A 113,402-nucleotide genomic window follows, 5' to 3' on the forward strand; every position below is an offset into this window, starting at 1 on the left:
CATATGCGACGGCGTTCGCCACAATGATGGCGCACAATGCTCTCCAGACCGTCTCGCCCGGCCAGACACTGAAGATCAGCCGCAATATTGTGAGATGGATCAGGAAGAGCGAGTAGGAATAGTCGGCAGCGACAGTGATCAGCGCGGCCAGCCGATACGGCATGATGCGAACATGTTGCGACACCAGAACCAGGCTGAGGAACGACAAAACCAGCATGGGGTATTGCCGCAGGCTGGCATCGTCGCCCGGCGTGCGTTCGATCAGCCACGTCGCCAGGGTGACGACGAAGGCCAAACACCAGAACAGGACATTCGGCCGGTACCCGATCACGCCTTTTACGACGTAATAAGAGGCAAAGGCCATAAGCCACAGCACGAACAGCGCGCGATCGGTGCCCGGGATGTTGGAGAAATAGGCGAGCGGCATGAAAGAAAACGGCGCAGCAACGAGGCTGCACAATAGAACGTTCTTACCGCAGAGCAGAAAGTATATCGCACCCACGAAGAAGTAGATGTGAAACTCAAGTGCAACCGAAGTCAATTGCCCGGCCGTCCCGAATGTGCCTACACTCAGACAGCAAGGCACGTTCTGCTGCATGAACAAGTTGCCTATGTAGGTTTTCAAATCGACCGGATCCGCGACAATTTCGATGTCGGACCATCGGAGACCAAGCGTCGCGAGTCCAATAGCCAATATGGCCGGCAGGTAAGCCGTATAGATCCTCGCGAACCGCTCAATGCCGAAGTCGACCAAACCGTAGGAAGGCGACTCTGACTTGCTATCGAGGGTGTAGGCAATCAGGAAGCCGGACAGAACAAAGAACAACAAGACACCATCAGCGGGGACATAGGTCTTCCCAAGCCCTCCAACACCCCAAGCATGTCCGATACAAACCACTTGCGCCGCGATTGCTCTCAAGAGATTCAAGGTGACGGAGGTATCGTTTTTCGCCGGGTCCAGGCTAATCATGGAATCGAGCGTTCCTGACCGTGTCGATGTTGCTTCGGTGTCTAGTCTCGCTCTGTGAATTCCATCCCGGGCTCGAGGCGAAAAGCCAGTACCTATCGACGAGTATTGGAATTCCCAATCCCTGCCGGAGCAGCAATCCGGGCACGTGGCGAGAGTTAGACGAACGGCCAGACTTAATGGAAGACGCGGCGCCGTGCTATACGCGCTTGCGGCAAGGGCGGACCAACCGTGCACGTTTTGCGCGCATAAGACAAAAGCCCCGGGCGAAGATCGCCCGGGGCTTTGTGCATACGGTAATGGGGGAGATGGACTACTTGTAGCCGCCCGCCGACCCTGGTGTGGTGTCCGGACCGTTGCCGTTAATCTGATTGTCGCCATAGGACAGCACGGTGCCCGCCGTCGCAATTCCCGCATTGTTCACGATCATGGACCGACCGATGCGGATATTCGCGACACCACCCTGAGCAACGCCGGTACTGAGGCTCTCGGAGATGTTGCTGTTGTTGACCTGCAGATTGACCGATCCCTGGGCATTCACGCCGACGAAGTTCTTGTTGATGGAGGAATTGTTGATGAGAACCTTGGCACTCCCGCCATTTGGATTGATCAGAACGCCGGTGCCGTCGATGCCAGAGCCGTTGTGCGAGATGATACTATCCCGGATCATCAACAATGCTCCGGCGTTGCTCGGGGTGAACGAGACGCCAATGCTACCCGCGGAGTTGAAATCCCTGATGAAGCAATGCTCGATGACCACCGAAGCCGCCTGCAGGACCGTGACGCCCTTCAGTCCGGTGCCGAAGCCCTCGATGTCCAGGCCGCGCAGCACGATGTGGTCGGTCGCGGCAGCGTTGATGATGACGCCGTTGGTGCCGGCCGCCAGGATGCCGCCGATGGTGCCTTCGCAATAGATCGAGATCGCCTTGGTGATGGTCACGACGCCGAAGCCACCCGGGTCGAGACAATTGATCTCGCCGCCAGCCGCCGTTTTCGAGATCGCGCCGGGAAAGGTCTTGCAGGGCGCGGTGCGGCTGCACGGATTGGCGTCGTCGCCCACGCCGGACACCCAGGTTCTTGAGGCTTGCGCGTGAGCCGGCTGCGATGCGATCACTGGTATGAACAATCCCGCCACCAGCGCCCAGAGTGCAATTCGACGCATTTCGTCCTCCCGAGATGAAGCTGAGATATCAGCTTGTTGCCATGCACAAATCTTCGCTGCCGCAGCGCGCGCTTGGCGCGTGCACGCATCATTTTCACATATCGCTGAAACTTCCCCCGCCGTTTTCGGCGTCCGCAATAGGCTTTCGTGGTCTAAATGGCTCGATACGCAACGCTATTTGGAAAAGCGGAAACGGACTTTGTCGGCATTTCGTCACGCAACCGTTGCGTGATGTAGCGCAGGCTTTCTAGTGGTCGCGCCGGGTCAGACAAGGTTCAATTTTGACGCGCTTTTTTTTACTCTTAAACTTGCCTTCGCCGTCGCGAGCATAGTGCAGGCGCGGGATTGAAGACAATGAGGATCAGCGGGTCGCGAAAAATTATCCTCCATGTCCCACTGATCGCGACGTTACACCCAAGTTGTGACGGAAAGGCCCACGCCGGGTCTGCGCCGATTCGACGCGAGGAGGGCCGCGCCGTCAGCCGAGCATGAAACGGTCATGACGGCCGGGGCGGGATTGCACTCCGTTGGCTGCCGGGAAAGCAGTCACGCTGTCAGATGCCAATCCAGACCAGCCGAGGGAGCCCCCATTGAAGAATCGCCGTTGAGATCCTGATGGAAACTCGCCTCGAGAGATTCGAGGGCGGCGCTCGCGCCCGCGACGACCCCGCCCACGGCATTGGCAATGACGTTGCCGTTCGTATCCGTGTTCCAGACCGTGTACTGGTCGGTACCGGGCAGATGGAGCGCGACTTCGAAGCCGCTGGCGGTCTGTTCTGCGCCAATGAAAGTCCAACTGCCGAACTGACCGACCGTCACCGCCGGGCCGCCGTATTTCAGTACGGGACCAGTCCCACCCGAAACGGGGTTCAGATAGTAGTTGTTGTTCGTCACCACCAAGCTGGTCGCGCCGAAGAATTCGATCACGTTGGGAGGGACTCCAATCGTCCCGTCGCCGTTGAGATCCTGATGGAAGCTCGTCTCGAGGGATTCCAGTGCGGAACTCGCGCCCGACACGACCCCTCCCACGGCATTGGCATTGACGTTGCCATTCGTATCCGTGTTCCAGACCGTGTACTGGTCGGCACCGGGCAGATGAAGGGCGACTTCGAAACCGCTGGCGGTCTGCTCTGCACCAATGAAGCTCCAACTGCCGAACTGACCGACCGTCACCGCGGGGCCGCCGTATTTCAATACCGGACCAGTCCCACCCGAAACGGGATTCAGATAGTAATTGTTGTTCGTCACCACCAAGCTGGTCGCGCCGAAGGATTCGATCACGGTGCCTGGGACGCCAATCGTGCCGTCGCCATTGAGATCCTGATGGAAGCTCGTCTCGAGGGATTCGAAGGCAAAGCTCGAGCCCGAGACAATCCCTCCCACGGCATTCGCGTTGACGTTGCCGTTCGTATCCGTGTTCCAGACGGTGTACTGGTCGGCACCGGACAGATGAAGCGCGACTTCGAAGCCGCTGGCGGTCTGTTCTGCGCCGATGAATGTCCAACTGCCGAACTGACCGACCGTGACCGCCGGACCGCCGTATTTCAGTACGGGACCATCCCCACCCGAAACGGGATTGAGATGGTAGTTGTTGTTCTCCACCACCAGGCTGGTCGCACCGAAGGATTCGACCACGACGGGGCTGAGCAGGCTCGTCAGAGCCGCGCTCGACATCGTCTGGTCTGCAAATTGGAAGGACTCGATCCCGGTGACGGTATCGGTGCCATCAGGCGAGCCGGAACGCTGGTCGGTGACCGTAAAGGTCTGCGAGCCGGAATTGTAGGCGAAGCTGTAGTTCGCGTAATTGCCCGAATACACCGCCTTGTCCGAGCCCGATCCGCCGGTCAGCGTGTCGTTGCCACCGCCGCCGGTCAGCGTATCGTTGCCGTTGCCGCCGTTCAGCGCGTTGGAGATGGCGTTGCCGACGATGGTGTCGTTGCCGGAACCGCCGATGGCGTTGTCGATGTAGGAACGCGCGTCGCTGTTGTAGAGATAGGCATTGTAGACGTTGCCCGAGGCGTAATGGCCATTGCCGAGATTGGCCAGTTGAACCGACGAGAACACGGACGACGCACCCGGATTGAGGTTGATGCTCAGGTTCGTCGTGTAGTTCGACAGGTCGTAGGTATCGACGCCGCCGCCGTCCCAGATCGTCTCGTAGATGCGATTGGCCGAGCCACCGGCACCGCCATTGTCGGCCGGCTGGCCAACGCCGTTGATGAACTCCTGCCCCGTGGTCGCGCTCCAGGTATAAACGGTGGTCCCGCCCTGGGTCGTGTAGTTCGCGCCGTACATCGTCTGCAGCGCGAGGATATCGTTGGCCATGTAGGTCTGCGGATATCCATAGGCTTCGTTGGTGTAGCCGCTGGTCGTCGAAGCACCGACATAGCTGCGATAGCTCATGACGGTGTATTCGCTGTCGTCGTGCGCGCTCGGCACGGCGACGTTGGCGACGCCGCCCGTTTCCTGGCTGTGCTTGAGGCCGAGGGCGTGTCCAAGCTCGTGCAGCGCGGTCGTGAAATAGTAATTGCCGAGCGCGGCAAGCGAATAGTTGTACTGGGTTCCGAACCAGATGTCGCCGCCGGAGGCGTAGTTGCCGGGGTAATAGGCGTAGGAGGTCGGGTTGGCCGCCGGCGACTGCGCGATCATGATGTCGGCGCCGTTCGTCCCGGCGTACTGGATGCTGGCGTTGGTGTAGCCGAGGATCAATCCGATCGCGTAATTGATCGCCGCCTGCATCTGGGTGGGCGCCGAGGCAAAGCCCGATGTCGTCGGCTCGCTGCTGCCTCCGGTATACGGATTGGCGTAATCGCTGGAAGCGTCGGGAAAGCTGTAGGTGATCGTGCCCGACCATTTGATGCCCGACAGCAGGCCGTCGATGTCAGCATTGTTGGTCCTGGTGGTCGTGACCGCGGTTGCCAAAGGGAACTCCGAAGCAGCAAGCCCCGTCCGATTCAGGGCGTTAAACAGATGATTCTAGCTAGAGAGTTGAACGTTTGGTTTAAATTGGGCGAGGCCGTCCGGAGTTCTTCCGAAACGTCCTGTTAGCCATCAAATCCCGTAGTCATACGGGACAAGAAACAAGGATGCCGGTGGCGGCAAACCTGCGAGGTCTGCAAGGGAATCATGAAACGATGTCGGCTCGTCGCCGGTCTGCTGGGCGCCCTGATGGCGCTCGCCGGGCCGGATCATTCATCCTCTGGAGGACTGCCTGCCATGGTGGGGAAAGCCAATTCGGACGAGCGCGGCAAGCAGGGGCCCGCAGCCTCCATGCCGATGGCCCGCGATCCTTCCGCAGCCGTCGCCGAGGAGTACGAAGCCGCCCGCCGGCAGGGAACGCGGGAGGCGTTCGAACTCTTCATCGCACGTCACGGCGACTCCCCCCTGGCCGAGCAGGCACGGGCCGAACTGAAGCGCCTGTCGCGCTGATCCGCCACGCATCGCGGCAGCCTGGTCAGGCCTTGCATTCGACAGGCAGCATCCGCGTCGGCCCAGACCTGCCGCAGGATGCCTTGCCGCGTGGTCTTTCGGCACTATGGTAGGCCCGCAATCTGTCCCGGAGCCTTTCAAGATGCCCTTCCCGCATGCCTCGGATGCCCTGTCCCGCTTCACCGTGCTCGATTTGACCCGCGTCCGCTCCGGGCCCACCTGCGTGCGGCAGCTCGCGGACTGGGGCGCCAGCGTGATCAAGATCGATGCGCTGACCGAGGATGCCGGCGGCGAGCAGCCGGGCGGGCCGCGGCGCGGTTCCGACTTCCAGAATCTGCACCGCAACAAGCGGGCGATGACGCTGAACCTGAAGGACGAGCGCGGGCTTGCCGTGTTCAAGCGCCTCGCCGCCAAGGCCGACGTCGTGGTCGAGAATTTCCGGCCCGACGTGAAGAAGAAGCTCGGCATCGACTATGAGAGCCTGCGCGAGATCAACCCCGGCATCGTCTATGGCAGCATCTCCGGCTTCGGCCAGGACGGCCCCTATCACAAGCGGCCGGGCTTTGATCAGATCGCGCAGGGCATGGGCGGGCTGATGTCGATCACCGGCGCGCCGGGCGAAGGCCCGATGCGGGTCGGCATTCCCGTCGCCGACCTCACCGCCGGCCTGTTTTGCGCCATGGGCATCCTCACCGCGCTGCTGGAGCGCGAGGTCTCGGGCAAGGGCCAGTGGGTGCAGACTTCGCTGCTCCAGGCCCAGATATTCATGCTCGACTTCCAGGCCGCGCGCTGGCTGATGGAGAAGGAGGTCGCCAAGCAGGCCGGCAACAACCACCCGACCAGTATCCCGACCGGCGTGTTCAGGACCTCGGACGGCTACATCAACATCGCCACCACGGGCGGGCGGATCTGGGAGCGTTGCGCACAGGCGATCGGCGCGCCCGAGCTTTACAGCCATCCCGACTACGCGACGGCCCCTGCCCGTTCCAAGAATCGCGACGCGCTCAACGCCGAGATCGAAAAGCGCACCGTGACGAAATCGACCGACACCTGGGTCCGCGAGCTCAACGAGGCCGGCGTGCCCTGCGGACCGATCTATGCCATCGACCAGATGTTCGAGGACGCGCAGGTCAAGCATCTCGGCATCGCGCAGGACGTGCCAAACGACGAGGGTCGCCACATTCGCCTGGTCGGCCAGCCCGTGACCCTGTCGCGCACGCCGAGCAGGATGGTGGCGCGGCCGCCGGAATTCGGCGAGCAGACCGACGAGGTGCTGAAGGAGTTCGGCTTTGGCACCGAGGAGATTGCCAGGCTCCGGGACGCCAAAGTGGTGTGAGCGCTCGCTCGAGGCCGCCAACGAAAGAGCCCGGCGCTTGCGCCGGGCTTTTTGATGTGCGGAGCAGCGCCCGCTCTCACGTGCCGCTGAAGCGGTAGTTCACGCCGAAGCGCAGGATGTTGTCGGTGACATGCGAGCGATAACCGACCACCAGAGGCGCGCCGCTGAGCGCGATCACGGGGGTCGCAAACGAGCCCGAGACGGTTCCGAGATCGACATGGAGATATTCGAGCCTGGCGCTCCAATTGTCGGCGAAGGCGCCTTCGATACCGGCACCCGCGCTCCAGCCGAGTCTGGTCGTGCTGTTGCTGAAGCTCGCCGAAACCGGCGTGAATGTTCCGCCGTCTGCGCCCGGGAAGCCGCCGACATTGATCGCGCTCACGCTGCCGGAGGTGGAGACGCGGCCATAGGCAAGACCGCCGGTGCCGTAGAACAGCACGCGCGGCGCCACCGCGACGCCAAGCCGGCCTCGGACGGTGCCGAACCAGTCCAGCTTCTGGGCGAGATTGAACGCAACAGGCAGCGCGGGATCGAACGTGTTGTCACCGCGATGGCCCGGCGTGCAGACGCCGTCCTGCAAACCGGCCGGTGCGCCCGCGCACAGCGCATCGAGACTGCCCTTCTGGCCGCCACCCTGGAAATCGGCCTCGAGGCCGACCACGAACATCTCGCGCTGCCAATTATAGCCGATCTGTCCGCCGCCAATGACGCCGTTGAGATCGAACTTGCCGGCGCCGGAGCTCAGCAGCGTGCCGCCCCTGCTGTCGATGAAGTCCGCATTGGTGGCCGAGCGGCCCCAGCCATAGCCGACATTGAGGCCGGCATAGAAACCGCTCCAATTGTAGCCGGGATCGACGGCCACCGGCGGCGCCTTGGTATGGATGTGCGGCACCGCGAGATCGGCGGCAAGGGCGGGCGGCGCGAGCAGCATTACAATCGTGGCCGCAAGCAGCAAAGTTCGTGTCATCAATTCTTCCCTCGACAAACGGCGTTGCCTGTTCGCCTGCGCGTAAGATGCGCCGGCGATTCAGTGCGGCGACACTAGGGAAGAGCGCATCGCTCCGCGTCGTGCGAACGAAGGTCAGTCGTTTGCAGGATGCATGTCCGCGATCGCCTGCGCGAAGCAGGCGCGGGCAATTCGCGTGATCGCGAAATCACCATTGTTTCAGCGGGTTTTGGTGCGGAGATGAATTTTGCGAAATGACGCGATGCCACCGCAAGGCGCTCGATCCGGACAGCTGCGGCCTTCCGATCAGCGCAAATGAAGCTGCGGGCGTGGCAGGGTCGCAACAGATCGGTCGCGTCGTCCGATCGTCGGCCCTGCACCATTTCCGGAAATCAGGACAGAAACGACAAAGCCCGGCGCGAGCCGGGCTTTGCTTCTTGTAGACGCCTTTGTTGATCTTAGTACCTGGCGACCACCGGACCAGCGAACTGATAGTTGATGCCGGCGCGCAGGATGTGGTCGGTGAAGTGCGAGGACACGTTGGCGCTGATCGGCAAAGCGGGCGACAAGGTGAACGGGCCGGAGGAGAAGCGGCCAAGATCCATGTAGAGGTACTCGAGCTTGGCGCTCCAGTTCTGGGTGATCTTGCCTTCGATACCCACGCCGGCGGTCCAGCCGGCGCGCGTGGTGGAGCTCGAGCCGACAGAGCCGATCGGCACGCCGGCGGCGTTGAACCCGGTCATCGTGCCCGTGGTCTTGATCTCGCCGAAGGCCAGACCGCCGGTGCCGTAGAACAGCACCTTCGGGGTTGCCAGGATGCCGACGCGGCCGCGGAGCGTGCCGAACCACTGGAGGCTCTGATCGACGGTCAGGGTCGTACCGGCCAGACCGCCGGCGGGAAGGAAGGTCAGGCCGGGAAGACAGACGCCGCCGGCGGGCGCGACGGTGCCGACGCAGGAGTAGCCGGCGCGGCCCTTCTCACCCGACCACTGCAGGTCACCCTCGATGCCGAACACCCAGTTCGAGCTCTGCCAGTTGTAGCCGGCCTGGCCGCCCGCGATGCCGCCGTTCATGTCGAACGAGGCATTGGTGATCGAGCCGGCGGGAGGCGCGATCGGAAGGCCGGTTACCGGGCTGAAATAGGAGACGTCGGTGCTTGAACGGCCCCAGCTATAGCCGCCATTGCCGCCGACGTAGAACCCGGTCCAGCTCCAGACCGGATCGACCATGACCGGAGCCTTCACATAGGGCCTTGCCGCCAGGTCAGCAGCCATTGCACCCGTCGCGAACAGCGACATCGCCGCTGCCAGTCCAATCACGATCCGCTTCATGAAAATTCCCTTTCCGCACAAATTCGTGATGAAAACATAAGCTGGGGGGCGCCCAAGGGCTGTGCCGGGGCAGCAACAACCGGAAACAATCTGGGTGTGTCATACCTAGGACCAGGACGACATGGCGCCTATAGGTCTGACTCCAGAGAGGATTTCCGCCTACCGCGGCGCCGGCCTGGGCCCCTGCGACAATCCGACGCGGGACAGCAAAGCGTCGATCACAGGCCAGAACAGCAGCACAATCGCCAGGGTCGTGATCGAGCCGACCAGGCCGTTCGACCAGAACACCTTCAGGTTGCCGCCGGAGCCGATCATCGACAGGCGGAAGGCATCCTCGGCCCGGTTGCCGAGCACGAGCGCCAGGGTGAACGGCGCAAGCGGAATGCCGATCTTCTTGAAGACGTAGCCGACGACGCCGAAACCGAGCATCAGCCAGATGTCGAACATCGCGTTCTGGATCGCATAGGCGCCGATCGCGCAGGAGACCACGATCATGGGCGCCACCGCGGCGAACGGCACGCGCAGGATCGAGGCGAAGATCGGCACCGTCGTCAGCACCAGCACGAGGCCGACGACGTTGCCGAGATACATCGAGGCGATCAGGCCCCAGACGAAGTCCTTGTGCTCGACGAACAGCAGCGGGCCGGGATTGAGGCCCCACACCATCAGGCCGCCGAGCAGGATCGCTGCGGTGCCGGAGCCGGGAATGCCGAGCGCCAGCATCGGCAGCAGCGCCGCGGTGCCGGAGGCATGCGCCGCGGTCTCGGGCGCGAACACGCCCTCGATGCGGCCCTTGCCGAAGCTCTCGGGATCCTTCGAGAAGCGCTTGGCGAGGTTATAGCCCATGAAGGACGCCGCGATCGCGCCGCCCGGGGTGATGCCGAGCCAGCAGCCGATGAAGGAGGAGCGCAGCAGCGTCACCCAGTATTTCGGCAGGTCCTTCCACACGCTCAGCACGACGCGCAGCGAGATGCTGGCGGCATGTCCGCGCAGCGCCAGGCGCTCCTCCATCGTCAGCAGGATCTCGCTGATGCCGAACAGGCCGATGACGGCGACGAGGAAGTTGATGCCGCGGAGCAGCTCGGCCGAGCCGAAGGTCATGCGCAGATTGCCCGACACGGTGTCCATGCCGATGCCTGCGAGCAGGAGCCCCAGCGACATCGAGATGACCGTCTTGTGCTTGGCCTCGCGCCCGAGGCCGACGAAGGAGCAGAAGGTCAACAGATAAACCGCGAAGAACTCCGGCGGGCCGAACTTCAGCGCAAAGGACGAGATCATCGGCGCGAGGAAGGTGATCAGGAGCACCGCGACCAGCGAGCCGATGAAGGACGACGTGAACGCCGCGGTCAGCGCCTCCGCCGCCCTGCCCTGCTGCGCCATCGGATAGCCGTCGAACGTGGTCGCGACCGACCAGGCCTCGCCCGGAATGTTGAACAGGATCGAGGTGATCGCGCCGCCGAACAGCGCCCCCCAGTAGATGCAGGACAGCATCACGATCGCCGAGGTCGGATCCATCGTGAAGGTGAGCGGCAGCAGGATCGCGACGCCATTGGGGCCGCCGAGACCGGGCAGCACGCCGACGAAGATGCCGAGCACCAGCCCGACCATCATCAGCAGCAGCGTCTTCCACGTCAGCAGGACGGCGAAGCCGTGAAGCAGGAGACCGAAAGCTTCCATCGCGGGTCAGCCTAACGGCCGAAGGCCGCTTCGAGCGGCCCTTTCGGCATGATGACGTCGAAGGCGACGTCGAAGGTGACGAACATGATCGCCGTGAACAGGAAGGCGGTGAGCAGCGACTTCCACAGCGCGATCTTGCCGACCAGGCGCATGAAGCCCGCGATCAGGAGGAAGCTCGCGACATAGAGGCCGAGGAACTGCGTCACCAGGCAGAACAGCAGCGTCGGCACGAACACCGCCATGACGCGGCGGGCCTGCGCGCGCGTGACGAAGGTCTCAGCTTCCTTGCGATGCGCGGCGAGCGCCACGACCAGGCCATAGAGACTGCCGCCGCCGAGAATGACGGAGAGGTAGAACGGGAAATAGCCGGGCTCGGGCCCGGTCGAATCCCAGGACGCGCCGGTGCGCCAATTGTCGTAGCCGAGCGTGGCGGCGAGCGCGAACAAGACAAGGCAGACGACGATCTCGATCGTGCCGGAGCTGACGACGGATGGCGAATCGTCCTCGGGCGCGGTCGGATCGTCGACGACGATTTCAAGATCGGTTTGGGACATGAACTCTGGTGCAAGTCTGGGAATTATTTACCTCTCCCCATTCTTGCGGGGAGAGGTCGGCGCGAAGCGCCGGGTGAGGGGCTCTCTCCACAGGCTCGACTCGTGGAGAGAGCCCCTCACCCCTGCCCTCTCCCCGCAACAACGGGGAGAGGGAGAAGAGAGACCGCTTACTTCGCGACGAACCCGGCTTCCGTCATCAGCGCCTTGTTGGTTGCATCGTCTTCCTCGAGGAATTGCACCATGTCCTTGCCGGTGATGAAGATCGGCTTAAGCGCCTGCTTCTCCATGTAGTCCTTGTACTCCGCGGTCTGCGTCACCTTGTGGAAAAGCTCGACATAGAATGCCTGCTGCTCCGGCGTGACCTTGCCGGGCAGGAACATCGCGCGCAGCATCAGGTACTGGACGTCGATGCCCTCCTCCTTGCAGGTCGGGATGTCGGCCCAGGACTGGGTATCCGTCACCTTGCTGGTGTAGGAGATCCGCTCCTTGTCGAACACGCAGAGCGGCCGCACCTGGCCCGCGCGCCAGACTTCGAGGTTTTCGGACGGGTTGTTGACGTTGGATTCGGTGTGGTTGCCGACGAGCTGGGTCGCCGCCTCGCCGCCGGACTTGTAGGGCAGATAGGAGAATTTCGCGCCGGTCTTCTGCTCGAGGAAAATGGTCAGCACATGATCCTCTCGCTTGGAGCCGGTGCCGCCCATCTTGAACGGCGCGCTCGCCGCCTTCGCGGCCGCGACGAATTCCTTCACCGACTTCGGACCCGCGCTGTTGTCCCACAGCACGAACTGGTCGAGCGCGATCACCGAGACCGGGGTCAGCTCACGCCAGTTGAACGGGATCTTGGCCGACAGCGGCAGCATGTAGATCAGCGAATAGGCGATCAGCACCTTGTTCGGATCGCCCTCGCTGGACTTCATGTACATCAGCGCTTCCGCGCCCGATGCGCCGCCCTTGAGCGAGACCACGATCGGCTGCTTCATCAGATTGTTCTTCTGGATGGCCGCCTGCATCATCCGCGCCATCTGGTCGGAGGCGCCGCCGGCGCCCGCCGCAACCACGATCTCGACGGGTTTGGCCGGCTCCCAGCCGGCAAAGGCCGGCGCGCCGCAAAGCACGGCCGCCAGCGTGACCGCGGCCTTCATTCCATGTCCCACAGCGCGTCTTCCCTATGTTCTTGTTCGGATTGGAAATTCAAAGATGAATTCCGCCGCCATTGTGCTGGCGAATCCGGCCGAGTTCAAGCTGTCCGATGTCATCCCTCTTATGACTTTGGAATGAGATTGGGAATGACGCAAAAAGCGCGGGCCCCTTTCGGGACCCGCGCCTCGGCTTCGGGAAGCTCGCCCGCCGCGGCCTACACGACCAGTATGTCGTGCTGGTTGAGCATCACGCCGGCCTGGACGCTGAGCAGGGCAACCGCCGCTCCCTGCGTCCCGTCGGCGCTGTAGTAGAGCGTCTGGTTTGCCGTGTCGAAATGGAACTGGGAGAAGCCCGAGAGCACGTCGTCACCGGAGGTCTCGAACGTCACGTTAGTCCCCGCCGTCAACCCGCCACCGAAGCCGCTCGCAGAGACGGCGATACGGTCCTGCTCGGTGGTGTTGTTGAAGTCGCTGACCGCGCTCGGTCCGGACGGCTGGAGGAAGGCGAAGATGTCATTGCCGCCGCCGCCGGTCATGACATTGCCGCTGGCCGTGGCGATCAGCACGTCGTTGCCGCCGCCTCCGCTCATCGTCTCGGTCCCGTTGCTGGCGATCAGGATGTCGTCACCGCCGGTGCCGGTCAGCGCGGTCGCGCCGGCCGCGTTGTTCATGATTGTGGCGGTCGCGGTGTTGGACGAGGTCGTCATCCCGTCGGAGGCCGTGTAGCTGAACGAGCCGCCGAGCGTTGCGTCATCGCCGAAGAAGGCATCCCCCAACTTGAAGGCACTGCCGCCCGAGCTCGTCGTGATGCTGCCGAGCGAAAGATGGTCGATGGTGTCGGGGTCGGTGTCGTTCAGGGCGAGCGCCCAGTTCGGGATCTGCACCGTTGCATTCGTTCCGACATCGGTGATCACCGTTTCGCTGACCGCAGTCGGCGCATCGTTGGTGCCGTTGAGGGTGACGGTGACGTCCTGCGTCGTCGACCCGCCATTGTCGTCGGCAATGGTCACGAAATAATCCTGCGTCAGCGTCTGCCCCTGCGCCAGGAACTGGATGTCGGAATTGTCGACCGTGAAGTGCCAGGCCACGGATCCGGTGCCGCCCGCCTCGCTGACCGGATCGAGCGAGAACGTGCCAACGTAACCGCTGCCGTTCGGCAGGAAGCTCGCGCTGTGCGTATCCCCCGTCTCGGCGTCGGAGAACGACAGCGAGCCCGCCGTGGATTCGGTTGCCGGTCCCGTCGCCGGATTGACGTTGACGGAATCGAGGATCATGCCGGAGGAATCGTCCTCGTAGGAAAACAGCAGCTCCGTCGAGGACAGGGCGGCGTCGCCGATGAGATCGAAGGAATAGTGGTTGACGCCGGCCGGCACCTGACTGAGCGACAGGATCGTCGCGCCGTCCCACGACATCGAGAACGGCGTGTTGACGCCCTCGGCATCGCCAACGAGATCGAAGCTGACGAAATAGTGCTGGCCGGGCGTGGTCGCGACATTCTGCGACAGCGTCTCCGGGCCGCCGCTCGTCGGCAGGAGCTCGGCCGAATAGTGGCCGAAGCTGCCGCCGAACTCCAGCTGCGCCACGTGGATGTGGCTGCCGCTCACCGTCCAATCGGCAAGATTGCCGGTCTCGAAATCGCCGTTCAGGATCACCGGCGGACCTGCGTCTTCGGTGACCGATCCGCTGAGATTGGCCGATGTGACCAGCGGCTTGTCGTTGGCTCCCGCGATGTCGAAAGTCAGGGTGGTCGAGGCCAGATTGCCCTGGCCGTCATCGACCGTGAAGGTGAACTGATCGGTGACGTCGTCGCCGGCGTGCAGCGCGTCGACCGACGAATCCGCCACATAGCCGTAGGACCCGTCGGCGTTGAGTACCAGCGTTCCGTGCGCGCCGGCCACCGAATGGCCGACATTGGCGGCGCTGCCGTTGACCTCGGTGACGGTCCGCGGCGTGCTCAGGTCGACCGGCTGGTTGACGTCGAAGAGGGCGCCGGTTGCGAGTGCCACACCGGCATCGGGGCCGTCGGTATCGGATATGGCAACGGCTACCGGCGTCAAGACCAGCGGATCGGCCGCACCGTCGATGGTCACGGTGACGATCTGGGTCGCGTTGGTGAAGCCGTCCCAGACGTTGACGTCATATTGCACCGTCAGCGTCTCGCCGACGCTGAGGAAGTCGAGATCGGCGTCGGCGATGCTAAAAGTCCAGTCGATGCCGCCGATTCCGGTCCCGGTGGAATCATTCAGCACCGTCGAGAGCGCCGACTGGAGGTCCACCAGCGTCTGGCCGGGGATGGCGAAACTGTTGGCCGACCACACCGCCGAATCCACCACCACGCTGACCGAATGCGTATCCGCCAGATCGACGTCGTTGAAGCCCAGCGTTCCCGTCGGCACCGGGCTCGTGGTGTCCGGCGATTGCGATCCGGTCACGCCCGGCTGCTCGGACAGCGAAGCCGATCCCGGTCCGCTGGTCATGACGGGCCCATCGTTGGCGCCGGTGATGACGACGGAGACGGTCTGCGTCGAGCTGGTCGAGCCGTCGGCGACCTTGATGTCGTAGTTCACCGTCAGCGTCTCATTGAACGCAAGATAATCGAGGTCCTGGTCGGCGATCGCGAAATTCCAATCGATGCTGCCGGTGCCGGTGCCCGTGGAATCGTGCAGCGTGGTCGTCAGCGCGGCGGCAAGGTGTGCCTGCGTCGCGGCCGGCGGTGTCGGCCCCGAGGTCGAGTCGAGCGTGACGGTCACGGTGTGCGTGTCGCTGGTGTCCTGGTCGGTGAAAGCGAGCGTGCCGGCCGGAATCGTCGGCGTCGTATCGGGCGCGGACGAGCCCGTGGTTGCATCCTGCTCGGCCACGGTGGAGGATTCCGGATCGCTTGTGATCACGACGGGATGGTTGGTGCCGAGGATCGTGATGGTGACGTCCTGGGTGGTGGAGCCGCCTTGACCGTCGTCGACCGCAACGTGATAGACGAGCTTGAGTGTCTCGCCGCCGTTGAGGAAATTGGCGGAGGAATTGGGAAATGCGAAATTCCAGTCGACCTCGCCGATCACGTGGCCGGTCGAATCCTGAAGCGAGGTGCCGAACGCAGCCAGCAGCTGCGCATCGGTCAGGGGTATCGAACCGCCGCCCGAGCGGGTCGCCGTAACCGTCGTCGAGACGGTATGCGCGTCGGCGAGGTCGATGTCGGCGAAGACCAGGCTGTCATGCGCGGTGAGATCGCCGGTCGGACTGACATTTTGATCCTCGACGAGAGCGGCCGATTCCGGGCACGACAGGAACACCGGCTTGTCGTTGGTGCCGACCACGGTCACCGCGACCGTCTGGGTCGAGATCCCGCCGGCATGGTCGTCGAGCTGCACCGTGTAGGTGATGTCGAGATGCTGGCCCGCCGCGAGATAGTCGAAGGCGAGATCGGGCGCCGAGAAGGTGGTGTTGATGGTGCCGGTCGAGGAACCGGACGTCTTGACGACGTTGTCGACGTGGAAGAACGCCATCAGCTCGGCGTTGCCGAGCGAACCGGGCAAGAGGCCCGCGGTGGCGCCGGAAGCGGACACGCCGATCACGGTCGCGGTGTGCCCGGTGTTGGTGAGATCGTCGTCGGTGAAGGTGAGCGCCACGTGAACCGTATCGGGCCAGAGCGACAGCGTCTGGTTGGTCTGCTCGGTGACGGTCGCGGCCGCCGTCATGTTGATCACCGGCTTGTCGTCGGTGCCGGTGATGGTGATCTTGACGGTCTGGATCGCGAAGCCGCCATGGTTGTCGGAGACCTTGACGTCGTAGGTCAGGACCAGCGTCTGGTTCTTGGCGAGGAAGTCGAAATCCTGGTCCTGGTCGCTGAAGCTCCATTTGAGCTGGCCGTTGCCGTTTGAATCGCTCAGGATCTGCGATTGCATCGCAGTCTGAAAATGCGCAAGCGAGGTCGCAGGAATGATCGTCCCATTGGACAGCACCGCGGACTGCAGCGTCGACGACGTCGTATGGGTGTCGGTCTTGTCGCTGTCCTTGAAGCTCATCGTTCCGGAGAGCGAGTGCAGCGTGGTCGAGTCGTCCAGATTGGCGAATTCGGTGAAGCTGCCCGCCGCGGATGACGAGGTGAAAATCGGCGTGTGATTGGTCATGGAAAAATCCCTGCCTGCGTTGCCATGAAGGCGTCACCGCACGAGCACGCGGCGGCGCGACTAATCGGTCCGAGAGATCAGACGTGGCTTAAGAGTCGTGACTCAACAGTCTTGATTCGCTTGGCTTGTTCGCGAGGCCGTGCCTGGCGTGGGGATGGTGAGCAGCAATGAATTCTGGCGCGGTTCGCGTCGACGAAACTTACTTCGCTACTTTTTCAGTTCAATTTCAGTTCAATGACGTCCGGTTGCAGGACGATCGGCCGGAACGCTTCACACAAATCACGTCACTCGATGCGATCGGCCGCTCGGAAAAACGAGACGGTGGAATGCAACCTTCGCGATCTTATGCCCGAGCTTGTCATGCCGTCAACGTGAACGCGTAGGTGCGGGCGCACACAATCGCGGTTCCGGGGACCGGAACCGATTGAAAGGTTTGTGACAATTTGGATTACGCGAAACGACTGACGATTGGCGTCCGCAATCGCTTCGGCTTTCGCGCAGCCTGTGAAGGCGGGCGAAAGAGCCGACGGTACGGGCTACTTGCCCTTCCAGTTCGGCGCGCGCTTGTTGAGGAAGGCGTCCATGCCCTCGCGGAAATCTTCGCTCATGTAGGCCTTGAGGATCAGGTCCTCGCCCTCTTCGCGCGACAGCGTGCGGCGGATGCGGCGGACCGCTTCCTTGGTCGCTTCGAGCGTGAGCGGCGCGTGACTCGCGACGAGCTTTGCGGTCTCGTCGGCGCGGCGCTGAAGCGTCTCGACGTCGGGCACGACCTCGTTGAGCAGGCCGAGCGCCAGCGCCTCCGGCGCCTCGACCAGCCGCGCCTTGAAGATCATATCCTTGGTGCGGGCAGGTCCCACCAGCGAGACGACGCGGCTGATGTTGGACATCGACAGGCAGTTGCCGAGCGTGCGCGCGATCGGAAAGCCGATGCGCGTCGTCTCAGTCCCGATGCGGAGGTCACAGCAGGCCGCGATGCCGGCGCCGCCGCCGGTGCAGGCGCCGGCGATCGCCGCGATCACAGGCACGCGGCACTGCTCGAGCGTGCCGAGCACGCGGTCGATGCGGGCCTCGTAATCAAGCGCGTCCTGCGCGGTCTTGAAGGCGCGGAATTGCGAGATGTCGGTGCCGGAGGCGAACGCCTTGTCCCCGGCGCCGGTCAGGATCAACGCCTTGATCGAGCGGTCGGCGTTGATCTCCTGGCAGATCTCCGCCATGCGGTCATACATGGCGAAGGTCATTGCATTGCGCGCCTGGGGGCGGTTGAAGGTGATCCGCGCGATGCCGTCCTGGACGGAGTAGAGCAGGTCTTCGTTCGTCGTCGTCGGTGCGTTCATCGCGCGCTCACTTTCTAGGTTAGTTTCGGGCCACCTGGGCCTTTAAGCCACCTGGGCCTTGGCCATCGGCACCACGTCGCGTCCCTTGAGGACGTCCATGGCCGCCAACACGCCGCCGCTTCGGTGCGGAATCTTTGCAAGATCCAGGCCCATCTCGACGCCGGCGAGCGTGCCCATCAGCATCAGATCGTTGAAATGGCCGATATGGCCAATGCGGAACACCTTGCCCTTGACCTTGTTCAGGCCCGTGCCGAGCGACATGTCGAAGTTTTCCAGCACCACCTTGCGGAAGGCGTCGGCATCGTGTCCGTCAGGCACGCGCACGCCGGTCAGCGCCGGCGAATGCGCGGCGGGATCGGCGCATTGGGTCTCCAGGCCCCAGACCTTGACCGCGGCGCGGGTCGCAGCGCTGTGGCGCTTGTGCCGGGACCAGACGTTCTCCAGCCCCTCCTCCTCCAGCATCTTCACCGCCTCGCGCAGGCCGTAGAGCAGATTGGTCGCGGGCGTATAGGGGAAGGTGCCGAGCTTGTTGAAGCTGATGACTTCCTGCCAGTCCCAATAGGAGCGCATGCCCGGATTGGCCTTCGCCACAGCGAGCGCCTTCTCCGAGACGGCGTTGAAACCGAGACCCGGCGGCAGCATCAGGCCCTTCTGGGAGCCCGCGACCGAGACGTCGATGCCCCAGGCATCGTGCTCATATTCCATCGAACCGAGGCCCGAGATGGTGTCGACCATGAGGAGGGCCGGATGCTTGACGCGGTCGAGCAGCTTGCGCACCTCCAGCGGCGGGGTCACACAGCCGGTCGAGGTCTCGTTGTGGACGACGCAGACCGCCTTGATCGTGTGCTGCTTGTCGGCGGCAAGGCGCTTCTCGATCTCGGCGAGATCGGCGCCGTGGCGCCAGTCGCTCGGGATGAAGTCGACGTCGAGCTTGAACTTGTCGGCGATGCCGCGCCACAGCACGGCGAACTGGCCGGTCTCGCACATCAGGACCTTGTCGCCGGCCGAGAGCACGTTGACCATCGCCGCTTCCCAGGCGCCGGTGCCGGACGAGGGGAAGATGATCACGGGCTGCTTGGTGCGGAACACGCGCTGCATGCCGGCGAGGACGGCGAAACCGAGCTCGGCGAACTCCGGACCGCGATGGTCCAGCGTCGGCATGTCCATCGCCCGCAGCACCCGGTCGGGCACGTTGGTCGGTCCTGGAATCTGTAAGAAATGCCTTCCAGTATGCACGGTCATCGGCGTCCTTCCCGGTCTAGCCTTGGTTTTGATGGCCGCCGAATAGCACCATTTGACCGGCTTGTCCCCTCTCCAAAGGGCGACTCCCATGCAGAAGCGGCGGACCTCCGCCGCCCCCTACTCCGCGGCCACCACCTTGCCGGACGGGAGAGGCTCCTCGGCCTCCGCCGCGCGCGAGCGGCGAGCGGCCGCGTGTGCCATGGGGCCCGCATCCCTCCCTGATCACTTCCTATGATTTCGGCCGCGTGTCCCGCGCGGCCTTAAGTGCCGACCACTTTCAGATGCGGCGACGCATTGCCCTGCGGACGCTGCTCCAGCAGCTTCATCGCGACATCGACGCCGCCTGAGCGGTGCGGCACGCCCGCGACCGACAGGCCCATCTCGACGCCGGTGAGCGCACCGAGCAGCGTCAGCGCATTGCATTCGCCGAGATGGCCGATCCGGAAGACCTTTCCGGCGACCTTCGACAGGCCCGAGCCGAGCGACATGTTGTAATTGTCGAGCACGATCTTGCGGAACTGGTCGGCATCATGTCCCGGTGGCATGAGCACCGCGGTGAGCACCGGCGAGAATTCCGCCGGCTCCCGGCAAAGGATCTCGAGCCCCCAATGATTGACGGCGGCGCGTGTCGCGGCAGCCAGCCGCTGATGGCGCGCGAACACGTTCTCGAGCCCTTCTTCGAGCAGCATCGCGATCGCCTCACGCAGGCCGTAGAGCAGATTGGTCGCGGGTGTGTAGGGGAAGAAGCCGTTGGCGTTGGGCTTGAGCATCTCCTCCCAATCGAAATAGGAGCGCGGCATCCTGTTGGTCTTCGCAGCGGCGCGCGCCTTCTCCGAGATCGCGTTGAAGCCGAGGCCGGGCGGCAGCATAAAGCCCTTCTGCGAGCAGCTGACGCTGACGTCGACCTTCCACTCGTCGTGGCGGTAGTCGACCGAGCCGAGCGAGGAGATGGTGTCGACCATCAGAAGCGCCGGATGGCCCGTGCGGTCGATCGCAGCACGGATCTCGCCGATGCGGCTGGTCGCGCCGGTCGAGGTCTCGTTGTGCACGACCATCACGGCCTTGATCGCGTGCGCCTTGTCCTCGGTGAGTTTTGCTTCGACCACCGCCGGGTCGGCGCCGCGGCGCCAATCGCCGGGCACGAAATCGACATCGATACCGAAGCGGCCCGCCATTTGCCGCCACAGCGTGGCGAAATGGCCGGTCTCGACCATCAGCACCTTGTCGCCCGGCGACAGCGTGTTGACGATCGCCGCCTCCCAGGCGCCGGTCCCCGACGAGGGGAAGATCACGACCGGACCGGCGGTCTGGAAGATTTTTTGGCTGCCTTCGAGCACGGCGCGGCCGAGCTCGCCGAATTCCGCGCTCCGGTGATCGATGACGGGCATGTCCATGGCGCGCAGGACGCGGTCGGGGACGGGGCTTGGGCCCGGAATCTGAAGAAAATGGCGTCCCTGATGCATGAAAACCTCCCTGTCGGCGGGTTATGGCCGGCCCTGCGAGCTATTTTGCATTCATTTTTTGTCCTTTCAATCGAAATTTGGTATTCGATTGTGGACGTCGACGCGATCAAACGGGCAAACTACTGTGCTGCAAATGAAATCCACGATTCCCGACACCGGGGTTCCGATCGCCCCGCCCGCCGGCAACGGCGGCGACCGCCAGGAGGCCTCGCTCCATGGCGAGATCCTGCTGCGGCTGCGCGACTATGTGGTCGAGGGCAATATCGCCGAGGGCGCGCGCGTTCCCGAGCGCCGGCTCTGCGAAATGTTCGGCATCTCCCGCACGCCCTTGCGCGAGGCCTTGAAGGTGCTCGCCGCCGAGGGGCTGATCGAGCTATTGCCCAACCGCGGCGCACGCGTCCGCCAGCTCAGCCAGCGCGACCTCGAGGAGCTGTTCGACGTGATGGCGGGACTGGAGGGCCTCGCCGGGCGCCTCGCCTGCGAAGCCATCACGGATGAGGAAATCACCGCGATCGAGCAGCTGCATTACGAGATGTACGGCCACTATCTGCATCGCGACATGCACGGCTATTTCCAGACCAACCAGCGCATCCACGAGAGCATCGTCGCGGCCGCCCGCAACGAGACGCTCAGGACCGCCTACGCCAATTTCGCCGGCCGGATCCGCCGTGTCCGCTACTCCGCCAATTTCGCCCGCAAGCGGCAGCGCTGGGCGGAAGCGATGCGCGAGCACGAGGCCATCCTTGATGCGTTGCGCCGGCGCGCCGCAAGTGAGCTCAGCGACATCCTGTTCCAGCACCTGCGCAACAAGCGGAGTGCGGCGATCGATCACCTGACCGAGCCCCAAGGCGAGGCGCCCGCCTCGCCTTGAGGGTCAGCCGGCTTGCTCATTTTGAATTCATAATATAATCGGTCGTGAACAATAATGGATAACTCAGCAAGGCTGAGCCACCTCGCTGGATCAGTCCGGGATCAGGGATGACAAACGCCTCCACGCTCGAACGACGCCTGCGCGCGGACATGACCGGCGACGTGCTGTTCGACGGCTTCAGCCGCGGCCGCTATGCCACCGACGCCTCGTTCTACCAGATCATGCCGGCTGGCGTGGTCGTGCCCAGGACCATGGACGAGGCGCTGCGGGCGCTGGCGATCGCCCGCGACGAGGGATTGAAGGTCACCCCGCGCGGCGGCGGCACCTCGCAATGCGGCCAGACCGTCAATGACGGCCTCGTGGTCGATCTCTCGAAGCACCTGAACCGGATCCTGTCGCTCGACGTCGAGGGCCGCACCTGCGTGGTCGAGCCCGGCATCGTGCTCGACGACCTCAACCGCCAGCTCAAGAAGCACGGCCTGTGGTTTCCGGTCGACGTCTCCACGGCCTCGCGCGCGACGATCGGCGGCATGGCCGGCAACAATTCCTGCGGCGGCCGCAGCTTGCGCTACGGCACCATGCGCGACAACACGCTGTCGATGGAGGCCGCACTCGCCGACGGCACGCTGGCGCACTACGGCGAGGTGTCGCGCGATCTTTCCGACGTCGATCCCGGCAACGGCGCCCGCGCGCTGTTCCGCGACATGCTCGATCTCGGCACGCGCGAGGCCGAGGAGATCGCGGCCCGCTTTCCAAAAGTGCAGCGCCGCGTCGGCGGCTACAATCTCGATGCGCTGGTGCCGCGCAATGCGCGCAACAACATGGCGCACCTTCTCGTCGGCTCCGAGGGGACCCTGGCCTTCACCACCAAGGTCGAGCTGAAGCTGTGGCCGGTGATCCGCAACAAGGCGCTCGGCATCTGCCATTTCGGCAGCTTCTACGAGGCGATGGACGCGGCCCAGCATCTGGTCAAGCTCAAACCGATCGCGGTCGAGCTGGTCGACCGCACCATGCTCGCGCTCGGCCGCGACATCGCGATGTTCCGGCCCATCATCTCCACCGCCATCAAGGGCGATCCGGATGCCGTGCTGGTGGTCGAATTCGCGGAGGAGGACCAGGCGGACAACCTCGTCCGCCTCAAGCAGCTCGGCGAGCTGATGGGCGATCTCGGCTTCGGCTGGAGCAAAGACAAGCGCAAATGGGGCGGCGTGGTCGAGATCACCGAGCCGGCGCTGCAGGGCGGCATCGCCGATTTCCGCGCCGCCGGCCTCAACGTCATGATGTCGATGAAGGACGCAGGCAAGCCGGTTTCCTTCGTCGAGGACTGCGCGGTGCCGCTGCCGCATCTGGCCGACTACACCGCGCGGCTGAACGAAGTCTTCGCCAAGCACGGCACCAGCGGCACGATGTACGCCCATGCCTCCGAAGGCTGCCTGCATGTGCGTCCCGTGCTGAACTTGAAGCTGGAGAAGGACGTCAAGGCGATGCGGGCCATCGCCGAAGAGGCCTTCGCGCTGGTGCGCGAGTACAAGGGCTCGCATTCCGGCGAGCATGGCGACGGCCTGGTGCGCTCCGAATTCCATGCGACGATGTTCGGCGAACGCCTCGTCGCCGACTTCAGGGAAGTGAAGCAGCGCTTCGATCCCGACGGCGTGCTCAACCCCGGCAAGATCGTCGATGCCCCGAAGATGGACGACCGCTCGCTGTTCCGCTACCGGCCGGACTATCGCGTCGGCGAGTTGAACACGAAGCTCGACTGGTCCGCATGGCCCGGCGCGGGCGGCGGTTTCCAGGGCGCGGTCGAGATGTGCAACAACAACGGCGCCTGCCGCAAGCTCGAGGGCGGCGTGATGTGCCCGTCCTACCGCGCGACGCGCAACGAGAAGGATGTCACGCGCGGGCGCGCCAATACGCTACGCCTTGCGATCTCCGGCCAGCTCGGGCCCGATGCGCTCTCCTCCGACGAGATGATGGAGACGCTGAAACTCTGCGTCTCCTGCAAGGCCTGCCGCCACGAATGCCCGACCGGCGTCGACATGGCCAAGATGAAGATCGAGGTGCTGGCCGCGCGCGTCACCTCCCACGGCCTGACGCTGCGCGACCGGCTGGTCGGCTATCTGCCCCGTTATGCCGGCCTCGCGGCGCGCTTCGCGCCGCTGGCGAATTTACGCAACCGCAGTCCGCTGCTGCGAAAGCTGTTCGAGCGCTTTGCCGGCATCAGCGCACGCCGCGCCCTGCCCGCTTTCCGCAGCGACGTGTTCGTGCCGCCTGCGGAAACGGTTGGTCCGGAGGCCGGCCGCGAGGTGGTGCTTTTCGCCGACACGTTCAACCGCATCTACGAGCGCGAGAATCTCGACGCCGCGCTGCGCGTGCTCACGGCCGGCGGCTACCGCGTGCACATGCCGAAGCCCGCGAGCGGCAGCCGGCCGCTGTGCTGCGGCCGCACCTTCCTGTCCGCCGGACTCGTCGACGAAGCGAGGTCCGAGCTCGACCAGATCGTCGCCGCCTTCGCGCCCTTTGCCGCGCGCGGCGTGCCGATCATCGGCCTCGAGCCGAGCTGCCTGTTGACGCTGCGAGACGAGTTGGCTTCGCTGCGCCAGGACAATGACGCCAAGGCCGTCGGTGCCCACGCACTGACGTTCGAGGAGTTCCTGGTGCGCGAGGCCGAGGCCGGCCGGCTGCAACTGCCGCTCGGCGCCGTCGCCGACAAGGCACTTGTGCACGGCCATTGCCACCAGAAATCCTTCGGCGCGTTCAAGCCGGTCGAACAGGTGCTGCGCCTCGTCCCCGGCCTGAAGGTCGAGACCATCGAATCGAGCTGCTGCGGCATGGCCGGCGCCTTCGGCTATGGCGCCGACACGTATGACGCCTCGATCGAGATGGCCGAGCTGTCGCTGCTGCCCGCGGTGCGGCGCGCGGACCAGACCACGCTGGTCGTGGCCGACGGCACCTCCTGCCGGCACCAGATCCACGACGGCGCGCAGCGCGAGGCGCTTCACGTCGCGCGCGTGCTGGCGATGAGCCTCGATCGCGCCGAAACCAACTCCACTTCTCTCGCTGAAAAGGAAACCAGCCATGGCTGACCTCACGCTCGACACCGCCCGCAAGATCCTCGATGCCGCCTTTGCGAAGGCCGGCGAACTCAAGCTGAAGCCGCTCGTCGTCACCATCCTCGACGCCCGCGGCGTGCTCAAGATCGCCGCGGCCCAGGACGGCACCAGCCTGATGCGCGCCGAGATCGCGCACGGCAAGGCCTACGGCGCGCTCGCGCTCGGCATGGGTTCGCGCGCCCTGTTCCAGCGCGCGCAGGAGCAGGCCTATTTCATCGACGCGGTGAACACCATCGCCAGGGGCGCGCTGGTGCCGGTCCCGGGCGGCGTGCTGATCATGGACGGCACGACCTTGCTCGGCGCGGTCGGAGTTTCCGGCGACACGTCCGACAATGACGAGGCCTGCGCGGTCTCCGGCATCCAGGCAGCGGGGCTGAAGGCCAACGCGGGCTGAGGTCGCCGCTCCTGTCGTAACCCCCTTACCGACCCGTCCAGACCGGCTTGCGCTTCTCGCCGAAGGCCTTCAGCCCTTCCTTGGCGTCCTCGGTCATCGCGAGCAGCGCGATCTGGCTTTCGGTGTAGGCGATGCTCTCGTCGAACGACATCGAGGCGATCGCACGCATGGCGTATTTGCCGCGGCGGATCGCGGTCGGGGATTTGTCGACGATGCGGCCGATCAGCCAGTCGACCTTGGCATCCAGCTCGGCTGCGGGGACGACGTGGTTGAGCAGGCCAGCTGCCTGCGCCGCCTTCGCGTCGAACGGCTCGCCGGTCAGCGCCCATTCGTTGACGAGCCGCGGCGGAGCGATGGACTGCAGCAGGCTCAACACCTGCATCGGGAACACGCCTACCTTCACCTCCGGCAGGCCGAAGATGACGTGATCGGCCGCAACGGCCATGTCGGTCATGCACAGCAGGCCCATGCCGCCGGCCATGCAGACGCCGCCGACGCGCGCGATCGCCGGCTTGGTCGCGTTCTGCGACAACCGCAGCAGATCGGCATAGTCGACATTGGGCCTGGAATGATCCATCGCGAAGGCCGCGCCGGAGTTCTGCAGATCAGCTCCGGCGCAGAACGCCTTGTCGCCCGCGCCCGTCAGCACGATGACGCGGACATCCCTGTCGTCATGCGCGTCGCGATAGCCTTTGCCGATGCCGGCGATCACGTCGCCGTTCAGCGCATTGCGCTTCTCCGGCCGGTTGATGGTGATCCAGAACGCCTGCCCGCGCTTCTCGGTGATGACGCTCGTTGTGTCGGTCATGACGCCGCTTCCTTAGCTTTCCGTTTTGCTGCCATTTGCGGCAGCGCGGGCGCAAGGTGCAAGGGGCAATCTGCGGCGAGACGCCGCTTTAGCGCCTCGACACAAATATACGGGCGATCAAGGCCCGCTCAGGCGGCGACCGCTTTCCTGATCCACACCTTGTTGTCGTGGAACGCGGCCCCGCCGATCGGCGCGATGGTGTCCGCGCCCGTCAGCATGTTGATGCCGCGATCCCCGATATGGCTCTTGTTGGGATGAACGGATTCCGCGATCAGCACGCCGCGCCGCACGCCCTCGAACAGTGTGGCAATCAGCGTGGTCTCGCCGCGGGTGTTGCCGAGCGTCACCGCATCGCCGTCGGCGATGTCGAGGGAGGCTGCATCGAGGGGATGGATCATCACGCTCGCCCTGCCCTCGCGCGCCTGCGAGGACGGCGTCTCGTTGAAGGTGGTGTTGAGGAAGCTGCGCGAAGGGCTGGTCGCAAGCCTGAACGGATGAGCCTGGTCGGCGTGCTCGATCACCGCCCAATGGTCCGGCAACGAGGGCATCTTGTCGAAATCGCCCATCGTCCGGCCGAACGGCGGATGCGCCCAGTCGGCCCTGAAGTGGAATTTCCCGTCGGCATGGGCAAAACCGTCGAGATAATGCGAGGTGCGGAAGTCCGGCTGCAGGTCGCGCCAGAGATCGGCTTCGAGGCCGGCGATGTCGCCGTGGTCGCTGAGCTTCAGCGTCGCGTCGATCAATTCGCGCGGCGTCAGCTCGAAACCCGGATGCGTCGCGTCAAGCCGCGGCGCCAGCGCCTGCAACAGCTGGTGGTTGGAGCGGCACTCGCCGGGCGGGTCGATCAGCTTCGGGCCGACCGAGATGTGCTGGTGGCCGCCGCCGTAATAGAGATCGTCATGCTCCATGAACATCGTCGCCGGCAACACGATGTCGGCCATCTGCGCCGTCTCGGTCATGAATTGCTCGTGCACCGCGACGAACAGATCCTCGCGCGCGAATCCCTGCCGCACCAGCGCCTGCTCCGGCGCCACCGTCATCGGGTTGGTGTTCTGGATCAGCATCGCCTTGACCGGCCCCTTTCCGAGCAGGGCCTCGGCATCGCCGGTAAGGATGCGGCCGATCTGCGACTGGTCGAGCGCGCGCGTGGTCTGGTCGATCGCGTCGTGGGCTTCGATGAGCGATTCGTCGAAGTGCCACAACGCGTAATTGTTGAAGAAGGCGCCGCCGCCTTCATATTGCCAGGCGCCGGTCACCGCGGGAATGCAGAGTGCCGCATGCATCTGCGTCGCGCCGTTGCGCGAGCGGGTGAAACCGTAGCCGAGCCGGAAGAAGGTCCGCTGGGTCTCGCCGACCAGTTTGGCAAACGCCTCGATCTCGGACACCGGCACGCCTGTGATCGCGGAGGCCCATTCCGGCGTCCGGGTCTTCAGATGCGCCTCGAGCTCGGCGGGGCAATCGGTGTATTTGTCCATGTAGGCGCGGTCGGCATGGCCGTCGCGGAACAGGACATGCATCACGCCGCAGGCAAAGGCACCGTCGGTGCCGGGACGCAGGAGGATCTTGATGTCCGCCTGCTTCATGGTCTCGTTGTCGTAGATGTCGACCGCCGCGATTTTCGCGCCGCGCTCCTTGCGCGCACGGGCGGCGTGCGTCATCACGTTGACCTGCGTGTTGACGGGATTGGTGCCCCAGATCACCACGAGATCGGACACTGCCATCTCGCGCGGATCGACGCCGGCGATCTTGCCGGTGCCGATCGCAAAGCCGATGCGCCCGACATTGGCGCAGATGGTCTGATAGAAGCGCGAGTATTTCTTCACATGCGTGAGGCGGTTGAGGCCGTCGCGCATCACCAGCCCCATCGTCCCGGCGTAGTAATAGGGCCAGATCGATTCCGCGCCGAACTCGCGCTCGGCCTGATTGAAGCGGTTGGCGATCTCGTCGAGCGCCTCGTCCCAGGAGATCCGCACGAACTGCCCGGAGCCCTTCGGCCCGGTGCGGCGCATCGGATAGATCAGCCGCTCGGGGTGATGGATGCGCTCGGCATAGCGGGCGACCTTGGCGCAGACGACGCCGGCCGTATAGGTCTGCTTCTTCGAACCGCGAACGCGGCCGATGTTGCGGCCTTCGACCACCTCGACATCGAGGGCGCAGGCCGACGGGCAATCATGCGGACAGGTCGAATGGCGGATTTCGATCTTGGCGTGCTGGTTCATGCCCGATTTCGTAACACCAAAATACCGGTCCGCCGAGGGCATTTATCCGGCAATGCCCATGCGATTTGCTCAAACCACATGCGACGCGGGTTCCTGCCGCGGCCGCGAAATACGGCCCGGTCACACCGAAACCGGCCCGATATTCCCGGCACGATCGGCCAAGTGAGGCGTCGACAGTCCGCATCCCCTGCCGCTACAGTGCCGGCCAACAAGAACGATATCAGGGAGGTGGGTGTGACGGCCCGACAACTCATGCTGGCGCTGGCCGCCGGTCTGCTCACCACATTTCCCGCAGCTCCGTCCCTGGCACAGGACTATCCCACCCACGCGGTGCGGATCGTCGTGCCCTTCGGCGCCGGCGGGCCGGCCGATGTCGCCGCCCGGCTGATCGGCAACGTGCTCCAGGAGAGCTTTGGCCAGCCCTTCGTGATCGAGAACCGCACCGGCGCGGGCGGGGTCATCGGCACGGTCGAAGCGGCGAAGTCGCCGGCCGACGGCTACACGCTGCTCATGATGTCCAACACCCAGACCGCGAACGAATCGCTGCTGACGCCGAACCAACGCAAATACGAGCTGATGCGCGACCTCGCACCGATCGCGCCGGTGAACTATTCCGATCTCGTCATCGTGGTGAACCCGCAGGTTCCGGCGAAGACGCTGCAGGAGTTCATCGCGCTCGCCAAGGCGCAGCCGGGCAAGCTGAACTACGCCTCCTCCGGCCAGGGCACGCCCTATCACATGGCCGGCGAGCTGTTCAAAGCGATGGCGGGCATCAACCTGGTCCACGTGCCCTACCGCAACAGCGGCGAGGCGCGCAGCGGCGTGATCGGCGGGCAGGTGCAGATGATGATCGACGCGGTGCCGGCGATGGCGCCGAACATCGCCGAGAACCAGGTCCGCGCCCTCGCCACCACCGGCAAGCAGCGCTCTGCGGTACTGCAAAGCGTGCCGACCGCGATCGAGGGCGGCGTACCCGGCTACGAGGCGACGATCTGGCTTGGCCTGATGGCACCGACCGGCACGCCGAAGCCAATCATCGACAAGCTGAACGCTGCCGTGAACGCAATGGTGAAGCGGCCCGACATCGTCAAGCTATGGACTGAGCAGGGTGCCGTGCCCATGTCGATGACGCCGACGGAGTTCGACAAGTTCCTGCGCGGCGATATCGAGAAATGGGCCGACGTCGTCAAGAAGTTCGACAAGTCCTGAGATCGCGGACCGACAATGCCCACGATTCAATTCCAGCTCAACGGCACGGCCACGTCCGTGGATGGCGATCCGGATCTGACGCTGCTCGACGTGCTGCGCGGCCGGCTCGGCATCACAGGCGCGCATTTCGGCTGCGGGGCCGGTGAATGCGGCGCCTGTTACGTCATGGTCGGAGGCCACGCGATGGCCTCCTGCGACATGCCGATGTGGTCGGTCGCGGACAAGGATGTCGTCACGGTCGAAGGCCTCGGCACGGCGGGGCAACCGCTTCCGCTGCAACGCGCCTTCATCACCGAACAGGCGATGCAATGCGGCTATTGCGTCTCGGGGATCCTGATCAGTGCGGCAGCGCTGCTGAAGCGCAGTCCGTCGCCGACGGAGGCCGAGGTCAAGGCGGCGCTGGACCGTAATCTTTGCCGCTGCGGATCGCACAACCGCATGGTCCGCGCCGTGCTGCGCGCGGCCTCGGAGATGGCGACGTCATGAGTGCGCCGTCCCCTGCCCCGAAACTACCGGTCAGCCTTGCCGCCAATCCAAGACTGTCGTCCTGGGTGCGGTTCACCGGCGAAGGCCGTGTCGCCATCTCGCCCGGCAAGGTCGAGATCGGCCAGGGCATCGTCACGGCGCTGGCGCAGATCGCCGCGGACGAGCTCGACGTCGATATCTCCCGGGTCGAGATGATCCGCGCCTCGACGGCGACCAGTCCGAACGAGGGCGTCACCTCCGGCAGCCTCTCCGTCCAGCAATCCGGCCGCGCCCTGCGCCACGCCTGCGCCGAGGTGCGCCAGCGCTTCCTCACTGCTGCATCGGAACGTCTCGGCGTCGATGCACCGCTGCTTGGTATCGATGACGGCACGATCTCGGGCCCCGGCAATGTCAGGACCAGCTATTGGGAGCTGGCCGGCGACGTCTCGCTCGACCACGACGCCATCACAGGCGCCGTGGCGAAGACCGTCGCCAAGCGCACCGTCGCCGGACATTCGGTCCAGCGTGTCGACATTCCCGACAAGGTGTTCGCGCGGCCGCGCTTCATCCATGACCGCGCGCTGCCGGACCAACTGCACGGACGCGTGCTGCGGCCGGACGTCTCGGGCGCCAGACTGCTCGCGCTCGACGAAGCGGCTGTGCGCGCCGTCCCCGGCCTCATCGCCGTTGCTCGCGACGGCGGCTTTGCCGGCGTGGTCGCCGACAGCGAGCCGGCGGCGGAAGCCGCGCTGAAAGCCCTGCGCAAGGGCGCGACCTGGTCGGCCGGCGAGCCATTGCCGGATGAAGACGACCTGGCGGGATTCCTGAAGAGCCAGCCGGTCGAGACGACCGTCATCGACACCAGGGCGGCGGCGGCGACCGAACACGTCCGCACCCTCCGCCGACAATACCCCCGCCCCTACATCGCACATGGCTCGATCGCGCCGTCCTGCGCGATGGCGCGCTGGGACGGGAATCGCGTCCATGTCTGGACCCACAGCCAGGGTGTCTATTTGCTGCGCGCCGATCTGGCGATCGTGCTCAAGCTGCCTGCCGAGAGCATCGTCGTCGAGCACATGGAAGGCGCCGGCTGTTACGGGCACAACGCGGCCGATGACGTCGCGCTCGATGCCGTGCTGCTGGCGAAAGTCGCGGGCGGCCGTCCGGTCCGGGTGCAGTGGTCGCGCCATGACGAGATGTCCCACGCGCCGTTCGGCGCGGCCATGGCCATCGAGATCGAGGCCGACCTCGACGCGGGCAACGAGATCGTCGGCTGGCGCCATGCGATCTGGAGCAACGGCCACGCGGCGCGGCCCGGGCGTGCTGCCCAGCCTGCGCTGCTTGCCGCAACCGAGATTGCGCCTCCCTACCCGCGCATGATCTCGACGAATCCGGCCGCCGCCAACGGCGGCGGCGGAGACCGCAATTCCGTTCCGCTCTACGAGCTCCCGGCGTGGACGATCACGAGCCATCGGCTTCTGACCATGCCGGTGCGCACGTCGGCGCTGCGGACACTCGGCGCGCAAGGCAATGTGTTCGCCATCGAGTCCCTGCTCGACGAGATCGCCGCCCTGCGCGGCGAGGACCCGATCGCGTTCCGCCTGCGCCATCTGCGCGACGAAAGAGCAAAGGACGTTATCCGGACCGCGGCGCGACGTGCCGCGTGGAAGCCGCAGAAGCGAACCGGAATCGGTCACGGCGTCGGCTTCGCCCGCTACAAGAACACCGGCGCCTATTGCGCCGCAATTGCCGAGGTCGAGGGCGCAGGCGACATCCGCGTCAATCGGCTGACGCTTGCGGTCGATGTCGGCGAGGCCATCAATCCGGACGGCGTCGTCAACCAGATCGAGGGCGGCGCGATCCAGGCGACGAGCTGGGTGCTGAAGGAGCGCGTCCGCTTCGACCGGACGCGCATCACATCGACGTCCTGGCCGGACTATCCGATCCTGACCTTCAGCGAAGTGCCGGCCGTGGATGTCGAGGTCATCCAGCGGCCGGAGATCGAGCCCGTCGGCGCCGGCGAAGCCGCCCACGGCCCGGTCACCGCGGCGATCGCGAACGCCGTCGCCGATTGCCTCGGTGTGCGCGTACGCGACCTGCCGATCACCCGCGACAGGATCATCGCAGCCATGGAGCTCGCATCGTGACGACAGTGAACATCCTGAGCGGAGGCGCGGCGCAAGGGCTGGTGCGCGGCCTCGCGGAGGCCTTCAAGGCACAGACCGGCTTCGGCGTCGACGGCGAGTTCGGCGCGGTCGGCGTGATGGCGGACAAGCTGCGCGCGGCAACGCCGGCCGATCTCGTGATCCTGACGCAGGCGCTGCTCGCAAAGCTCGCCGAGGAGAAGCTCGTCAGCCCCTCTTCGATCGCGGATGTCGGCAGGGTCGAGACCGCACTTGCGGTCCGCAGCCGCGATCCCAAGGTGAACGCGAAGACCGGGAGCGATTTGCGCGAGGTGTTGCGCGGCGCCGACGCGATCTACGTCCCGGACACAAAGGCCTCGACCGCGGGACAGCACGTCGCAAAGGTGCTGGATAGGCTCGGCATCGCCTATGAGGTCGCCTCGCGCCTCAAGATCTTTCCGAACGGCGCGACCGCGATGCGCGAGCTTGCGGCGTCCGCCGCGATGCGTCCGATCGGCTGCACGCAGGCGACCGAGATCATCGCGACCGAGGGCATCGCGCTGTCGGGGTCGCTGCCGCCGGGCTGCGAACTCGTGACGATGTACACGGCCGGCGTGACCACACGGGCCGCGCATCCGCAAGAGGCCGCCGCGCTGATCGCGCTGCTGACAGGCGCAGACCGGAAGGAGCAACGCCAGCGCGCAGGCTTCACCGGCTAGATGCCGAGTCCTTATTTGTGCAACTGGGTCAGGCCGGTCGGCGGACCGTCGACCGCGGTCCAGCCGCCATCGACGAACAGTGTGCTGCCGCTGACATAGCTTGCGGCATCCGAAGCGAGATAAGCCACCGCGGTGGCGACCTCGTCGGCGCTGCTCCAGCGGTTGAACACGGTGTGGCCGGCGTAGAGATTGTAGATGTCGGGACGCTGCTTGAACGGACCGGTCAGCGCGGTCTCGGCAATGCTCGGCGCGATCGCATTCACGCGCACGCCGGCGTGGCCGACCTCGGAGGCGAAGCCCTTCACCAGCAGGCCGATCGCCGCCTTGGTCGAACCGTAGACGCCCAGGCCCGGCTCGATGGTCACGGCGCGCACCGAGGAGCAGGCGATGATGCTGCCGCCCTTCTGCTCGACCATGATGCGGCCGAAGGCCTGGAAGAACCAGACCGTGCCCTTGACGTTGAGGTTGAGCACGCGGTCGAGATCCTCCTCGGTGTAGTCGAGAATGGTCTTGCGGATGTTGAGCCCCGGCGTCGTCACGGCGATGTCGAGCCGCGAGAATTTCTGCATCACGGTCCTGGCCAGCGCATTGACCTCCGTGGCGCTCGCGGCGTCGCACGCAGCGGCCTCGGCCCAGCCGCCCTTCTCACGAATGCCGGCGGCGGTCGCCTCCGCCGCGTCAAGGGCGCGATCGGCGCAAACAACGCGGGCACCGAGCCCGGCCAGCGCCTCGGCCGACGATTTGCCGATGCCCGAGGCGGCACCTAGCACCACGGCCGACTTGCCGGTGAGGTCGAAGAGCTTGCGATAGTCAGTCACGAACGAATTCTCCCTGTTGCTGCTATCCCTTGTAGCCCATCAGCAGGCGGGGCAGCCACAGCGAGAAGGCGGGGACGTACGTCACGAACATCAGAGCTGCGATCAGGGCGGCGTAGAACGGCAGGATGGTGCGCATCACCGCGCCCACCGAGATGCCGCCGATGGCGCAGCCGACGAACTGCGTCGTTCCGACCGGCGGGGTGTTCAGCCCCAAAGCGCAGTTGATCAGCATCAGCATGCCGAACTGCACCGGGTCCATGCCCGCCTTCATCGCGATCGGCAGGAAAATCGGCGTGCAGATCAGGATGGTCGCCGCCATGTCCATGAACGTGCCGAGCAGGAACAGGATGACGTTGATGAGCAGGAAGATGATCCAGGGCTGCGAGGAGACCTTGCTCATCATCTCGCCAGCGAGGTCGGCCACCTCGTACAACCCCATCAGGTACTGGAACATGGTGGAGACGCCGATCAGCAACAGCACCACGCCCGTCGTCTTCACGGCCTTCGCGGCGGCCCGCAGGAAGTTCGGCAGGGTCATTGTGCGGTAGATGAAGAAGGTCAGCAGGATCGTGTAGGTGACCGCGACGGCTGCGGATTCGGTTGCCGTAAAGACGCCGGAGAGGATGCCCGTCAGGATGATGCCGACGATCAAAAGACCGGGCAGCGCGGCCGCGAACGATCGGAACACCTCGGCCCAGCCCGGGAACTTGCCGGCCGGATAGCCTCGCTTCACCGCGACCGCGTAGGCGGCGACCAGCATGCACACCATCAGCACGAGCGCCGGCAGGAGGCCGGCCGCGATCAGCGCGCCGATCGAGACCTTGCCGCCGGCGGCGAGCGCATAGATGATCATGTTGTGGCTGGTCGGCATCAAGGCTCCGACCAGCGAGGCATGGGTGGTGACGTTGACGGCGTAGTCGGTGTCGAAACCTTCCTTCTTCATCATCGGGATCATCACCGCGCCCATCGCCGACACGTCGGCCACGGGCGAGCCGGAGACGCCGCCGAACAGCGTGCAGGCGACCACGTTCGACATGCCGAGCCCGCCGCGGATGTGCCCGACGAGATTCTTGGCGAGTAGCACGATCTTGTCGGCGACGCCGCCATGCAGCATCAGCTCACCGCTGAAGACGAAGAACGGGATGGCGAGGAACGAGAAGATGTTCATTCCCGACATCATCTGCTGGAAGATGACGGCGACAGGCAGGCCTTCGTAGAGGATGGTGCAGATCGCCGAGAGGCCGATCGCGAAGGCGACAGGTACGCCGATGACCAGGAAGCCGAAGAACGAGGCGCCGAGGATGATCAGTTCCATGAGGGGACGACCTCTTCGCCGCGCAGGAGAGCGATGATGTGCTCGATTGAAAAGGAGACGATCAGGACGCCGGAGGCGATCAGCGGAACGTAACGGATGACTTCAGGCAGGCCGAGATTGGGGATCTTCACGGTTCCGACCGAGGCCCCGAGGATCCAGCCGTTGTAGGCCATCGCAATGCCGAACACGGCCACCAGAACATGGATCACGAACTCGATCTTCTCCCGCACATGATCCGGAAGCATCACCAGCAGACTGTCCATTCCGATGTGACCGGCATCGCGCACGCCGACGGCGGCGCCGATCAGCGTGACATACAGGATCAGGACCAGCGCAAGGTTCTCCGTCCATGTCGGGCTGGAATTGAGCACGTAGCGTCCGAACACCTGGTAGAACACGATGGTGACGATGACGAGCAGGCCGGTCACGGACAGATACATGCCTGCGCGAGCAACGGGAGCATTGATCCGCGACAGCAGGCCGGTGGACGGGCGTCCGGCCACGTCCTGCTCGTGGCTTGCGACGTGTGGGTCGGTCATCCAGGTCTCCTTGCGCGTCTCCTTGCGAGGGTCCGGTATCGCCTCGCGGCGACGCCGGACCCGACGCTTGCGGTCCTACTTGGTGTCCTGGATGCGCTTGACGAGACCCTTCAGCTTCTCGTCACCGGCGAACTTGTCGTAGACCGGCTTCATCGCATCGACGAATTCCTGCTTGTTGGCGATCGTGACGACCTGAACGCCGGCGGCCTCGACGGTCTTGCGGGAGGCCTGCTCACGCTCGTCCCAGAGCTTGCGCATGACGGGAACCGATTCCTTGGCCGCCTTGCGGACCATCGCCTGGTCTTCCTTGCTCAGCGTGTCCCAGACCGTCTTGGACATCACGAGAACTTCGGGCGCCAGGGAGTGCTCGGTGACATTGTAGAACTTGGCTGCCTCGAAATGGCGCGAGGATTCGTAAGAGGGCCAGTTGTTCTCGGCAGCATCAACCAGACCGGTCTTGAGGGCAGTATAGACCTCGCCGTACGGCATCGGCGTCGGGTTGGCCCCGAGGCTCTGGATCATGCCGACCCACAGGTCGGATTGCTGGACGCGGATCTTGAGGCCCTTGAGGTCCGCCAGCGACTTGACCGGCGCCTTGACGGTGTAAATGGACCGGGCGCCGCTGTCGTAATAGGCCAGACCGATCAATCCCGCGGGCGCCATCGCCGCCAGAATCTCGTCGCCGATCGGCCCGTCAAGGACAGTACGCATGTGCTGCGTATCCCGGAAGACGAAGGGCAGGCACAACGCAATGGTTTCCGGCACGAAGTTGTTGAGCGGGGATGCGTTGATCCGCATCATGTCGAGTGCGCCGATCTTGAGCTGCTCGATGGTGTCCTTCTCGGAGCCCAGGGCGCCATTGGGATACACCTTCACGCCGAGCTTGCCGCCGCTCGCCGCTGCGAGCTGCTTGCCCATGAACTTGACGGCCTCGACGGTCGGATAGTCGGCGGGGTGGACGTCGGCGGAGCGGAAATCGCGTGCGGTCGCCAAGGGGGCCGAGACCGCGAGCAGAGCGGCCGCGATGATGCCGGTGAGTATCTTCATGTGGGCTTCCTCCTGAGTTGATTATGTCGTTGGGCAGATGCTGCGGGCCGCCTTGGGTCGCTCCACTTCCGGTGTGAAGTCAAGCGCCATTGTCGTCCCTAGGGCGCGCGGCATTCTGAGTCCAAGCCAAATCCGGCATCGATCAATGCCAGAGTTGCATCGATGGATCAAACCGGCTTTGGCGGGGCGACCTGTGAATGGTCCGTTTTTCCGAAACCATCCGGACTGTCTGCCGCGCGACGCGCCCCTGGGGATCGCTTGACGGCGCCGGTCCAGCCCCGCCAAGATGCCGCGAAACAAAGCGGAAGGTCTCGAGGGAATGCCATGTCGCGGAGACTGATCGATATTTCCGTGCCGCTGAGGAACGACGTGACGGCCGATCCGCCGGGCAATCACCCGACGATCCAGTACATCGATCACCAGCAGGGCCTGCCGCGGATGCTGCAGTTCTTCGAAGGCCTCCAGGCGCAGGACCTGCCGGACGGCCAGGGCTGGGCCGTCGAGCAGGTCTCGCTGTCCACCCACAACGGCACGCATCTGGATGCGCCCTGGCATTTCCATCCGACCATGAACCGCGGCGAGCGGTCATGGACGATCGACGAGGTGCCGCTGGAATGGTGCTTTCAGCCCGGCGTGAAGCTCGACTTCCGGCATCTGCCCGACGGCTACGTTGCGAGCGCCGACGACGTCGAGACGGAGCTGAAGCGGATCGGGCACACGCTGTCGCCGCACGAGATCGTCGTGGTCAACACCAGCGCCGGCGCCAGGTTCGGCCGCGCCGATTACGTCAACTCCGGTTGCGGCATGGGCTATGAGGCCACCATGTACCTGCTCGAACGCGGCGTGCGGCTGACCGGCACCGACGGCTGGAGCTGGGACGCGCCGTTCGTCTACACCGCGAAGAAATATGCCGAGACGAAAGATGCCGGCCTGATCTGGGAAGGCCACAAGGCGGGACGGCACATCGGTTATTGCCATCTCGAGAAGCTGCACAATCTCGACCAGCTGCCGTCGACCGGGTTCACGGTCTCATGCTTTCCTGTGAAGATCGAGCGAGCCTCCGCGGGCTGGACCCGCGCGGTTGCGATCATCGACGGCTAGTTGCCGTCGAGGCCGCTTTCGGCGAGTTCGCGCAGGGCATCGATGTCGAGCACGACGATGGCGCCGTGCTCGAGGCGAACCCAGTTGCGCCCTGCCCAGGCGCGCAATTGCTTGTTGATGCTCTCGCGCGTCATCCCCACCATCTCGCTGATCTCCTGCTGCGTGATGGCGAGAGTGCCGCTGCCGGAGTCGAACTTGCGCTCTTCGGTGAGACCGAGCAGCGCGCTCGCAAGCCGGCCCGGCAGATTTTGCAGGATCACCTGCTCGACCTGCTGGCTGGTCCAGCGCAGGCGCGCGCAGAGCAGCTCGATGAATTTCATCGCGAGCGCCGGCTGGCTCTTCACGAACGGCAGGAAGTCCCGGCGATCGATGATGTAGAGCTCGCAATTGGTGTTCGCGGTCGCATCGGCCGACCTGGGTGCGCCGTCGAGCACCGCGATCTCGCCGAAGATTTCTCCGGGACCGATCAGATTGAGAATGGCGTTTCGCCCGTCCGGCGACGAAGACGAAATCTTCACCGTGCCCGTGATCACTGCGAACAGGTTGTTGCCGGGATCGCCCTTGGCGGCGATCGTCGCGCCGCGCTTCACCGTGGTGTGCTTGGCGTAGCGGCAGAGCTGATCGAGCGCTTCCGGCTCCAGATCCGCGAAGATCGGATGCTTGCGCAGGACCGATAGTTTGTTGCCCGCCGACTGTCGCGGGTCGCCGGTCTTGTCCTGAGGCACGCCGGGGGGCTCCTAAGACTGCGAGGCACTGGAGGTCCTGCGTAGTCAACGTTGCCCGGCATTTCAACCGGAAAGCACGCGCGCCGTTTTAGGCAAATGCCGCAAAAACGCCCTTGGCCGGGGCCGAAGGCCGCATCCGAAGGATGCGCGGCGAATTTTGATCGATGCAGAGTTGCAGATGGGAGTCTGCGATTGCGTTGAGGCGCTGCGCAACGGCCAAAAGCTCGCCGGTCGAGCGTCGGCGGCTCGCCGGCTGGACGGGCCATGATCTCCGAGCCTTAGCGCCTGGAATCCGGGTCGAACCCGCCTGCACTGGTTTGTCGGTCTGCCCAGGCCAGAGCTGCCGCGAACGCAACGAAGATCGCCACGACGGCTATAGTCACCAGCATTGCGTCAGCAGGCATGATGTCCTCCCGGGTTGTTTGGCGCATTATCGGCGACAGACGGCCGGCGTCATTGATCGGGATCAAAAATCCGGGAGCGTGTTGGGGAAGTCGTCAGGCTGCAGCCAGCGCCTCGACACGGGCGGGATCGAGCAGGCGGATCCCGCCGTGAATGATCTCGATCACGCCGTGACGCTCCAGCTTGGTGAAGGTGCGACTGACGGTTTCGATCGTCAGGCCGAGATAGTCGGCGATGTCCTGGCGGCTCATTGGAAGCGGCACCGTGTCGGACCGCCCCTTGAGCACGAACGACCGTTCGCGCCAGCCGAGCAGAAAGGCCGCGACCTTCTCGTCCGCCGAACGGCGGCCGAGCAGGACCATGTGGTCGCGCGCATGGTCCAGCTCACGAATGGCCAGCTCGTTGATCCGCCTGAGCAGATGCGCCCGGTCCTCGATGAAGCGGCCGAAGGGAGTCTTCGCGAACTGGCACACGGTTACCGCGCCGATCGCATCGGCCGAGAAATTGTGCCGGCCGGAAACGTTCATGCCCAGGAAATCGCCAGGCAAGGCAAAGCCCACGATCTGGCGCCGGCCGTCGGGCAGCAGCTTGTACAGCCGCATGACGCCCTCGAGCAGATTGTAGAACGAGGTGGAGATGTCCTCCTCGGAGAACACGGTTTCGCCCGAGCCCAAACGGACCCGGCGTCCGAGATGCTCGAATTCCCTGAGCTCAACCGCATCCAACGACGAACACACCGCCGATTCGCGGACGGCGCAATCGCTGCAGAAATGCCCGTTCGGCCCAATCGTGACCAGGGAAGGCTTCATCCATCGCTCCAAGCGCCGGCTGCCTTCCGTAGGCAGCGTCCACCGCGCTGGCCATTTTACTGCACCGCACGAAAGCCGATTGACCCAGATCAATTTTGGCGGACATCCCCGTCTTAATCTGCCTCCAGGGTTCTACCGGGGTCACTTTCCATGCTGCAAAGCGCGCTGCGTCACGGCCTGATCGGACTACTTCTGATTGGACCTGCATTCGCCGATCCGGCCGCCGAACAACGCGGCAAGGCCTTCGCGCGGGCCAATTGCGCGCGCTGCCATGCGATCGACCGCGTTTCCGCAAGTCCGCTCAAGATCGCTCCTCCGCTGCGCATCCTGCACCGGCGCTATCCAATCGAGAACCTTGGTGAGGCGCTGGCCGAAGGCATCTCCACCGGCCACGCCGACATGCCGGCCTTCGTGCTCAGTCCGGACCAGATCCACGATCTCCTGACCTATCTGAAGACGCTGGAATAGCCGGCATCACACCGCCTGCACGGTCCAGCCGATCAGCTCCTTGGCGATGCGCGCGAAGGCCCTGTCGAACGCTGCGACTGCCGCGACCGGCTCGACCTTGTCGAGCTTCTCGCTGGTCTCGACAAGGCGCGAGGCGACCACCTTGCCGTTCTTGTCGACGATCCGCGCCGACAGGCCGATCTCCACCCGGGCCTCGCCTTCCGTCGCAATTCGGAACCGCCTGATATCGACCAGGAGCTGGTAGTCCGCCTGACCGAGATCGGATGCCCGCAATGGTGCATGGGCGATGTCGTAATTCTCGAAGCTGTCGATCAGCCGCGCCTGCACCAGCTTGGGAATGCTGTCGGCCCAGAGGAAATCGGCAAAGCCCGGATTGTCGCCGCCAGGCGCGAACAGCATGCGCTGGGTCTGGAGCATGGCGACCGCGGTCGGCTCGGGAATGGAAAGCGACGCCGCGAGCGTCTTGTCGGCCGGTCCGAGGTTTTGCGGTGTGCGCAGGTCATAGGTGACCTTCTGTGCCGGCGTTCCGCCGCCGGTCATCTTCTCGAGCCCCGCCAGGATGCCGTCGACCTTGCCGGTGTTGCGCGCGAGCCCCTCGGAGAAGGTCTTGAGATTGGCGATGGTGTCCTTCAGCGGGCCGGAATTGTCCTCCAGCACGGAATCGACCCGCCGCAGCGCATCGCGCGCGGCCTGCGTCATGCTCTGTCCCGCGCCGGCCTCGGCGACCAAGGTCAGGGGCTCGCCGGATTTGGCGACAATCACGCCGCCTTCCAGCGTCACCACCGGCACGCCGGTCAGCCCCTGGAAATCGAGCCCGACCTTGGTGTCGGTGCGCACCGGCGTCGTCGCGGCCACCGAGATCGTCGCGTTGACGAAGCGCGGATTGTCGGGCGCTAGGCCAAGCTGCGTCACCTCGCCGACGCGAATGCCGTTGAACAGTACGCCGGCACCGACCAGCAGGCCCGGCACCGAGCCCTGGAATTGCACGTGGTAATTCGTGCGCGGCCCGATGCCGCCGGTGTTGTTCAGCCAATAGACGAAGCCGAACACCGCGACAATCGCGGCCAGCACGAAGCTGCCGATCAGCACGTAGGGAGCGCGGGTTTCCATGTCTTCTCATCTCATCTGGTGTTGCAGCATCTGCGAGCGCTTGCCGTGGAAATAGGCGCGCACCCAGGGATGCTCGGATTGCAGCAGTTCGTGCATCGGGCCGATCGCGACGATCTTGCCGTCGGCGAGCGCCGCGACGCGGTCGCAGACCGTGGTCAGGCTCGCAAGATCATGGGTGACCATGAACACGGTGAGACCGAGGGTCTTTTGCAATGTCCCGATCAGCGTGTCGAAATCGCCGGCGGCGATCGGATCGAGGCCCGAGGTCGGCTCGTCCAGGAAAAGAATCGGCGGATCGAGCGCGAGCGCGCGCGCCAGCGCGACGCGCTTGGTCATGCCGCCGGACAGCTCCGCCGGATATTTGTCGGCATCCTGCGCCTGCAGCCCGACCATTTCGAGCTTGGCGATAGCGATCTCGTCCATCAGCTCCTGCGAGAGCACGAGATTCTCTCGCAACGGAAACTGGATGTTCTGCCGGACCGTCAGCGAGGAGAACAGCGCACCCTGCTGGAACAGGATGCCCCATCTCGTGGCCGCGCCTTCGGTGCGCCCGCCGATCGACCGTCCGACGACTTCGATGCTCCCGCCCTGGCGCGGGATCAGTCCGATGATGGTGCGCATCAGCACCGACTTGCCGCCACCGGACGCACCCACGAGCCCGAGAATCTCGCCCCTTCGGACGTCGAGCGACAGATGATCGAGCACGGTCTGACGGCCGAATCCGACCACGAGGTCGCGGACGCGGATCGCAAACTCTTCCTGCGGTTCGCTCATCGTCACATTCCGATCGAGGCGAAGAAGATCGCGAACAGGCCGTCGAGAACGATCACCAGGAAGATCGACTTCACCACCGAGGTCGTGGTCTGCCGCCCGAGCGATTCCGCGCTGCCCTTGACACGCAAGCCCTCGCTGCAGGCGACGATTCCGATCACCAGCGCCATGAACGGCGCCTTCAGGATGCCAACCTCGAAATGGGTGACGGAGATGGCGTCATGCAGCCGCGCAATGTAGATCGCCGGCGCCATGCCGCCGTAGAACTGCGCGACCAGGCCGCCGCCATAGAGCGCGGCAACCGATCCGATGAAGGCGAGGATCGGCAGGGCGATGACCAGGGCTGCGACGCGCGGCAGTATCAGGACATGGATGGGATCGAGGCCCATGGTCGAGAGGGCGTCGATCTCCTCGCGCATCTTCATCGAGCCCAGCTCGGCCGTGTAGGCGCTCCCCGAACGGCCGGCCACCATGATGGCGACGATCAGCACGCCGAGCTCGCGCAGCACCAGAATGCCGACCATGTCGACGGTGTAGGACTCGGCACCGAACCTGCGGAAATGGAAGAACCCCTGCTGGGCGATGATGGCACCGATCAGGAACGTGATGAGTACGACGATCGGAATGGCCTGCCAGCCGACGCGATAAAGCTGGTAGACCAGCGAGGTCAGTCGCAGCGATTTCGGCCGGCGCAATACGCCGATCACGGCCATGGACAATGCACCGAGCATTTGAAGGAAGACCGCGACGTCTTCCCGCGCGTCGACCGTGGACTTGCCGAGATTATTCAGTCTCAGCAGCACCGGATTTGGCGCTGGCGCAGCCACCGGCGTGTGGCGGTTGACTTGACGCACCTCGTCCAGAAGACCGCTGAAGTGATCGGCGACTCCGACGAATTCCGCCGGTCGGCCGGCTGATGCAGCCCTGCGCGACAGCTTTTCCAGGACCCAGGCGCCGAGCGTGTCGAGCGCGCTGATGCCCGACATGTCCAGCGTGACGGCTCTGGATTGATCGACCTCCGCCCCGACCGACCGGGACAACGTTTCCAGCGTCGCCACGTTCGCTGCGGTCCATGGCCCTTCCGGGCGCAATTTCAGCGCATCGCCGGAGGGCGTTGCGAGCAACAGCGGTTCGAGATTCACGCTTCCACCTCATCGGGACAACCGGTCCCCATTCAGCCGGCATTTCTAGGCCAGCATGTGGCGCCTGGATTGACCTTTCTCAAGAGCAGCACCCGCGGCCGGTTTTGACGCAGATCAAGCGCGGTCGCGTCAGCGGGTCCTAGTCTTGTTTCCATTCAATGGAGATATCCGATCCATGTTCGACAGCAACAGGATGAGCGAAGAACTGCAAGCGCTGAAGGTTGACGTCACACGCCTGCTGAGCACCGGCGAGGAGATTTTCGACAGCTCGAAAGACCGCGCCGAGGCGCTTGCCGACCAGATCAGGGCTGCGCTCACCGAGCTCGGCGAGACCGTCGAAGAGGAACAGGAGCAGCTTCAGGGCCTCATTGCGGAACGCCCGATCACGTCGCTCGCCTCGTCCTTCGCGCTCGGCGTGGTCGTCGGCTTCATGCTGCGGAGACATTAAGTGAATACCGAGAATGTGGTCAAACATCTGCGGCTGCTTTGGCGCACCGACAGGATCATCGCCGACATCCGGCTGCGCCACCTGCTGACGGGCCTTGGCCTGCGCGCTTTTGCGGCGCTGATCGCGGCGTTCGGGCTTCTGATGCTGGAGCTGTCCGCCTATTTTGCGCTGGTCCAGATCTGGAGTGCGATTGCGGCGGCGGCCATCCTCGGCACCGCCAATTTTGCCATCGCGGCCATTCTCTTCGTTCTTGCCGGCCGTCCTCCGTCCGGCCGTGACATCGAACTCGCCAACGAGATCCACGGCGCGTCCATCGAAGCCCTTCAGCTCGAGGCGCGTGCGCTGCAGGCCCAGATGTCGGGCGCAGTCCACCATCCGCTCAGCACGCTGGTCCCGGTGCTGGTGCCGCTGATTGCGATCATCGTCAGGAACTTGCGAAGGACCGCCAAGGACTCTGCCGCCGCAAGTCCGGCTGAAGCGCGTTCCTGAAGCGCGACGAGATCGGGATAAATCGTCATCGCGCTCTGGGTCACTGTTTGAGCATCAGCATTTCGGAAACCCGCTGCGCAATTTTCCCGATCATGCCTTAGCGGGCGCGCTCAGAGCTTCAGCCTGACGTCGCAAATATCCGGCTCGGCCGGATCCGGCTTCACCTCGAAGCCGAGCTGCCGGCACATTTCGAGCATCACGGTGTTCTCCTGCAGTACGTCGCCCGAGATGGCTTTCAGCCCTTCCGATCTCGCGTAGTCGATGATCAATTGCATCAGGGCCCATCCCAGCCCCCTGCCCTTGAGATCGGACCGCAGCAGGATGGCGTATTCGCCGCTCTCGTAGATCGAGTCCGAATGGAGCCTGACCACGCCGACCATCTCGCCGGTGGCCTCGTCGAATGCGATGAAGGCCATCGCGCGCGCATAGTCGAGCTGGGTCAGGCGCGCGATGAACTCGTGGGTGAACTCCTTCATCGGCGCGAAGAAGCGCAGGCGGAGGTCGTGCGCCGTGACGTGACGCAGGAATTCGTGGATGGTCGGCTCGTCCTCCGGACGCAGGGGCCGCGCGAAGATCCGCCAGCCGTCCTTGAGTTTGAGGCGGCGCTCCCATTGCGACGGATAGGCCCGAACGGCGAAGTTCACAGGGCCGGAGCCGGCAAACTTCCGTTGCGGCGGCCCGACCGCGACACGGGCATCGACTGCGGTCACGCCGGTTTCGTCAGCCAGCAGCGGGTTGATGTCGAATTCACGGATCTCGGGAATGTCGGCGGCCATCTGCGCCAGCTTGACCAGCACCATGGCGACGGCGTCGGGCTTTACTGCCGGGACGTCCCGGTAGGCACGAAGCAGACGTGACACGCGCGTGCGGTCGATCAGGTCGCGGGCCAGCTGCAGATCCAGCGGCGGCAGCGCAAGCGCCTTGTCGTTGATGATCTCGACCGCGGTCCCGCCGCGGCCGAACACGACGACGGTGCCGAAGGTGGGATCGTCGGCAAGGCCCAGGATCAACTCGCGCGCCTTCGCCTTGACGACCATCGCCTGCACGATGACGCCCTCGATGCGTGCTTCGGGACGCAGCTTCCTCGCCCGAGCGAGAATGTCGGTGGCAGCGACCCGCACCGCCTCGGGCGTTGTCAGATTGAGCACGACGCCGCCGACATCGGATTTGTGCACGATGTCGCGCGACATGATCTTCAGGACGACGGTGGCGCCTTGCGCGAACATCTCGCTCGCGCAGGCCACCGCCTGCTCGACATCGGTCGCGGCGTATGTGGGCACCATCGCGATGTCATAGGCCTCGAGCAGGTGCTTGATCTCGACAGGTTCGAGCCATTGGCGGCCGTCCGCGACGGCGGCGGCGACGATCTGCTTGGCGGCCCGGGCGTCAGGCACGAAGGTGTCGGGCATCGCCGGCGGAACCTGGCTCAGCTCCTCCACCGCTTCGCGGTGCCGGACCAGATGCATGAAGCCGCGCACCGCGTCGTCCTCGGTCGGATAGTTCGGAATGCCTCCGCCGGAGAGCGTCTGAATGATCTTTTGATCGGCCCCGATCCAGGCGGCAAGCACCGGCTTTGCCCAACTGCGGTGCTGCTCGCGATATCTGCCGACGAGCTCCGTCACGGTCGTCGCGATGTCGGCAGCCGAGGCGATCGCTGTCTGCACATTGAGGACGAGAACTGCGTCGTTGTCGGGGTCGGCGAGCAGCACCTCAAGCGCCGCCGCGTAGCGCGACGCATTGGCATCGCCCACGATGTCGACGGGATTTGCGCCGGACCAGGTCGGCGGCAGCACGTCGTCGAGTTTCTTGCGGGCGTCCGCGGAAATCGTCGCCGGAATTCCGCCAAGCTCGACCAGCCGATCGACGGCGAGGACGCCGATTCCGCCGCCATTGGTCAGGATGGCCAGGCGCTTTCCGGTCGGCGATTCGACGCGGCCGAGCGTTTCCGCGCAGTCGAACAGCTCGCGCAGATCAGAGACCCGCAGGATGCCGGCGCGCCGGAACGCCGCGTCGTAGACCGCGTCCGCGCCGGCGAGCGCGCCGGTATGCGTGGCAGCGGCCTTCGCACCCTGCGCCATGCGGCCGGACTTCACCACGACGACCGGCTTCACGCGCGCCGCGGCACGCGCCGCCGACATGAACTTGCGCGCGTCCTTGATGGCCTCGATGTAGAGCAGGATCGCGCGGGTCCTGTGATCCATCGCGAAATAGTCGAGCAGATCGGCAATATCGACGTCGACCTGATCACCGATCGAGACGATGCCGGAGAAGCCGACGCCGCGCTGCGCCGCCCAATCAACCATGCCGGCTGCGATCGCGCCCGATTGCGAAATCAGCGCGAGGTTTCCCGCCCCCGGCATGTTCGCGGCAAAACTCGCATTGAGGCTCACGCCGGGCATCATGATGCCGAGGCAGTTCGGCCCGATCAGCCGCATGCCGTATTTGCGGGCCGCGGCAATCGCGGCCTCGAGCAGGGATCCCGGACCGCGACCGAGTCCGGCCGAGACGATCAGCGCGCCCGCCGAGCCGCGACGCCCCGCTTGATCGATGATGCCGGGCACCTCGCGCGCAGGCGCGGTGATGACCACGAGTTCCGGCACGAACGACAGTTTGTCGAGGCTGGCCACCGCGGCGACGCCGCCAATCTCGGCATGGCGCGGATTGACGAGGCCGAACTGACCCGTGAATCCAGCCTTCTGAATGTTTTCCAGAATGGCACGTCCCACGGAGAGCGGGCGGGCGCTGGCGCCGACGAGCGCAACCGAGCGGGGCGCCAGCAGATTCTTCAGCCGATAAGTTGACATGACAGCAAATTCGCCCGGTCGGTGACGGTTCCGATGGTTGACGATCAGGCCGATAAGCTGGCTGGACGCCTAGTGCGAGATCATAACCCAGCACGGTGGCTGGCCAATGACGGTCTTTGTCACACCGCCCCAGACGATCTCGTTCAAACGCGAATGATGGTAGGCCCCCATCACGATCGCGTCGATGGCGTGGGAATCCGCCCAGCTTCCGAGCACCTTGCCGGTCGAGCTGCCGCCGCCGCTTGCGGTTTCGAACGAGGCGTAGACCCCGTGTTCCCTTAAGTGATCGACGAGTGCGGCTCCGGATTGCACGATCGCGTCGGACTTGTCGTCCGCCACGGTCACCACGCGGACCGAGGCGGCCGCCTGAAGGATCGGCAGCGCATCGCCGACCGCGCGCGCCGCGCGCGCGGAGTGATCCCAGGCGATCATGACGTTCTCGAATTCCGGCCGCAGCGCGTCCACATAATGCTCCGGACAGAGCAGCAGCGGCCGCCCGGATTCGAACAGGAGCGTCTCGATGACGTGCTCCGTTCGGCTGTCGTGCGACTTCACCGGGAGGAGCGTGAGATCGCTGAAGCGCGCATGCTCGGCCAGGATCGACGCGATCTGGTCTGCGGGTACCTTGGCCGATCGGCTTTGAGCGCGGATGCCGGTGTGGGAGGACGCAGTGGTGAACGCATTCAGAAGATGCTGCATGTCGCCTGTCCCGAGCGACCCGTTTGCCTCTGCGGTACCGGACTCATCGGGAAGCATCACCTTCGGCCGCACGAAGGCATCCTCCTCGAGTGCAAGTGCGGTGATCCTGGCGCCGAGGTCGGCGGCAACGGCCACACATTTCTCGATGGCAGCAAGGGCCGGCCCGCGCGGCTGGCCGACAAGCGGCAGAAAGACGTCCTTGAAGGGCATCGGGATTCTCCTCGGTGGCAAGATTAGGCCGGCTGTGGCCGGGCCCCCTTGATTTTTGTCAAGCCTGGAAACCCCGTCCGGTCAGCCGACAGGTCTTGACCGACGTCAAGGACTGGCCGCGATCCGCATCTAAGGGTTACGCTGGTCGCCGGGCAGACCGCCTTCCACCGCAACTGGATGTGCCAGCAGGAATGACAGACGAGTCTGCGACCCAGGACCGGATTTTTGCGGCGCTCACCGAATCCCACCGGCATCCCGACGTGAGGCGGATCGATACACATGCCGCGTCGGTCTTTCTCAACGGCGGGCGTGCGCTGAAAATCAAACGGGCGGTCCGGTTTCCGTTCCTCGACTATTCGACCCTCGCGAAGCGGAAGGCCGCCTGCGAGGAGGAGATCAGGATCAATCGGCCGCTGGCGCCGCAGATCTATCACCGCGTCGTGGCGATCACGGAAGAGGCCGATGGATCAGTGAAAATCGATGGTCCTGGCCGGCCGATCGAGTATGCCGTCGACATGTCGCGGTTCGACGAGAGCCGGACGCTGGATCACCTCGCCAAGGCCGGTCCGCTGGATGCAAAGCTTGCCTCGGCTGCCGCTGACGCGATCGTGGCTTCGCATGCGCAGGCTGTTCGCGCCGACGGCAAGGCATGGGTTTCCTCCATTCCAGCCCTGATCGACGGCAACAGCAATGGCCTGCGGAGCGGCAATCATCTGGGCGCTGAAGAGATCGCACAGCTCGGCAGAGACTCGCTCGCGACGTTCCTGCGTCTCCGGCCTCTGCTCGAGGAGCGTGGCCGTCTGGGCTTTGTGCGCCGCTGTCATGGCGACCTGCATCTTGCGAACATCGTGTCGATCGACGAGCAGCCGGTGCTGTTCGATGCCATCGAGTTCGACGCGCAGATCGCAACCGTCGATGTGCTCTACGATCTCGCATTCACGCTGATGGACCTGTTGCACCACGATCAACCGTACGCGGCCAATGTCGTCCTGAACCGATATCTCGCCGCGACGCCGCCCGAAAATCTCGGCGCGCTCTCCGCATTGCCGCTGTTCATGTCCGTCCGTGCAGCGATCCGCGCCCAGGTGACGCTGGCACGGCTGAAGCCGCCGCATTCCGTTGACCCCGGCATTCTCGACGAGGCACGACGCTATTTCAGCCTCGCGCGGGATCTGATCCGTCCTCCCGCTCCCCGGCTGATCGCGGTCGGCGGATTGTCCGGCACCGGAAAGACGGTTTTGGCACGCGCGCTCGCGCGTTTCATCGGACCAGAGCCGGGAGCCGTCGTGCTGCGCAGCGACGTCGTCCGCAAGCGACTGGCCGGGGTCGAGGACACGCACCGGCTGCCGGCAACCGCATACACGCCGGAGGCCACGGCCCGCGTTTACGACGTTTTGGCTCAGCAGGCCCGGCAGGTGCTGGCGCAAGGCCATTCGGCCATCATCGACGGCGTATTCGCCCGTGAAGATGAACGAGACGCGGTCGCCGCACTGGCACGCGACAGCAAAGTGCCGCTGAGTGGCCTATTCCTGGTTGCCGACCTCGCGACCCGGCAAGCGCGGATCGGAGGCCGCCGGGACGACGCATCCGACGCCACGCAGGAGGTTGCCGCGCACCAAGAGCACTATAATATCGGCCAAGTCGGTTGGGCGACCATCGATGCATCCGGGACACAAGAGCAGACGCTCCGGACCTGCCGGGACGCGATCGCCGAGGCAAATAAGGCAATCTGAGTGACGCGGGCAAGGATGGCGCGACCCAGCACGACCTCGACGGCCGCTCGCGCCACGCCGGCGGCGCAGCGCAATGCCCTGCCCGGCCGCCTCAGCCCCGGCATGGCCTGCGACACGGCCTTCCGGATCATCTCCCGCCGTCACCTCGACGCCATCCTCGCCCAGCATGACGGTACATGTCGCGGCGACCCCGAGGCGCTGCATCAGATCCGGATCGCACTGACACATCTGCGCACCACCATCCGCTTCTTCTCGCCCATGGTCGACGACGCGCTGCGGCCGGGGGTGTGGGCCGAGCTGAAATGGCTGAACAGCCAGCTCGGGATGGTGCGGGATCTCGACGTGGCGATCGAGCGGGTCATCGCCGAAAGCGGAGGCGAGCTTGTCGTCATTGCCGAACTCCAGCATTGGGACGAGAAACGCGCCGAGAGCCATCGCCTGCTGGCCCGCGCGCTGCAATCCGCGCGGTATCGCCGCCTGGTCGAGCAGACCACAACCTGGATCGAGAGCGGCCCCTGGTCGACCCGGCGCAGCAAGGAAGCCATCAGGCTGCGCCGCAGCCCGCTCGCCAACCACGCGACTGAGCGGCTCACCGAGTGGGAGACGACGCTGCTCAGGAAAGCGCGAAAACTGCACCGGCTCGACGTCGAGAAACGACACAAGCTGCGGCTTCTCAACAAGCGGCTGACCTATTCGATCGAGTCTCTCGAGGATTTATTCGCCGACGAGACGCTGGCTAAGCAGAAGTCGATCCTCAAGCAATTGCGCAAGGCGCAAAAATCCCTCGGACAATTGAACGACGATGCGCGAGGGCAAACCCTGGCGGCATCCTTGAACGAGGCCATCCCCGAGGCCGGCCTTCGCTTCCTCGACCGCAAACGGGAAAAGAAGCTGCTGCGAGCCGCTACGGAGGCCTACCGCAAGCTGGACAAGGCGAAGCCGTTCCGCTCGTCCGACCTCGCGCCGAATGCAGAGCCTGAGGATTAGTTGTGGACGTAGTCTCCCGGCGCGTCCGGCAGACCGTCAACGCCTCCAGCTCCGATCTGCGGCGGATCGCAGGGCGCGCCGGAGCGCGCCGCCAGCCATCCGGCCCATTCAGGCCACCACGACCCCTCAAGTCGCGGTGCCTGCTTCAGCCATTCATCCGGTCCGACATAGGGCGCGTCCGCGGCCTTGATCAGCACCTGATAGCTGTGGCCGGGTTGGTCCGGCGGCGCGACGACGCCTGCATTGTGACCGCCGCTGGTCAACACGAACGTCACGTCGGCATCGACCTGATAGTGGATCTTGTAGACAGATCGCCACGGCGCCACGTGATCGGCGAGCGTGCCGACCACGAACATCGGCGCATGGATGTCGGAAAGCGAGATACTTCTGTCCTCGACGCGATAGCGGCCCTCGGCCAGGTCGTTGTGCAGGAATAGTTTTCGCAGATATTCCGAGTGCATGCGATAGGGCAGCCGTGTGGCGTCGGCGTTCCAGGCCATCAGGTCGATCGGCGCCGTGCTCTCGCCCATCAGATAATCATGCGACAGCCGCGACCAGATCAACTCGTTGGAGCGCAGGAGCTGGAACGCACCGGCCATCTGGGTCGTGTCGAGATAGCCATGCTGCCACATCATGTCTTCGAGGAAGGCGACCTGGCTCTCGTTGACGAAGAGCGTCAGCTCGCCGGCCTCGGTGAAATCCGTCTGCGCGGCAAGCAGGGTGATCGTGTCCAGTCGCTTGTCGCCATCGCGCGCCATCGCGGCCGCGGCGATCGATAGCAACGTGCCGCCGAGGCAGTAGCCGAGCGCATGGACCTTCCGGTCCGGCAGGATCCGGCCGATCATGTCCAGCGCCGCCATGACGCCGAGCTTGCGATAGTCGTCGAAGGCGACATCACGGTCTTGGGCGTCCGGATTTCGCCAGGAAATCGCGAATACGGTGAAGCCCTGACCGGTCAGATACCTCACCAGCGAATTCTGCGGCGACAGATCGAGGATGTAGTACTTCATGATCCAGGCCGGCACGATCAGGATCGGCTCGGGCCGCACCTGCGCGGTCGTCGGATGGTACTGGATCAGCTCCATCAAACCGTTGCGATACACGACCTTGCCTGGTGAAGCCGCGACCGTCTTGCCGACGACAAACTGTTCGTCACCGGCTGGTTTTGCGGTCGAGTGCAGGCGCACCAGATCGCTGTACCAGTTCTGCCAGCCGAACACGAAATTCTCCCCGCCGCTCTGCAACGCCTTCTCCAGCACCAGCGGATTTGTCGCAGCGAAATTCGACGGCGCCAGCATGTCGAGCATCTGGCGCATCGAGAATTCGACGATGGCTTCATTGGCGGGCGACACGCCGCGTACACCGGTCGTGGCGTCGTGCCACCAGCGCTCCGTGAGCAGAAACGCCTGCGCGAACAGATTGAACGGCGGGGCTTCCCATTGCGCTCCCCTGAAGCGGCGATCCCGTTCCTGCGGCTCTATCACCGACCACGGCTTTTGCGTTGGTGCGTGCGCAACAGATTCCAGCAACCGGCCCATGTCGCGAACGGCTTTGCGGGACATCTCCATCTGGCGCTGCGGCGCCGCAGCGAGATGAGAGCTCCAATCGAGCCAGGCGAGCGACAGGGCCAGCGGCGAAATCCCGCCCGTGAACCGCGCCAGCGACGCGTGAAAAGCTCGGTCCAGAGGGTACGGCTCTGACGGAGGCGCCGGTTGCGCGGGCAGACTTTCGGTCGGACGGTCGACGCTCACAACGGGGTCGGCGGAGGGGTGCCCTGCCGGCTCTTCGGTTCGCGGAACAAGCTGCACGACGCTCATGGCTGAAAATTCCTGCGCACTTTGCCGTTTCAGGTTCTTGGGGTTTCAGGTCCTTGGCAGGATACGTCGCCCGGGTTCCGATGCGTTGAGCTGCATCAATCTCGTCCGCCGATCACGATTGCTTCACTGCCATCGACCGACCTCACCTGCTTGACCTGCGTCAAAGCCGGCCTCCATGCTTGAAATAGGCTTCGCTCATCCACTTTCGTCAAAACCTGCGGAGCTACCCATGCGCGCCCACCAGATCATGACCCGATCGGTCATCTCGGTCACCCCCGACACCAGCATCGTCGAGGCGGCGAACATCATGCTGAAGAGGCATGTCAGCGGCCTCACCGTGGTCGACGATACCGGCAAGCTGGTCGGCGTCGTCTCGGAAGGTGATTTCATCCGACGCAGCGAAATCGGCACCGGACGCAAGCGGGGGCGCTGGCTGAGGTTCATCCTTGGTCCGGGCGGATCGGCCCGCGACTTCGTCCACGAGCACGGCCGCAAGGTTTCGGAGGTGATGACCACCTCCGTCGTGACCATCACCGAGGATACGGCGCTCGCCGAGATCGTCGATCTCATGGAACGGAACAACGTGAAGCGATTGCCCGTCGTCCGCGGCGACAAGATCGTCGGCATCGTGTCGCGCGCGAACCTGCTGCAGGCGGTGGCGGGGCTCGCCCGCGAGGTGCCGGATCCGACGGCAGACGACGATCACATCCGCGGCCGCATCATCGACGCCATGGAGAAGAACGACTGGTGTCCGTTCGGGCTGAACGTCATCGTCCGCGACGGCATCGTTCACCTCAGCGGCGTCATCACCGAGGAGCGCTCACGGCAGGCTGCGGTCGTCGCAGCGGAGAACGTCGAGGGCGTGAAGAAGGTGCACGACCATCTCTGCTGGGTCGACACCATGTCCGGCGTCTATCTGAACTCGCCCGAGGACGACGATCTCGCCAAGGCGAGCTGAAACCTGACGCGGTTCAGCGTGGAATCACGGCGGTGGCCTCGATCTCGACGCGCGCCGCCTTCTCAACGAGGCGCACGACCTGCAACAGCGCCATCGCAGGATAGTGCGCGCCAAAGATCGCACGGTAGACCTTGCCGAGCTCTTTCAGGTTGGTCAGGTACTCGTCCATGTCGACGACGTACCAGGTCAGCCGCACCAGGTGCTCGGGCCGGGCGCCGGCTTCGGCAAGGATCGCAGCGATGTTGCTCAGGGTCTGGCGGACCTGCGCGACGAAGCCGTCCGCGAGACGCTCCTGGGCATCCCAGCCGATCACCCCGCCGGTGACGACGATCCGCCCCTCGGCTGCCATGCCGTTGGCATAGCCTTTCGGGAGCGGCCAGCCGGACGGCTGCAGCACCTGCGCTCCCGACCGGGTTTCGTCCCCGCCTGCTGTCGGCAACACCGCGCGGGGCGGGCCTGTCGGCGTCGTCACTGACAATCTCTATCCTTTCATTCCCGCGACGCCCGAGGATGTCACAGCGGCCTGCGCCAGCTGTCTCAGCGCAAAGCGCTTCAACTTGCCGGTTTCGGTCTTCGGCAGCTGCGTCACGAACTCGATCGCGCGCGGATATTTGTACGGCGCGATCTCGCGTTTGACATGCTCCTGCAACTCGGCGACCAGCCGAGCGTCGGGCGTCACGCCGGGCGCGGCAATGACATAGGCCTTCACGATCATCCCGCGCGCCTCGTCCGGCGCGCCAACGACGCCACATTCGGCAACGGCCGCATGCGTGAGCAGCGCCGTCTCGACATCCGTGCCGGCAATGTTGTAGCCAGCCGACACGATCATGTCGTCGGAGCGCGACTGGTACCAGAAATAGCCGTCGCCATCCATCAGATAGGTGTCGCCGGTGATGTTCCAGCCGTTCTGGACGTATTTGCGCTGCCGCTCGTCGGCGAGATAGCGACAGCCGGTCGGTCCGCGCACAGCGAGGAAGCCCATCGTGCCCGGCGGCAAATCGTTGCCGGAACCGTCGACGATCTTGGCTTCATAGCCCGGCACCGGCTTGCCCGTCGCGCCGGGACGGATTTCGTCCTCGGTCGCGCTGATGAAGATGTGCAGCAGCTCGGTCGAGCCGATCCCGTCCATCAGCTTGATGCCGGTCGCCTTGAGCCAGGCATCGAATGTCGGCTTGGGGAGCGTCTCGCCCGCGGAGACGCATTTACGCAGCGAAGAGATGTCGCGGCCTGCGAGCTTGCCGAGCATGGCGCGATACGCGGTCGGTGCGGTGAAGCAGACCGTGGTCTTGTACTGTTCGATCGCATTCAGGATGTCGTCGGGCGTGGTCTTCTCCAGCACGACGAAGGAGGCGCCGATGTGCATCGGAAACAGGACGCCGCCGAAGCCGAACGTGAAGGCGAGCGGTGCCGAGCCGACGAAGCGATCCTTCTGCTCCGCCCGCAGGATGTTGTGCGCGTAGCCGTCGCAGACCGCCAGCATGTCCCGGTGGAAGTGCATGGTGCCCTTGGGATCGCCCGTGGTGCCCGACGTGAAGGCGATCAGGCAGATGTCGTCGGAGGCGGTGTCGACAGCTCCGAACTCCGGGCTGGCGTCCGCGATCAGCGCTTCGAGCGAATCGCCGGCGCCGTTCCCCCAATAGACGACGTGCCTGAGACCGGGCGCAGCGGCTTTCGCCTTCTCCATCTCCTCGGCGAGCTTTCCATCGCAGAGCGCCAGCGAGATCTCGGCCTTCTGGATCGGATAGGACAGCTCCTTGGCGCGCAGCAGCGGCATCGTCGCCACCACAATGCCGCCGGCCTTGATCACCGCGAGATAGGTCGCGACCATCATCGGATTGTTGGACGAGCGCAGCAGCACGCGCCCGCCGGTGACGAGACCGAGCTTGCCGACCAGCACATTGGCGATGCGGTTCACCAGCGCCTGCAGCTCGCGATAGCTGTAGCTGACGGCGGGACTGATGACGCAAGGCGCGTCGCCATGCCCCTGCTCGACCCAGCGGTCGAGGAAATAGCTGACGCAGTTCAATCGCGGCGGATAACACAGCTCCGGACGGGTGAAGATGAATTCCGGCCAGAGCTCGCGCGGCGGAAGGTGCTGCCGCGCGAACGTATCGACATGGGCCGTCGCATCGTTGCCGTCAGACGAGCCCGAGACTTGAACCTTGGCGGCGTTGGCCATCGCACGCTCCTTTGCGCATGGAAAGCACCCGGCAGCACTATCTGGGAAACATTTTAGGCTTAAAACAATTCGGCGCAATAGCGGATTTTGGGCATCCCGTGCATTTTGCTGCGGCAAGGAAGGATCGGCGGGCGCGTCGGCCCGCGGGCGCCTCAGGCGCGGCGGCGACCGGCCGATTTCTGCGCCGATGCCTTGGTCTTGGCGAGGAGCCGCATCAATTCGCGGACGTCCTTCGGCGAAAGATCGGCGAAGAGATCGGCGATCCAGGTCTCGTGTTCCGCGGCCATCCTGCGAAACTCGGCACGCCCGAGCTTCGTCAGCCTGATCACCTGAACGCGGCGGTCCGTGTCGGAGGTCCGGCGATCGAGATGGCCGGATTCCACGAGACGCTCGACGAGGCCGGTCACATTGCCGTTCGACACCATCATGCGCTTGGAGACGTCGGACAGCGTCATGCCCTCCGGCGCCTTGTCGAGCTGCGCCATCAGATCGAAACGGGGCAGCGTGACATCGAAGCGCTGCCGCAACCGGCCGCGGACCTCGCCCTCGATCAGGGTCGTGCAGGTCAAGAGGCGCAGCCACAACCGAAGCTCTTCGGCGTGATCTTCCGGAGTTTCGACAGCCTTGGTCTCGGAATCGAGCATCTCGATGCAGTCACTCACGGCCGGCATTGGCGCCGGCACGGATTCCCAACATTTTGAGCTTCAAATAAATCCGGGCCGGCTGCAAGCCTAAAGCTGCAACAATCGACCGCACGCCAATTTCTTTAGGCTTCAAGTAATTGGCGCGCCGCTTGCATGCGCCGCTTCCCCGCAAGATGACGGCGCCTTTGGGCTTTGCTTGCCGCCGCAGCCATCATCGGCATAAGCTTGAGTTGAAGCACGAGGCTTGTAGTGCAAGCCCGATCGACACGGGGGACAGATCATGAAGACGCAAACGACTTTGGCCGCAGCCGCCATCCTGCTCGGGACCGCGGTGAGCCCTACCCTCGCCCAGGAGAAGATCAAGCTGGGTGTGATCGTGACCCTGTCGGGACCCGCCGCCGCACTCGGCCAGCAGGTTCGCGACGGATTTGCGCTCGGGGTGAAGGATCTCGGCGGCAAGATGGGTGGCCGCGATGTCGAAGTGATCGTCGCCGACGACGAGCTGAAACCGGATGCAGCCGTGACGAAAGCCAAAGGCCTTCTGGAGCGCGACAAGGTCGATTTCGTGGTCGGCCCGATCTTCTCCAACATCCTCCAGGCGATCCATCGACCAGTCACGGAGTCGAAGACCTTCCTGATCAGCCCCAATGCAGGCCCGTCGACCTTTGCCGGCAAGGACTGCAACCCGTTCTTTTATGTGACCTCGTATCAGAACGACCAGGTGCACGAAGTCCTCGGCAAGGTCGCGCAGGATCGCGGCTACAAGCGCATGTATCTGATGGTGCCGAACTATCAGGCCGGCAAGGACTCGGTCGCCGGCTTCAAGCTCGACTACAAGGGCGAAATCGTCGAGGAATCCTACATGCCGCTCAACACGCTGGACTTCCAGCCGGAGCTTTCCAAGATTTCATCGCAGAAGCCCGATGCTCTCTTCACGTTCATGCCGGGCGGGCTCGGCGTCAATCTGGTCAAGCAGTACCGGCAGGCCGGCCTCGCCGACAGCATTCCGGTGCTCTCGGCGTTCACGGTGGATGAATCCACTTTGCCGGCCCAGCAGGATGCGGCCGTCGGCATGTTCGGCGGCGCGAACTGGGCGCCCAATCTCGACAACCCCCAGAACAAGAAGTTCGTCGCCGCTTATGAAGCCGCCTATAACGGCGTGCCCGGGACCTACGCCTTCCAGGCCTATGACGCCGCGATGCTGATCAACAGCGCGGTCAAGGCCGTGAAGGGCGACCTCTCGAACAAGGATGCGGTCGGCGCCGCCCTGAAGAAAGCCGACTTCACCTCGCTGCGCGGTGCCTTCAAGTTCAACACCAACGGCTATCCGATCCAGGACTTTTACCTGACCAAGGTCGCCAAGCGTCCGGACGGCAAGTTCCAGACCGAGATCGTCCAGAAGGTCTTCGAGAATTACGGCGACCGCTACGCCAAGGACTGCAAGGCGGCGAACTAAGCCGCGCGTCGCGTTACGGGAGGACTGCAATGAAAACTGAAATCACCGGCATCACCCGGGCCAATGAAGGGATCCAGGGAATTTCCTGGAACATCCTCGGTCAGACCTATGTGCCGAAAAGCAATACCGAGCACAGCTTTTCCTGGCACGCGACATTGCCGCCGGGCACATTCGTGCCGCCGCACATCCATCCGGACCAGGACGAGTATCTCTACATGCTTGAGGGCAAGCTCGACTTCGTGCTCGGCAATTCGGAGGCGCAGGCGACGGCGGGCGATCTGATCCGGCTCGGCATGGGCGTGCCGCACGGCATCTTCAACAAGTCGGAGCAGACCGCAAAAGTCCTGTTCTGGGTATCACCGACCCGCAAGCTGTTCGACCTGTTCTGGGGCCTTCACAACATGAAGGAGCAGAAGCCGGAGGACGTGGTGGCGATGGCGGCCGAGTTCAACATTCACTTCCTGCCGCCGCCTCCCGGCGGTTAGCAGCATGACCCCGGAAAAGTGCGCAAGCGGTTTTCCGGAAGGGGCATGCTCAATCAAAGGCCAAAGGGTGATGATGATTCATCGCCCTCAAGCGCGCACCGCCGCCAGCCCCGGCACGGCGGCAAAGCCGGCCTTGGTGGCATAGCCGCGCACGATCGCCTCGCGCTGCGAATAGCTCAGCACGTTGTCGACATTGTCGAAACCGTCGGGTGCAAGCTGCTCGACGGTGTCGATGACGCCCTCGGGACCGCCGCGCCGGTTGGAGCGGACGATGTCCGCGGTCATCGGCAGGCGCTTCTTCTCATATTCGAGCAACGCCTGGCGGGGATGCTCGGCGCGTGCCAGCGCATCGGCGAGGCAACGCGCATCGAGGATCGCCTGCGATGCACCGTTCGAGCCGACCGGATACATGGGATGCGCGGCATCGCCGAGCAGTGTGACGCGCCCGGACGACCAATAGGGCAACGGATCCCGGTCACAGGTCGGATATTCGTAGAACTCGGGCGTTGCCGAGATCAGGCTCTTCACGTCGATATAGGGCACCGAGAAGCGGGCCACATGCGGCATCAGCTCCTCGCGGCGCCCGGGTCGCGACCAGTCTTCCTTCCGCGGCGGCGGGGCATTGCCCTCACCGACCTTCACCAGCACCGCCCAATTGGTGAGACGGCTCGCGGGGCTCGATCCCTCCGCGATCGGATAGATCACCACCTTGGCGTTGAGCCCGCCGGCCACGATCATCGATTTGCCGGTGAGGAACAGCGGCCAGTCGCGCGCACCGCGCCACAGCATCAGGCCGTTCCAGCACGGCGGTCCCTCGTTCGGGAACAGCGTGTCGCGAACGCGTGAGTGGATGCCGTCGGCGCCGATCAGGATATCGCCGCGCGCCGTGTGGATATGCGCGCCGGCGCGATCGAAGAAATAGGCGGTGACGCCGCCCTCGTCCTGAGTGAATGCGCCGAGCCGGCAGCCGGTGTGGATAGCATCCGGCCCGAGCCGCTCCTCGACGGCGCGATGGATGACGCCCTGAAGGCGGCCACGGTGGATCGAGAATTGCGGCACGTCGTGGCCCGCGTCGATGCCACGGGCCTCGCGCCAGACTTCCTGGCCGTGGCGATTGAGGTAATAGAGCTGATCGGTGCGGATCGCGACATCGTCGAGCTTCTGGAGCAGACCGAGGCCGGCGAGCTCGCGCATCGCATGCGGCAGCGTGTTGATGCCGACACCGAGCTCGCGGATGGTGTCGGCCTGCTCGAAGATTTCGCAATCCAGGCCGCGCGAGCGCAGCATTAATGCCGTGGTGAGACCACCGATACCGCCACCGACGATAATCGCCTTCATCGCCTTAACTCCACTCGATAACGCCAGGCAATGAGTTAACGTCGCACGGGCAGTTGCTCCGCCGCAAGCGGCTTTGTCGCCTTCGCCCGGAGCTCGGCCCGGGTCTTGGGCTTAGCCTTAATTCTCGGCTCCTAAGGCCCCTGCCGGAGGCGCATTCCTCATCGAAACCCCGCCAATTGAGCCCAACGCGAAATTATTTCAAGCTTAAAGGAATTTCGCGTACGTTCCCTTTTTGGCAGGGCCGCGGCCAGGAGTAACCGGCCTAGTCGCCCCTGAACACCGGCTTGACCTTGTTGGCGAAGGCCTCGAAGGCGCGCTCGAAATCCGCCGTCGTCATGCACAGGGCCTGTGCAACGGCCTCCGCCTCGATCGCCTCCTCTACCGACATCGCCCATTCCATCGCCAGCATCCGCTTGGTCATGGTGTTGGCGAAGGTCGGCCCTTCCGCGATCTGCCTTGCCAGCAGTTGCGCCTGGGGCAACACCTGCTCCGGTGTCACGAGACGGCTGAAGAAGCCCCAGCGCTCGCCCTCCTCCGCGGTCATGAAGCGGCCGGTGTAGAGCAGCTCGGAGGCGCGGGACTGCCCGATGATCCGCGGCAGGATTGCGCACGCGCCCATGTCGCAGCCGGCAAGGCCCACCTTGTTGAAGAGGAATGCGACCTTGGCCCCGCTCGCCGCGAGCCGCATGTCGGACGCCATGGCAATAATCGCGCCCGCGCCGGCACAGATGCCTTCGACCGCAGCGACGATCGGCTGCGGGCAGGCCCGCATCGCCTTGACGAGGTCGCCCGTCATCCGGGTAAAGGCCGTCAGTCCCTTGGTGTCCATCTTCACGAGCGGACCGATGATCTCGAATACGTCGCCGCCGGACGAAAAATTGGCGCCCGCGCCTGTGACGACGATCGACTTGACCGCATCGTCGAACGCGCAGGCGCGAAAGAAATCGGTGAGCTCGCGGTAGCTCTCGAAAGTCAGCGGATTTTTCCGCTCGGGACGATTGAGCGTCACGGTGGCAACGCCGTCGACCACGGCCAGCAGGAAATTCTGCGGCGAATAGTCCGCCAGCGGCAGGGTCACGGGATTGGCTGGTCTGCTCATGCGATCTCCTTAGCTTTCTCGTTCCAGGCCTGCATCGCGCACGCTAGATCTCACCACCGGCAACCGCGATCGCCTGTCCTGTGATCGCACCGGCGCTCTCCCCGCACAGCCACAGCACGGCATCGGCCACCTCCTGAGGCGTGATCAGCCGCCCCTGCGGATTGTGCTTCGCGAGCTCGGCAATCGCCTGCTCGTGGCTGCGGCCCGTCTTCTTCATGATGTTCTCGATGCTGCCGGCAACCAGATCGGTATCCGTGAAGCCGGGACATACGGCATTCACCGTGACATTGCTGCCGGCCATTTCCAGCGCAAGCGAACGCACAAGTCCAATCACGGCGTGCTTGGCGGCACTATACGCGCTGACATAGGGATAGCCCTTGAGCCCGGCCGTCGATGCAATCGCGACGATGCGACCGTAGGGGCGGTCCTTCATCGCCGGCAAGACGCCGTGGATGGCGTGAACCGCGCCCATGAAGTTGACGTCCATCATGCGGGCAAACAGCGCACTGTCCGATTTCGCGAACGGCGCCGATTCAGCGCTGCCGGCGTTGGCGATCAGAATATCGATCGGCTTCCGTGCGCTTGCTTGGGCGATGGCAGCTTTCACCGATGCTTCGTTCGAGACGTCCGCGACCGCCGCAAAATGCGCAGCCCCCGCGCTCACCGCCTCGTCAAGAGTTGCCGCATTGCGGCCAAGCACCGTCACGGTGGCACCGGCGCCCGCGAGGGAGGCTGCAATCGCGCGGCCGATGCCACGGCCGCCGCCGGTGACCAGCGCGTGCGGCGAATGCGGCAATGCGGACATGCGTTGGCTCCCTGGGATGCTGATCGCTCCCTCGATATATTTTAACCTTCAAATTTTTGCAACGAAAGCACCGATTGAGATCCCAATCGTCCAGGCACCCGGGACCGGCCCGAAAATTGCTTTAAGTATAAAATTGTCTCTTCCCATCCCTTACAGGCCTGTTAGCATCGCCGGGCCAAGCAAGAGGTTGTTGCGTGTCGCAATCCACGCCCATGATAACAAGGGACGGACGTTTCGCCTACGAAGCCGCGGGCGATCCGGGCGCAATACCCCTGATTTTCCTGCATGGCATCGGCGGCGCGGCGCGAGCCTGGCGGAACCAGCTCGCCACCTTCGGCACCCGCTTTCGCGCGATTGCATGGGACATGCCGGGCTATGGCGGATCGGCTCCGCTCGGCAGCGTCAGCATCGCTGCCCTGGCGGACGCGCTTCAGCAATTCATCGAGCAACTCGGTGTGAGCAGGCCAATTCTGGTTGGCCATTCCATCGGCGGCATGATCGTCCAGAAATGGCTGGTGCAATTTCCGATGCGCGCGCGCGCGGTCGTGCTGGCGCAGACCAGCCCGGCCTTCGGCAAGGCCGACGGCGATTGGCAGAGATCGTTCATCGCGGCGCGGCTTGGCCCGCTCGACCGCGGAGAGACGATGAAGTCGCTGGCACCTTCCCTGGTAAAGGAGCTTGTCGGCGACGATCCCGATCCAAAGGGAATGGAGCTTGCGCGCGAATGCATGGGAAGCGTGCCCGAGGCGAGCTATCGCGCCATGATGCTGGCCTTGATCGGCTTCGACCAACGCAGCACGCTCAAGGACATTTCCGTGCCGACGCTGCTGCTGTCCGGCTCCAAGGACAACAATGCGCCTGCGCCGATGATGGCGAAGACGGCGACCTACATCCCTTCGGCCGAATATGTCGAGCTCGCCGGCGTCGGCCATCTCGCCAATCTTGAGCGACGCGATGCCTTCGACGAGGCCCTCGGCCGGTTCCTGAACTCCGTCGCGATCAAAACGTAAGGCGAGCGCGCAATGACCGTGCAAGTCCGCAAGAACGTCGGCGCAACCGACAAGGTGGCAATGGACGCCCCGATCTTCGATCCCGTGGCATTCCGCCTGAACGACGAGCAGGCCGGCATCATTTCGCGCGCGCGGGAGATCGGGCAGAGCGTGTTCGCTGGCCGCGCGGCGACTTACGATCGCGAGGCAATCTTTCCGACCGAGAATTATCGCGACCTGCACCGGGTCGGCTTGCTCGGCATTGCCGTCCCCAAGGCGCATGGCGGACTCGGCGCGAACTATCAGACCTATGCCTTGGCAGCCGCGGAAATCGGCCGCTATTGCGGCGCGACCGCATTGACCTGGAACATGCACGTCTGCTCGACCCTGTGGTCGGGTCCACTCGCCGACGATCTCGACATGGACGCCGCGACTCGCACCGAGCACGAGCGGCGACGGGCGGTCCACTACAAGCGCATCGTCGAGGACGGGGCGATCTATTCGCAGCCCTTTTCGGAGGGTGGCGCAGCGGCGGCAGGCGGCGTCGCCTTCGGCACGGAGGCAAAGCCCGTGAAGGGCGGCTGGATCGTCAGCGGCAAGAAGATCTTTGCATCGCTGTCAGGCCATGCAGATTATTACGGCGTGCTCTGCACCGAGATCGAGGAAGGCGGGAAAGCCTCGCGCCGCAACACGCTTTATCTCGCCATCTCCGCCAAGTCGGAGGGCGTTTCGGTCGTCGGCGACTGGGATCCGCTCGGCATGCGCGGAACGGTCTCGCGTACGCTGCTGTTCAAGGACGTGTTCGTGCCCGAGGATTCTGCGCTGATGCCGCGCGGCGTCTATTTCCAGGCCGCGATGCGCTGGCCGCACATGTTCCTGACACTGTCGCCGACCTACATGGGCCTGGCACAAGCCGCCTATGACTTCACCGTGCGCTATCTGCGCGGCGAAGTGCCAGGCATGCCGCCGGTCAAGCGCAGGATGTACCCGACCAAGCAGATCGCGGTCGCGCAGATGCAGATCAAGCTCGAGCAGATCAAGGCGATCTGGTTCCAGGCCGTCACGGAAGCGCGCGCCAATCCAAGCAAGGAGCAGGTGCTCCGCGCCTACGCCGCGCAATATTCGGTGATGGAAGGTGCCAATGAGCTCGCCGCGCTCGCGATCCGCACCTGCGGCGGTCAGGCCATGCTCCGCTCGCTGCCGCTGGAGCGCATCTATCGCGACAGCCGCTGCGGCTCGCTGATGCTGCCCTGGACGGCCGAGCTTTGCCTCGACCGGATTGGACGCGAGGCGCTTTACGAGGCCGGCGAAACGGACGACTGACGGTGGACCTGTGTAGTCTGATCGATCGCAACGCGGCGTTCGCGCCAGACAAGACGGCCATTGCCTTCGAAGGGGAACGGCTGAGCTATGCAGCGTTCGCCGCGCGGATCGAGCGGACCGCGACGGCGTTGAAGCAGGAACTCGGCGTCGGCCGGGGCGACCGCGTTGCAATCCTCAGCCTGAACCGGCCGGACTATCTGGTTCTGCTCTATGCCTGCGCGCGGCTCGGCGCGATGCTGGTGCCCCTGAACTGGCGGCTGGCCGTCGCAGAGCAGCTTTTCATTCTCACCAATGCCGGCGCCAAGGTCCTGGTGCTCGAGCAGGCATTTGAGGGGGTTCTTCCCAAGCTTGAGGGGACTGCCGCTGTCGGGCTCGATTTCGAGCCGCCGGGCGGCACGACGTTCGACGACCTGTTGGCACGCAGCGAGGGCAGTGGCCGCAACCCGCACGCCGATCTCTCCTGCCCGCTCCTCGTTGTCTATACGTCAGGAACGACCGGACGGCCGAAAGGCGCGGTGCTACGCCAGGAGGCGCTGTTCTGGAACGGCGTCATGAGCCAGCACATGCACAACATGACATCCGACGATCACATATTGACGGTGCTGCCGCTCTTCCATGTCGGCGGCCTCAACATCCAGACCACGGCAGCGCTCCAACTTGGCGCGACCGTCACGATCCACGCCCGTTTCACGCCGGATACGGCACTCGCGGCCATCGAACGGGAACGACCGACACTGACCGTGATGGTGCCGGCAATCATCCAGGCCGTAACCGAGCATCCCGCCTGGGCTGCCGCCGATCTGTCGTCGCTGAAGGCGGTCGCCACCGGCTCGACCATCGTGCCGCCGCACCTGATCGAGCGCTTCGTCGCACGCGGTGTACCGGTGCTCCAGGTCTATGGTTCGACCGAAACCTGCCCGATCGCGGTTTACACGCGCCTTGGCGGCGACCTTTCACGTGTGGGATCGACCGGTCTTGCCGGCCTGTGCTGTGAGGCAAAGGTGATCGATCAGGCTGGCAACGCGGTGCCGGCGGGCACGCCGGGCGAGATCGCCGTGCGCGGCCCCAACGTGTTCTTTGAATACTGGGGCGATGCGGATGCCACGCGCGATGCGCTGCACGACGGCTGGTATCGCACCGGCGACATCGGCCTGTGCGACGCCGACGGATATTTCTGGGTCCGCGACCGCAAGAAGAACTTGATCATCTCCGGCGGGGAGAACGTCTATCCGGCCGAAGTCGAGCGCGTCCTTCTGGAACATCCCGATGTCAGCGAATGCGCGGTGATCGGCCGGCCCGATCCGCGCTGGGATGAGGTGCCAATCGCCTATGTGATCCCGAGATCGGGATGCCAGCCCGGAGCCGACGAGTTGAGAGCGCACCTTCTGGCACAACTCGCGCGCTACAAGGTACCGCGCGACATCGTCTTCGTCACGGACCTGCCGCGCACGGCGCTCGGCAAGGTTCAGCATTTCCTGCTGAAGCAGATCGATGCGCAGTCGCGCGCACAAGGAGAGACATCTTGAAGATTGCGGTTCTGGGTGGGGGAAACGGCTCTTTCGCGGCCGCAGGCGATTTTGCGCTGTCCGGACATGAGGTCCGGCTCTGGCGCCGCGACGCGGATCAGGTCGCGGCACATCGTGCCGCCGGCTCCGGCATCGTTGTAAAGGATCATAACGGCCGTCACGAGACCAAGCTCGCGCTGGTCACGACCGACATCGCAGAAGCCGTCAACGGCGCGGAGCTGATCCTGTGCCCCGCCCCCGCCTTCGCGCAGCCGGACATCGCCCGGCTGCTTGCTCCACATCTGCGGGATGGACAGGTCGTGTTTCTGCCACCGGCGACGTTCGGCTCGATGATCTTCGCCCAGGCAGCGCGGGACGCCGGCAACCATGCCAAGGCGAGCTTTGCAGAGACCGGCACGTTGCCCTGGCTGACCCGCAAGCACGGGCCATTCGAGGTCGCCATCACCATCCGCGCCAAGCGACTGCCGGTCGGCGTGCTCCCTCTCGAAACTGCTGCACACGCGATCGAAGTGATCGGACGCGCTTTCCCCGATGCGATCGAGCCGTGCGGAGACGCGCTGTCCGGGGCACTGATGAACGCAGGCCCGATCATCCATCCGCCGCTGATCGTGATGAATGCGGGCCCGATCGAACATTTCGAGCGATGGGACATCCACAAGGAGGGAACGCAAGGCGCGATCCGCCGGGTAACCGATGCGCTCGACGCCGAACGCATCGCGGTGCGCGAAGCAATCGGCTACGGCGCGCCGCATTTTCCGCTGGCTCATCACTACGCGAAAGAAGGCGAGATCTGGATGTACGGCCGCGGCTCGCATGATCGCCTGACCGATTCGGGCGACTGGCGCGAACGGATCGTGCTGAGCGAACATCGCTACATGCGCGAGGATTTGCGGCTTGGGCTATCGCTGCTGGTCTCAGTCGCTGGCCTGGCGGGCGTGGCCACGCCGCTCGCAAAGGCTTTCCTGGCGATCGGCGGCGCAATCTGCGGCGAGGATTTCAGCCAGGGCGGCCGAACGCTCGAAACGCTGGGGCTGGGCAATCTCGGCAAGGCCGAACTGCAGACGCTTCTACGCAGGGGATTTTGACCGATGACCAGCCGCACCAACATTGCCTGTCTCGGGGCCGGTCGCATGGGCCGCGGCATCGCCGTCGCGTTCGCTTACGCGGGGCATACGGTCACGATGGTCGATATCAAGGCACGTTCCACGGACGATTTCGCCAAGCTCGAGGCGGACGCGATCGGCGAAGTCAGGACTACCTTTGCCAGCCTGGCGAAGCTGGGGCTGCTGACCGAAGCAGATGTCGATCCGCTCATCGCGAGGGTCTCGGTGGTGCCGGCCAATCAGAGCGGCGCAGCGCTAGCCGAAGCCGGCATCGTCTTCGAGGGCGTTCCGGAAGTCGTTGAGCTCAAGCGCGAGGTGCTGGGAGCGGCTTCAAAACAGGTCGGGCCGGATACGATCATTGCATCGACGACGTCGACCATCCTCGTCGACGATCTCTCCGGCGCGATCGTAAACCCCCGCCGCTTCCTCAATGTGCACTGGCTCAATCCGGCCTATCTGATCCCTCTGGTAGAAGTCTCGCCCGGCAAGGCCACCGATCCGGCCATCATCGACGAGGTCAAGGCGCTGCTCGAAGGCATCGGCAAGGTTCCGGTCGTCTGTGCGGCGACCCCAGGCTTCATCGTCCCGCGCATCCAGGCGCTGGCGATGAACGAAGCCGCGCGCATGGTCGAGGAAGGCGTCGCCAGCGCGGAAGATATCGACAAGGCGATCCGCTACGGGTTCGGCTTCCGCTACGCCGTGCTCGGGCTGCTCGAGTTCATCGACTGGGGCGGCGGCGACATTCTCTACTACGCCAGTCGCTATCTCGAGGGCGCACTCGGCAGCGACCGCTATCGTGCACCTGATGTCATTGCCCGCAACATGCATGAAGGCAAGATCGGTCTACGGACAGGCGCCGGCTTCCTCGATTATTCAGGAATGGACGTCGACGCCTATCGGGTAAAGCGGCTTCAGGCCATGGTCGACCTGCTCCGGCACTTCAACCTGGCTCGCCCGCCGGTGCTCGATCGCGTCTAGCCGAAGACGTCCTGAAGCACGCCTTCGCGAACGACCGCGACGCCGTCCAGTTCGATCGTCGTTCCCATCATCGGCAGGTCGAAATGGCCTGCCGTGTAACGGCCGGCGAATTCGTTGGCGCCGGTCGAGAACAGGAAGTTGCCGGAGACGGCCCGAATCTCCGTGCCATTGGTATCGCGTTGGTCGTACATCGACAGCGCTTCGTAGCGCGCGCCGGGATTCATGCCGAAACCGACATGCGAGACCGCATAGGCTTCGCGATCGCCCCAAGCGGCAAGATAGGCACGCATCATCGCGGCATCCGTACCCTCGCCTTCCAGCTCCACGACATAATCATCCTTCAAGGTCATCTTCACCGGCGACGTCAGGTAGCGCTTGAAGGTGAGGTTGATGTCGCCTGGCGCCATCACCAGCGCGCCGTTGATCGTCCCGCTCTTGGGGAAGCTGACGACGATGCCGCCCGGCCAATGCGCCAGCGTGCCGGGCTTGTCCGTCCAGCCCCAGACGCCGACGGTCGAGGCACCGACCATGTCGACGTCGAGCGCCGTGCCGGCCTTCGATGTCACCCGCATCCGCTTGGTCCCACGCAGCATCTTCGCCGCCGCGCGGACGCGCTTCTCGAGCGCGGAATCCGGCACCATCCGCTCCAGCGCCTCGGGATGCTCGTTGGAAATCACAAGGATGCGCGCGCCGGCCTTCAGTATCTCGGGCGTCTCCACCGCATGCATCAGGCCTTCGATGGTGCAATCCACGACAAAACCCGCTTGCTGAAGCGCCGTGATAACCGGACCAAGCCGCTGGATCGCCTCGCTCGCCCCTGTCGAGCGAACCGGAACGATATTGCGGTTTCGCGGCGTCGGCATCACCACGTGGAACGGCCGCGCCCCCATTCGCAGCAGCGCAAGCTCCGCAAGGTGAACATTCAGCGCGCGTGACTGGGTTTCCGAGAGGATCGCCGCAGTATCGCCGGACTTGACGGCGCATCGCTCAAAAATCTCGCAAAACGCGTCGATCCATTTTGCCTCGATGCGATCCGCCAGCATGGTTCACTCCCGATCTTCTGGTTTCTCGTTAGTCAGATCACGTTTCGGGGAAGCCCCGTAAAAGGTACGATCGCAAGGCACCCAACAGGCCGTTCAGGATCAACCCCAAGAGCGAGATCGTGATCAACGGCACGAACATGTCGACAGCCTGAAAGGTCCGGGCTGCCGTCACGAGCACATGGCCCAGCCCGTCCGTCGACGTGATCATCTCGGCCAGAAACACCACGATGCAGGAAATGACAAGGCCGATCCGGCAGCCGGTCAGGATCGACGGCATCGCCGCCGGCAGCACCACCTTGAAAAGGATCTCGTAGCGCGGTGTGCCGGCCGCCATGGCCGACCAGATCAGCTTCTGCTCGACGGTCGACGCACCATAGTAAGTCGAGAGCAGAATGGGAAAGAGCGCATCCGCCGCCACCAGCGTGATCTTCGATCCGTGACCGAAACCGAGCAGCAGCAACAGCGCCGGGTAGAGCGCGACTTTAGGCAAAGGCGCCAAAACCCGAACGATCGGCCGAACCACGGCATTGATCGCGGGACTGGCGGCGGCGGCGATGCCGATGCTCACGCCGAGCACCACCGCGATCGCGAAACCGGCAAACAGCCGGATCAGGGTTGCCGCGATCTCCTGCTGGTATGTCCACGTCACGAGTTGCTGGGCCAGCCGGCCGAAGACGAAACCCGGCGGCGGCAGCTGGACCGCAGGCGCAAAGCCGAATGACACGAGGCCTTGCCACACCGCGATCACCAGCACGATCGGCGCAAGCCCAAGAATGACGTTTGCTGGGAGAAAGCGCGATGTCATGAGAAGCTCAGCGGCAGGTCGAACTGAGGCTCTGACCAGCGCACCAGCCGTGCGCGGACCCGCTCGAAGATCGCATCGAGGCAGATACCCATCGCTCCCACGATGATGATCATCGCATAGACGGTGTCGTATTGGCCCATGTCGAGCGCGTTGAACAGGATATTGCCGGCGCCGGACTGGCGGGCGATCATCTCGCTGGTGATCATCGTGATCAGCGCCAGCACGAGTCCCGTGCGGCAACCGGTCAGAATTTCGGGAAGCGCCGCCGGCAGCACAATCCGGACCAGCCGTTGCGCCGGCGAAAGCCCCATTGCGGCGCCCGACCATAGCATCTTCTCTTCCACCGCCTTGGCGCCCTCAAAGCTGTGATAGATCACGGGCAGGCTGACGCCGAGGAAGATCACCAGCGTCTTCGTGACGTCGCCGACGCCGAGCCACAGCATGATGATCGGCATCAAGGCTGCCTTCGGAACCGGGTAGATCACCATCAGGAGCGGATTGAAGAAGGCGGCCACCGCGCGGCTGCGGCCCATCAACAGACCTAGTGGAATGGAAACCATCACCGCCACACCAAATCCGATCGCCATGCGGCGAAGCGAAGCCAGGATATTGATCAGCGCTTCCTTGTCCCCGAGGATATCCGGGATTGCACGGATCGCCTCGATCGCCGTCGGGAAGCTGTCGTTCTTCAGCGCGAATGACGCAGCCTGCCATGCCGCCAGAAGCCCGATGCAGGCAAACACCGGCGCGGCACGCTTGGCCAGGGCCGCTAGCGACATCATGACGGCGATCCGGTCTCTTCGACCTCATCGAACATGCGCTCGATATCGACGACGTATTTCTGGTACCGCGAATCGAGCAACAGCTCGTTGCGACGCCGCGGCCGCGGCAGATCGATGTCGATCACCTGCCGAATGCGGCCGGGCGACTTCGACATCATCACGACCTTGTCCGACAGGAAGACGGCCTCGTCGACCGAATGGGTGACGAACAACACCGTCTTGCGGTCGCGCTCCCAGATATTCAACAGATCGTTCTGCAAGCGCGTTCGGGTGTGAGCATCGAGCGCACCGAACGGTTCGTCCATCAACAGAACCTCAGGATGGTAAGCCAGCGTCCGAGCCAGCGCCACACGCTGCTTCATGCCGCCCGACAGCTCCTTGGGATAGAAGTTCTCGTAGCCCTTGAGGCCGACCATCTCGATCAAGGCCCGGCTTTGTGCTTCTGCCTCGCTGGGGCGCATGCCCTGCTGACGCGGGCCATACATCACGTTGCCCAGCACCGTCTTCCACGGAAACAACGCAAATTCCTGAAACACCGGACCGCGATCAGGCCCCGGCCCCGTGATCGGCCGCCCCTTTATCTTCGCCGAGCCGCTGGTCGGAGTAACGAAACCGCCGACGATGTAAAGCAGCGTCGACTTGCCACAGCCGGACGGACCAAGGATCGAGACGAACGCTCCGTCGTCGATCGTCAGCGAGATGTCGGATAGCGCCACATGATCCTTGCGCGCCGAGGTCTGGAAGACCTGCGACACGCGGTCGATCTCGATGATCACGGAAGCCGGCTCTTGTGACGTCACCGGTCTCACCCATTCGCTCGATCTCGAAGGCACAACCTTCATCCCGCCTCTCGCTTCACTCACGCGCGGACATCACGCAACCGATGTGCTGAATGTGCACCATCAGCGGCAGGAGCACAGCAAGAAACTTGCCAGACCACCGGCTGTTTCCGGGCACGTGAACTGCGTCATTCGAACCAGGGCCATTCGGCGGGTCCCTCATGCGTGACGGCTCCGCCCGGTGCCTGGCCAACCAATCGCGCATATTTCGCGAGCGCGCCTGCGCGGTGGCGAGGCGGACGTGGCTTCCAATCGTGTCGGCGCGCGTCAAGTTCCTGCTCGTCGACCAGCATATCCATCCGCCGATTTGCGGCGTCGATCCGGATCCTGTCGCCATCGCGAACCAGTGCCAGCGGACCACCAATGAAGGCCTCGGGAGATACATAGCCGATGCACATTCCGCGAGTGGCGCCGGAGAACCGTCCATCGGTGATCAAGGCCACCTTTTCGCCCATACCCTGCCCGTAGATCAGCGCCGTGACGCCGAGCATCTCGCGCATGCCGGGACCGCCGACCGGCCCCTCATTGCGGATCACGAGCACCTCGCCCGCCTTGTAGCTGCGGTCGCGAACCGCTGCGACGCAAGCCTCCTCGTCCTCGAAAACGCGCGCCACGCCCTCGAAGAACTGGCTCTTCAGGCCCGCGATCTTGATGACCGCGCCGTCAGGACAGAGATTGCCCTTCAGCACGGCCACGCCACCATCGGGCATGATTGGCGCGCGCACGGTGTAAATGACCTCGCCGTCCGGGGTATTGGACGCGCCATATTCCTCGGCGAGCGTTCGGCCCGTGACCGACAAGCAGCTGCCATCGATATGCCCGCTCTGGATCAACTCGCGGATCACAACGGCCGCGCCGCCGATATCGTAGACGTCTTTCGCCGTATATTTGCCTCCCGGCCGCAGGTTTCCGATCAGCGGCGTCCTTGCAAAAACTTCACCGACATCATCGATCGTGAATGCAATGCCGGCCTCGTTCGCGATCGCCGGCAGATGCAGCGCGGCATTGGTCGAACCGCCGGTGGCGGCCACGATCGCCGCGCCGTTTTCCAGGGATTTCCGCGTCACGATGTCGCGCGGCGACGGCCCGCCGCGCTCCAACATCTCCATGATCAGGCGTCCGGCGCGCCGGGATATCTGCGCACGCTCGGCATAGATGCCCGGCACCATCGACACGTTGGGAATGGTGAGGCCCATCGCCTCCGACACCATCCCCATGGTGTTCGCGGTGAACTGGCCGGCACAGGCACCGATGGTCGGCAGGCAGGCCCGCTCGATCCGCTCGAGCGTGGCGCCGTCGATCTCTCCGGTCATGAAGCTGCCGACAGCCTCGTAGGAGTCCAGCACGGTCAGGGTCCGCCCGTCCACGCGCCCCGGCAGCGAGCTGCCGCCATAGATGAAAATGGACGGCACGTTGCAACGGACCATGCCCATCATCACGCCGGGAAGCGTCTTGTCGCATCCGCCGTACCCGATCAGCGCATCGTAGGCGAGACCATGGACGACGGCTTCGATCGAGTCGGCAATCAGCTCCCGTGAAAACAGGGAGAACTTCATCCCCTCGTGATTCATGCTGATGCCGTCGGAAACCGACACGGTCGAAAACTCGCGCGGCGTACCGCCGGCCTCCTCGATTCCCGTCTTGGCCGCAGCGACCTGAAAGTCGTGGGTCATGTTGCAGGGCGTCTGCTCGCCCTTCATGCTGACGACGCCGACCATCGGCCTCTCGATCGCAGCGTCGTCGAGCCCCATTGCACGCATGAATGCGCGGTGCGGGGCCCGGTCGAGGCCATCTGTCGTGACCCGTGATCGCAGCTTCTTCATACTTGCATCTTCTTCATGCAACGCCCCGGATCATCCGGGGACGCCGCGACATCCTCATTCGGATCATTCGCTCCGTCGTCTATTGCAGCGGCGCGACGATCGTCGGATGCTTGAATTGGGCGACGTCCAGTTTTGGCAGCATTCCCGTCTCGGCATAGATGTCCAGCATCTTCTGGATCGCGGGGAAATTCGGTGCCGCACCCGGATCCCGGCCGAAATCATTGTCCTTGAGCAGATAGGTATCGAGAACCGGAACAGGTGCCTTCAGAACTTCGTTGACGACCTTCAGCGTCTCTTCGCGATTGGCCAGCGCTTTCTTCATGCCAGAGGTAATGTCCCGCACATAAGCCTTCGCCAACTCCGGATTCTTGTCGACGAAATCGGCCCGGCAGGCTTCCAGGATGTGCACGATGTTCGGCATGGCTTGCGACAGCGAGAACAGCTTGCGAGTGCCGCCCTTCGCCTCCGCGCGCGCGGCAAACGGCTGGTTCATGTTGACCGCATCGACGCGCCCCTGCCGCAATGCATCTTCGGAGACGGCAAAGCCGACCTCGACCAGCTTGATGTCCTTGGTCGGGTCCACGCCATTCTGCTTCAGGAGCAGATTGAACGGGCCTTGCGTGCCGCCGCCGATCACGGAAATCCCGACCGTCTTGCCCTTGAGATCGGCGATCGTCTTGATCGGCGAGTCGTCCATGACCGCCCAGTAGACCGAGAAGCCGCCGGGCTTCTCGAAGACGTGCTGCGCCACGATGTAGGCCTTGAGGTTACCCCCAACCACGCCGTTGGCGAGCGACAGCGGCGCCTGCGTTGCGCAATCCAGCGCGCCGGCCGCCAATGCCTGCGTCATCGGCGCAGTACCCTGAAATTGGGTCCATTCGATATTGTATGTCTTGCCGATATTGGGAAATTCAGCCGGGCGGCGCATCATCCAGTACTTGGATTCCTCGGCCGGAATCGTCCAGCCGACGCGGATCGTCTGCTGTGCCCATGACGGACCTGAGCCCGCAATCGCGGCCGCAGCCGCCCCCAATGCCAGGATCCATCTCGAAACGGTTCGCATCGTGCCCACTCCGCTGCTCCGGCGCCAACCGCGCCACCAACCCGACCCGGGCAAATGTTTCATGGTTCAAACAATCAGGCAAGCCATGCGGACCGGGCGGTTTCGCCGTCAGATCCGCCATGTATGGTAAATCGGCGGGCGCGCAGCATTGCGCCGCGGCGGAAGGAGGCAACCTATGGCTGATGCGAGCAAGTCAAACCCGCAAGGAGTCGAGAGGCTCGGCTATCTCGGCCTTGGACTGATGGGCGCTCCGATGACCCGGCGCCTGCTCAAGGCTGGCCATCAGGTCAATGTCTGGAACCGCTCGGAAGGCAAGGTGGCCGCACTCGTCGAGGCCGGCGCCAGGCGCGCAGCGGCCCCACGCGACTTGATGGAGAGCTCGAGCATCATTTTCATGTGCGTGACGGATGCCGCCGCCGTCGAAGAGGTGATCTTCGGACCCGACGGCGTTTCAACCGCTCCCGGCGCAGGAAAGCTCATAGTCGATTTCTCGTCGATCCACCCTGACGCCGCACGGGACCTCGCGGCGCGACTGAAAGCTGCGAACGGAGCTGGCTGGATCGACGCACCGGTATCCGGCGGCACCAAGGGGGCCGAGGAAGGCACCCTTGCAATCATGGCCGGCGGAGAGGCAGCCGACATCGAGAGGGTTCGGCCCTATGTGCTCGCTATGGCGCGCAGGCTCACCCTCATGGGTCCGACTGGTGCCGGCCAGACTACGAAGCTATGCAATCAGGTGATCGTCGGATGCGCGATGGCTGTTCTCGCGGAAGCAACACGCCTTGCCGTGAACGCCGGAATCGACGCCCACCGGTTGCCCGAAGCGCTCGCCGGCGGCTTCGCAGATTCCATTCCGCTCCAACTGTTCGTACCGCGGATGGTCCAGGGCATTCATTCGCCGCCGCTCGGTCACATTGCGACGATGCTCAAGGACCTGGATACGGTCGCCGATGTCGCACAGACGACGTCGACGCCGGTGCCCATGGCCTCGCTTGCGGGACAACTTTTCAGGCTCGCCAAGGCCGCACGAGGCGCGGACGCGGATGCGCTCGAGATCTACAAGCTGTCGGCGCCGGAGCGCTGAGCCGTCGAGCGCGAACTGAAGCACGCTAAGGTGCCTTCTTGCCCGCCTCGTCGACCAGAAACCGGCCAAACGTCCCCCGCGCGAAGAGCAGCGGCTCTTCCGCATTGTAAGTATAGGCCTCGACCGCACCGAGGAAGATCACGTGGTCGCCGCCGTAATAGCGATTGACCGAGCGGCATTGAAAATTGGCGACGCTCTCGGCGAGCACCGGCGCATTGCCGAGGCCCGGGGTCCAGTCCACACCGGTGAACTTGTCGTCCGACGATTTGGCGAATTTGCTCGCAAGCGCCTGTTGCGAAGCGCCGAGCACGTTGACAATGAAATGACTGGCGTTCTGGAAGATGGTCAAACTGGAGGAATAGACGACGAGGCTCCAGAGAACCAGCGGAGGATTCAGCGAGACCGAGGCGAACGAATTGCACGTCAGGCCATAGGGCTTGCCGTCAGGGGCCGCAGCCGTGATGATCGTCACGCCCGTGGCGTAGGTACCGAGCGCATTGCGAAAATCGCGAGGATCGATCGACGAGCTGTCGCTCGCGAATTCGTTGGCTGGATCGGGAACGGCCGGCTGCTTCGGCAGATCATTCATCGTCCGGCCTCACAGCGTGAGATTCTCGGACGGCAGCCCCAGCGCCACGCGTCCATAATTGGTTCCGGCCGCATCGAAATTGAACGCCAGATGCGAGTTGATCGCATGCGCATCGCGGAACTGCCGCTGCAATACGCCCGTCGTGAACAGGCCCCGCGCTCCGCTCGCGGCAAACAGCATCGAGACCGCATCGGTGCACAAGTTCACCGAAAAAGCCCCGTCGCGCCGATATCTGGTCTTGGTTGCCATATCGGCGACATGACCGCGCCGTGCATCTTCCATGGCATTCAGACAGGCTGAGCGCATAATGAGGTGTGCAGCGTCGATCTTTGCCGAGGCCTCCGCGATCTTGATCTGTGTGCTCTGAAAGTCGCTCAGCTTGGCGCGGTTGTAGGTAGAAATGCGGTGACGGGCGACCTCCACATAATCGTCGAGACACGCCCGCGCGTTCCCCAGCGCGACACCGGAGAGGACGTAAGGAAACAGCGAGAACACGGGGAGCGCATACAGAGGATTAGGATTGAGCTTGCTTCCCGGAGTCGGGCCGCCGGCAAGATCGCCCACCGCGACTGTCATGTAGTCGGCCACGAAAGCGTCCTTGACCTCGACGTCGCAAGACCCCGTCCCGCGCAGTCCCGCGACGTTCCAGGTGTCGAGGACCTTGTAGTCGCCTTTCGGCAACAGAAATATCCGATACTCGATGCCGTCTGCCTCATCGTCGGAGTAAACCACGCTCGCAAGCATGTTCCATGCGCAGGAGGCGACGCCCGAGGAGAATGGCCAGCTGCCATGGAGCCGGTATCCGCCCTCGACTCTCGTGGCGCGTCCGGCGGGAAATATGAACGAGGATGCGATCAGCGCGTCCGGATCGTGGCCCCAGACCAGATCCTGCGCTTTCTGCTCGAACATGCCGAGCATCCAGTGATGGCTCGCCAGATTGGCAAGATTCCACGCCACTGACGCATCCGCCCGCCCGAGCAGTTCGGCGCAGTCGACAAGAGCGACATAGTCGAGCTCGGCGCCGCCGATGCGGCTCGGCTGGAGCATCCGGAACAGGCCGGCTTCGTGGAGATCCTTTTCGGTTTCCGGCGGGAGTTGCCGCAGCTCTTCCGTCCGCGCCGCCCGCTCTCGCAGCCGTGGTACGAGAGCCCGGGCGTTCGCCATCATCGCAGCATAGGCACGTTCAGCGGTTTCCGGCCCGTTGGGCTGGCCCATGCTCGGCTCTCGACCAGACGCCATTCGTGTCCCTCGCTCTGGCACATTTATGCGGCGGGAACTTTATCAAATCAAGCGGACGGGCGATGCCGGCCCCCGTGCTGGCCCCATGGGATCGAACCTCTCAGGCTCAAACCGAACTCTATGGCTTGCCTGGTCCAAAGACACCCTTTTGGCTGAGCTCCGAAATCCGGTGGGCGTCATAGCCAAGCGTATCGCGCAGCACGTCTTGGGTATGTTCACCCAACAGCGGTGCCGCGACGGGATCAATCGCGCCTGTCAGGCCCATGGTAATCGGGGTCTCGATGTTTGGAACCCATTCCGCGGTAGGATGTGGAATTCGGCTCAAGCGATGACGCTCGCGAGCCTCCGGTGCATTGAACCCCTCTTCAACCGTCCGAAGATAGCCGACCGGGATACTGGCCAGCTTCATCTTCGCCATCCAGTTCTCGAGGGTATCGCCCGCAAAGACCTCCGCGATGGCTGCTCGCAAAAGCTCCTTGTTCTCGGAGCGGGCTTTGCGCGTTGCAAACTGCGGATCGGTAATGAGATCGGGCCTGTTCAGCACCTCGACAACCAGTCTGCGATAGAGCCGATCGTTGGCACACGCCATGTAGAGCGGCCCATCGGAGGCTTCGTAGACACCGACGGTGGGAGACCCGCTCGGCGAATTGCCGAACCGCCCCGGATTCTCGCCGTTGATCAGATAGGCCATGCCGTAGAAGCCCGTCATTCCCATTGCGACGTCGAACAAGGCGACCTCGACATGCTGGCCGCGACCGAGCCGATCCCGCGCCAACAGCGCCAGCAGGATCGCGTTGCAGGCAGACATCCCCGTCGCCATGTCCACGATGGGTGGGCCGGTACGAACCGCCGGGCCATCGGCAAATCCGTTGAGCGACATGAACCCGCTTTCCGCCTGCGTGATCGGATCAAAACCGGGACGCGCGGCAAACGGTCCGGTGCGCCCGTAGGCGGAGATCGAGCAATAGACCAGCCGCGGATTGAGCGGCGCAACAGCATCATAGTCGAGGCCAAATTTCTTCATGACCCCGGTGGAAAAGTTCTCGACGACCACATCGGCCTTGCGAATCAGATCCAGTGCAATTTCACGGGCCTCTGGCACGCTAAGGTCGAGCGCGATGCCGCGCTTGTTGCGGTTGAGGCTCAGATAGGCAGCACTCTCTCCGCCGATTTCGGCGTGTTCATACGCACGCGTGTCGTCGCCACCGTCTGGATTCTCGATCTTGATGACGTGCGCGCCGAAATCGGCAAGCGTCTGCGTGCAGGCCGGGCCGGCAACCACACGCGTGAAATCAATAACCAGCAGGCCTTCGAGCGCAGCTGGCCCTCCCGTCGCCCGCGGCGAACGTTCGGGCAGTTGAGGCTTGGTGGGCATCGATAACGCTCCCTTGCATCGGCTTATGGCCGCCGAATTTCCCGCGAGAGCAAACTTAAAGCCCGCCACCGCCCGCTTCGCAAGTGCCTCACCGGCATCGCTTGAATACGCAAAAATGGGCCCGGCAGCGGTCAAGCTGCCGGGCCCTCTGACATTCCAGGCGGACGAGGTTGTGCTTCATCTCACAACTGGCCATTCTGCATCGCAAAAGCACGTTCCGCACGCCGGGAAAACTTGCTCAGCGAAGCCTCTTTCGCCAATAAAGCGTATGCGCCCAGGCCCACGGCACTTCCGGCTCGAAGAGCCGATAGCCCGCCTGGATGAAGTTATTCGCAGACGTCGGATTGTCCGTCGTATCTGAGACGATGCTGTCCCATCCGATAAGCCGCCCCCTCGCCTCGACCACACGCATCAATCTGCGCTGAAGTCCCCGTCCCCAATGCCGTTGCAAGACCCCGACCCTGGAGAAATAGCCGCCATTTCTGACGTGCGTCGATGGAAGAACGCCGGCGAAAGCGACCGCATCGTCACCGTGATAGGCCAGCCACCACGTTCCCAACTCGAATTGAGGCATGACAGCCGCGTCGAAGAACGTCAACTGATGCAGATCAGACAATGTGTCGGCGACGTCGTCATCGGATGCATCGACAATGCGAATTCTGTACATGAGACGGCTCGTCAGTGGGATGATGTGAGCGCAAGCGCCGCAATGTCACCGCCGCGAAGGCTCATTTGCCCAGCACGACCTTGACACCCAGCCAGACCGCCCCCATCAGGCCGGTGGCGATCTTGTCGCTGAAGAGCTTGAAGCCGTGACCGAGGCCGAGGCTGGCGATCTTTCCCTCGATCAGCCGCTTGGAAGATTGCGCCAGCGTGCGCTGCGCCTCGCGGATACAAACCGCGAGCGTACCGCGCTCGGCCTGGCAGGTCTCGACCAGAAGCTCGCCGAAGAAATGCGATTTGCCCGAGCCCCGCCCACCGTAGACGCCCTTGTAGCGGGTGGGTTTCAACAGCGGTTCGAAGATTTTCGCCGTCGGAATTTTCAGGATGGACAATGGATGCGCTCGCTCGCCCTCGGCAGGCCGGTGCGCCTGCGCCACATCGTGGTCCAGTCTTCGTTGTTGGACGGCATTTCACCGGCAACGCCGGACCAGCAAGCAGACCAGGAACCAGCGAAAGCATCATCAAGACCAAAAAACCCGCGGCCGATCGCTCGGCGCGGGCTAAACCTACTCTTCTTGATGATGCCATTCTGCCGGTGTTTTGCCCGACGAGTCAAACGGCAACTCCGACTGAACTGGAAAATGAGTTCTACGACAACTCAAGCACCGGCCCCACCGTCAGCGTCGCCCGAGCTCCCCGGATGCACGATGATCCGCTCGATCCGGTGAATCAATTCCAGCACGCCGTCCTCGCCGTTCTCGATCGGCTGTGCGGCCTTGCCCCAGCCGCGATCGAGGATCGCATTGGCGGCCGAGACACGGGCGGCCGGCGTTGCGTCGTCGCTGCACATGACGCCGACGAGCACCTTGAGTGCAGTTCTGGTGTGGCTGCGCGCGAGCGAGCGGATTTCGGTCAGGGTGCGCGCGCTGGACGTCTTCCTTCGCGCGGGCAAGCGGACCGGCTCGCTCACAACCGCGTATTGGATCTCCTCGCTCAAGAAAAAATCTCCCACAACACGATTGCAACCAGGCCCGCGAGCGCGAGCGATATCAGATAGGCTGTCATGACCTCTCCTTGAGAAAGAAATGCGCGGCAGATCGCGTGACGAAGCGCGATCGTTTCGGGCGCGAACCCTATCTCCGTTCCCGGAAGACCGCAGCGGCGCGAGCAACAGGCCCGGCGCCGCGGACCGGCACGTTCGCGCGTGCGCGGCCAGCAATGGTTCGGACGGCGGCGCGCCGATCGGCGCTCCGGGTTTGACGAGTGCGTGGCCGGATGCGCGGCCACCGTCCGATCTCGAAATCGAGACGAAAAAACCCGCAGCGGATGCGTTCCGCGCGGGTGAACCAAACTCGTCTCGATGATGGCATTATGCCGGTGTGTTGCCCGACGTGTCAAACACCGGTCGTTCGACCACGCCGTACAGGAACATATGTGATGGCCGTCGCGTTACTCCTCCATCAGGAAGGACGTTGGCGCGATGACTCATACTGTGCTGGTTGTCGACGACGATCCCGGCGTGCTCGACGTCCTCGTCGGCATGCTGGAGGATCTCGGCTGCAACGTCGTCAGCGCCCAAAGCGGCCCGGATGCGCTCGATCAGCTCAAGCAGAACCAGAATATCTCCATCCTCATCACGGACATCAACATGCCAGGCATGGACGGCCATGAGCTGGCCGAGCTGGCCAGCCGCGGCCACCCGGAGCTGAAGATCTTGCAACTCTCGGGTCGCGAGCCTCGGCGCGACGGCCTTCCGATGATCCGGAAACCGTTTTCGTTCGAGGAACTCGCCAGCACCATGCAGCGAACCACCGGCATTTGCTGAACGTCGCATGCTCAAAACAAAACCCGCGGCGGGAAGCTCCCGCGCGGGCGAACCGAACTCTTTCGATGATGCCATTCTGCCGGTGTTTTGCCCGACGTGTCAAACACCGTCGAACGCGAAAGCGCAGACCCTTCCTTCCAGCTTGATATGTGGTGCGCAAGGGGCTTGCTTCAAGTCCCCGACCCTCGCGTAGAACCCCCGACCCAGCCACCAAGACGAGGGGTCACGACATGCCTGTACTGCTTCCGACATCGCGGTCGCGCGGCCGGAGCGAGCGAGCCCGCACGAGGAACCCGGCGCCGTCCGGGCATGCCGTGGTGATCGCAGGCGGCGGCCCGACCGGACTGATGCTGGCCGCCGAGCTCGCGCTCGCCGAGGTCGACGTCGCCGTCATCGAGCGGCGCGCGAGCCAGGAGCTCGTCGGCACGCGCGCCGGCGGGTTGCACGCGCGCACCATCGAGATCCTCGATCAGCGCGGCGTCGCGGACCGTTTCCTGCGCGAGGGACAAGTCACGCAGCTCGCGGGCTTCGCCTGGACCAGGCTCGACATCAGCGACCTGCCGACGCGGCACAATTACGGCCTCGCGCTGCGGCAGAGCCACATCGAACGCCTTCTGGCCGGCTGGGCCAGCGAGCTCGCGGTGCCGATCTATCGAAATTCCGAGGTGACGGGCTTCGCGCAGGACGAAACCGGCGTCGACGTGATGCTGTCCGGCGGCGAAGCGTTGCGCGCGAGCTATCTCGTCGGCTGCGACGGTGGACGCAGCCTGGTGCGCAAGACCGCCGGCGTCGACTTCGTCGGCACAGATCCGACGCTCAGCAACCTGATGGCCGAGGTCGAGATGCGGGACGAGCCCGTCTGGGGCCTGCGCCACGACGCGCTCGGCTTTCACGGCCTCAGCAAGACCGAGAGCGGACGCGTGCTGGCCGTCGTGACCGAAGCGACGCTCGAGCGTACCGGCGAGCCCGGCCTGCACGATCTCAGCGAAGCTCTCGTCGCCGTGTACGGCACCGATTTCGGGCTCCACAGCCCGTCCTGGATCTCCCGCTTCACCGATGCGGCACGGCAGGCCGCGTCCTATCGCAAGGGGCGCGTGCTGCTCGCCGGCGATGCCGCGCACATCCATCATTCCGTCGGCGGACAAGGCCTCAACACCGGCGTGCAGGATGCGGTCAATCTCGGCTGGAAGCTGGCGCAAGTGGTCAAGGGCGCCTCGCCCGACAGCCTGCTCGACACCTACCACACCGAGCGCCATCCCGTCGCCGCGCGCGTCCTGCGCAACACCAGGGCACAAATCGCCCTGCTCCGCCGCGTCGACGACGGCCTCAGGGCCGCGCGCGAAATCGTCTCCGAACTGCTCGCGATGGACGCGCCGCGCCGGAGCTTTGGCGCGATGATGAGCGGGCTCGACATTCACTACGATCTCGGCGAAGGGCACCCGCTGCTCGGGCGGCGCGCGCCCGATCTCGATGTGACGATCGAAGGACGCCGCTTGAGATTATTCACGCTGCTGCACCGGGCGCGCGGCGTTCTCCTTGATTTCGGCAAGCCCGGTGGCATCGACGTCACGCCCTGGGCTGATCGCGTCGGTTACATAGCCGCCGATACCGACGGCGCGTGGGGGCTTCCGTGCGTCGGACAGGTCGTCGCGCCAGGCGCAGTGCTGGTGCGGCCCGACGGCCACGTGGCCTGGGTGGGAGACCAGAGCCAGCACGGACTTTCGGACGCGCTGACGAGGTGGTTCGGACCGGCTTCAGGCTAGGCTGGACGCGAAGGCACTCGGCTCAAGATTCGAATATTCGCACGACTACCATGCGTAGGTTCATCGACTCGGCCGGCCTGCTGTGATGGCGCAGGGGCCGGCTGATGAGATAGTGCCTCGCGCATCCACCGGGGTAAACCAGTCAGAGCCGCGTTCTCTTGCTGTGAAAACGCGCCTGGAGACCCCGCTGAAGTCGCTGGCGACCGTGTGTTCATTGCAATTACTCCTCTGGAGACAAGACGGTACGAAGCTTACGAAGCCTCGGGTTCGCCGGTCTCATTGTTGAGTGTCGACGAATGGTCCGGATGTACGATGATGCGCTCGATCCGTTGCAGCAATTCGCGCGGACGTGCGTCCGTAGCCAAAGGCTGCACCGGCTTGCCCCATCCCCGATCGAGGATGGCGTTTGCTGCGGCCACCCGCGCAAAGGCATTCGTTGTCTCTCTGAACATGATGGCCGCGAGCACGTTGAGCGCGGCTTCGGTCTTGGCGCGTGCCAGGGTTTCGATATCGGCCAGCGTTGGAGCCCTGAAACCTTCACTGACGACATGCTGAGCGACAGGAAGGTGCAGCTCAGTCCTCCTCTTGAATTTGGTCATTTCAAAATCCTTCGACTAAGGCAATCGCATCTCCGGAAGCAAAAAGCCCGCGGCGGACTGCTCCGCGCGGGCTAACCAAACTCTTTTCGATGATGCCATTCTGCCAATGTTTTGCCCGACGTGTCAAACTTCAGGCTTGTGATGAAAAGGAGGATAGGCCTTCATCGCTATGAGCCCGCTGCTCGCTTTTGTTGGCATATCAAAATTGGCATGGCTATGAATTTCCAATCGCTTTCTGAAAAATGTCTAGCTTCTCTTCGATTGAAGACGTGTTAGTCCGCCACCTCCACCACAGAATTGAAAGCGAAGCCAAGGCTGGCCCCGCGCTGAGTCCGATCAAACAGATGGCAAAGAGTAGATCGACTTTGTGATCTGGCTGCATAGCCGCCCACGACAGTAAGGCGTACAAAACTAGGGCAAAGGCCGCATTCGCAGTCGCAGCAATTTTGTACTCTTGAAAAAACAGAACTCGGTCGAGTGCGAGCACACTCCTTATGTCGTTTAGATCATTAAGCAATGTCTCCGCCCCGGCGTACGGCTTTCCCGTGCGTTGCAGGCGGGCAACGCGAAGTTCAGCGATCCGTGCTAGCCGTTCGGCGCGTGCAACAATTGGCGTACTCGCAAACTCAAGGATTGGCTGAAGCAGGGCAGTCCCCGCATGGAAGCCAACTCCTAGTTGTAATACACTTGAGAAGTCGCTTAAGCTCATAAGAATCACCTTTGGGATGGGTCGTGCCTACACTCCGAAATAATGTGGATCGACTCCTCGCAACGCGAGGCATCAGCGAGACTGAGCTTGCACGCCGGTTGAAAACATCAAAAAAAGAACTGACGGCGTGGCTCGTTGATCCTCCCAAGCGCAAGGAAGGGATCATCAAGAAAATAGCCTCGGCTTTGGTTGTACCGGACTTCTATCTGTTTGCGGAGGACCTGACGCCTGAGAAAAGCATTCCGGACTTCAGGTTAGCAAAACCGGCACCCAACGGATATCAACGGGCCACCATCCGAGCAATAGAATTCGCGCGCCAGGTGCAGGACGATCCTGCGATCAAAAATCAAATCAAGCCTTCGAACAGTTTGGCCAGCAAACTAGAGGCGTACAACACTCCGTCGAAGGCCGCCTCAGCTTTTCGCGATATCATTGAACTATCCGAAACTGACCAAATCGAATTCAAGGATGCTCGCCTTTTCTACGCGCATGTTAGACGCAAGGTAGAGCAGTGCGAGACATTTGTCTTTCAGATGCACTTTCCTCCAGAGGATGGGATTGGCCTCGCCCTCACAAGCAAAACAAAATTCAACTCCATCGTCATAAATACCACTTCGCAAATTCCGGCTCGCCGCCTCTTCACACTTGCTCACGAAGTTTACCATTGCAAATTAAACCTGACTGGCGTCTCCGACCCGGAGATAGTCAAAAACAATGTCGAGCAGCAATGCAATCAGTTTGCAGCTGAATTTCTCGCTCCTAAATCACTCGTCAAGAAGATCGCCGACCAGACCATAAAAAGCGATAGCTTAGATCTTGAACAGCTCCGTAAATTTTCTTCATTGATCAAGCTGTCCCTAACTGCGAGCCTGTATCGGCTAGTTGAAACTGGGCACTACAAAGAGACCGCTGTGGCCCAGTGGATGTCGTATTTGAAGGCGAACCCGAACCCGGACTTTTCGCAGAAGCAGGGGGGACGCCGCGTTGAAGAGTGGAAGTATAAGCTTGCCAAGTATGGAACGCGCTTTGCCGAGGCGTATTCCGCCGCCTTTCAACAAGATAGGATTGACGACTATGAATTCTATCGGATTTCGGGAATCAAGCCCAAGTACCAATCGGACTACTTGACGCACGCTCCGCTAGCATCTCTCAGCGACGCCGAAGACGGCGCCGATGCCTAGAAAGAGCGCGTGTTACACTTTCGACGTGCGCGGACTTCTTGCATGGAGCCATGCTTCTGCAAACGAATTTGCTATTCCAGCAGCGGATATTGAAAGTGGCCAAGTGCGAATCTTTAGCTGCGCTTGGAACGAGATGCATGCCGTGTACGAAGACGAAGCTAAAGTGTTTGAGGATTTGGACTTTAAGCGAGAGCCGCTGTCCGAAGAGCACCGAGAATCCGTAGTCGCGATAGCGGACACCGCGAAAGCGACCTTCGGTTGGAAGGGGACATACGACAAGGCTGTGGAATGGCAAATTGCCGGGGTGGCTACCTGCGAGGGGTTGATCGTCGTCACGGATGAGAGGGGAAAGAAAAAGTATTCGAAAATTGATGGCATCAAAGCGGTGACGTTTGCAGAGTACATCGAGGATCACGACTAGCGTGTCTTGCCCGCGCGAGCTGAGCTCGCCCCTGTCCAAAAGTGCACATTAACCCCAAGCACTCAAGATGAGTAAGTCACTCAAGTCACTGAACTTGCTCGCGCAATTTAATCTTCCAACGTATCAAATGATGTGACTTTCCCGCCGGCAGAGGCGTAAGCTCAATCCATCACCGCAAGGCACTTGGCAACGGCCGGTGATGAGAACGCGAACCAGCGCTCCCGCCCGATGCGAACGAGGGAGATGTTCATGCCGACCCGCCGACGTTTCAAGCAGACCAGAACGCTCAACGAGCGGCTCGCCGACGAAGCCGCGCGGCTTCGCGCGGAGGCCCGCGCGCTCGCGCCGGGACGCCGCCGCGAGATGCTGCTGCGCAAGGCGCGGCAGGACGAGACCGCCATTCACATCGATGCCTGGCTGCAGTCGCCCGGCCTGAGGGCGCCGACATGAGCCAGCAATATCGCGCCTATCTCGTCGGAGAGAATGGCGTCTTCCGCTCCGCCGAAGCCTTCGAGGCCTTGTCCGATGCGTCCGCGCTCACCTTCGCGCAGCAATACACACGGCACGGCAAGGTCGAGGTCTGGCAGCTCGGCCGGAAGATAGCCGTGCTGGAGCCCGATCAGGCCCCGTTGCAGGCCCCGCCGAATTTGCTGACGCGTCAATGATCGCGCGCATGCGATCGCGTCTTGAAATCCTCGATCTCGAACGAGAATATCACCTGCATCACGGGGCCGCCGGCGTCGCGAACGTCGATCGCCAGCGTCTGCTTGCTGCCCGTGAGCGGCGCGGACAGGATGGCGTCACGCGCCATGTCCGCAACCGACTTGGCCGCCTCCGCCTGCACGGCGCGGGCCGTGGCAAGCTCCAGCCCCTCCTCGTCGCGCGCCGTACCATTGTCATCGCGTAGGTCGAAGTAATACCGGGCCCTGCATCCTTTGACCAAGATAGGTCCGAAGCGGGCAAAGGTTTCAGGCGGGACGAAAAGATTCCCTTGAGATCAATGGGTTCGAGAAGCAACGAGTTCCGGGAACAACGCGCTTGTGCGGGATGATCGGGCCCCGTCAACGCGCCCCTGCCTGGGCCGGCACGCTCACTCCTCCGCAAGCTTGCGCTCGATATAGGCGTCCACCGTCTCGGCGAACGAGCGCTGCACGCCGACCGCGGCACCATGCTGGTCGAGCGCGTCGCGCTGGAGCACGCGCAGGCCGCGTCCGCGCATGCAGACCGGCGCCGTGTTCAAATATTGATCGATCGCGCCCTTGGCGAGCGGGATCGCCTTCGGGTCGCCCCTGGCGATCAGGAGACGCAGGAGGCTCTGGCATTCGGCCAAACCTGGCATGGCTTTCCGCTTTCAGCTCTGTCGCGATTTCGGCTGCGGCTTCTTGACGGGCTGGGTATGCGTGCCGAACAGCGCCAGCAGGAACGCGACTTCTTCCTTCGAACCGATCTGGATCATGATGATCTCCTTCTCGTTCCGTTGGTCGGACAGAGCGGGCGCGGCGTTCAGGGCAATCTGGTTTCAACACTGTTTCAGGCGTGTTTCGTCGAACAGCGCGCAGGCAGGACCATCTCCTTGACCCGATGGCCGCGGCTGTCGATTGGCTTGATGCCTACCGCGCCGGCGATATCGAAACCATTCTGAAGATGTTGCCAAGGGCCCAACAGACGACATTGCAGGTTTGGCAACGAGGTCGCCAACCGGGACGGCCCTACTTCTCTTTTTCTTCCACGAGTTCGCGCTCCAGATCATCAATCAGATTACCGATGCGCTTTGCAGTCGTAGCGTCGGTCACCCCCCGCAGCAAGCGCCTGGACTGTCCCAGACGGCGGGCAATTTGCTCTTGGCGTGCTAGTTGATCAGGCATCATCGGTGTCGCCTCCGCATGTTCAACCGGATGGGGAGGCGAATGGTTCAAATCTATTTTGGTGGCCTCCGACTGAGGCGGCCTTATCCCTTGAAGGGGCTTTGTGAGTCGGCGCGTTTGTCCGCCTCTTGCGCAAATTTCATCCAATCCCCCGCGAGGCGAAGCCACGTTTCCTGTCGTGCGCGGTCATAGCCCTGGCGGCCTGCTCCCGGCATCTTCCGCTTCCTTGCGGAAACTGCATCACGGTCCTTTTTTTGGTGGTCGGTCCTTGGCTTCTTCGTCGGCGAGAAGCTTCACAAGTGTATCGTGCAGGATCTCGCTATGGGGCTCGGCGAGGCGCTTCCTGAACAGAGCCAGGTTCTCCTTGTGAATGTAGTTCTCCATAGCGTCCTCCTTTCAGGGGGTCGCCTAGCAGGTGCCAAAGGTCGAGACGGCAACGCAATCTACATGGAACAGTTTGAAGCTCAGCCGCTGCGCAAAATTGCTCACTTCCAAATCGGTGCCGCTCTGCGACAACTTGAAGTGGCCCCCACTGCCCAGTGGTATCCCGTTGGTCAATTTCCTTCTGAATGGCGATGGCGCTTCGTTCGGTCTCTTTTCCCATAGGGGGATCAGCGCGGCCGTCATTACTGCATCGGCCTCAATTGCCAGCCTTCTGCGAAGGCAGCCTAGCTTCTCCATGTTGACGGGGTGGTACAAATTGAAAGGCCGCCGCTCGACATGCAACCGCGCGCTCCGCCGGGGGCGTTGTCGCGGACCACGCACGATCCAATGTGCGGCGCTCTCAATTCCAGATTTCTTCCCGGCACCGGTCGCAGCGATAGATCTGCACCGGCCTGTCGTTCTTCAGGTCAAGGATCGAGGTCGTGAAGCGCGAAGGTGCCTGGCACTTCGGACAGGATGGTCCCCATTGCGAAGGCCGCGGCGACAACGGCTCAGCTTCCCTGGTCTCGGACATGACTCAACCTCGCATGATGCGAGTTCCTAAGCGCCAAAGTGGACATAAGTTCCGCCGTCCTGTGTTGGCAAGATCCACGCTGCGCGAAGTGGGCCTATCTTGTGCGGGTCAAAACCGGCATCAGCCAACAACTAGGTCGTGCCGCCAGCGCCAGTCTATTCCGTCGCCGTGTTGGGCGGTGCCGCGTTGAGAAGATGCGATACGGCGGTGACGAGCTGCGCCGGCGCGAACGGCTTGTTGAGGAGGACGCTGTTGGGCACGCCCTTCGACGCCCATTCGTCGGCCGCAGCGCCGGTCATGTAGACGACGGGAATGTTGGCGTTGATCTCCCGCGCCGCGCGCGCGACGTCCCAGCCGTCGAGCTTGCCTCCCAGATGGATGTCGGTGACCAGCGCGCGAAACCGGTCGGCGTCGGCCGTCAGGAGTGCAATCGCTTCTTCGCCGGTCGTCGCCGTGGCCGTTTCGAAACCGCCCTCGGCCAACGCTTCCTCGACGATACCCTGCACGAGCTGGTCATCTTCCGTGACCAGGACCACCGGTAAACCCTGCACGCCCTGGCTCCCCTGTCATCGCCGCGCCGCTGCGAGCCGGGGACTACGCGGCAGAGGAACTTTGGTTCCAGGCGAATGTATAAAAGTGAACTGAAGAACGAGCCAGCCGGCGCACCCGCAGGCGCCAGTGGGATGCTTGCGATGACCCGTCGAGGTTTATCTAAAATGCAGCGGACCCGATTTGGCGGAATGAAAGTTCCTTGTGCCACGCTGGCCGCGTACCCCTTTGCCGGTGCTTCGGCCGCCCTATGCGGCGGCGCCAGGCGAAGCCGCTTTTGCCAAATCCGAGGAGTGACCGTCGATGTATTACGTCGCCGCTGCATTGCTGGTGCTGTCGGGACTGTTCTATTCCGCGAGCAATCACGAGATCGGCTCGTTCGGTGTCACCATGTGCACCTATGGCGGGGCGTTCTGCGACAACCCGCTGATCGTCTTCTCCGGTGCGGCGCTGGCCGGCGCCTGGGGCATGTTCGTCAGCATCAAGTAGCGCCGAGCGCCCGCTCAGGGGATGAACCTTTCGCTGGTGTCCATGCGCACGTTGCGGATGGCGCGACAGGCGTCCATGGCTGCGCGATTACGCTCCGGCATGAAGCTCAGCAGCAGCGAACGGCGCCGCGCGCCGGAGCGGTTGCAGGTCGCCCCATGCGGCAGATCGGCGTCGAACACCAAAATGTCCCCCGCCTCGCCCGCGATCTTCAGGGCCAGGGTCTCGTCCGGCAGGGCCTGATTGGCGAGGCCTCGATCGACAAGGGGCTGGCCGACAAAGCCTGGATCGAGATGGCGCGGAACGAGCCGCGTCCCGCCATTGTCCGGCCCGTATGCGTCGAGGAAGACCAGGGCGGCAACGGCCTTCGTGCCTGCACCGTCGCGATGCAGGGGCTGATGGCCGCCGCCTTGCAGCGGCTCGCGGCCCTCGACCTGGGCAAGAAAGAAGGGACCGCCGAGCATCTGTGCTCCCGCGGCCAGCAGCAAAGGCAGGCGGCAAGTCTGCTGCACCGCCGGATCCAGATCGACGAGAGCGTGGCGCCAGCCGGCGCCGCGCGGCGCGGACCATTGGTCGCCGGCGCCCACGCCGCACTCGAAGGCAGCGCGCAAGCCGTCGCGCCAGGCGTCGGGCACCGCACTGCGCAACAGCAGATAGCCGTCGCGGTCGAGGCCGGCAGCCTGCTCCGCGTCCAGCCGACCGACCTTCGTGGCCGTCAGACAATCGCTCATGCGATCGGGCATGCAATCGTTCATGGCGCTCCCTACAACCTCAACGCGAGGTATGCAAGGGTCAGCCATCATCGCGCCGCGACTTGGAGGGAGCAGGACGCGGTCCAAGACAAACCGCGACGGGCGCCGCCATGAGCCTCGGACCTGTTGCGATGATGACCTTATACAGGTGTTTTGCTCGACGGGTCAAATTGATTTCATAAAATCCGAATCGTGAAATCGGATTGTCGGGGGTGGGCGAGCTCGGCAGACCTGCCGCGATGGCTCAGGCGGATGCCCGCAGTCCCTCCTCGCTTGGGGCGAGCGCGGCCGAAATCCAGCATCGAACGCCCGCCGGATCGAAATCCAGCCGGAAGCGCCCGGCGATGTCGCGGCTTGCGTGCTCGATGAGGCGGCTGCCGAACCCGCGGCGGCTCGGAGGCGCAACCGGAGGGCCGCCACTTTCGCGCCAGCTCAGGTCGACCTCGCCCTCCTGCACGGACCAGCAAATCTCGACCCGGCCTTCGGGACGGGACAGCGCGCCATACTTGGCCGCGTTGGTGGCAAGCTCGTGCAGGGCCAGCGAGAGCGCCAGGGCCTGTGTCGGCAAGACCACCAGCGAAGGTCCATCGAGCACCATCTGGCCCGCCGGGAACGGCGCAATTGTGCGCGCCACGAGGTCGGCAATGTCGGCGCCCGCCCAGGCCCGCGCGGTCAGCAGATCATGAGCTCCGGCCAGCGCAAGCAGACGCGCATTGACCGTCTTGCGCGCGGCGTCAACCTCCACAGCGCCCCGAAGCGTCTGGTTGACGATCGACTGCACGGTGGCAAGCGTGTTCTTGACCCGATGATTGAGCTCGTTGGTGAGCAGGCGCTGCAGCTCTTCAGACTGCTTCAGCTCGGAGAGATCGCGGCTGGCGCCGGCGATCGCGACCGGCTTGCGCCCGGCGCCTTCGCCCTCGAACTCCACGAGGCCCCAGGCGCTCAGCCACCGCCAGCTGCCGTCGCGTTGCCTGACGCGGTATTCGACCTCGTAGCGGCCATCGCCTTGCGGATCGAGCGCCCTGGCCACGCGGGCCCACATCAGATCCATGTCGGCGGGGTGGAATTTGGCTTCGACGCCGTCCTTGTCGTGGAGGAAGCGCGCCTCGGTCAGGCCATAGAGCCGCTGAGCGTTGTGATCATAGATGCAGATGTTGTCGGCCAAAGTGTAGCGCCACGTCCCCATATTGGAGGCGATCATTGCGAGGTCGAAGGTGCGCTGCTGCCGCTCCAGCGCAACCCGCATCTGGTGCTCGTGGGTCACATCCTGGAAACAATTGATGCCGCCCACGACCGCGCCGTCGTCGTCGCGCAGGGGTGCGACATTGACGCGCGCGACCCATCGTTTTCCATCGGGATTGTGGACGACCGCCTCCACGCCCTCAAAGCTCTTGCCGGTCAGCACGGCAAGCGCCATCGGCGTCTCGCCGGGCGGGATGAAATCGCCGTCAAGGCTTTCGACGCGGAACGAGCCGCAGAACTTCTGCTCGGGATCGCGCAGTTTCGGCGCCCGGCCCCAGAGCTCGACAGCGCGCTGGTTGACGCGAACGATCCGCCCCTCGACATCGCATGCGTAAACGCCGATCGGCAGCGCATCGAGGATGGCCTGGTCGAGCGCCAGAAAGGACGCGAACAGGGCCGGCGTCGGGACCGAACGGTCGAATTTCAGCAGGGACATTCGGCACGGTAACCGGAAACCGCGTATTCGACAACGCGGTCGCCCGCGAGTTTATTTTCGAAAAGCGACCGGAACTTTTTTCGCGATGCTGCATTCGCGCGGCTCGCAGCCGCGAGTTCTTCGACCATCCGCGCCCAAGATCCGTCCCCAAGATCCGTGCCCATGAGGGACTCCAGAAAACGGCGCTTCACGGGCGCTTAGCATAATCGGAAATGGCAAGGAGCCAACCGCCTGTCAGGAACCTTTGTTCCCTCGCTGGCATTTGCTTTCAACCGCCGCACCGATCGAGGTTCTTCTTCCATGAGCGACAGCGCCCTCACGCCGACGAAATCCGCGCCGACGCTGTTGCAGAGACTGGGGCCGGGCCTCGTCACCGGGGCCGCCGACGACGATCCGTCGGGCATCGCCACCTATTCGCAGGCCGGCGCGCAATTCGGCTACGGACTGCTGTGGACGGTTTTTCTGACCACCCCGTTCATGATCGCCATTCAGCTCGTCAGCGCACAGATCGGCCGGGTCACCGGCAAGGGACTCGCCGCCAACGTCATGCGCATCGCGCCGCGCTGGGCGGTGCTGGCGCTCGTCGCCATGCTCGTGGCCGCGAACACCTTCAACATCGCCGCCGACATCGCGGCGATGGCCGAGGCGCTTTCGCTCGTGATCGGCGGCCTCAACCACGAGCACGCGCTGATCTTCGCGGCAGGATCGACCATCCTCCAGGTGTTCCTGCCCTATCGCCGCTATTCGCCGGTGCTGAAATTCCTCACCTTGGCGCTGTTCGCCTATGTCGCAACCGCCTTCACCGTGAAGATCTCCTGGAGCACGGCGCTGCTCGCGGCAGTGTGGCCGAAGGCGAATGTCAGCCCCGACTATTTCATGATGGTCGTCGCCGTGCTCGGCACCACGATCAGCCCGTATCTGTTCTTCTGGCAGGCCTCGCAGGAGGTCGAGGAGATGAACCAGGGCAAGCGTGACAAGCCGCTGCGCGAGGAAACGCAGCGCAAGGGCGATCCGGAGCTGGCGCGCATCCGGGCCGATACCATCGCCGGCATGCTGCTCTCCAACGGCATCGCCTTCTTCATCATCCTCACCACCGCCTCGGTACTGCACGCCAACGGCGTCACCAACATCGGTTCGGCGACGCAAGCCGCCGAAGCACTGCGCCCGCTCGCCGGCGACTTCACCTTCGCCCTGTTCGCGCTCGGCATCATCGGCACGGGCCTGCTGGCGATCCCGGTGCTGGCGGGCTCGGCCGCCTACGGCGTCGCGGAGATCTTCGGCTGGCGCGCGACGCTGGAGGCGAAGCCGGACGAGGCGGTCGGCTTCTACACCATCATCGCCGCGGCAACCATCATCGGCTTCGGACTCGGTTTCACCGGGATCGATTCGATACATATGCTGGTGTGGAGCGCCGTGCTCAACGGCATCGTCGCCGTTCCGATCATGGCGATGATGATGCTGATCGTCTCGAGCAAGGCAATCATGGGCCGCTTCAGGGCCCGGTCATGGCTGATCGCGCTGGGCTGGCTCGGCACCGCGCTGATGGCGCTGGCCGTGCTCGCGCTGCTGGCCTCGTCCGCGATCGGCTGATCAGCCTTGCCCCAAGGACAAAATGAGCCTTGGCCCGCCGCGCTATTCCACCCCTTGCGCGACGTGCTGATCGGCCGTCAGAAACTGATCGGAAATCGCGCCCCCGCCCATCGTGAGCAGCGCCAGAATCGAAATCACGGCCAAGAATTTCATGGCGGCAGGATCGGTCGCGATTGTGGCCAAATAAGCCTGAGCTTGGCGCAATTTCGGGACGACCCCGGAAAAGATCATGGCGATCCCCACCGGATTCCACAGAATTTTCCAGCTCAAAGGGCCGAATGGCGTGTCCTGACGCGACTTGGCGGGCTTCACGACGGCCGATCGTTAGCTTAACAATTGAGGCTGGGCTCGTGCTTGCGAAGTCACAAGAAAAACAAGGCCCGGCCGGGCGACAGGGAGCGACATGACCAAATCATCAAGAGCAACAAGTCTGGAAATTCTTGCCTGCGATGCCGGCTGGAGAAACTACCACTTCGTCAAGCTGACCACCGAAGACGGGATTGTCGGCTGGAGCGAGTTCGACGAGGGCTTTGGCTCGCCCGGCGTCGGCGCTGCGATCCAGCGCCTGTCCGCCCGTGTTATCGGGCAGAACGTTTTCCAGCACGAGCGCATCTACGCCGAGCTGTTCGCGGCCACACGTCCCGCCGCCGGCGGCGTGGTGGCGCAGGCACTTGGCGCGACCGAGAATGCGCTGCTCGACGCCAAGGCAAAGTGTCTCGGCGTGCCCTGCTACGAGCTGCTCGGCGGCAAGATCCGCGATCGTATCAGGGTCTACTGGTCGCATTGCGCCACATGGCGGATCAACCACCCCGCCTGGTACAAGCCTCCGATCGAGAACCTCGACGGCGTCAAGGCGATGGGCCGCGAGGTACGCGAGCAGAAATTCACCGCGCTCAAGACCAACATCTTTTCCTATGATGATGGCAAGCCGACCGGTTGGCGGCCCGGCTTCGGCTCTCCGTTCGCCCCAGAGATCAACGTCGACCGCAAGATCCTGCGCGACCTGCGCATGCATCTGGAAGCGATCCGCGACGGTGCAGGCCCCGACGTCGACATCCTGCTTGACTGCAACTTCAACGCCAAGACCGAGGGCTATCTGAAGATCCTGCGCACCATCGCGGACCTCGACATGTTCTGGATCGAGATCGACAGTTTCAATCCGGAAGCGCTCGGTTACATCCGCCGGCAAAGCCCGCATCCCATCTCGTCCTGCGAGACTCTTTTGGGCTTGCGGGAATTCCTGCCCTATTTCAAGGAGCAAGCCATGGACGTCGCGATCATCGACACGCCCTGGAACGGCGTCTGGCAGTCGATGAAAATCGCGGCCGCCGCGGAAGCGTTCGAAGTCAACGTAGCTCCCCACAATTTCTACGGCCATCTCTGTTCGATGATGAACGCGCATTTCTGCGCCGCGGTGCCGAACCTGCGCATCATGGAGATCGACATCGATCGCCTGGCGTGGGACCGCGAGCTATTCACGCATGAGCCCGAGATTGCGAACGGCCATCTGGTCATTCCGGACCGGCCCGGCTGGGGCACCGATCCGAACGAGGAAGCCCTTCGCGCGCATCCGCCCAAGGCCAGCGGCGGACTTCTCAACTACGGTCGCAAGAGCTGAGGCCTATCAAGAGTTGAGGCGTATCACGGCGTCACGGGATTGACGGTCGGGGACGTTTTCGGCCCCGGCCGTTCCGGCTCGACCGGCGATTTTGGTTGGGTCGGAAGCACCTTGGCGCCAGCAGCGTGCGCGGCCTCACCGGTGGTATGATACATCGCGACATGCGCCGGTTGCGTCTTGGCCCGGTTCCACGGCCCGTGGTCGACGATGAGCATCGCAGCAATCGTCAAGGCGGCCACGATCAACGCGATCACGCCGGGATGGCGCAGCGCCGAGGACATGGAGTTTGCGAAGCGATCAGTTGCCATCGAAGGACCCATACTGTTTTCCTCTCGCGGGTTAACGCAAGCGCGTCCCGCGAGTTCCGCCCTTCGCTTAAGCAAGTCCCGCGCCACCGCGCGGAACTCGCTCATCACGATACGTTCACTTTTTCACGTCGGGGCGCGCATCGCCGAGGAACCTGTCGCGGTTCGGCATTTTGACCGCTGCAAGCGATTTGGCATCGAGCGTCGCATTCGCTCCCACCAGTCCATTCAGGTTCAAGATGTACGCAGACACTGCATAAACGTCCTCCTCGCTCAGCGATTGCGGCGCGTTCTGCGGCATCGCACGGCGGATGTAATCGAACAGCGTCGGCGCATAGGGCCAATAGCTGCCGACGGTTCGAATGGGCTTTGGCGTTCCGATCGTGTCCTGCCCACCGACAAGCCGATCACCCAGCCCACCCTCGCCCTTGTCGCCATGGCATGATGCACATTGCTGGGCGAACACCTCGCGTTCATGGCTGACCGAGCCACTTCCCTTCGGCAGATTGCTGCCATCGCGCCCGATATCGATGTTCCAGCCCGCGATCTCAGCTGCCGTTGCAAGCCGCCCGATGCCGTAGGAAGTTTGCGCCCGCGCTTCACTTGCCCAAGTGCTGAACAGGATCGCGAAGGCAATGCCGAAAATCTCATGCCAGCGCATTGGTCACCTCGCCGCCGGCCGCAACGCGCCAGGGCCAGATCGCGTTGTTGTGGTAGAAATAGTTCTCGCCGCGAACCGCGAGCAGCTCGGCAAGCGTCGGCTGCACATAACCGGTCTCGTCGATCGCACGGCTCTGGATCACGGCAGGCTTGCCGTCCCGTCGCCAGGGCAATCGAAAGCGCGCGAGGGCCCGCGTCAGCACCGGATCCTGCAATTGCGCGTCCTGCCAGCTCATGCCGTCATCGACGGACACCTCGACCCGCGCGATCTTGCCATGCCCGCTCCAGGCAATGCCGGTGATCTCGTGGAAGCCGGGCGCGTTCAGACGCTGGCCGCCGGACGAACGCGTGATGATCGACTTCGCCTCCATGTAAAACGAAAATTCGCGCGCCGTCCCGTCCGGCAGGAGGTCGGTGTATTTCGAGGTCTCCTCGCGCGAATAAACCGGCTCTGCAGTCACATGCAGGCGCCGCAGCCACTTCACGCTCATATTGCCTTCGAACCCCGGCAGGAAGAGCCGTAGCGGATAACCCTGCTGCGGGCGGAGCCGTTCGCCATTCTGGCTGTAGACCAGAAGGGCGTCCTCGAGGCATTTCTCGATCGGGATGCTGTGGGTCAGCGCGGCCGCGTCGGCGCCCTCGGCGACGACCCATTTGGCCTCCGGCTTCAATCCAGCCTCCTGCAGCACCAGCTTGAGGCTCACCCCGGTCCATTCCGCACGACGCACCAGACCGACAAGGTCCGATGCCGTCTTGCCGTAAGGCTTGCTGTAGCCGGGATTCCCGGAACATTCGATAAAGTGGATGCGCGATTCCGATGGGAAACGCCTGAGATCGTCCATCGTGAAGATCAGGGGGCGCTCGACCAGCCCGTGCAGCATCAGCCGGTGCTGGGCCGGATCGATGGTCGGCACGCCGCCATGATGCCGCTCGTAGAAGAGTCCGTTCGGCGTGATGATGCCATCGAACTCCTGCAATGGCGTCCATCTGGGCTGATCTAACTCCGCTGGCCGTGACAGCGGTTCTCTTCTTCGCACGCACAAAGGGCCCGCGTTTCATTCGCCCGGCGCGATCGCGTTGCTGGGGGTCGGCCGGTCGGCGATCTGCTGGCCGAACAGGCTGCCGATCAGTTCGACCGCGGTGCGCGCGGTGCGGCCGCGCTCGTCGAGGAACGGATTGAGCTCGACGATATCGACCGATCCCACCACGCCGGAATCGTGCAGAAGTTCCATGATCAGATGCGCCTCACGATAGGTCGCGCCGCCCGGCACCGTCGTGCCAACGCCTGGCGCGACGCAGGGATCGAGAAAATCGACGTCAAAGCTGACATGCAGCACGCCATCCCTCGCCTTGACGCGTTCGATGACGCGGCGGATCAGCACGGCGACGCCGAACTCGTCGATCTGGCGCATGTCGACAACCCGGATTCGGCGCGTGCGCATCAGCTCCTTTTCGAGCTTGTCGATCGAACGCGCGCCGAACAAGTCGAGCCTGTCCGGATCGATCGAGGCGCGCGGATCATTGCCGAGCAGTCCGTCGAGGCCGGGTTCGCCGCACAGGAACGCCGCCGACATGCCATGCATGTTGGCGGTAATCGTCGTCTCCGGCGTGTTGTAGTCGGCATGGGCATCCAGCCACAGCACGAACAGTTCGCGTCCGCGCTCCCGCGAGTGACGGGCCATGGCATTCACCGATCCCATCGACAACGTGTGGTCGCCGCCAAGAAAGATCGGCAGCGCACCGGTTTTCGCGATCTCGTAGCCTCTCAGGCTCAGCACGCGCGTCCAGCGCTGGATCTCACGGTAGTGATTGGCTTTTTCGGGGGGCGTGTCTGCGAGATCCCGAAGCTCGGCGACCGAGAGATCGCCGTAATCGACGACTTCGAAATCCAGGCTTTCGAGCAGTGTCGCAAGGCCCGCGGTGCGGAGCGCAGCAGGCCCCATCAGGGTGCCGCGTTGCGAAGCTCCCATGTCGATGGGGGCACCGAGCAAGGCGATGCGCCGGGCTCGATCCGTCGTGGTCCGATCGGTCACAGCAGCCTCCTGAGATCGGCAAGGTTAAGCCAGCCTAACAGAGATTCGCATCCGTCGTTTCACGGGGAAGGCCACGCTCGGGCGGATCATCCCGGAACAAAATCCCGCGCCCCGCATTGCTTATTCAAGGCCGGTACCCGCCGTAAGAAACACGGCGCCTGTCGCGGATAGCCAAAGGTCATGCGACCCGCTGTTCAAAACGAGCGCTCGCGCGGATAGCCAAAGGTACCGGCCTCCGTCACACGATCAGCCCGGAGTCGCACGCTTGAGCACCGAGATCCCGCAGTCCGATTCCAAACCCGGCATGGCCGAGCGCGCCATCGATGCAGCGACGGACGTCTCCCGCACGGTGGGTGAAGTCGCTGGTGGGCTGCATGCAGCTGTCGACCGCCTGGGCTCTGCAATCGAGGAAGCGCGAAAGCCCGGCCGGCCCCTCTCCACGGTTGCGGCGATCACGCGCGAAGCGCCGCTTGCCAGCCTGTTCGTCGCCTTCCTGTTCGGCGTCGCGGTTGCGCGTCGGCGCTAGGGCGTGTGCTCACCAAGCGGCAGGCCGCCTGATGTCCGGAGAGCGGAAGGCCTCCGAGGTCGCAGGTCGGCCAGAAGCTGACCTCGCGAGTGCACCGGTCACGAAGCCTGGTGCGTCGAATCGAGTTCGGCGATAATGCGCGCCAGGTTTGCCGCAGCTCGTGGACGCGCTTCTCGCAGACGCTCAAGAATGCGTGTCCCTTTAGGACTCGACGCTACGCCGGTGTCCGGGAAGCCGGTGCCAGATAGCCTGTGCTCGTCGATCCAACGACGCAGCTCCTTTTCGGTCGTCCATCGTCGCTCATTTCGCAAAGTCGCGATCATGGTGCTGAGAAAGTCTTCGGCGACCTCAACTGACGGAATTGGCGCACACAAATCGTTCTTGATCGCGTCATCGTTATAGGATGCTTCCACATGTGCAATGAAGGCCGCGCTAAAACTGAGACGTCCGGGACGTACTTGCTGTAGCGTGATCTGATCCGCATTGAAGATCGGAACCGCAGGGCGTTTTCTGAATCCTTTCGCGGTACAATCGACATAGAGATCGTCCGGCGCGGCATCGACATTGCCTCTGTCAAGGACAATGGAGTCGCGCTCGATCCGCCTAACACGCCCCTTGCGCACCACGTCCTTGATGGTGCCCAACGCTTCCGCTTCGAGTATCGAAAGCGTAGCTCCGCGAAAAGCCGTCGGCCAGATCGTCCGATCGATGCGCAGTATCTGACCTCGTTTTTCCAGACGCTCGAAGAGATCGGCGACCGAAGTGGCCTCGGCCGCTGCCTCAAACAGATCGGCCGTTCCGCCAACAGTACGCTCGAAAAATGCATCTCCGGGCTGCATCATATCGCGATTTCGTACCCAGGAATCTTGTGGCACGATCCATCGGATACTTTCTGGCCGGGCGCCCATCTGCTGTAACCAGATACAGACATCCATCGCTGTTTTGCCACCTCCGAGGATAACGCGTCGTTCGTGTCCGGGCGCATACATGGGCAGCAGGTTAGGCGTTGTAAGCTCGACACCTTCGGCAACTTGAAAAGATGGAGTGTGTGTCGAGGGCACCTGTGTGTCCTGGAACGCGGCGTTCACGAGCCTCTTGCCAAATGCGACCTGTTGCATTGTGCCTGAGAGGCGAGAAATAAACCGTCCGTGCCCCACGTACTCACACATCGGAAAATACTGGACACGGCCGGATGGAAGAAATCTCTCTTGCATCAACTTGTCGAAATAACTGACGATCTCCGCACCCGAGGCCAATTCATAATAACCCCTGTTTAGGCCGGATACGTCGATGCAGTCGTTGCCGAGGCGTCGTGAGCCCACGCCATAAAATGCAGATGGCGCGTGCAGGCGGACAAACGAATAGGCGTCGTTCCAATGGCCACCAGGCAGGTGATGTCTATCAACGATGACAATGCTTGCATTGGTTTCGGTCAACAACTGATCTGCGAAGCTCATGCCCGCGGCACCGCTGCCGATAATCAAATAGTCGGTCGTCAGCATTTGCTAAATGCTCCTGGTGCCTACCCCAGACGCCGCATCTCGGCTTGCCGCCTCGGCGTGATGTCTGCCGTCGGCGAAAATATGTCTTAATTGTCAGAGAATGGAAACGGGCGCGAGCGAAAATCGCAGGCACTTTGGGCTGAATGTCCAGTTCAGGTCAATCGCAGACCGATCGCTGCGGCCAACGGCCATCAGGTCAAGATTGCCGGTCTGGTCGATCTAAGGCTGCTTCTCGAACGTTCGCATCGAATCGACATGTTTAAGCCAGGGCTGAGCGGAGCGAGACCACCACTGCGTATGGGGGACGATCTGGTCGCGTTGACGAATGGATCCCACGCGGATGGCGAAGACCTTGGGGCCTGCTCCGAGCGCCGTAGCGTAGATATGCGTTCCACATTCCGGGCAAAACGCCTGTGGCCTCTTGTTGCCGCTTTCGGCGGTCTTGACGTAAATTTTCGGTTCGCCCGAGAGCAACCTGAAATCGTCTTCCTGCGCGAAGGCATGCACGCGAAATGCCGAGCCGGAGAACGTCTGGCAGTCGGTGCAATTACACAGCAGGGTCTTGTCCGGCTCGATCTTGGCTTCAAAGGTGATGTATCCACAGTGACAACGCCCGTCGATTTTCATCCCAATCCTCCGCAGCGCGTTTCATGCGAGAGCCCGTGCAAACGTGCGCATGAGGCTCAGCATGCATTTTTGCGCAGAGACTTTAGCATCAAATAAGCCAGCCAGCACGTCTGGTTTGGGTCGCCGACTACCGGCTCCAGGATCGTTTCGGCGGCATCAACTTCGCGACGTTGACCTACCGCCAGGGCCTCGACATCTTCGGTGCCTCCCATTTCGACGACGATCTGTTGTCGCGGGATGGCGCATCATCGAACTTCTCGGTGCTGAACCTCTGGTTCACGCGCTACCAGACACTCAACGACGCCTGGTCGCTCAAGCTCTCCGCGGCGAGCCACAGCGGCGTCGCGGCCGCTGTTCACCTCGCAGCAATTCTATCTCGGCGGCGCGGCCTTCGGCCGGGGCTACGATGCAGTCGAGATCAGCGGCGACAACGGTCTTGCCGGCTCGCTCGAACCGCGCTTCGACCAGAAGCTCAATTTCCGCTACTGGACGGGCTATCAGCTCTACGCCTTCGGCGACGCCGGGGCAGTCTGGAACGACGGCTATCGCCCGAGCGACGGCCTCTCTCTGACATCGGCCGGAGCAGGCGTGCGCTTCTTCCTGCCAGACGATCTCCAGGCCGACCTCGCCGTGGCCGTCCCCCTAAGCTATCGCGCGCCCGACAACGAACGCCGCAGTCCGCGCTTGCTGTTTACGCTGTCGAGCGCGTTCCGGCTCTGCCCGGAACGCGGCAAGGGCGGCTGCCTTTTGTCCAACGTCCATCGCGCGGCCCCCCGGATGCAGCCCCTTTTGGGGCATTGCTCACAGACTTGCCTAAATTTAATCCCGTAACCTTCTCACGATCGCTCGACCCGGGCGGTCACAATGGCCATGTTCAGTCAAACGTGATTTGAGACGAGACCATGAAAAGGGTGTTTGCAATTCTGGCGCTTCTCTGCGTCCTCGGCGTCGGCCAGTATTTCGTCGTCAGCCGGTTCGCGATCCGCCATGAGCTTTTGACCCTGTTCGACGCCGCGCGCCAGCGGCCGATCTCGGTCGAAATTGCGGTGCGGCGTGACTACGAGACCAAGGCCAATCTCGGCCTCTGGAAGCTCCCGCTCGCCATCATCAGCAACGGCAACACCGTGAAGGCCACCGAGTATTCCTTCCTCGCCAACGTGCTCGCCGCACGCGGCTATCTCGTTGCCAGCATCCAGCAGGACTTGCCGAGCGATCCGCCGCTGATGACCCAGGTCGGCCAGCCATATGTCGGACGGCGCGAGGTCTATATCCGCTGCGAGGCCAACATCCTCTTCGCCCTGGGTGAGCTGAAGAGGCGGCAGGAGAACGCCGACTACGACCACATCACGCTCGTCGGGCATTCCAACGGCGGCGACGTTTCGATGTATGTCGCCCACCAGCACCCGGAGCTGGTGTCGAAAGTGATCACGCTCGACAATCTGCGGGTGCCTTTCGTGCTCAGCGACAACATGAAGATCCTGTCCTTCCGATCGAAGGATCCGCATTTCGTCACCGATCCCGGCGTGCTGCCAACGCCGGAAGAGGCCAAGGCGCGCGGCATCGACATTGTCCACACTGGCGCTCAGCATACCGAGATGAGCGATCGCGGGCCCGATGCGGTCAAGGAGAAGATCCAGGCGACGCTCGACCGATTCCTGCGCGACAGCGCCAGCAGCGCGCTCGCGCCGGCCGATACGAAGAGCCCGATGATCATGAACCCCGGCGACTATTAGCCGGGGGACGCCTTGCGGCAGATCAAGGCGCCTCCGGACCAGCCACGATACAGAGAGCCTCACAATCTCGGAGAGGCACGTGTCGCAGTCCATCGAAAGCCTTGATACGAAACGTTTGGGCTTGCGCGCGACAAGGACACCTGGATTCGCGCGGCATCTCTATCGTTCGGTCCGCAGGCTGCTGCGGTCGATCGTCGCCCGCATCGATCTCTCCCAGTTTCCGGGATCGTGCTGCGGATGAGCACAGTGGCCGCAAGCGAACGCATGAAGGTTGCCCGATGCACCAGCATTTGAGACGAATCTGCCTGTTGCTTGCCGTGGCCGCGGGCTTCAGCACGTCGACCGCTCTAGCCGCCGATGCCGGTCACGGTGCCGACCTGGCCAAGCGCTGGTGCGCAAGTTGCCATGTCGTGGCGGAGGGCCAGGCCCAGGCAAGCGCAGACGTCCCCTCCTTCGCGTCCGTTGCGCGCCGGCCGGACTTCAGTCCGGAGAAGCTCGCCTTCTTCCTGCTCGACCCACATCCGAAGATGCCGAGCTTTCCCTTGAGCAGGACCGAAGCCGGCGACATCGCGGCCTATATCGGATCGCTGCGTCCGTAGAGCGCCAGCCAAGCGCGACACCTGTCACAAAATGCAAATCCCTGCCGGAGGACCGGCAGGGATTAGCAGATAAGGATGATGGACGGCGCATGAGCTCGAGTCGGCGGCCCATCATGGAGTTGCGCCAGCATCGAGCTGCGGATTCCATGCCGCCCAGGATCAATCAGGACTTGCCCTTGCCAGGTTGCATGAGGCTGCCGGTCATCTGGCGCATGTGGTCTCCGGCGCTGGTGAACTGGCTGCGCAGGAAATCGGATTGGATTCGCATCGCTTCCTGCAGGTCGGTGGCATGAACGAGCTTGCGTGCATGCTCAAACGCCGACTTCATGTTCTGCTCGGTGAAAACGAGGGCCTGCTTCGACACTTCCGTCCCCGCGCCCGGAACGGACGACATCGATTTGGTGGCGGCTTCGAAAAACATGCCGAACGCCTTTTCGGCCTGGTCAATCGTCTTCTCGGCCAGGTCGCGCAGTTCGGCCGGAACTTCGAGCTTCGGTTCGATCATGATCGCACTCCTCCCTTTTTCTTAACTGAATACCACACTTGCCGGATTGCCTACCAGCGGCCAGCCGGGGGCAAACGTCGCCCTGCGGCCCGCTTCAGCGAGGAAAACGCGGGACAAGGCGTGAGGCCGGCGCGTGGCCTGGCTCAGGACAGGGGGTGCTCGGGGAGGGATTCGTCGGTGGCAAGGTCTTCAACGAGCTTGATGACCTCAAAACGCTGCCGGGGTGCGAGCTTCAAAAACGCGCGGAGCAGGCGCAGGCTTTCGACGGTGCTGCCCGCAGGCGCGCCGAGCTTGAGGTGCAGCTCAGCCGCGAAATTGAGGTTTTTCATCTCGCACCTATGACAAGCATCGGCCTTCGTGATCCGACGTCGAGGGTCCCACTCGATAACCGAACGCCATAACCGGATGGCATGGCGACGGCGAACTCTCGGCCGGGAAACCCGGCGGGTTAGCACGCTGAACGACAATATCCCGAACCGACGGGCTCGACCGAACAGGTTGCAATTATGCCAAGCAACAACCCTTCCGGCAAGTCCAACGGTCGGCATAGCGATGCTTTGTCTGCATCGCAGCACGGCAATTCCGGATAACAGGAATATGAAGCGCCGTCACCCACCTGCGTCAAGAAGCGTCATTCATACCGCACACGAACCCGCCTGCAGTCAAATCGGCGGTGCATTTCGCTCTGTTTCGGATGTGAATGGACATTGGCGAGTGCGAATTAGTGCTTCTTCAGCGTATACACGTAATTGTTGAGTCCGATCTCTGCGGTTGTATCGTCGACGAAATGAATGTCGATCTCACACCCGGTCTCCAGCGTCCGGATCCGCGCAGCGGTGAAGCCGAGCGAGGTGGCAAGCGCCTTGGGATCGACCTTCCTGTCGGCGCGCCGCATCTCGTCGAATGCCCCCTGGAAGACCATGTCGGGGCCGTAATACGTGACCTTGTATTGCGGATTTTCACAGGCAAAGGAACGGGGTCCTGATATCTCTCTCGCCTTGAAGACAACCGCTTTTCCGATCAGCCGCGCCTGCTCGGTGCCATCAGGCTTGTGTTGAGGATCGGCCCATGGCGCGACCACGGCGGCCGTGAATGTCCAGCTGCCGATGTAGAACGGATCGGCTGCCGCCGCAGAGCCTGCCGCACCAAGAGATGTGAGAAGGCAGACCATGCCGGTGAATTTCATCTGCTCCGTCGCCTTGCGCCGTTGGAATTGGACGCAACTCTTCGCATCGGGGTTCATCGGTCGCCGAATATGTTTCCGCCCGTGAACCGTTGTTGCAGAGAGCACGACAGAGCGGTTGCGGAACAGTCACTCAAATCAAGCGCGCCATGGCCGATGGACGAATCCATTCGGGCGCCGCCACCAAAGGACGACGGCATGCTTTCTCGCTGCGATCTCATCAAGGGCGCCGCAGTCGCGCTTCTCACCCTTTCGATACCAGGCACATGGGCGCAGGAGACCAAGATGAACCTGGTCAAGATCGTCACCATCAAGGACGAAATCGTCGTCGGATTGTCGGCGGAGGAGCTTCACGCGCTCGGCGGCATTGATGCTAGCGCGGTTGCACACGCTCTGGCGCAGAAGGGCGATCTCACCGTCTGGCAATACAACGTGCATCGCGGTCCGAACGGGGAATTGCAGCAGGCGCCGACTGCCAGGATCGGGCTTTTGGCGAACGCCTCGCTGCGCGTCGAGCCTTATACCACGCCCTACCAGATCCTGCCGCATCCCTGAGCAGCAGGTTGGCACGCCGGCGGTCGCCATGGCAGGCGTGCCGTTGTCATCTGCGCTGCCCTGCACGCTGTTTCCCCGCATCCGTCGCAAAGCCATAGATCAGTGCCAGCCGATCCAGGCATTCACGAAAACGCCTCGCAAAATAGTCGTTCCAGCGCTGCGTCCGGACGGCGCGACGCTGCCCGATCTGGTCCATGGTCAGGCCGAGCACCAGCACGTCATGCACCAGCGCAGCGCCGTCGGTGCCGAGTTCACGCTCGATCCGGTTGAGCCGGAGCACCGCCTGGCGCTGGCTTTCGGTGACAGGCTCGCGCGTGCGCGCGCCATCGACATATTCTCGGGTCGGGTCCATCGCCTGAGGGCCTCGCTCCGCCATCTCCCAATCGCTCTGGAAGGCACGTCCACTGCGGTATTGTGCCTCATCGATCTGATGGTGCGCGTGCAACCGGCCGAGCGGATCGCCGCGGATCGACCGCACGGCCACAATCTTCTCTCCGGGGTCGAGCGCCAGCGGATTGTCGATCTCGACCTCGGCCACTTCGGCATTGAACGGCACCTCGCGCGAGCGGCGGTCGTGGATATTCGCCAATTTGTAGGACTTGTTGCGTCGGACGCGAGCCACTTGGATACTCCTTGTGAAATTGACGATCGAGCGGGTGACTACGAGGTCAGGCAGCGGAGACCAGCCTCAGCATCACGGGACCGGCGATGCGGGCGGCCTCGGCTCCAGAACGGCACGTCAGGCGCGCATGCGGCGTGCAATAGCTCGAGCCCGGCTGGCGCGGGTGCCCGCAGAAGGCAATCTCCTCCCCCTCCCTGTCGCCGCCATAGGGATAGCGGCAATCGCCGCGCGCGAGTTCGACCAACGGGATCAGGCGCGGCTGGACCCCGACGCAGCGCAACTTGGCCCGCGCAGGCTTCATTGCGGATTTCGGCGGTAAGTTGAGGTTCGGCAACGCCGGACGGGGCGGCGCGATAGGGCGGGCTCCTGACGGCAAAGATGGCACGATCGATGGACCCGTCATCCGCGTCGGTGCGGCGAGCCCAAGCCGCTTGGCGCGGCCAGCCACCGCGTTGCGCGTGTAAGCCGTTCCAAACCTTGCATTAATCTGCCTTCCGATCTCCGCATAAGACATGCCCTTGAGAAAATAGTCGCGAAGCGCGTCGGAGTGCTCCGACGGCCAATGGCCCGGTTCCATGCTGCTGTCCTGTGATGCGCCTCCTCCGATCGCACGATCGCGAGGCGAAACGCACATTCCGGTATTCCGAAACCGAAGTCAAGCAATAATTCTGATATTCATAATTGCATCAATTCCGAATTTCGGATTACAAGAGGGTGAGACGGCGCGCAATCAAGGGAATCAGCATGTTGGACGTTGCAATGATCGAGCGGGGCCTGGAAAAGACAGGCAAGAGCAAGGGCGGCTTGGCGGCGGCCATGGGCGTGCGACCCGGCGCGGTTTCGGAGATCCTCGGCGGCGAACGCCTGGTAAAGGCGTCGGAAATCATTCCGATCATGGAATACCTCGAGCTCAACCTCGCGCCGATCATGGGCCGCGTCGGCGCCGGCGCTGTGATCGAGCCGGACTACGAACAGGTTCCCCCGGAAGGCCTCGGCGATATCGCGCTGCCCTTCCCGATCATGGAAGAGACCGTCGCATTCGAGATCGTGGGCGATTCGATGCTGCCAAAATACGAGAGCGGCGACGTGATCGTGGTCTACAAGGATCAGCGCCATCCGCTGTCGAGTTTCTACGGCGAAGAGGCTGTGGTCCGGCTCAAGACCGGCGAGCGCTACCTGAAGACCATCGAGCGGGGCAAAACCCCTTCCGTCGTCAATCTCAACAGCTTCAACGCTAAGCCGATCGTCGGCGTAAAACTCGAGTGGGTGGGAGAAATCTGCCTGTCGATGCCCAAGGGCCAGCTCGAGCGGCTGCGCGCCAAGTCTGCGCGCCCCCGCAAAAAGGGCAAGTAGGAGGCCAGTCAAGATTTCCGATTTTCGAAAATCACCCTTGACTTAATTCCGTTTTTCGGAAATACTCCTGCCGCGCTCCCGGTCACGGGGCGCGGCAGGATTGTTTCATGCAGTATTTCGTCGTGATGATCGACTATGGGCGACGCGGCCGCGAGGCGGTGGTCGATCCCGAGATCACAAGGCGCGAGGTCATCTCCCGCGTCACTTCGGGTGAATATCAGAACATCTCGTTCATCCACGAAATCGTGGAGAACTCGGTCGAGGACGTCACCGAGGCGATAATGAACGAGGCCGCCCTCCCCCAGATTCCTCCTGAAGATGTCGACCTTCAGGCGATCCGCCTCGATCACGCCCGCGACCTGCGCAAGCACGAACGGACGTGACGCAGGCCCGGGCGGCCTGCGTCAGCGCCCGTTCGGCAGATCACACGGTGAGAACGGTCGATCCCGTGGTCTTGCGCGCGGCAAGATCCGCATGCGCCTTGGCGGCATCCTTCAGCGGATAGGTCTGGTGCACCTCGATCTTGACCGCGCCGGACTTCACGACGTCGCGACCAGGTTCTCGCGCTTGGCGGCGTAGGTGAATAGCGTCGGCCGGGTGACGTAGAGCGAGCCTTTCTGGGCGAGCAAACCGAGATTGAGCGGCTCGACGGCACCGGAGGACGCCCCGAACAACGCCGCGACGCCGAGCGGCGCGAGACAGTCCAGCGACTTCAGGAACGTATCCTTGCCAACGGAGTCATAAACAACCGGCACTTTCTTGCCCCCGGTGATCTCGTCGACGCGCTTCACGAAATCCTCGCGCGTGTAGATGATGACATGATCGCAACCATGCGCCTTGGCGAGCTTTGCCTTCTCGTCATTGCTGACGGTGCCGATCACGGTCGCGCCGAGATGCTTGGCCCACTGGCTCAGGATCAGTCCGACGCCGCCGGCGGCGGCATGCAGCAGGATGGTGTCGCCGGCCTTCACGCGATAGGTCTGCCGGATCAGATATTGGGTCGTGAGCCCTTTCAGCATCATCGCCGCTGCGGTCTTGTCGTCGACGCCATCCGGCAGCTTCAATAGCCGGTCGGCGGGAATCAGCCGCGCCTCGGAATAGGCGCCGAGCGGCGAGGCGCCATACGCGACGCGATCACCGGGCTTCAGGTCGGTGACACCGGGCCCGACTTCCTCCACGGTTCCGGCCGCTTCGCTGCCAAGACCGCTCGGCAATTCCACTGGATACACACCCGAGCGATTGTAGATGTCGACGAAGTTGAGACCGACAGCTGTGTGGCGAATTCGCGCCTCGCCCGGCCCAGGCTTGCCAACACTGACCTCCTCCCAGACCAGGACTTCCGGACCGCCGGTATTGCGAAAGCGAATGGCATGCGTCATGGGTTGCTCCCTTGGAAAGCGGATCACCCTGTGAAATAGGCATTTGGTCCGCCCCTTACAGTACAGCGACGTAACAAGAATGTCACAGCGAACGACAAACGCCCATCGTTCCGCCTCTGTTCGAAAGAGTTGATCTCAGGCTTGGGCCGACCGGCAGTAGCCTTTGTGCGGGGTTTGGTGGTCGCCTGCGAAGGAGAGCCGAGATGCCAGCTTATGTACAGCATCATCAGGATATCGAGATCGCGCCTGTGATTTGCCCGTCCTGCATGGGATTCCTGCCGATGTATGTGCGGGAGGTCGAACCGCATTGGAGCCTTGCCAAGATCGACTTCGTCTATGAATGCGCCGATTGCGGCGCCGAGGTCAGACAGACCATCCGCAAGCCGGAACTGCTGCGGCACTGATCGCGCGGCCGGTCGGTCGCCCCCGAATTTGCGTTGAGCGGAAAAAGCGCCGTCCGTGCGGGTCTGATGTCTCCCAAACGAGGCTTGTTCTTTGCCGGGAACGCAGGCAGAACAAGCCCCAAGCAAGACCTTTGGGAGCGCTCTTTCGTGGCTGAACAGAAGCCCTCGATCGCGATCGAGGCAGTCGAGAGCGGCCTCGCCGCGCAAGGCTATATCGCGAGCCGGCAGATCGCTACGGCCGTCTATTTGTCGCAACAGATCGAGAAGCCGATTCTGGTCGAGGGCCCCGCGGGCGTCGGCAAGACCGAGCTCGCCAAGGCGATCGCCGCCTGGCGCGGCATGAAAATGATCCGCCTGCAATGCTATGAGGGCCTCGACGAGGCCAAGGCGCTCTACGAGTGGAAGTACGCAAAACAGCTTCTCTACACGCAGATCCTCAAGGACAAGCTTGGCGAAGTTCTCGGCGGCGCGCAGACGCTGCACGCCGCACTGGCGCAGCTCCACGATTTCGGCGACGTGTTCTTCTCCAAGGAGTTCGTCGAACCACGACCGCTGCTCCAGGCCCTGGAACAGCCGGGCGGCTGCGTGCTCCTGATCGACGAGATCGACAAGTCGGATGCGGAATTCGAATCCCTCCTGCTGGAAATCCTCTCCGACTTCCAGGTCACGATCCCCGAGCTCGGCACCGTCTCGGCGATCACGCCGCCGACGGTGATCCTCACCTCCAACAGCGAACGGGATCTCGGCGACGCCCTGAAGCGGCGCTGCCTGCATCTGCATATCGGCTTCCCCGAGCAGCGGCTCGAAGAGCGCATCGTCGAGAGCCGCGTGCCCGGCATCTCGCAGACGCTAAGGCGGCAGATGGTCGGCTTCATCCACGAGATCCGCTCGCTCGACCTCAAGAAGCTGCCCTCGGTCAGTGAGACCATCGACTGGGCGCGCGTGCTGGTGCTGCTCCAGGCTTCCGAGCTCGACACGGACATCGTCAAGGACACGCTCAACGTGCTCCTGAAATACGAGGCCGACATAGAGGCGGCCCAGCCTCAGATTACGACCTTCATTGCCAAGGCAGCACGATCCAACGTCTTCGGTTGACGCCGATGCGCGAAAACATCCATCGTTTCTTCCGCGCGGCGCGGGGCGCCGGCGTCCATGTCTCGCCCGCCGAAAGCATCGATGCGATGCGCGCGGTTGCGCAGGTCGGCATGTCCGACCGCGCCATCCTGCGCGACACCCTTCTGTTGACCCTCGCCAAGTCGCAGGACGAGAAGCTCGCGCTCGGGGATTGTTTCGATCTGTTCTTCAGCCAGCCGGAGCCGCGGCAGGATCAGCCCGAGGCCGACAGCAACGCCGCCTCGCAGGATGCGGATCAGTCGCCCTCGTCCAGCTCGGCCAGCGAAGCGGGCGAAGGACAGCCTCCCGAAGGCTTGGGCCCGCTTGCCCGGATGCTGCTGTCGCAAGATCGCAATGCGGTCGCCGCCGCCATCGCCAGCGCTTCCGGGGCAGCCTCCCTGTCCGACATCCGCTACTCCACGCAGCGCGGCATCTTCTCCAGCCGCATCCTCGACGCCATGGGCCTCCAGCGCCTGCGCGACGATCTCGACGAGCTGACCGCGTCCAACCCGGCACTGGCCGAGCGGCTTCGGGCCGCGCTCGATGCCTTGCGGGAAGCCGTGCGCGATACCGTTGCGCAGGGGCTTGCACTCTATGCCCGCGAGGAGGCTGAAAACCTCCGCAACGAGATCCTGCGCAATGCACCGCTGGCCCGCATCGAGCGGCGCCAGATCGCCGAGATGCGTGCCCTGATCCGCCAGATCGCGCGGCGCCTGCGCGAGCGCTATTCGAAACCGCGCAAGCGTCAGCGCCGCGGCCATCTCGACGTTCGCCGCACACTGCGCCGCAACGCGGCCTGGGGCGGTGTGCCGTTCCTCACCGCCTGGAAGCGCAAGCACCGCGACCGGCCGAAGATCGTCGCGCTGTGCGACGTCTCCGGCTCGGTCGCGCAGGTCTCGGATTTCTTCCTGCTCCTGATCCACTCGCTGCACGAGGCGGTCGACGACGTCCACTCCTTCGCTTTCTCCTCGCATCTGATCGAGGTCAGCGAGATCCTGGAGAAGAAGTCGCCGGAAGAGGCGATGGCCGAGATCATGTCCAAGGTCGGCTTCGGATCGTCCGACTACGGATCCTCGCTGGTCGATTTCGAGAAGGACTTCATGAGCACGCTCACGCCGCAGACCACGGTGATCGTGCTCGGCGATGCCCGCAGCAACAATCTGGACCCGCGCGCCGACATCCTGCGCCGCGTCTCCGAACGCTCGAAGCGCCTGGTCTGGCTCAATCCCGAGGGGCGGCTCGCCTGGGGCTTTGGCGATTCGGAAATGCCGCGCTACGCGACCTTTTGCAGCATCGTCCGCCAATGCGCCACCGCGCAGCAGCTCGAGCGCGCGGTGTCCGATATCGTGGCGACCTATCAGTAAGTCTTCACGTCACTGCCGACGTCAGTTTCGCGCAAGCTCCGTCCGAGCCACATTGCACTCTCGGAAGTGATAGGCGATCTCGTCAAGCGCGCGCTGCTCCCATTCCTGGGCTTGCGCGAGCCAGAAGATCCGGCGCTCAGAATCGAGCGCGGCGCGCTCCCGGCACAGGGATTCCTGACTGCGAATTTCCACCAGCCTGTTCATGCACTCCACTCCTGCTGTGTGAAGCCATTCCCCGCGAATCAGCGTAACAGAGTCCCGCAACCTTCGTCTCATGGTTTCTGTGCGTATTGCGACGCGGAATGGGACAGCAGCGCTTCCCGTGCAGCGCGGTAGCTCGCGGCGCAATATCAAGTCTTCATCATCAATGTGTGATCGCGGCGCGGGACGAAATTCGCGCCCGACCGATCTTAACTGTTGTGGCGCAATGAAGTGCGGCAATTCGTGAAGAGGCGTTCTAGACAGATCACCGAATTCCCGACTCATTGTCGTCGCACGGTCTTCACGCAGCGCCGCTAACAGGGGCGCACGAACGGTACTATCGCTTGAGGCAACATGAGCAACGACGTCGACTTCGATCTTTCGCCGGAGCAATGGGAAGCCTTGCGCGCACTTCGCAAGCCGGCGTCAAGCAGTCGCCTCTCGAAGGCCTATCTCATCGAGAGCCTCGTCAAGCTTGGTCTTGTCGTCGTCAGCGACGGCGTACCTGCAATGACGCCGAATGGCCGCAAGGTGCTGGTACGCGGATCGTGTCGCCTACTGGATCTCGCGGCATAGGCTTCCGCGACGTCGATGCATCTAGAATATCTGCGCGATCACGATCGCGTAGGCAACGAACACCACACCAAGGCCCCAGACCATCGCGGGAATCTGCGATCTCCGGCCCATCGTGACCTCCAGCGCGATATGGCTCAACGTGCCCAGGGCCATGCCGTTGATCAGATTGTTGGTCAGTACGGTAACGAGCAACGTCAGCACGATCGGCACCGCATTGACGAGATCGGTCATGTCGATGCGGGCGAGCCCCTGCATCATCAAGACGCCGACGAGCACGAGTGCCGGCGCGGTGGCTTGCGGCGGGATGATGACGAAGACCGGCCAGAAGAACAGCGCGAAGCAGAAGAACGCTGCGACCGTCAGCGAGGTCAGGCCGGTGCGACCGCCGGCCTGCACGCCGGTGATGGATTCGATATAGGCCGTGACGACAGAGGTACCGAGCAGCGGCCCCACGATTGACGCCGTCGCATCCGTCGCAAATGCGGCGGTGGCGTTCGGGATCGAACCATCGGGCCGGCGCAGATTGGCGGCGCCCGTCACGCCGATCAGTGTGCCGAGGGTCGAGAAGAATTCGGCGCAAAGGAAGTAGAACAGGAGCGGCAACGCCACGATGAAATGGCTGAAGAGATAGCCGAAATCGAGCGCCATGAAGGTGCTCGTAGGCCAGCGCGGCCACGACATGATGGCCGAGGGCACTGACGTGACCATCTTGCCGTTCGCGCCGGGAACGAAAAGGCCGATCAGCGTCAGCACCGCAATCGACAGGATCAGCGCGGCTGGTACCCGGCGCACCACCAGTACCGGTGTGAGCAAGAGACCGAACAGGGTCAACAGCACCGATGGGCTGCGCAGCGATCCCATCGCAATATAGGTCGAGGGATTCTGCACCACGAAACCGGCGCCGCGAAGCGCGATGAAAACAATGAGCGTGCCAACGGCCGCCTGGATGCCGATCTTCAACGCCTCTGGAACATCCCTGGCAACGCGCTCGCGCAGCTTCGACAGGCTGAGGATCAGGAACAGGACGCCGGTGAAAGCAACCATGGCAAGTGCGCCTTGCCATGGCATGCCCATCTGCTTGACGATCACATAGGTGAAGATGACGTTCGAGCCCATGGCCGGGGCAACGGCGAGCGGCAGATTGGCCCAAAGTCCCATCATCGCCGAACCGAAGATGGCGGCAAGTGCGGTGGCGCTGACGAGATCGGCTCGATCCATTCCGGCGTTGGACATGATCGCAGGGTTCACCGCGATGATATAGGCCATCGCGGCGAACGTGGTCGCGCCCGCCATCACTTCCCGGCCAACGCTGGTGTCGCGCTCGGTAAGGCGGAAGATGCGGTCGAGCGAACCACGGGCCGGGTTCGACGTCGGCTCCGCGGAAGCCGGTTGCGGTTGCGTCATCTCGTTCATCGCAGTCGCTCCTCTACCAGACCACCGGGTGCGCTTCGCCGGTCTGCACGTTGATAAATCCGAGCGGCGCCTGCTCGCAGGGCGCGACCAGAACCCAGCTCCAGGGCGCGCAGGTCAGCGTCGCGAACATCAGGCGCTCGGGAAATCCGGGATACCAGCGCGGACGGAAGGTCGGCTCGTACATCCAGTCCACCTTGCGGCCCTCCGCGTAGAGTGCCTGCATCTCCGCATCGAGCGCCTGCGCCGAGCGACAGCTCATCAATCCGCCGACCTCGAACCGCACGGTGGCGACGAGCTCGCCTTCGCGCACCAGCGCCCATCCGCCTTGACGTTCGACCAGCGCGTTCACGGCCTTGGCCATCGCAGCGTCGGACGAGCCGACCACCCAGATGTTGTGCTTGTCGTGCGCGACCGAGCAGGCAACCGCGGTATCCGGCGTGCGCGGTCCGCAGCCGCGCCAGAACATTTTTGCAACCCGGCCGTCGCCGGAGAAGCGATCGACGATCGCAAA

General features: G+C 63.6%; 110 protein-coding genes and 4 pseudogenes (2 of these 114 only partly in view). 44 read left to right on the top strand and 70 right to left on the bottom strand.

Annotated elements, in window-relative coordinates:
* The 3 genes from OC450_RS17860 to OC450_RS17870 all read right to left on the bottom strand — a co-directional run.
* Positions 1–970 carry the 5' portion of an acyltransferase family protein gene (locus OC450_RS17860; RefSeq protein WP_262048370.1) on the bottom strand. It extends 131 nt beyond the left edge of the window, so 970 of the gene's 1,101 nt are visible here — the first part of the coding sequence; the start codon lies at positions 968–970; its stop codon lies beyond the left edge, outside the window.
* A 310-nt stretch (positions 971–1,280) separates the two neighbouring features.
* Positions 1,281–2,267: a hypothetical protein gene (locus tag OC450_RS17865; RefSeq protein WP_249129187.1), complete on the bottom strand. Its 987-nt coding sequence runs from the start codon at positions 2,265–2,267 to the stop codon at positions 1,281–1,283.
* 408 nt (positions 2,268–2,675) lie between these two features.
* Positions 2,676–5,051, bottom strand: a complete 2,376-nt coding sequence (locus OC450_RS17870; RefSeq protein WP_262048371.1) for a M10 family metallopeptidase C-terminal domain-containing protein — start codon at positions 5,049–5,051, stop codon at positions 2,676–2,678.
* Between the two features lie 204 nt (positions 5,052–5,255).
* Between OC450_RS17870 and OC450_RS17875 the strand changes: the two genes are divergently transcribed.
* Positions 5,256–5,558: a hypothetical protein gene (locus tag OC450_RS17875; protein WP_262048372.1), complete on the top strand. Its 303-nt coding sequence runs from the start codon at positions 5,256–5,258 to the stop codon at positions 5,556–5,558.
* 142 nt (positions 5,559–5,700) lie between these two features.
* Positions 5,701–6,894, top strand: coding sequence for a CaiB/BaiF CoA transferase family protein (locus tag OC450_RS17880; protein ID WP_211384946.1), 1,194 nt, complete (start codon positions 5,701–5,703; stop codon positions 6,892–6,894).
* 76 nt (positions 6,895–6,970) lie between these two features.
* Here the strand turns inward: OC450_RS17880 and OC450_RS17885 are convergent, their stop codons facing one another.
* The 9 genes from OC450_RS17885 to OC450_RS17925 form a co-directional block, all read right to left on the bottom strand.
* On the bottom strand, positions 6,971–7,861 hold the full coding sequence (locus OC450_RS17885; RefSeq protein WP_262048373.1) for an outer membrane protein: 891 nt from the start codon (positions 7,859–7,861) through the stop codon (positions 6,971–6,973).
* Between the two features lie 437 nt (positions 7,862–8,298).
* Entirely contained in the window at positions 8,299–9,171 is an 873-nt protein-coding gene (locus OC450_RS17890; RefSeq protein ID WP_211384944.1) for an outer membrane protein, read from the bottom strand.
* A gap of 159 nt (positions 9,172–9,330) precedes the next feature.
* On the bottom strand, positions 9,331–10,848 hold the full coding sequence (locus OC450_RS17895) for a tripartite tricarboxylate transporter permease (RefSeq protein WP_211384943.1): 1,518 nt from the start codon (positions 10,846–10,848) through the stop codon (positions 9,331–9,333).
* An 11-nt stretch (positions 10,849–10,859) separates the two neighbouring features.
* Positions 10,860–11,402, bottom strand: a complete 543-nt coding sequence (locus OC450_RS17900) for a tripartite tricarboxylate transporter TctB family protein (RefSeq protein ID WP_211384942.1) — start codon at positions 11,400–11,402, stop codon at positions 10,860–10,862.
* Positions 11,403–11,569: 167 nt separating this feature from the next.
* Positions 11,570–12,544: a Bug family tripartite tricarboxylate transporter substrate binding protein gene (locus OC450_RS17905; RefSeq protein ID WP_211384941.1), complete on the bottom strand. Its 975-nt coding sequence runs from the start codon at positions 12,542–12,544 to the stop codon at positions 11,570–11,572.
* Positions 12,545–12,756: 212 nt separating this feature from the next.
* Positions 12,757–16,665 (bottom strand): beta strand repeat-containing protein, encoded by a 3,909-nt coding sequence (locus OC450_RS17910; RefSeq protein ID WP_262048374.1) that lies wholly within the window; start codon positions 16,663–16,665, stop codon positions 12,757–12,759.
* Positions 16,666–17,201: 536 nt separating this feature from the next.
* Positions 17,202–17,999, bottom strand: a complete 798-nt coding sequence (locus tag OC450_RS17915; protein ID WP_256808969.1) for an enoyl-CoA hydratase/isomerase family protein — start codon at positions 17,997–17,999, stop codon at positions 17,202–17,204.
* Between the two features lie 42 nt (positions 18,000–18,041).
* Positions 18,042–19,241, bottom strand: a complete 1,200-nt coding sequence (locus OC450_RS17920) for a pyridoxal-phosphate-dependent aminotransferase family protein (RefSeq protein ID WP_256808971.1) — start codon at positions 19,239–19,241, stop codon at positions 18,042–18,044.
* A 260-nt stretch (positions 19,242–19,501) separates the two neighbouring features.
* A complete protein-coding gene (locus OC450_RS17925; RefSeq protein ID WP_211384937.1) occupies positions 19,502–20,704 on the bottom strand; it encodes a pyridoxal-phosphate-dependent aminotransferase family protein in 1,203 nt (400 codons plus the stop codon).
* A 133-nt stretch (positions 20,705–20,837) separates the two neighbouring features.
* On the opposite strand from OC450_RS17925, the gene OC450_RS17930 reads away from it, so the two are divergent.
* From OC450_RS17930 to OC450_RS17940, 3 genes are all read left to right on the top strand, one after another.
* The gene (locus OC450_RS17930) at positions 20,838–21,575 is read left to right on the top strand and encodes a GntR family transcriptional regulator (protein WP_211384936.1); all 738 of its coding nucleotides are present in this window, start codon (positions 20,838–20,840) and stop codon (positions 21,573–21,575) included.
* Between the two features lie 107 nt (positions 21,576–21,682).
* Entirely contained in the window at positions 21,683–24,658 is a 2,976-nt protein-coding gene (locus OC450_RS17935; RefSeq protein WP_262048375.1) for an FAD-binding and (Fe-S)-binding domain-containing protein, read from the top strand.
* Positions 24,651–25,079 carry a GlcG/HbpS family heme-binding protein gene (locus tag OC450_RS17940; protein ID WP_211384934.1) on the top strand — a complete coding sequence of 143 codons (429 nt, stop codon included), beginning with the start codon at positions 24,651–24,653 and terminating at the stop codon, positions 25,077–25,079. The genes OC450_RS17935 and OC450_RS17940 overlap by 8 nt, the downstream gene beginning before the upstream one ends.
* A gap of 25 nt (positions 25,080–25,104) precedes the next feature.
* On the opposite strand, the gene OC450_RS17945 is transcribed toward OC450_RS17940, so the two are convergent.
* Both OC450_RS17945 and OC450_RS17950 read right to left on the bottom strand, forming a co-directional pair.
* Complete coding sequence (locus tag OC450_RS17945) at positions 25,105–25,887, bottom strand: enoyl-CoA hydratase/isomerase family protein (RefSeq protein WP_211384933.1); 783 nt, start codon at positions 25,885–25,887, stop codon at positions 25,105–25,107.
* Between the two features lie 128 nt (positions 25,888–26,015).
* Positions 26,016–28,106 (bottom strand): molybdopterin-dependent oxidoreductase, encoded by a 2,091-nt coding sequence (locus OC450_RS17950; protein ID WP_262048376.1) that lies wholly within the window; start codon positions 28,104–28,106, stop codon positions 26,016–26,018.
* A 252-nt stretch (positions 28,107–28,358) separates the two neighbouring features.
* Between OC450_RS17950 and OC450_RS17955 the strand changes: the two genes are divergently transcribed.
* From OC450_RS17955 to OC450_RS17970, 4 genes are read left to right on the top strand one after another with little or no spacing between them, the layout of a single operon-like run.
* Positions 28,359–29,315, top strand: coding sequence for a Bug family tripartite tricarboxylate transporter substrate binding protein (locus OC450_RS17955; protein ID WP_256809025.1), 957 nt, complete (start codon positions 28,359–28,361; stop codon positions 29,313–29,315).
* 15 nt (positions 29,316–29,330) lie between these two features.
* On the top strand, positions 29,331–29,801 hold the full coding sequence (locus OC450_RS17960) for a (2Fe-2S)-binding protein (protein WP_262048377.1): 471 nt from the start codon (positions 29,331–29,333) through the stop codon (positions 29,799–29,801).
* Positions 29,798–31,927, top strand: a complete 2,130-nt coding sequence (locus OC450_RS17965; protein ID WP_262048378.1) for a xanthine dehydrogenase family protein molybdopterin-binding subunit — start codon at positions 29,798–29,800, stop codon at positions 31,925–31,927. Before OC450_RS17960 ends, OC450_RS17965 begins: the two co-directional genes overlap by 4 nt.
* Positions 31,924–32,622 (top strand): molybdate ABC transporter substrate-binding protein, encoded by a 699-nt coding sequence (locus OC450_RS17970; RefSeq protein WP_262048379.1) that lies wholly within the window; start codon positions 31,924–31,926, stop codon positions 32,620–32,622. Before OC450_RS17965 ends, OC450_RS17970 begins: the two co-directional genes overlap by 4 nt.
* A gap of 11 nt (positions 32,623–32,633) precedes the next feature.
* On the opposite strand, the gene OC450_RS17975 is transcribed toward OC450_RS17970, so the two are convergent.
* From OC450_RS17975 to OC450_RS17990, 4 genes are all read right to left on the bottom strand, one after another.
* Positions 32,634–33,440 carry an SDR family NAD(P)-dependent oxidoreductase gene (locus OC450_RS17975; protein ID WP_211384928.1) on the bottom strand — a complete coding sequence of 269 codons (807 nt, stop codon included), beginning with the start codon at positions 33,438–33,440 and terminating at the stop codon, positions 32,634–32,636.
* Between the two features lie 22 nt (positions 33,441–33,462).
* Complete coding sequence (locus OC450_RS17980) at positions 33,463–34,755, bottom strand: TRAP transporter large permease (RefSeq protein WP_211384927.1); 1,293 nt, start codon at positions 34,753–34,755, stop codon at positions 33,463–33,465.
* A complete protein-coding gene (locus OC450_RS17985) occupies positions 34,746–35,294 on the bottom strand; it encodes a TRAP transporter small permease (RefSeq protein WP_211384926.1) in 549 nt (182 codons plus the stop codon). The genes OC450_RS17980 and OC450_RS17985 overlap by 10 nt, the downstream gene beginning before the upstream one ends.
* Positions 35,295–35,369: 75 nt before the next feature.
* The gene (locus OC450_RS17990) at positions 35,370–36,341 is read right to left on the bottom strand and encodes a TRAP transporter substrate-binding protein (RefSeq protein ID WP_211384925.1); all 972 of its coding nucleotides are present in this window, start codon (positions 36,339–36,341) and stop codon (positions 35,370–35,372) included.
* Between the two features lie 324 nt (positions 36,342–36,665).
* Here OC450_RS17990 and OC450_RS17995 point away from each other — a divergent pair, with 324 nt between their 5' ends.
* Entirely contained in the window at positions 36,666–37,442 is a 777-nt protein-coding gene (locus OC450_RS17995) for a cyclase family protein (RefSeq protein ID WP_256808981.1), read from the top strand.
* On the opposite strand, the gene OC450_RS18000 is transcribed toward OC450_RS17995, so the two are convergent.
* The 3 genes from OC450_RS18000 to OC450_RS18010 form a co-directional block, all read right to left on the bottom strand.
* Positions 37,439–38,167 (bottom strand): Crp/Fnr family transcriptional regulator, encoded by a 729-nt coding sequence (locus OC450_RS18000; protein WP_211384923.1) that lies wholly within the window; start codon positions 38,165–38,167, stop codon positions 37,439–37,441. The genes OC450_RS17995 and OC450_RS18000 overlap by 4 nt on opposite strands.
* Before the next feature lie 278 nt (positions 38,168–38,445).
* Positions 38,446–38,571: a hypothetical protein gene (locus tag OC450_RS18005; protein ID WP_256808982.1), complete on the bottom strand. Its 126-nt coding sequence runs from the start codon at positions 38,569–38,571 to the stop codon at positions 38,446–38,448.
* Between the two features lie 93 nt (positions 38,572–38,664).
* A complete protein-coding gene (locus tag OC450_RS18010; protein WP_256809027.1) occupies positions 38,665–39,378 on the bottom strand; it encodes a helix-turn-helix domain-containing protein in 714 nt (237 codons plus the stop codon).
* A gap of 150 nt (positions 39,379–39,528) precedes the next feature.
* Here OC450_RS18010 and OC450_RS18015 point away from each other — a divergent pair, with 150 nt between their 5' ends.
* Positions 39,529–39,846 carry a c-type cytochrome gene (locus tag OC450_RS18015; protein ID WP_256808983.1) on the top strand — a complete coding sequence of 106 codons (318 nt, stop codon included), beginning with the start codon at positions 39,529–39,531 and terminating at the stop codon, positions 39,844–39,846.
* A gap of 6 nt (positions 39,847–39,852) precedes the next feature.
* On the opposite strand, the gene OC450_RS18020 is transcribed toward OC450_RS18015, so the two are convergent.
* From OC450_RS18020 to OC450_RS18030, 3 genes are read right to left on the bottom strand one after another with little or no spacing between them, the layout of a single operon-like run.
* Complete coding sequence (locus OC450_RS18020; protein WP_256808984.1) at positions 39,853–40,956, bottom strand: ABC-type transport auxiliary lipoprotein family protein; 1,104 nt, start codon at positions 40,954–40,956, stop codon at positions 39,853–39,855.
* 6 nt (positions 40,957–40,962) lie between these two features.
* Positions 40,963–41,730 (bottom strand): ABC transporter ATP-binding protein, encoded by a 768-nt coding sequence (locus tag OC450_RS18025; protein ID WP_256808986.1) that lies wholly within the window; start codon positions 41,728–41,730, stop codon positions 40,963–40,965.
* Between the two features lie 2 nt (positions 41,731–41,732).
* The gene (locus OC450_RS18030; RefSeq protein WP_256808988.1) at positions 41,733–42,869 is read right to left on the bottom strand and encodes an ABC transporter permease; all 1,137 of its coding nucleotides are present in this window, start codon (positions 42,867–42,869) and stop codon (positions 41,733–41,735) included.
* A gap of 175 nt (positions 42,870–43,044) precedes the next feature.
* Between OC450_RS18030 and OC450_RS18035 the strand changes: the two genes are divergently transcribed.
* Together OC450_RS18035 and OC450_RS18040 are read left to right on the top strand one after the other, a co-directional pair.
* Positions 43,045–43,317: a hypothetical protein gene (locus OC450_RS18035; RefSeq protein ID WP_262048380.1), complete on the top strand. Its 273-nt coding sequence runs from the start codon at positions 43,045–43,047 to the stop codon at positions 43,315–43,317.
* Positions 43,318–43,806 carry a phage holin family protein gene (locus OC450_RS18040; protein ID WP_211384917.1) on the top strand — a complete coding sequence of 163 codons (489 nt, stop codon included), beginning with the start codon at positions 43,318–43,320 and terminating at the stop codon, positions 43,804–43,806. It begins immediately after the preceding gene.
* 110 nt (positions 43,807–43,916) lie between these two features.
* Here the strand turns inward: OC450_RS18040 and OC450_RS18045 are convergent, their stop codons facing one another.
* Both OC450_RS18045 and OC450_RS18050 read right to left on the bottom strand, forming a co-directional pair.
* Positions 43,917–46,610, bottom strand: a complete 2,694-nt coding sequence (locus OC450_RS18045; protein ID WP_211384916.1) for a bifunctional acetate--CoA ligase family protein/GNAT family N-acetyltransferase — start codon at positions 46,608–46,610, stop codon at positions 43,917–43,919.
* A 69-nt stretch (positions 46,611–46,679) separates the two neighbouring features.
* Positions 46,680–47,519, bottom strand: coding sequence for a universal stress protein (locus tag OC450_RS18050; RefSeq protein WP_211384915.1), 840 nt, complete (start codon positions 47,517–47,519; stop codon positions 46,680–46,682).
* 191 nt (positions 47,520–47,710) lie between these two features.
* On the opposite strand from OC450_RS18050, the gene OC450_RS18055 reads away from it, so the two are divergent.
* Positions 47,711–49,252 (top strand): AAA family ATPase, encoded by a 1,542-nt coding sequence (locus tag OC450_RS18055; protein WP_211385369.1) that lies wholly within the window; start codon positions 47,711–47,713, stop codon positions 49,250–49,252.
* 15 nt (positions 49,253–49,267) lie between these two features.
* On the top strand, positions 49,268–50,239 hold the full coding sequence (locus OC450_RS18060; protein ID WP_211384914.1) for a CHAD domain-containing protein: 972 nt from the start codon (positions 49,268–49,270) through the stop codon (positions 50,237–50,239).
* Here OC450_RS18060 and OC450_RS18065 read toward each other — a convergent pair.
* A complete protein-coding gene (locus OC450_RS18065) occupies positions 50,236–52,056 on the bottom strand; it encodes a PHA/PHB synthase family protein (protein ID WP_262048381.1) in 1,821 nt (606 codons plus the stop codon). The two genes, OC450_RS18060 and OC450_RS18065, sit on opposite strands and share 4 nt — an antisense overlap.
* A 229-nt stretch (positions 52,057–52,285) precedes the next feature.
* Between OC450_RS18065 and OC450_RS18070 the strand changes: the two genes are divergently transcribed.
* Complete coding sequence (locus OC450_RS18070; RefSeq protein WP_211384912.1) at positions 52,286–53,014, top strand: CBS domain-containing protein; 729 nt, start codon at positions 52,286–52,288, stop codon at positions 53,012–53,014.
* A gap of 13 nt (positions 53,015–53,027) precedes the next feature.
* Here OC450_RS18070 and OC450_RS18075 read toward each other — a convergent pair whose 3' ends face one another.
* The 3 genes from OC450_RS18075 to OC450_RS18085 form a co-directional block, all read right to left on the bottom strand.
* Positions 53,028–53,492: a RidA family protein gene (locus OC450_RS18075; RefSeq protein WP_211384911.1), complete on the bottom strand. Its 465-nt coding sequence runs from the start codon at positions 53,490–53,492 to the stop codon at positions 53,028–53,030.
* 3 nt (positions 53,493–53,495) lie between these two features.
* Positions 53,496–55,193, bottom strand: coding sequence for a benzoate-CoA ligase family protein (locus OC450_RS18080; protein WP_211384910.1), 1,698 nt, complete (start codon positions 55,191–55,193; stop codon positions 53,496–53,498).
* 152 nt (positions 55,194–55,345) lie between these two features.
* Positions 55,346–55,864: a MarR family winged helix-turn-helix transcriptional regulator gene (locus tag OC450_RS18085; protein ID WP_211384909.1), complete on the bottom strand. Its 519-nt coding sequence runs from the start codon at positions 55,862–55,864 to the stop codon at positions 55,346–55,348.
* 253 nt (positions 55,865–56,117) lie between these two features.
* Between OC450_RS18085 and OC450_RS18090 the strand changes: the two genes are divergently transcribed.
* Both OC450_RS18090 and OC450_RS18095 read left to right on the top strand, forming a co-directional pair.
* Positions 56,118–57,293, top strand: coding sequence for an ABC transporter substrate-binding protein (locus OC450_RS18090; protein WP_211384908.1), 1,176 nt, complete (start codon positions 56,118–56,120; stop codon positions 57,291–57,293).
* Positions 57,294–57,322: 29 nt separating this feature from the next.
* A complete protein-coding gene (locus tag OC450_RS18095; protein WP_211384907.1) occupies positions 57,323–57,778 on the top strand; it encodes a cupin domain-containing protein in 456 nt (151 codons plus the stop codon).
* Positions 57,779–57,865: 87 nt separating this feature from the next.
* Here OC450_RS18095 and OC450_RS18100 read toward each other — a convergent pair whose 3' ends face one another.
* The 3 genes from OC450_RS18100 to OC450_RS18110 all read right to left on the bottom strand — a co-directional run bounded on the left by OC450_RS18100 (position 57,866) and on the right by OC450_RS18110 (position 61,020).
* Positions 57,866–59,116, bottom strand: a complete 1,251-nt coding sequence (locus OC450_RS18100; RefSeq protein WP_262048382.1) for a flavin-dependent oxidoreductase — start codon at positions 59,114–59,116, stop codon at positions 57,866–57,868.
* Positions 59,117–59,378: 262 nt separating this feature from the next.
* Positions 59,379–60,215 (bottom strand): enoyl-CoA hydratase family protein, encoded by an 837-nt coding sequence (locus OC450_RS18105; protein ID WP_211384905.1) that lies wholly within the window; start codon positions 60,213–60,215, stop codon positions 59,379–59,381.
* Between the two features lie 43 nt (positions 60,216–60,258).
* Complete coding sequence (locus tag OC450_RS18110) at positions 60,259–61,020, bottom strand: SDR family NAD(P)-dependent oxidoreductase (RefSeq protein ID WP_211384904.1); 762 nt, start codon at positions 61,018–61,020, stop codon at positions 60,259–60,261.
* A 194-nt stretch (positions 61,021–61,214) separates the two neighbouring features.
* On the opposite strand from OC450_RS18110, the gene OC450_RS18115 reads away from it, so the two are divergent.
* From OC450_RS18115 to OC450_RS18135, 5 genes are read left to right on the top strand one after another with little or no spacing between them, the layout of a single operon-like run.
* Complete coding sequence (locus OC450_RS18115; protein ID WP_410050517.1) at positions 61,215–62,030, top strand: alpha/beta fold hydrolase; 816 nt, start codon at positions 61,215–61,217, stop codon at positions 62,028–62,030.
* A gap of 12 nt (positions 62,031–62,042) precedes the next feature.
* Positions 62,043–63,332: an acyl-CoA dehydrogenase family protein gene (locus OC450_RS18120; RefSeq protein WP_262048384.1), complete on the top strand. Its 1,290-nt coding sequence runs from the start codon at positions 62,043–62,045 to the stop codon at positions 63,330–63,332.
* A 2-nt stretch (positions 63,333–63,334) separates the two neighbouring features.
* Positions 63,335–64,858: a class I adenylate-forming enzyme family protein gene (locus tag OC450_RS18125; RefSeq protein WP_211384901.1), complete on the top strand. Its 1,524-nt coding sequence runs from the start codon at positions 63,335–63,337 to the stop codon at positions 64,856–64,858.
* Positions 64,855–65,943, top strand: coding sequence for an NAD/NADP-dependent octopine/nopaline dehydrogenase family protein (locus OC450_RS18130; protein ID WP_262048385.1), 1,089 nt, complete (start codon positions 64,855–64,857; stop codon positions 65,941–65,943). Before OC450_RS18125 ends, OC450_RS18130 begins: the two co-directional genes overlap by 4 nt.
* 3 nt (positions 65,944–65,946) lie before the next feature.
* The gene (locus OC450_RS18135) at positions 65,947–66,939 is read left to right on the top strand and encodes a 3-hydroxybutyryl-CoA dehydrogenase (protein WP_211384899.1); all 993 of its coding nucleotides are present in this window, start codon (positions 65,947–65,949) and stop codon (positions 66,937–66,939) included.
* Here the strand turns inward: OC450_RS18135 and OC450_RS18140 are convergent.
* The 6 genes from OC450_RS18140 to OC450_RS18165 all read right to left on the bottom strand — a co-directional run bounded on the left by OC450_RS18140 (position 66,936) and on the right by OC450_RS18165 (position 73,294).
* Positions 66,936–67,982 (bottom strand): peptidase M29, encoded by a 1,047-nt coding sequence (locus OC450_RS18140; RefSeq protein WP_256809001.1) that lies wholly within the window; start codon positions 67,980–67,982, stop codon positions 66,936–66,938. The two genes, OC450_RS18135 and OC450_RS18140, sit on opposite strands and share 4 nt — an antisense overlap.
* A gap of 37 nt (positions 67,983–68,019) precedes the next feature.
* Positions 68,020–68,787 carry an ABC transporter permease gene (locus OC450_RS18145; RefSeq protein ID WP_262048386.1) on the bottom strand — a complete coding sequence of 256 codons (768 nt, stop codon included), beginning with the start codon at positions 68,785–68,787 and terminating at the stop codon, positions 68,020–68,022.
* Positions 68,784–69,569 (bottom strand): ABC transporter permease, encoded by a 786-nt coding sequence (locus OC450_RS18150; protein ID WP_256809002.1) that lies wholly within the window; start codon positions 69,567–69,569, stop codon positions 68,784–68,786. The genes OC450_RS18145 and OC450_RS18150 overlap by 4 nt, the downstream gene beginning before the upstream one ends.
* Positions 69,566–70,411, bottom strand: coding sequence for an ABC transporter ATP-binding protein (locus tag OC450_RS18155; RefSeq protein WP_211384895.1), 846 nt, complete (start codon positions 70,409–70,411; stop codon positions 69,566–69,568). Before OC450_RS18155 ends, OC450_RS18150 begins: the two co-directional genes overlap by 4 nt.
* Before the next feature lie 125 nt (positions 70,412–70,536).
* Positions 70,537–72,231: a dihydroxy-acid dehydratase gene (gene ilvD, locus OC450_RS18160; RefSeq protein ID WP_211384894.1), complete on the bottom strand. Its 1,695-nt coding sequence runs from the start codon at positions 72,229–72,231 to the stop codon at positions 70,537–70,539.
* Between the two features lie 79 nt (positions 72,232–72,310).
* A complete protein-coding gene (locus OC450_RS18165) occupies positions 72,311–73,294 on the bottom strand; it encodes an ABC transporter substrate-binding protein (protein WP_211384893.1) in 984 nt (327 codons plus the stop codon).
* 148 nt (positions 73,295–73,442) lie between these two features.
* Between OC450_RS18165 and OC450_RS18170 the strand changes: the two genes are divergently transcribed.
* Positions 73,443–74,378 carry an NAD(P)-dependent oxidoreductase gene (locus OC450_RS18170; RefSeq protein WP_249129184.1) on the top strand — a complete coding sequence of 312 codons (936 nt, stop codon included), beginning with the start codon at positions 73,443–73,445 and terminating at the stop codon, positions 74,376–74,378.
* A gap of 25 nt (positions 74,379–74,403) precedes the next feature.
* On the opposite strand, the gene OC450_RS18175 is transcribed toward OC450_RS18170, so the two are convergent.
* The 6 genes and pseudogenes from OC450_RS18175 to OC450_RS18200 form a co-directional block, all read right to left on the bottom strand.
* Positions 74,404–74,967, bottom strand: coding sequence for a flavin reductase family protein (locus tag OC450_RS18175; protein WP_211384892.1), 564 nt, complete (start codon positions 74,965–74,967; stop codon positions 74,404–74,406).
* Between the two features lie 9 nt (positions 74,968–74,976).
* Positions 74,977–76,182 (bottom strand): acyl-CoA dehydrogenase family protein, encoded by a 1,206-nt coding sequence (locus tag OC450_RS18180; RefSeq protein ID WP_249129183.1) that lies wholly within the window; start codon positions 76,180–76,182, stop codon positions 74,977–74,979.
* Between the two features lie 142 nt (positions 76,183–76,324).
* On the bottom strand, positions 76,325–77,581 hold the full coding sequence (locus OC450_RS18185; protein WP_262048387.1) for a CaiB/BaiF CoA transferase family protein: 1,257 nt from the start codon (positions 77,579–77,581) through the stop codon (positions 76,325–76,327).
* A 238-nt stretch (positions 77,582–77,819) separates the two neighbouring features.
* Complete coding sequence (locus OC450_RS18190; RefSeq protein ID WP_211384890.1) at positions 77,820–78,248, bottom strand: GNAT family N-acetyltransferase; 429 nt, start codon at positions 78,246–78,248, stop codon at positions 77,820–77,822.
* Positions 78,249–78,360: 112 nt separating this feature from the next.
* A pseudogene (locus tag OC450_RS18195) lies at positions 78,361–78,636 on the bottom strand (phage terminase large subunit); the annotation flags it as partial.
* 266 nt (positions 78,637–78,902) lie between these two features.
* Positions 78,903–79,241, bottom strand: a complete 339-nt coding sequence (locus OC450_RS18200; protein WP_211384888.1) for a hypothetical protein — start codon at positions 79,239–79,241, stop codon at positions 78,903–78,905.
* A gap of 483 nt (positions 79,242–79,724) precedes the next feature.
* Here OC450_RS18200 and OC450_RS18205 point away from each other — a divergent pair, with 483 nt between their 5' ends.
* A complete protein-coding gene (locus tag OC450_RS18205) occupies positions 79,725–80,069 on the top strand; it encodes a response regulator (protein WP_211384887.1) in 345 nt (114 codons plus the stop codon).
* Between the two features lie 230 nt (positions 80,070–80,299).
* Positions 80,300–81,832 (top strand): FAD-dependent monooxygenase, encoded by a 1,533-nt coding sequence (locus OC450_RS18210; protein ID WP_262048389.1) that lies wholly within the window; start codon positions 80,300–80,302, stop codon positions 81,830–81,832.
* A gap of 251 nt (positions 81,833–82,083) precedes the next feature.
* Here OC450_RS18210 and OC450_RS18215 read toward each other — a convergent pair whose 3' ends face one another.
* Both OC450_RS18215 and OC450_RS18220 read right to left on the bottom strand, forming a co-directional pair.
* Positions 82,084–82,431: a hypothetical protein gene (locus OC450_RS18215; RefSeq protein WP_211384885.1), complete on the bottom strand. Its 348-nt coding sequence runs from the start codon at positions 82,429–82,431 to the stop codon at positions 82,084–82,086.
* 214 nt (positions 82,432–82,645) lie between these two features.
* Positions 82,646–83,140, bottom strand: a complete 495-nt coding sequence (locus tag OC450_RS18220) for a hypothetical protein (RefSeq protein WP_262048390.1) — start codon at positions 83,138–83,140, stop codon at positions 82,646–82,648.
* A 44-nt stretch (positions 83,141–83,184) separates the two neighbouring features.
* Between OC450_RS18220 and OC450_RS18225 the strand changes: the two genes are divergently transcribed.
* From OC450_RS18225 to OC450_RS18240, 4 genes are all read left to right on the top strand, one after another.
* Entirely contained in the window at positions 83,185–84,321 is a 1,137-nt protein-coding gene (locus OC450_RS18225; RefSeq protein ID WP_262048391.1) for an ImmA/IrrE family metallo-endopeptidase, read from the top strand.
* Positions 84,314–84,742 (top strand): hypothetical protein, encoded by a 429-nt coding sequence (locus OC450_RS18230; RefSeq protein WP_262048392.1) that lies wholly within the window; start codon positions 84,314–84,316, stop codon positions 84,740–84,742. Before OC450_RS18225 ends, OC450_RS18230 begins: the two co-directional genes overlap by 8 nt.
* A gap of 249 nt (positions 84,743–84,991) precedes the next feature.
* Complete coding sequence (locus OC450_RS18235) at positions 84,992–85,192, top strand: hypothetical protein (RefSeq protein WP_211384881.1); 201 nt, start codon at positions 84,992–84,994, stop codon at positions 85,190–85,192.
* On the top strand, positions 85,189–85,407 hold the full coding sequence (locus OC450_RS18240) for a hypothetical protein (protein WP_256809419.1): 219 nt from the start codon (positions 85,189–85,191) through the stop codon (positions 85,405–85,407). The genes OC450_RS18235 and OC450_RS18240 overlap by 4 nt, the downstream gene beginning before the upstream one ends.
* On the opposite strand, the gene OC450_RS18245 is transcribed toward OC450_RS18240, so the two are convergent.
* The 5 genes from OC450_RS18245 to OC450_RS18265 all read right to left on the bottom strand — a co-directional run bounded on the left by OC450_RS18245 (position 85,401) and on the right by OC450_RS18265 (position 88,116).
* Entirely contained in the window at positions 85,401–85,685 is a 285-nt protein-coding gene (locus tag OC450_RS18245; protein ID WP_262048393.1) for a DUF6894 family protein, read from the bottom strand. The genes OC450_RS18240 and OC450_RS18245 overlap by 7 nt on opposite strands.
* 147 nt (positions 85,686–85,832) lie before the next feature.
* Positions 85,833–86,081 carry a hypothetical protein gene (locus OC450_RS18250; RefSeq protein ID WP_211384878.1) on the bottom strand — a complete coding sequence of 83 codons (249 nt, stop codon included), beginning with the start codon at positions 86,079–86,081 and terminating at the stop codon, positions 85,833–85,835.
* Between the two features lie 370 nt (positions 86,082–86,451).
* Positions 86,452–86,610, bottom strand: coding sequence for a hypothetical protein (locus OC450_RS18255; protein ID WP_211384877.1), 159 nt, complete (start codon positions 86,608–86,610; stop codon positions 86,452–86,454).
* 237 nt (positions 86,611–86,847) lie between these two features.
* The gene (locus tag OC450_RS18260) at positions 86,848–86,991 is read right to left on the bottom strand and encodes a hypothetical protein (RefSeq protein WP_211384876.1); all 144 of its coding nucleotides are present in this window, start codon (positions 86,989–86,991) and stop codon (positions 86,848–86,850) included.
* 729 nt (positions 86,992–87,720) lie between these two features.
* Positions 87,721–88,116 (bottom strand): response regulator, encoded by a 396-nt coding sequence (locus tag OC450_RS18265; protein ID WP_211384875.1) that lies wholly within the window; start codon positions 88,114–88,116, stop codon positions 87,721–87,723.
* 301 nt (positions 88,117–88,417) lie between these two features.
* Here OC450_RS18265 and OC450_RS18270 point away from each other — a divergent pair, with 301 nt between their 5' ends.
* Positions 88,418–88,603, top strand: coding sequence for a hypothetical protein (locus OC450_RS18270; protein ID WP_211384874.1), 186 nt, complete (start codon positions 88,418–88,420; stop codon positions 88,601–88,603).
* Between the two features lie 14 nt (positions 88,604–88,617).
* Here the strand turns inward: OC450_RS18270 and OC450_RS18275 are convergent, their stop codons facing one another.
* Complete coding sequence (locus OC450_RS18275) at positions 88,618–89,343, bottom strand: phytanoyl-CoA dioxygenase family protein (protein ID WP_262048394.1); 726 nt, start codon at positions 89,341–89,343, stop codon at positions 88,618–88,620.
* A 253-nt stretch (positions 89,344–89,596) separates the two neighbouring features.
* On the bottom strand, positions 89,597–91,030 hold the full coding sequence (locus OC450_RS18280) for a sensor histidine kinase (protein WP_262048395.1): 1,434 nt from the start codon (positions 91,028–91,030) through the stop codon (positions 89,597–89,599).
* Positions 91,031–91,330: 300 nt separating this feature from the next.
* On the opposite strand from OC450_RS18280, the gene OC450_RS18285 reads away from it, so the two are divergent.
* Positions 91,331–92,620, top strand: coding sequence for an NRAMP family divalent metal transporter (locus OC450_RS18285; RefSeq protein WP_211384871.1), 1,290 nt, complete (start codon positions 91,331–91,333; stop codon positions 92,618–92,620).
* Positions 92,621–92,662: 42 nt separating this feature from the next.
* On the opposite strand, the gene OC450_RS18290 is transcribed toward OC450_RS18285, so the two are convergent.
* A complete protein-coding gene (locus tag OC450_RS18290) occupies positions 92,663–92,932 on the bottom strand; it encodes a hypothetical protein (RefSeq protein ID WP_249129181.1) in 270 nt (89 codons plus the stop codon).
* Between the two features lie 91 nt (positions 92,933–93,023).
* Here OC450_RS18290 and OC450_RS18295 point away from each other — a divergent pair, with 91 nt between their 5' ends.
* Positions 93,024–94,238, top strand: a complete 1,215-nt coding sequence (locus OC450_RS18295) for a mandelate racemase/muconate lactonizing enzyme family protein (RefSeq protein ID WP_211384870.1) — start codon at positions 93,024–93,026, stop codon at positions 94,236–94,238.
* A gap of 23 nt (positions 94,239–94,261) precedes the next feature.
* On the opposite strand, the gene OC450_RS18300 is transcribed toward OC450_RS18295, so the two are convergent.
* From OC450_RS18300 to rocF, 4 genes and pseudogenes are all read right to left on the bottom strand, one after another.
* Positions 94,262–94,546 (bottom strand): hypothetical protein, encoded by a 285-nt coding sequence (locus OC450_RS18300; RefSeq protein ID WP_256809411.1) that lies wholly within the window; start codon positions 94,544–94,546, stop codon positions 94,262–94,264.
* 115 nt (positions 94,547–94,661) lie between these two features.
* A complete protein-coding gene (locus tag OC450_RS18305) occupies positions 94,662–95,204 on the bottom strand; it encodes a c-type cytochrome (RefSeq protein ID WP_256809409.1) in 543 nt (180 codons plus the stop codon).
* Positions 95,191–96,186, bottom strand: a pseudogene (soxC, locus tag OC450_RS18310) (sulfite dehydrogenase); the annotation flags it as partial. The gene OC450_RS18305 and the pseudogene soxC, both read right to left, overlap by 14 nt.
* A 72-nt stretch (positions 96,187–96,258) precedes the next feature.
* Positions 96,259–97,236, bottom strand: a complete 978-nt coding sequence (gene rocF, locus OC450_RS18315; protein ID WP_211384869.1) for an arginase — start codon at positions 97,234–97,236, stop codon at positions 96,259–96,261.
* Between the two features lie 265 nt (positions 97,237–97,501).
* Here rocF and OC450_RS18320 point away from each other — a divergent pair, with 265 nt between their 5' ends.
* The gene (locus OC450_RS18320; protein WP_211384868.1) at positions 97,502–97,762 is read left to right on the top strand and encodes a hypothetical protein; all 261 of its coding nucleotides are present in this window, start codon (positions 97,502–97,504) and stop codon (positions 97,760–97,762) included.
* Between the two features lie 98 nt (positions 97,763–97,860).
* On the opposite strand, the gene OC450_RS18325 is transcribed toward OC450_RS18320, so the two are convergent.
* Together OC450_RS18325 and OC450_RS18330 are read right to left on the bottom strand one after the other, a co-directional pair.
* On the bottom strand, positions 97,861–99,264 hold the full coding sequence (locus tag OC450_RS18325; RefSeq protein WP_262048396.1) for an NAD(P)-binding protein: 1,404 nt from the start codon (positions 99,262–99,264) through the stop codon (positions 97,861–97,863).
* Positions 99,265–99,483: 219 nt separating this feature from the next.
* Entirely contained in the window at positions 99,484–99,891 is a 408-nt protein-coding gene (locus OC450_RS18330; protein ID WP_262048397.1) for a GFA family protein, read from the bottom strand.
* Positions 99,892–100,013: 122 nt separating this feature from the next.
* On the opposite strand from OC450_RS18330, the pseudogene OC450_RS18335 reads away from it, so the two are divergent.
* The 3 genes and pseudogenes from OC450_RS18335 to OC450_RS18345 form a co-directional block, all read left to right on the top strand.
* Positions 100,014–100,638: pseudogene (locus OC450_RS18335) on the top strand (ShlB/FhaC/HecB family hemolysin secretion/activation protein); the annotation flags it as partial.
* A 155-nt stretch (positions 100,639–100,793) separates the two neighbouring features.
* A complete protein-coding gene (locus OC450_RS18340) occupies positions 100,794–101,624 on the top strand; it encodes an alpha/beta hydrolase (protein ID WP_256809408.1) in 831 nt (276 codons plus the stop codon).
* A gap of 278 nt (positions 101,625–101,902) precedes the next feature.
* Entirely contained in the window at positions 101,903–102,223 is a 321-nt protein-coding gene (locus tag OC450_RS18345; RefSeq protein ID WP_256809407.1) for a c-type cytochrome, read from the top strand.
* Between the two features lie 163 nt (positions 102,224–102,386).
* On the opposite strand, the gene OC450_RS18350 is transcribed toward OC450_RS18345, so the two are convergent.
* The 3 genes from OC450_RS18350 to OC450_RS18360 all read right to left on the bottom strand — a co-directional run bounded on the left by OC450_RS18350 (position 102,387) and on the right by OC450_RS18360 (position 103,914).
* Positions 102,387–102,728, bottom strand: coding sequence for a phasin (locus tag OC450_RS18350; RefSeq protein ID WP_094972645.1), 342 nt, complete (start codon positions 102,726–102,728; stop codon positions 102,387–102,389).
* A gap of 143 nt (positions 102,729–102,871) precedes the next feature.
* Complete coding sequence (locus tag OC450_RS18355) at positions 102,872–103,057, bottom strand: hypothetical protein (RefSeq protein WP_211384863.1); 186 nt, start codon at positions 103,055–103,057, stop codon at positions 102,872–102,874.
* Positions 103,058–103,449: 392 nt separating this feature from the next.
* Entirely contained in the window at positions 103,450–103,914 is a 465-nt protein-coding gene (locus tag OC450_RS18360) for a hypothetical protein (RefSeq protein ID WP_256809406.1), read from the bottom strand.
* Positions 103,915–104,109: 195 nt separating this feature from the next.
* Between OC450_RS18360 and OC450_RS18365 the strand changes: the two genes are divergently transcribed.
* Positions 104,110–104,466 (top strand): hypothetical protein, encoded by a 357-nt coding sequence (locus tag OC450_RS18365; protein WP_262048398.1) that lies wholly within the window; start codon positions 104,110–104,112, stop codon positions 104,464–104,466.
* A gap of 46 nt (positions 104,467–104,512) precedes the next feature.
* Here OC450_RS18365 and OC450_RS18370 read toward each other — a convergent pair whose 3' ends face one another.
* Together OC450_RS18370 and OC450_RS18375 are read right to left on the bottom strand one after the other, a co-directional pair.
* Complete coding sequence (locus OC450_RS18370; protein WP_211384860.1) at positions 104,513–105,088, bottom strand: hypothetical protein; 576 nt, start codon at positions 105,086–105,088, stop codon at positions 104,513–104,515.
* A 46-nt stretch (positions 105,089–105,134) separates the two neighbouring features.
* On the bottom strand, positions 105,135–105,665 hold the full coding sequence (locus OC450_RS18375) for a GcrA family cell cycle regulator (RefSeq protein ID WP_262048399.1): 531 nt from the start codon (positions 105,663–105,665) through the stop codon (positions 105,135–105,137).
* A 167-nt stretch (positions 105,666–105,832) separates the two neighbouring features.
* Here OC450_RS18375 and OC450_RS18380 point away from each other — a divergent pair, with 167 nt between their 5' ends.
* Both OC450_RS18380 and OC450_RS18385 read left to right on the top strand, forming a co-directional pair.
* Positions 105,833–106,441: a helix-turn-helix transcriptional regulator gene (locus tag OC450_RS18380; protein WP_211384858.1), complete on the top strand. Its 609-nt coding sequence runs from the start codon at positions 105,833–105,835 to the stop codon at positions 106,439–106,441.
* A 107-nt stretch (positions 106,442–106,548) separates the two neighbouring features.
* Positions 106,549–106,824 carry a hypothetical protein gene (locus tag OC450_RS18385; protein ID WP_211384857.1) on the top strand — a complete coding sequence of 92 codons (276 nt, stop codon included), beginning with the start codon at positions 106,549–106,551 and terminating at the stop codon, positions 106,822–106,824.
* Between the two features lie 40 nt (positions 106,825–106,864).
* Here OC450_RS18385 and OC450_RS18390 read toward each other — a convergent pair.
* Positions 106,865–107,820: pseudogene (locus tag OC450_RS18390) on the bottom strand (quinone oxidoreductase family protein).
* 203 nt (positions 107,821–108,023) lie between these two features.
* On the opposite strand from OC450_RS18390, the gene OC450_RS18395 reads away from it, so the two are divergent.
* The 3 genes from OC450_RS18395 (at position 108,024) to OC450_RS18405 (ending at position 110,701) form a co-directional block, all read left to right on the top strand.
* Complete coding sequence (locus OC450_RS18395; protein WP_211384855.1) at positions 108,024–108,224, top strand: hypothetical protein; 201 nt, start codon at positions 108,024–108,026, stop codon at positions 108,222–108,224.
* Positions 108,225–108,371: 147 nt separating this feature from the next.
* Positions 108,372–109,319 (top strand): AAA family ATPase, encoded by a 948-nt coding sequence (locus OC450_RS18400; RefSeq protein WP_211384854.1) that lies wholly within the window; start codon positions 108,372–108,374, stop codon positions 109,317–109,319.
* Positions 109,320–109,324: 5 nt separating this feature from the next.
* Positions 109,325–110,701, top strand: a complete 1,377-nt coding sequence (locus OC450_RS18405; protein WP_256809398.1) for a vWA domain-containing protein — start codon at positions 109,325–109,327, stop codon at positions 110,699–110,701.
* Between the two features lie 21 nt (positions 110,702–110,722).
* On the opposite strand, the gene OC450_RS18410 is transcribed toward OC450_RS18405, so the two are convergent.
* Positions 110,723–110,905 (bottom strand): hypothetical protein, encoded by a 183-nt coding sequence (locus OC450_RS18410; RefSeq protein ID WP_256809397.1) that lies wholly within the window; start codon positions 110,903–110,905, stop codon positions 110,723–110,725.
* A gap of 351 nt (positions 110,906–111,256) precedes the next feature.
* Between OC450_RS18410 and OC450_RS18415 the strand changes: the two genes are divergently transcribed.
* Positions 111,257–111,478, top strand: coding sequence for a hypothetical protein (locus tag OC450_RS18415; protein ID WP_211384851.1), 222 nt, complete (start codon positions 111,257–111,259; stop codon positions 111,476–111,478).
* Positions 111,479–111,499: 21 nt separating this feature from the next.
* Here the strand turns inward: OC450_RS18415 and OC450_RS18420 are convergent, their stop codons facing one another.
* Both OC450_RS18420 and OC450_RS18425 read right to left on the bottom strand, forming a co-directional pair.
* The gene (locus OC450_RS18420) at positions 111,500–112,891 is read right to left on the bottom strand and encodes an NCS2 family permease (protein WP_211384850.1); all 1,392 of its coding nucleotides are present in this window, start codon (positions 112,889–112,891) and stop codon (positions 111,500–111,502) included.
* Positions 112,892–112,904: 13 nt separating this feature from the next.
* Positions 112,905–113,402, bottom strand: the end of a protein-coding gene (locus OC450_RS18425; protein ID WP_256809396.1) for an adenine deaminase. Its footprint extends 1,380 nt past the window's final position; the window shows 498 of its 1,878 coding nt (coding positions 1,381–1,878); its start codon lies off the right edge, out of view; the stop codon is at positions 112,905–112,907.

This window comes from Bradyrhizobium sp. Bra78 (assembly GCF_024519855.1).
Lineage (GTDB): Bacteria > Pseudomonadota > Alphaproteobacteria > Rhizobiales > Xanthobacteraceae > Bradyrhizobium > Bradyrhizobium japonicum_G.

Coding starts and splice junctions, on each gene's coding strand:
- OC450_RS18185 (WP_262048387.1), bottom strand. CDS start 77,581: ATGCCCACCAAGCCTCAACTGCCCGAACGTTCGCCGCGGGCGACGGGA.
- OC450_RS18060 (WP_211384914.1), top strand. CDS start 49,268: ATGGCGCGACCCAGCACGACCTCGACGGCCGCTCGCGCCACGCCGGCG.
- OC450_RS18100 (WP_262048382.1), bottom strand. CDS start 59,116: ATGAAGGCGATTATCGTCGGTGGCGGTATCGGTGGTCTCACCACGGCA.
- OC450_RS18055 (WP_211385369.1), top strand. CDS start 47,711: ATGACAGACGAGTCTGCGACCCAGGACCGGATTTTTGCGGCGCTCACC.
- OC450_RS18110 (WP_211384904.1), bottom strand. CDS start 61,020: ATGTCCGCATTGCCGCATTCGCCGCACGCGCTGGTCACCGGCGGCGGC.
- OC450_RS18045 (WP_211384916.1), bottom strand. CDS start 46,610: ATGTCAACTTATCGGCTGAAGAATCTGCTGGCGCCCCGCTCGGTTGCG.
- OC450_RS18285 (WP_211384871.1), top strand. CDS start 91,331: ATGAGCGACAGCGCCCTCACGCCGACGAAATCCGCGCCGACGCTGTTG.
- OC450_RS18385 (WP_211384857.1), top strand. CDS start 106,549: ATGCAGTATTTCGTCGTGATGATCGACTATGGGCGACGCGGCCGCGAG.
- OC450_RS18295 (WP_211384870.1), top strand. CDS start 93,024: ATGACCAAATCATCAAGAGCAACAAGTCTGGAAATTCTTGCCTGCGAT.
- OC450_RS17895 (WP_211384943.1), bottom strand. CDS start 10,848: ATGGAAGCTTTCGGTCTCCTGCTTCACGGCTTCGCCGTCCTGCTGACG.
- OC450_RS18105 (WP_211384905.1), bottom strand. CDS start 60,215: ATGAGCAGACCAGCCAATCCCGTGACCCTGCCGCTGGCGGACTATTCG.
- OC450_RS18395 (WP_211384855.1), top strand. CDS start 108,024: ATGCCAGCTTATGTACAGCATCATCAGGATATCGAGATCGCGCCTGTG.
- OC450_RS17880 (WP_211384946.1), top strand. CDS start 5,701: ATGCCCTTCCCGCATGCCTCGGATGCCCTGTCCCGCTTCACCGTGCTC.
- OC450_RS17915 (WP_256808969.1), bottom strand. CDS start 17,999: ATGAACGCACCGACGACGACGAACGAAGACCTGCTCTACTCCGTCCAG.
- OC450_RS18025 (WP_256808986.1), bottom strand. CDS start 41,730: ATGAGCGAACCGCAGGAAGAGTTTGCGATCCGCGTCCGCGACCTCGTG.
- OC450_RS17890 (WP_211384944.1), bottom strand. CDS start 9,171: ATGAAGCGGATCGTGATTGGACTGGCAGCGGCGATGTCGCTGTTCGCG.
- OC450_RS18300 (WP_256809411.1), bottom strand. CDS start 94,546: ATGGCAACTGATCGCTTCGCAAACTCCATGTCCTCGGCGCTGCGCCAT.
- OC450_RS18220 (WP_262048390.1), bottom strand. CDS start 83,140: ATGAGCTTAAGCGACTTCTCAAGTGTATTACAACTAGGAGTTGGCTTC.
- OC450_RS18275 (WP_262048394.1), bottom strand. CDS start 89,343: ATGCCCGATCGCATGAGCGATTGTCTGACGGCCACGAAGGTCGGTCGG.
- OC450_RS17910 (WP_262048374.1), bottom strand. CDS start 16,665: ATGACCAATCACACGCCGATTTTCACCTCGTCATCCGCGGCGGGCAGC.
- OC450_RS17925 (WP_211384937.1), bottom strand. CDS start 20,704: ATGCATCAGGGACGCCATTTTCTTCAGATTCCGGGCCCAAGCCCCGTC.
- OC450_RS18165 (WP_211384893.1), bottom strand. CDS start 73,294: ATGCGAACCGTTTCGAGATGGATCCTGGCATTGGGGGCGGCTGCGGCC.
- OC450_RS18230 (WP_262048392.1), top strand. CDS start 84,314: ATGCCTAGAAAGAGCGCGTGTTACACTTTCGACGTGCGCGGACTTCTT.
- OC450_RS17945 (WP_211384933.1), bottom strand. CDS start 25,887: ATGACCGACACAACGAGCGTCATCACCGAGAAGCGCGGGCAGGCGTTC.
- OC450_RS18305 (WP_256809409.1), bottom strand. CDS start 95,204: ATGCGCTGGCATGAGATTTTCGGCATTGCCTTCGCGATCCTGTTCAGC.
- OC450_RS17995 (WP_256808981.1), top strand. CDS start 36,666: ATGTCGCGGAGACTGATCGATATTTCCGTGCCGCTGAGGAACGACGTG.
- OC450_RS18410 (WP_256809397.1), bottom strand. CDS start 110,905: ATGAACAGGCTGGTGGAAATTCGCAGTCAGGAATCCCTGTGCCGGGAG.
- OC450_RS18240 (WP_256809419.1), top strand. CDS start 85,189: ATGAGCCAGCAATATCGCGCCTATCTCGTCGGAGAGAATGGCGTCTTC.
- OC450_RS18415 (WP_211384851.1), top strand. CDS start 111,257: ATGAGCAACGACGTCGACTTCGATCTTTCGCCGGAGCAATGGGAAGCC.
- OC450_RS18065 (WP_262048381.1), bottom strand. CDS start 52,056: ATGAGCGTCGTGCAGCTTGTTCCGCGAACCGAAGAGCCGGCAGGGCAC.
- OC450_RS18175 (WP_211384892.1), bottom strand. CDS start 74,967: ATGAATGATCTGCCGAAGCAGCCGGCCGTTCCCGATCCAGCCAACGAA.
- OC450_RS18360 (WP_256809406.1), bottom strand. CDS start 103,914: ATGAAATTCACCGGCATGGTCTGCCTTCTCACATCTCTTGGTGCGGCA.
- OC450_RS18150 (WP_256809002.1), bottom strand. CDS start 69,569: ATGATGTCGCTAGCGGCCCTGGCCAAGCGTGCCGCGCCGGTGTTTGCC.
- OC450_RS18255 (WP_211384877.1), bottom strand. CDS start 86,610: ATGATGCCTGATCAACTAGCACGCCAAGAGCAAATTGCCCGCCGTCTG.
- OC450_RS17930 (WP_211384936.1), top strand. CDS start 20,838: ATGAAATCCACGATTCCCGACACCGGGGTTCCGATCGCCCCGCCCGCC.
- OC450_RS18215 (WP_211384885.1), bottom strand. CDS start 82,431: ATGACCAAATTCAAGAGGAGGACTGAGCTGCACCTTCCTGTCGCTCAG.
- OC450_RS18270 (WP_211384874.1), top strand. CDS start 88,418: ATGTATTACGTCGCCGCTGCATTGCTGGTGCTGTCGGGACTGTTCTAT.
- OC450_RS18380 (WP_211384858.1), top strand. CDS start 105,833: ATGTTGGACGTTGCAATGATCGAGCGGGGCCTGGAAAAGACAGGCAAG.
- OC450_RS17935 (WP_262048375.1), top strand. CDS start 21,683: ATGACAAACGCCTCCACGCTCGAACGACGCCTGCGCGCGGACATGACC.
- OC450_RS17885 (WP_262048373.1), bottom strand. CDS start 7,861: ATGACACGAACTTTGCTGCTTGCGGCCACGATTGTAATGCTGCTCGCG.
- OC450_RS18035 (WP_262048380.1), top strand. CDS start 43,045: ATGTTCGACAGCAACAGGATGAGCGAAGAACTGCAAGCGCTGAAGGTT.
- OC450_RS18120 (WP_262048384.1), top strand. CDS start 62,043: ATGACCGTGCAAGTCCGCAAGAACGTCGGCGCAACCGACAAGGTGGCA.
- OC450_RS18005 (WP_256808982.1), bottom strand. CDS start 38,571: ATGCCTGCTGACGCAATGCTGGTGACTATAGCCGTCGTGGCGATCTTC.
- OC450_RS18350 (WP_094972645.1), bottom strand. CDS start 102,728: ATGATCGAACCGAAGCTCGAAGTTCCGGCCGAACTGCGCGACCTGGCC.
- OC450_RS18010 (WP_256809027.1), bottom strand. CDS start 39,378: ATGAAGCCTTCCCTGGTCACGATTGGGCCGAACGGGCATTTCTGCAGC.
- OC450_RS17940 (WP_211384934.1), top strand. CDS start 24,651: ATGGCTGACCTCACGCTCGACACCGCCCGCAAGATCCTCGATGCCGCC.
- OC450_RS18205 (WP_211384887.1), top strand. CDS start 79,725: ATGACTCATACTGTGCTGGTTGTCGACGACGATCCCGGCGTGCTCGAC.
- OC450_RS17980 (WP_211384927.1), bottom strand. CDS start 34,755: ATGGAACTGATCATCCTCGGCGCCTCGTTCTTCGGCTTCCTGGTCATC.
- OC450_RS18155 (WP_211384895.1), bottom strand. CDS start 70,411: ATGAAGGTTGTGCCTTCGAGATCGAGCGAATGGGTGAGACCGGTGACG.
- OC450_RS18405 (WP_256809398.1), top strand. CDS start 109,325: ATGCGCGAAAACATCCATCGTTTCTTCCGCGCGGCGCGGGGCGCCGGC.
- OC450_RS18325 (WP_262048396.1), bottom strand. CDS start 99,264: ATGCTGACGACCGACTATTTGATTATCGGCAGCGGTGCCGCGGGCATG.
- OC450_RS17990 (WP_211384925.1), bottom strand. CDS start 36,341: ATGAAGATACTCACCGGCATCATCGCGGCCGCTCTGCTCGCGGTCTCG.
- OC450_RS18190 (WP_211384890.1), bottom strand. CDS start 78,248: ATGTACAGAATTCGCATTGTCGATGCATCCGATGACGACGTCGCCGAC.
- OC450_RS18210 (WP_262048389.1), top strand. CDS start 80,300: ATGCCTGTACTGCTTCCGACATCGCGGTCGCGCGGCCGGAGCGAGCGA.
- OC450_RS17875 (WP_262048372.1), top strand. CDS start 5,256: ATGAAACGATGTCGGCTCGTCGCCGGTCTGCTGGGCGCCCTGATGGCG.
- OC450_RS18235 (WP_211384881.1), top strand. CDS start 84,992: ATGCCGACCCGCCGACGTTTCAAGCAGACCAGAACGCTCAACGAGCGG.
- OC450_RS17905 (WP_211384941.1), bottom strand. CDS start 12,544: ATGAAGGCCGCGGTCACGCTGGCGGCCGTGCTTTGCGGCGCGCCGGCC.
- OC450_RS17965 (WP_262048378.1), top strand. CDS start 29,798: ATGAGTGCGCCGTCCCCTGCCCCGAAACTACCGGTCAGCCTTGCCGCC.
- OC450_RS17950 (WP_262048376.1), bottom strand. CDS start 28,106: ATGAACCAGCACGCCAAGATCGAAATCCGCCATTCGACCTGTCCGCAT.
- OC450_RS18250 (WP_211384878.1), bottom strand. CDS start 86,081: ATGCCAGGTTTGGCCGAATGCCAGAGCCTCCTGCGTCTCCTGATCGCC.
- OC450_RS17960 (WP_262048377.1), top strand. CDS start 29,331: ATGCCCACGATTCAATTCCAGCTCAACGGCACGGCCACGTCCGTGGAT.
- OC450_RS18345 (WP_256809407.1), top strand. CDS start 101,903: ATGCACCAGCATTTGAGACGAATCTGCCTGTTGCTTGCCGTGGCCGCG.
- OC450_RS18095 (WP_211384907.1), top strand. CDS start 57,323: ATGAAAACTGAAATCACCGGCATCACCCGGGCCAATGAAGGGATCCAG.
- OC450_RS18330 (WP_262048397.1), bottom strand. CDS start 99,891: ATGAAAATCGACGGGCGTTGTCACTGTGGATACATCACCTTTGAAGCC.
- OC450_RS18085 (WP_211384909.1), bottom strand. CDS start 55,864: ATGCCGGCCGTGAGTGACTGCATCGAGATGCTCGATTCCGAGACCAAG.
- OC450_RS18355 (WP_211384863.1), bottom strand. CDS start 103,057: ATGAAAAACCTCAATTTCGCGGCTGAGCTGCACCTCAAGCTCGGCGCG.
- OC450_RS18090 (WP_211384908.1), top strand. CDS start 56,118: ATGAAGACGCAAACGACTTTGGCCGCAGCCGCCATCCTGCTCGGGACC.
- OC450_RS18050 (WP_211384915.1), bottom strand. CDS start 47,519: ATGCCCTTCAAGGACGTCTTTCTGCCGCTTGTCGGCCAGCCGCGCGGG.
- OC450_RS17985 (WP_211384926.1), bottom strand. CDS start 35,294: ATGACCGACCCACACGTCGCAAGCCACGAGCAGGACGTGGCCGGACGC.
- OC450_RS17955 (WP_256809025.1), top strand. CDS start 28,359: ATGCTGGCGCTGGCCGCCGGTCTGCTCACCACATTTCCCGCAGCTCCG.
- OC450_RS18365 (WP_262048398.1), top strand. CDS start 104,110: ATGCTTTCTCGCTGCGATCTCATCAAGGGCGCCGCAGTCGCGCTTCTC.
- OC450_RS18375 (WP_262048399.1), bottom strand. CDS start 105,665: ATGGAACCGGGCCATTGGCCGTCGGAGCACTCCGACGCGCTTCGCGAC.
- OC450_RS17900 (WP_211384942.1), bottom strand. CDS start 11,402: ATGTCCCAAACCGATCTTGAAATCGTCGTCGACGATCCGACCGCGCCC.
- OC450_RS18020 (WP_256808984.1), bottom strand. CDS start 40,956: ATGGAAACCCGCGCTCCCTACGTGCTGATCGGCAGCTTCGTGCTGGCC.
- OC450_RS18140 (WP_256809001.1), bottom strand. CDS start 67,982: ATGCTGGCGGATCGCATCGAGGCAAAATGGATCGACGCGTTTTGCGAG.
- OC450_RS18340 (WP_256809408.1), top strand. CDS start 100,794: ATGAAAAGGGTGTTTGCAATTCTGGCGCTTCTCTGCGTCCTCGGCGTC.
- OC450_RS18145 (WP_262048386.1), bottom strand. CDS start 68,787: ATGACATCGCGCTTTCTCCCAGCAAACGTCATTCTTGGGCTTGCGCCG.
- OC450_RS18070 (WP_211384912.1), top strand. CDS start 52,286: ATGCGCGCCCACCAGATCATGACCCGATCGGTCATCTCGGTCACCCCC.
- OC450_RS18015 (WP_256808983.1), top strand. CDS start 39,529: ATGCTGCAAAGCGCGCTGCGTCACGGCCTGATCGGACTACTTCTGATT.
- OC450_RS18180 (WP_249129183.1), bottom strand. CDS start 76,182: ATGGGCCAGCCCAACGGGCCGGAAACCGCTGAACGTGCCTATGCTGCG.
- OC450_RS18260 (WP_211384876.1), bottom strand. CDS start 86,991: ATGGAGAACTACATTCACAAGGAGAACCTGGCTCTGTTCAGGAAGCGC.
- OC450_RS18080 (WP_211384910.1), bottom strand. CDS start 55,193: ATGGCCAACGCCGCCAAGGTTCAAGTCTCGGGCTCGTCTGACGGCAAC.
- OC450_RS18280 (WP_262048395.1), bottom strand. CDS start 91,030: ATGTCCCTGCTGAAATTCGACCGTTCGGTCCCGACGCCGGCCCTGTTC.
- OC450_RS17920 (WP_256808971.1), bottom strand. CDS start 19,241: ATGACCGTGCATACTGGAAGGCATTTCTTACAGATTCCAGGACCGACC.
- OC450_RS18420 (WP_211384850.1), bottom strand. CDS start 112,891: ATGAACGAGATGACGCAACCGCAACCGGCTTCCGCGGAGCCGACGTCG.
- OC450_RS18135 (WP_211384899.1), top strand. CDS start 65,947: ATGACCAGCCGCACCAACATTGCCTGTCTCGGGGCCGGTCGCATGGGC.
- ilvD (WP_211384894.1), bottom strand. CDS start 72,231: ATGAAGAAGCTGCGATCACGGGTCACGACAGATGGCCTCGACCGGGCC.